This is a genomic window from Ruegeria sp. AL1 (assembly GCF_056540905.1).
Window position 1 is genome coordinate 173,015 of record NZ_JBQFXP010000006.1, and the last position, 102,443, is coordinate 275,457.

General features: G+C 57.8%; 89 protein-coding genes and 3 pseudogenes (1 of these 92 cut by a window edge). 41 read left to right on the forward strand and 51 right to left on the reverse strand.

From position 1 onward, the window contains the following. The 7 genes from ACRZ9X_RS11580 to ACRZ9X_RS11610 form a co-directional block, all read right to left on the reverse strand. Positions 1 to 86, reverse strand: partial view of an ABC transporter ATP-binding protein gene (locus ACRZ9X_RS11580; RefSeq protein ID WP_480518931.1) — the 5' portion only. The gene continues 1,624 nt to the left of window position 1, outside the view; the window shows 86 of its 1,710 coding nt (coding positions 1-86); it begins with the start codon at positions 84 to 86; its stop codon lies off the left edge, out of view. A gap of 4 nt (positions 87 to 90) precedes the next feature. After that, positions 91 to 1,041: an ABC transporter permease gene (locus ACRZ9X_RS11585; RefSeq protein WP_480518933.1), complete on the reverse strand. Its 951-nt coding sequence runs from the start codon at positions 1,039 to 1,041 to the stop codon at positions 91 to 93. Then, the gene (locus ACRZ9X_RS11590; RefSeq protein ID WP_480518935.1) at positions 1,038 to 2,015 is read right to left on the reverse strand and encodes an ABC transporter permease; all 978 of its coding nucleotides are present in this window, start codon (positions 2,013 to 2,015) and stop codon (positions 1,038 to 1,040) included. Before ACRZ9X_RS11590 ends, ACRZ9X_RS11585 begins: the two co-directional genes overlap by 4 nt. Before the next feature lie 25 nt (positions 2,016 to 2,040). Beyond that, positions 2,041 to 2,982 (reverse strand): glutathione S-transferase family protein, encoded by a 942-nt coding sequence (locus ACRZ9X_RS11595; RefSeq protein WP_480518936.1) that lies wholly within the window; start codon positions 2,980 to 2,982, stop codon positions 2,041 to 2,043. Between the two features lie 4 nt (positions 2,983 to 2,986). Next, positions 2,987 to 4,552 carry an ABC transporter substrate-binding protein gene (locus ACRZ9X_RS11600; protein WP_480518938.1) on the reverse strand — a complete coding sequence of 522 codons (1,566 nt, stop codon included), beginning with the start codon at positions 4,550 to 4,552 and terminating at the stop codon, positions 2,987 to 2,989. Positions 4,553 to 4,701: 149 nt separating this feature from the next. Further along, entirely contained in the window at positions 4,702 to 6,282 is a 1,581-nt protein-coding gene (locus ACRZ9X_RS11605; RefSeq protein WP_480518940.1) for an ABC transporter substrate-binding protein, read from the reverse strand. Between the two features lie 187 nt (positions 6,283 to 6,469). Next, positions 6,470 to 8,797 (reverse strand): alginate lyase family protein, encoded by a 2,328-nt coding sequence (locus ACRZ9X_RS11610; RefSeq protein WP_480518942.1) that lies wholly within the window; start codon positions 8,795 to 8,797, stop codon positions 6,470 to 6,472. Positions 8,798 to 9,178: 381 nt separating this feature from the next. Here ACRZ9X_RS11610 and ACRZ9X_RS11615 point away from each other — a divergent pair, with 381 nt between their 5' ends. The 5 genes from ACRZ9X_RS11615 to ACRZ9X_RS11635 all read left to right on the forward strand — a co-directional run bounded on the left by ACRZ9X_RS11615 (position 9,179) and on the right by ACRZ9X_RS11635 (position 13,636). Then, positions 9,179 to 10,489, forward strand: coding sequence for a UDP-glucose dehydrogenase family protein (locus tag ACRZ9X_RS11615; RefSeq protein WP_480518944.1), 1,311 nt, complete (start codon positions 9,179 to 9,181; stop codon positions 10,487 to 10,489). Between the two features lie 47 nt (positions 10,490 to 10,536). After that, positions 10,537 to 11,187 carry a glutathione S-transferase gene (locus ACRZ9X_RS11620; RefSeq protein ID WP_480518946.1) on the forward strand — a complete coding sequence of 217 codons (651 nt, stop codon included), beginning with the start codon at positions 10,537 to 10,539 and terminating at the stop codon, positions 11,185 to 11,187. A gap of 70 nt (positions 11,188 to 11,257) precedes the next feature. Further along, complete coding sequence (locus ACRZ9X_RS11625) at positions 11,258 to 12,070, forward strand: transporter substrate-binding domain-containing protein (RefSeq protein ID WP_480518948.1); 813 nt, start codon at positions 11,258 to 11,260, stop codon at positions 12,068 to 12,070. Position 12,071: 1 nt separating this feature from the next. Then, positions 12,072 to 12,905 (forward strand): amino acid ABC transporter permease, encoded by an 834-nt coding sequence (locus ACRZ9X_RS11630; protein ID WP_480518950.1) that lies wholly within the window; start codon positions 12,072 to 12,074, stop codon positions 12,903 to 12,905. Continuing rightward, a complete protein-coding gene (locus ACRZ9X_RS11635) occupies positions 12,905 to 13,636 on the forward strand; it encodes an amino acid ABC transporter ATP-binding protein (protein WP_480518952.1) in 732 nt (243 codons plus the stop codon). The genes ACRZ9X_RS11630 and ACRZ9X_RS11635 overlap by 1 nt, the downstream gene beginning before the upstream one ends. Before the next feature lie 21 nt (positions 13,637 to 13,657). Here ACRZ9X_RS11635 and ACRZ9X_RS11640 read toward each other — a convergent pair whose 3' ends face one another. The 3 genes from ACRZ9X_RS11640 to dctP all read right to left on the reverse strand — a co-directional run bounded on the left by ACRZ9X_RS11640 (position 13,658) and on the right by dctP (position 17,523). After that, a complete protein-coding gene (locus ACRZ9X_RS11640) occupies positions 13,658 to 15,001 on the reverse strand; it encodes a TRAP transporter large permease (protein WP_480518954.1) in 1,344 nt (447 codons plus the stop codon). 15 nt (positions 15,002 to 15,016) lie between these two features. Continuing rightward, on the reverse strand, positions 15,017 to 16,348 hold the full coding sequence (locus tag ACRZ9X_RS11645) for a TRAP transporter small permease subunit (RefSeq protein WP_480518956.1): 1,332 nt from the start codon (positions 16,346 to 16,348) through the stop codon (positions 15,017 to 15,019). A gap of 74 nt (positions 16,349 to 16,422) precedes the next feature. Then, positions 16,423 to 17,523, reverse strand: coding sequence for a TRAP transporter substrate-binding protein DctP (gene dctP / locus ACRZ9X_RS11650; protein ID WP_480518958.1), 1,101 nt, complete (start codon positions 17,521 to 17,523; stop codon positions 16,423 to 16,425). Positions 17,524 to 17,824: 301 nt separating this feature from the next. Between dctP and ACRZ9X_RS11655 the strand changes: the two genes are divergently transcribed. The 3 genes from ACRZ9X_RS11655 (at position 17,825) to ACRZ9X_RS11665 (ending at position 20,747) form a co-directional block, all read left to right on the forward strand. Beyond that, positions 17,825 to 18,697 carry a haloalkane dehalogenase gene (locus tag ACRZ9X_RS11655; protein ID WP_480519104.1) on the forward strand — a complete coding sequence of 291 codons (873 nt, stop codon included), beginning with the start codon at positions 17,825 to 17,827 and terminating at the stop codon, positions 18,695 to 18,697. A 280-nt stretch (positions 18,698 to 18,977) separates the two neighbouring features. Beyond that, positions 18,978 to 19,841, forward strand: a complete 864-nt coding sequence (locus ACRZ9X_RS11660) for an SGNH/GDSL hydrolase family protein (RefSeq protein WP_480518960.1) — start codon at positions 18,978 to 18,980, stop codon at positions 19,839 to 19,841. Between the two features lie 21 nt (positions 19,842 to 19,862). Then, positions 19,863 to 20,747, forward strand: a complete 885-nt coding sequence (locus tag ACRZ9X_RS11665; protein WP_480518961.1) for an SGNH/GDSL hydrolase family protein — start codon at positions 19,863 to 19,865, stop codon at positions 20,745 to 20,747. Positions 20,748 to 20,788: 41 nt separating this feature from the next. On the opposite strand, the gene ACRZ9X_RS11670 is transcribed toward ACRZ9X_RS11665, so the two are convergent. The 3 genes from ACRZ9X_RS11670 to ACRZ9X_RS11680 all read right to left on the reverse strand — a co-directional run bounded on the left by ACRZ9X_RS11670 (position 20,789) and on the right by ACRZ9X_RS11680 (position 22,856). Beyond that, on the reverse strand, positions 20,789 to 21,646 hold the full coding sequence (locus ACRZ9X_RS11670) for an MBL fold metallo-hydrolase (protein ID WP_480518963.1): 858 nt from the start codon (positions 21,644 to 21,646) through the stop codon (positions 20,789 to 20,791). Further along, positions 21,613 to 22,044, reverse strand: coding sequence for a pentapeptide repeat-containing protein (locus ACRZ9X_RS11675; RefSeq protein WP_480518965.1), 432 nt, complete (start codon positions 22,042 to 22,044; stop codon positions 21,613 to 21,615). The genes ACRZ9X_RS11670 and ACRZ9X_RS11675 overlap by 34 nt, the downstream gene beginning before the upstream one ends. A 107-nt stretch (positions 22,045 to 22,151) precedes the next feature. Further along, positions 22,152 to 22,856 (reverse strand): cytochrome P460 family protein, encoded by a 705-nt coding sequence (locus ACRZ9X_RS11680; RefSeq protein ID WP_480518967.1) that lies wholly within the window; start codon positions 22,854 to 22,856, stop codon positions 22,152 to 22,154. A 150-nt stretch (positions 22,857 to 23,006) separates the two neighbouring features. Between ACRZ9X_RS11680 and ACRZ9X_RS11685 the strand changes: the two genes are divergently transcribed. The 3 genes from ACRZ9X_RS11685 to arsJ are packed head-to-tail and all read left to right on the forward strand — an operon-like array spanning position 23,007 to position 26,097. After that, positions 23,007 to 23,840 (forward strand): arsenate reductase/protein-tyrosine-phosphatase family protein, encoded by an 834-nt coding sequence (locus tag ACRZ9X_RS11685; protein ID WP_480518969.1) that lies wholly within the window; start codon positions 23,007 to 23,009, stop codon positions 23,838 to 23,840. After that, on the forward strand, positions 23,837 to 24,835 hold the full coding sequence (locus ACRZ9X_RS11690; protein WP_480518971.1) for an ArsJ-associated glyceraldehyde-3-phosphate dehydrogenase: 999 nt from the start codon (positions 23,837 to 23,839) through the stop codon (positions 24,833 to 24,835). The genes ACRZ9X_RS11685 and ACRZ9X_RS11690 overlap by 4 nt, the downstream gene beginning before the upstream one ends. Next, positions 24,832 to 26,097: an organoarsenical effux MFS transporter ArsJ gene (gene arsJ, locus ACRZ9X_RS11695; protein ID WP_480518973.1), complete on the forward strand. Its 1,266-nt coding sequence runs from the start codon at positions 24,832 to 24,834 to the stop codon at positions 26,095 to 26,097. The genes ACRZ9X_RS11690 and arsJ overlap by 4 nt, the downstream gene beginning before the upstream one ends. Before the next feature lie 28 nt (positions 26,098 to 26,125). On the opposite strand, the gene ACRZ9X_RS11700 is transcribed toward arsJ, so the two are convergent. Next, positions 26,126 to 26,998, reverse strand: coding sequence for a glycosyltransferase family 2 protein (locus tag ACRZ9X_RS11700; protein WP_480518975.1), 873 nt, complete (start codon positions 26,996 to 26,998; stop codon positions 26,126 to 26,128). 35 nt (positions 26,999 to 27,033) lie between these two features. Further along, the gene (locus tag ACRZ9X_RS11705) at positions 27,034 to 28,818 is read right to left on the reverse strand and encodes an ABC transporter ATP-binding protein (RefSeq protein WP_480518977.1); all 1,785 of its coding nucleotides are present in this window, start codon (positions 28,816 to 28,818) and stop codon (positions 27,034 to 27,036) included. 314 nt (positions 28,819 to 29,132) lie between these two features. Between ACRZ9X_RS11705 and ACRZ9X_RS11710 the strand changes: the two genes are divergently transcribed. Next, complete coding sequence (locus ACRZ9X_RS11710) at positions 29,133 to 30,581, forward strand: mannose-1-phosphate guanylyltransferase/mannose-6-phosphate isomerase (RefSeq protein WP_480518979.1); 1,449 nt, start codon at positions 29,133 to 29,135, stop codon at positions 30,579 to 30,581. A gap of 51 nt (positions 30,582 to 30,632) precedes the next feature. On the opposite strand, the gene ACRZ9X_RS11715 is transcribed toward ACRZ9X_RS11710, so the two are convergent. From ACRZ9X_RS11715 to ACRZ9X_RS11725, 3 genes are read right to left on the reverse strand one after another with little or no spacing between them, the layout of a single operon-like run. Then, a complete protein-coding gene (locus ACRZ9X_RS11715) occupies positions 30,633 to 31,412 on the reverse strand; it encodes a carnitinyl-CoA dehydratase (protein WP_480518981.1) in 780 nt (259 codons plus the stop codon). Positions 31,413 to 31,415: 3 nt separating this feature from the next. Further along, on the reverse strand, positions 31,416 to 33,431 hold the full coding sequence (locus ACRZ9X_RS11720; protein ID WP_480518983.1) for an acetate--CoA ligase family protein: 2,016 nt from the start codon (positions 33,429 to 33,431) through the stop codon (positions 31,416 to 31,418). A 2-nt stretch (positions 33,432 to 33,433) separates the two neighbouring features. Continuing rightward, on the reverse strand, positions 33,434 to 34,594 hold the full coding sequence (locus tag ACRZ9X_RS11725; RefSeq protein WP_480518985.1) for an acyl-CoA dehydrogenase family protein: 1,161 nt from the start codon (positions 34,592 to 34,594) through the stop codon (positions 33,434 to 33,436). A 96-nt stretch (positions 34,595 to 34,690) separates the two neighbouring features. On the opposite strand from ACRZ9X_RS11725, the gene ACRZ9X_RS11730 reads away from it, so the two are divergent. Continuing rightward, on the forward strand, positions 34,691 to 35,608 hold the full coding sequence (locus ACRZ9X_RS11730) for a GlxA family transcriptional regulator (protein WP_480518987.1): 918 nt from the start codon (positions 34,691 to 34,693) through the stop codon (positions 35,606 to 35,608). A gap of 58 nt (positions 35,609 to 35,666) precedes the next feature. After that, a complete protein-coding gene (locus ACRZ9X_RS11735; RefSeq protein ID WP_480518989.1) occupies positions 35,667 to 36,974 on the forward strand; it encodes an aminotransferase class I/II-fold pyridoxal phosphate-dependent enzyme in 1,308 nt (435 codons plus the stop codon). Positions 36,975 to 36,997: 23 nt separating this feature from the next. Here ACRZ9X_RS11735 and ACRZ9X_RS11740 read toward each other — a convergent pair whose 3' ends face one another. Both ACRZ9X_RS11740 and ACRZ9X_RS11745 read right to left on the reverse strand, forming a co-directional pair. Next, positions 36,998 to 38,011 carry an NADP-dependent oxidoreductase gene (locus ACRZ9X_RS11740; protein WP_480518991.1) on the reverse strand — a complete coding sequence of 338 codons (1,014 nt, stop codon included), beginning with the start codon at positions 38,009 to 38,011 and terminating at the stop codon, positions 36,998 to 37,000. A gap of 37 nt (positions 38,012 to 38,048) precedes the next feature. Beyond that, entirely contained in the window at positions 38,049 to 40,397 is a 2,349-nt protein-coding gene (locus tag ACRZ9X_RS11745; protein ID WP_480518993.1) for a fatty acid cis/trans isomerase, read from the reverse strand. 321 nt (positions 40,398 to 40,718) lie between these two features. Between ACRZ9X_RS11745 and ACRZ9X_RS11750 the strand changes: the two genes are divergently transcribed. The 9 genes from ACRZ9X_RS11750 to ACRZ9X_RS11790 are packed head-to-tail and all read left to right on the forward strand — an operon-like array spanning position 40,719 to position 50,307. Beyond that, the gene (locus ACRZ9X_RS11750) at positions 40,719 to 41,744 is read left to right on the forward strand and encodes an ABC transporter ATP-binding protein (protein ID WP_480518995.1); all 1,026 of its coding nucleotides are present in this window, start codon (positions 40,719 to 40,721) and stop codon (positions 41,742 to 41,744) included. Next, on the forward strand, positions 41,732 to 42,829 hold the full coding sequence (locus ACRZ9X_RS11755) for an ABC transporter ATP-binding protein (RefSeq protein ID WP_480518996.1): 1,098 nt from the start codon (positions 41,732 to 41,734) through the stop codon (positions 42,827 to 42,829). Before ACRZ9X_RS11750 ends, ACRZ9X_RS11755 begins: the two co-directional genes overlap by 13 nt. Beyond that, entirely contained in the window at positions 42,826 to 44,337 is a 1,512-nt protein-coding gene (locus ACRZ9X_RS11760) for an ABC transporter substrate-binding protein (protein ID WP_480518998.1), read from the forward strand. Before ACRZ9X_RS11755 ends, ACRZ9X_RS11760 begins: the two co-directional genes overlap by 4 nt. 44 nt (positions 44,338 to 44,381) lie before the next feature. Beyond that, positions 44,382 to 45,347 (forward strand): ABC transporter permease, encoded by a 966-nt coding sequence (locus tag ACRZ9X_RS11765; RefSeq protein ID WP_480519000.1) that lies wholly within the window; start codon positions 44,382 to 44,384, stop codon positions 45,345 to 45,347. Between the two features lies 1 nt (position 45,348). Beyond that, positions 45,349 to 46,212 (forward strand): ABC transporter permease, encoded by an 864-nt coding sequence (locus tag ACRZ9X_RS11770; protein ID WP_480519002.1) that lies wholly within the window; start codon positions 45,349 to 45,351, stop codon positions 46,210 to 46,212. A 15-nt stretch (positions 46,213 to 46,227) separates the two neighbouring features. Then, positions 46,228 to 48,021, forward strand: a complete 1,794-nt coding sequence (locus ACRZ9X_RS11775; RefSeq protein WP_480519003.1) for a gamma-glutamyltransferase family protein — start codon at positions 46,228 to 46,230, stop codon at positions 48,019 to 48,021. Position 48,022: 1 nt separating this feature from the next. Next, positions 48,023 to 48,772, forward strand: a complete 750-nt coding sequence (locus tag ACRZ9X_RS11780; protein ID WP_480519004.1) for a DUF1028 domain-containing protein — start codon at positions 48,023 to 48,025, stop codon at positions 48,770 to 48,772. A 12-nt stretch (positions 48,773 to 48,784) separates the two neighbouring features. Next, on the forward strand, positions 48,785 to 49,609 hold the full coding sequence (locus tag ACRZ9X_RS11785) for a sulfite exporter TauE/SafE family protein (protein ID WP_480519106.1): 825 nt from the start codon (positions 48,785 to 48,787) through the stop codon (positions 49,607 to 49,609). 2 nt (positions 49,610 to 49,611) lie between these two features. Then, positions 49,612 to 50,307, forward strand: a complete 696-nt coding sequence (locus ACRZ9X_RS11790; protein WP_480519005.1) for a FadR/GntR family transcriptional regulator — start codon at positions 49,612 to 49,614, stop codon at positions 50,305 to 50,307. 16 nt (positions 50,308 to 50,323) lie between these two features. On the opposite strand, the pseudogene ACRZ9X_RS11795 reads toward ACRZ9X_RS11790, so the two are convergent. The 3 genes and pseudogenes from ACRZ9X_RS11795 to ACRZ9X_RS11805 all read right to left on the reverse strand — a co-directional run bounded on the left by ACRZ9X_RS11795 (position 50,324) and on the right by ACRZ9X_RS11805 (position 53,161). Beyond that, positions 50,324 to 51,233: pseudogene (locus ACRZ9X_RS11795) on the reverse strand (Ldh family oxidoreductase). Positions 51,234 to 51,236: 3 nt separating this feature from the next. Beyond that, positions 51,237 to 51,664 (reverse strand): annotated as a pseudogene (locus ACRZ9X_RS11800) (membrane dipeptidase); the annotation flags it as partial. Between the two features lie 390 nt (positions 51,665 to 52,054). Beyond that, positions 52,055 to 53,161: a zinc ABC transporter substrate-binding protein gene (locus ACRZ9X_RS11805; RefSeq protein ID WP_480519007.1), complete on the reverse strand. Its 1,107-nt coding sequence runs from the start codon at positions 53,159 to 53,161 to the stop codon at positions 52,055 to 52,057. A gap of 56 nt (positions 53,162 to 53,217) precedes the next feature. Between ACRZ9X_RS11805 and ACRZ9X_RS11810 the strand changes: the two genes are divergently transcribed. Genes ACRZ9X_RS11810 through ACRZ9X_RS11820 form a run of 3 tightly spaced genes read left to right on the forward strand, consistent with a single transcriptional unit; the run spans position 53,218 to position 55,270 of the window. Further along, entirely contained in the window at positions 53,218 to 53,736 is a 519-nt protein-coding gene (locus ACRZ9X_RS11810; protein ID WP_480519009.1) for a transcriptional repressor, read from the forward strand. Beyond that, positions 53,733 to 54,473, forward strand: coding sequence for an ATP-binding cassette domain-containing protein (locus ACRZ9X_RS11815; protein WP_480519011.1), 741 nt, complete (start codon positions 53,733 to 53,735; stop codon positions 54,471 to 54,473). The genes ACRZ9X_RS11810 and ACRZ9X_RS11815 overlap by 4 nt, the downstream gene beginning before the upstream one ends. After that, a complete protein-coding gene (locus ACRZ9X_RS11820) occupies positions 54,473 to 55,270 on the forward strand; it encodes an iron chelate uptake ABC transporter family permease subunit (protein ID WP_480519013.1) in 798 nt (265 codons plus the stop codon). The genes ACRZ9X_RS11815 and ACRZ9X_RS11820 overlap by 1 nt, the downstream gene beginning before the upstream one ends. 38 nt (positions 55,271 to 55,308) lie before the next feature. On the opposite strand, the gene ACRZ9X_RS11825 is transcribed toward ACRZ9X_RS11820, so the two are convergent. The 12 genes from ACRZ9X_RS11825 to ACRZ9X_RS11880 all read right to left on the reverse strand — a co-directional run bounded on the left by ACRZ9X_RS11825 (position 55,309) and on the right by ACRZ9X_RS11880 (position 70,340). Continuing rightward, positions 55,309 to 56,922: a GMC family oxidoreductase gene (locus ACRZ9X_RS11825; protein ID WP_480519014.1), complete on the reverse strand. Its 1,614-nt coding sequence runs from the start codon at positions 56,920 to 56,922 to the stop codon at positions 55,309 to 55,311. A 145-nt stretch (positions 56,923 to 57,067) separates the two neighbouring features. Continuing rightward, on the reverse strand, positions 57,068 to 58,126 hold the full coding sequence (locus ACRZ9X_RS11830) for an acyl-CoA dehydrogenase family protein (RefSeq protein WP_480519016.1): 1,059 nt from the start codon (positions 58,124 to 58,126) through the stop codon (positions 57,068 to 57,070). Positions 58,127 to 58,129: 3 nt separating this feature from the next. Beyond that, positions 58,130 to 59,317, reverse strand: a complete 1,188-nt coding sequence (locus ACRZ9X_RS11835) for an acyl-CoA dehydrogenase family protein (RefSeq protein ID WP_480519018.1) — start codon at positions 59,315 to 59,317, stop codon at positions 58,130 to 58,132. 2 nt (positions 59,318 to 59,319) lie between these two features. Next, positions 59,320 to 61,380 (reverse strand): 3-hydroxyacyl-CoA dehydrogenase NAD-binding domain-containing protein, encoded by a 2,061-nt coding sequence (locus ACRZ9X_RS11840; protein WP_480519020.1) that lies wholly within the window; start codon positions 61,378 to 61,380, stop codon positions 59,320 to 59,322. Positions 61,381 to 61,399: 19 nt separating this feature from the next. Next, a complete protein-coding gene (locus tag ACRZ9X_RS11845) occupies positions 61,400 to 62,125 on the reverse strand; it encodes an IclR family transcriptional regulator (RefSeq protein WP_480519022.1) in 726 nt (241 codons plus the stop codon). Between the two features lie 17 nt (positions 62,126 to 62,142). Next, positions 62,143 to 63,333, reverse strand: coding sequence for an acetyl-CoA C-acyltransferase (locus ACRZ9X_RS11850; protein ID WP_480519024.1), 1,191 nt, complete (start codon positions 63,331 to 63,333; stop codon positions 62,143 to 62,145). Then, a complete protein-coding gene (locus tag ACRZ9X_RS11855) occupies positions 63,326 to 64,831 on the reverse strand; it encodes a class I adenylate-forming enzyme family protein (RefSeq protein ID WP_480519026.1) in 1,506 nt (501 codons plus the stop codon). The genes ACRZ9X_RS11850 and ACRZ9X_RS11855 overlap by 8 nt, the downstream gene beginning before the upstream one ends. Positions 64,832 to 64,976: 145 nt before the next feature. Further along, entirely contained in the window at positions 64,977 to 65,939 is a 963-nt protein-coding gene (locus ACRZ9X_RS11860) for a sugar kinase (RefSeq protein WP_480519028.1), read from the reverse strand. Positions 65,940 to 66,120: 181 nt separating this feature from the next. After that, positions 66,121 to 67,236: an ABC transporter ATP-binding protein gene (locus ACRZ9X_RS11865; RefSeq protein WP_480519030.1), complete on the reverse strand. Its 1,116-nt coding sequence runs from the start codon at positions 67,234 to 67,236 to the stop codon at positions 66,121 to 66,123. A gap of 4 nt (positions 67,237 to 67,240) precedes the next feature. Further along, the gene (locus ACRZ9X_RS11870) at positions 67,241 to 68,122 is read right to left on the reverse strand and encodes a carbohydrate ABC transporter permease (protein WP_480519032.1); all 882 of its coding nucleotides are present in this window, start codon (positions 68,120 to 68,122) and stop codon (positions 67,241 to 67,243) included. After that, the gene (locus ACRZ9X_RS11875) at positions 68,122 to 69,015 is read right to left on the reverse strand and encodes a carbohydrate ABC transporter permease (protein WP_480519034.1); all 894 of its coding nucleotides are present in this window, start codon (positions 69,013 to 69,015) and stop codon (positions 68,122 to 68,124) included. The genes ACRZ9X_RS11870 and ACRZ9X_RS11875 overlap by 1 nt, the downstream gene beginning before the upstream one ends. Positions 69,016 to 69,092: 77 nt before the next feature. Continuing rightward, positions 69,093 to 70,340: an ABC transporter substrate-binding protein gene (locus ACRZ9X_RS11880; RefSeq protein WP_480519036.1), complete on the reverse strand. Its 1,248-nt coding sequence runs from the start codon at positions 70,338 to 70,340 to the stop codon at positions 69,093 to 69,095. Between the two features lie 242 nt (positions 70,341 to 70,582). Here ACRZ9X_RS11880 and ACRZ9X_RS11885 point away from each other — a divergent pair, with 242 nt between their 5' ends. From ACRZ9X_RS11885 to ACRZ9X_RS11910, 6 genes are all read left to right on the forward strand, one after another. Then, positions 70,583 to 71,611: a LacI family DNA-binding transcriptional regulator gene (locus tag ACRZ9X_RS11885; RefSeq protein WP_480519038.1), complete on the forward strand. Its 1,029-nt coding sequence runs from the start codon at positions 70,583 to 70,585 to the stop codon at positions 71,609 to 71,611. Between the two features lie 353 nt (positions 71,612 to 71,964). Then, positions 71,965 to 72,744, forward strand: coding sequence for a DeoR/GlpR family DNA-binding transcription regulator (locus tag ACRZ9X_RS11890; protein ID WP_480519040.1), 780 nt, complete (start codon positions 71,965 to 71,967; stop codon positions 72,742 to 72,744). Positions 72,745 to 72,826: 82 nt separating this feature from the next. Next, positions 72,827 to 74,515, forward strand: a complete 1,689-nt coding sequence (locus ACRZ9X_RS11895) for a Na/Pi cotransporter family protein (protein ID WP_480519042.1) — start codon at positions 72,827 to 72,829, stop codon at positions 74,513 to 74,515. A gap of 362 nt (positions 74,516 to 74,877) precedes the next feature. After that, positions 74,878 to 75,900: a putative 2-aminoethylphosphonate ABC transporter substrate-binding protein gene (locus ACRZ9X_RS11900; protein WP_480519044.1), complete on the forward strand. Its 1,023-nt coding sequence runs from the start codon at positions 74,878 to 74,880 to the stop codon at positions 75,898 to 75,900. A 135-nt stretch (positions 75,901 to 76,035) separates the two neighbouring features. Next, positions 76,036 to 77,166, forward strand: a complete 1,131-nt coding sequence (locus ACRZ9X_RS11905; protein ID WP_480519046.1) for a putative 2-aminoethylphosphonate ABC transporter ATP-binding protein — start codon at positions 76,036 to 76,038, stop codon at positions 77,164 to 77,166. Then, entirely contained in the window at positions 77,166 to 79,175 is a 2,010-nt protein-coding gene (locus ACRZ9X_RS11910) for a putative 2-aminoethylphosphonate ABC transporter permease subunit (protein WP_480519048.1), read from the forward strand. Before ACRZ9X_RS11905 ends, ACRZ9X_RS11910 begins: the two co-directional genes overlap by 1 nt. Positions 79,176 to 79,199: 24 nt before the next feature. Here ACRZ9X_RS11910 and ACRZ9X_RS11915 read toward each other — a convergent pair whose 3' ends face one another. Beyond that, positions 79,200 to 80,090: a LysR substrate-binding domain-containing protein gene (locus ACRZ9X_RS11915; protein ID WP_480519050.1), complete on the reverse strand. Its 891-nt coding sequence runs from the start codon at positions 80,088 to 80,090 to the stop codon at positions 79,200 to 79,202. A gap of 117 nt (positions 80,091 to 80,207) precedes the next feature. Between ACRZ9X_RS11915 and ACRZ9X_RS11920 the strand changes: the two genes are divergently transcribed. From ACRZ9X_RS11920 to pbfA, 4 genes are all read left to right on the forward strand, one after another. After that, a complete protein-coding gene (locus ACRZ9X_RS11920) occupies positions 80,208 to 81,395 on the forward strand; it encodes a 2-aminoethylphosphonate--pyruvate transaminase (RefSeq protein WP_480519052.1) in 1,188 nt (395 codons plus the stop codon). A gap of 20 nt (positions 81,396 to 81,415) precedes the next feature. Continuing rightward, a complete protein-coding gene (gene phnA / locus ACRZ9X_RS11925; RefSeq protein ID WP_480519054.1) occupies positions 81,416 to 82,663 on the forward strand; it encodes a phosphonoacetate hydrolase in 1,248 nt (415 codons plus the stop codon). 3 nt (positions 82,664 to 82,666) lie between these two features. After that, entirely contained in the window at positions 82,667 to 84,124 is a 1,458-nt protein-coding gene (gene phnY, locus ACRZ9X_RS11930) for a phosphonoacetaldehyde dehydrogenase (RefSeq protein ID WP_480519056.1), read from the forward strand. A gap of 100 nt (positions 84,125 to 84,224) precedes the next feature. Beyond that, positions 84,225 to 85,580 (forward strand): (R)-1-hydroxy-2-aminoethylphosphonate ammonia-lyase, encoded by a 1,356-nt coding sequence (pbfA, locus tag ACRZ9X_RS11935; RefSeq protein ID WP_480519058.1) that lies wholly within the window; start codon positions 84,225 to 84,227, stop codon positions 85,578 to 85,580. 478 nt (positions 85,581 to 86,058) lie between these two features. Here pbfA and ACRZ9X_RS11940 read toward each other — a convergent pair whose 3' ends face one another. The 13 genes from ACRZ9X_RS11940 to ACRZ9X_RS12000 all read right to left on the reverse strand — a co-directional run bounded on the left by ACRZ9X_RS11940 (position 86,059) and on the right by ACRZ9X_RS12000 (position 95,965). Beyond that, entirely contained in the window at positions 86,059 to 86,376 is a 318-nt protein-coding gene (locus tag ACRZ9X_RS11940; protein ID WP_480519060.1) for a hypothetical protein, read from the reverse strand. Between the two features lie 231 nt (positions 86,377 to 86,607). After that, positions 86,608 to 87,102 carry a hypothetical protein gene (locus tag ACRZ9X_RS11945; protein WP_480519062.1) on the reverse strand — a complete coding sequence of 165 codons (495 nt, stop codon included), beginning with the start codon at positions 87,100 to 87,102 and terminating at the stop codon, positions 86,608 to 86,610. A 52-nt stretch (positions 87,103 to 87,154) separates the two neighbouring features. Then, positions 87,155 to 87,379: a hypothetical protein gene (locus ACRZ9X_RS11950; protein ID WP_480519064.1), complete on the reverse strand. Its 225-nt coding sequence runs from the start codon at positions 87,377 to 87,379 to the stop codon at positions 87,155 to 87,157. Positions 87,380 to 87,678: 299 nt separating this feature from the next. Then, positions 87,679 to 88,761, reverse strand: coding sequence for an ABC transporter ATP-binding protein (locus ACRZ9X_RS11955; RefSeq protein ID WP_480519066.1), 1,083 nt, complete (start codon positions 88,759 to 88,761; stop codon positions 87,679 to 87,681). Positions 88,762 to 88,770: 9 nt separating this feature from the next. Next, positions 88,771 to 89,613, reverse strand: coding sequence for a carbohydrate ABC transporter permease (locus tag ACRZ9X_RS11960; protein ID WP_480519068.1), 843 nt, complete (start codon positions 89,611 to 89,613; stop codon positions 88,771 to 88,773). Continuing rightward, positions 89,613 to 90,548 (reverse strand): carbohydrate ABC transporter permease, encoded by a 936-nt coding sequence (locus ACRZ9X_RS11965; protein ID WP_480519070.1) that lies wholly within the window; start codon positions 90,546 to 90,548, stop codon positions 89,613 to 89,615. The genes ACRZ9X_RS11960 and ACRZ9X_RS11965 overlap by 1 nt, the downstream gene beginning before the upstream one ends. After that, the gene (locus ACRZ9X_RS11970; RefSeq protein WP_480519072.1) at positions 90,545 to 91,804 is read right to left on the reverse strand and encodes an ABC transporter substrate-binding protein; all 1,260 of its coding nucleotides are present in this window, start codon (positions 91,802 to 91,804) and stop codon (positions 90,545 to 90,547) included. The genes ACRZ9X_RS11965 and ACRZ9X_RS11970 overlap by 4 nt, the downstream gene beginning before the upstream one ends. A gap of 41 nt (positions 91,805 to 91,845) precedes the next feature. Beyond that, positions 91,846 to 92,997 (reverse strand): aminotransferase class I/II-fold pyridoxal phosphate-dependent enzyme, encoded by a 1,152-nt coding sequence (locus ACRZ9X_RS11975; RefSeq protein ID WP_480519074.1) that lies wholly within the window; start codon positions 92,995 to 92,997, stop codon positions 91,846 to 91,848. Further along, a complete protein-coding gene (locus ACRZ9X_RS11980) occupies positions 92,990 to 93,679 on the reverse strand; it encodes a FadR/GntR family transcriptional regulator (RefSeq protein WP_480519075.1) in 690 nt (229 codons plus the stop codon). The genes ACRZ9X_RS11975 and ACRZ9X_RS11980 overlap by 8 nt, the downstream gene beginning before the upstream one ends. A 651-nt stretch (positions 93,680 to 94,330) precedes the next feature. Beyond that, positions 94,331 to 94,468 (reverse strand): hypothetical protein, encoded by a 138-nt coding sequence (locus ACRZ9X_RS11985; protein ID WP_480519077.1) that lies wholly within the window; start codon positions 94,466 to 94,468, stop codon positions 94,331 to 94,333. 3 nt (positions 94,469 to 94,471) lie between these two features. Next, positions 94,472 to 94,936, reverse strand: coding sequence for a carbohydrate ABC transporter permease (locus tag ACRZ9X_RS11990; RefSeq protein WP_480519079.1), 465 nt, complete (start codon positions 94,934 to 94,936; stop codon positions 94,472 to 94,474). Positions 94,937 to 94,996: 60 nt separating this feature from the next. Continuing rightward, the gene (locus tag ACRZ9X_RS11995) at positions 94,997 to 95,545 is read right to left on the reverse strand and encodes an extracellular solute-binding protein (RefSeq protein ID WP_480519108.1); all 549 of its coding nucleotides are present in this window, start codon (positions 95,543 to 95,545) and stop codon (positions 94,997 to 94,999) included. A 9-nt stretch (positions 95,546 to 95,554) separates the two neighbouring features. After that, positions 95,555 to 95,965, reverse strand: coding sequence for a hypothetical protein (locus ACRZ9X_RS12000; protein ID WP_480519081.1), 411 nt, complete (start codon positions 95,963 to 95,965; stop codon positions 95,555 to 95,557). Positions 95,966 to 96,236: 271 nt separating this feature from the next. On the opposite strand from ACRZ9X_RS12000, the gene ACRZ9X_RS12005 reads away from it, so the two are divergent. The 5 genes and pseudogenes from ACRZ9X_RS12005 to ACRZ9X_RS12025 all read left to right on the forward strand — a co-directional run bounded on the left by ACRZ9X_RS12005 (position 96,237) and on the right by ACRZ9X_RS12025 (position 100,703). Beyond that, a complete protein-coding gene (locus ACRZ9X_RS12005) occupies positions 96,237 to 97,115 on the forward strand; it encodes a DeoR/GlpR family DNA-binding transcription regulator (protein ID WP_480519083.1) in 879 nt (292 codons plus the stop codon). 3 nt (positions 97,116 to 97,118) lie between these two features. Next, complete coding sequence (locus ACRZ9X_RS12010; RefSeq protein ID WP_480519085.1) at positions 97,119 to 98,117, forward strand: SIS domain-containing protein; 999 nt, start codon at positions 97,119 to 97,121, stop codon at positions 98,115 to 98,117. Beyond that, positions 98,110 to 99,033: pseudogene (locus tag ACRZ9X_RS12015) on the forward strand (ROK family protein). Before ACRZ9X_RS12010 ends, ACRZ9X_RS12015 begins: the two are co-directional and overlap by 8 nt. A 15-nt stretch (positions 99,034 to 99,048) precedes the next feature. Further along, positions 99,049 to 100,314: a class II D-tagatose-bisphosphate aldolase non-catalytic subunit gene (locus ACRZ9X_RS12020; protein ID WP_480519087.1), complete on the forward strand. Its 1,266-nt coding sequence runs from the start codon at positions 99,049 to 99,051 to the stop codon at positions 100,312 to 100,314. Between the two features lie 8 nt (positions 100,315 to 100,322). After that, positions 100,323 to 100,703: a hypothetical protein gene (locus ACRZ9X_RS12025; RefSeq protein ID WP_480519089.1), complete on the forward strand. Its 381-nt coding sequence runs from the start codon at positions 100,323 to 100,325 to the stop codon at positions 100,701 to 100,703. Between the two features lie 114 nt (positions 100,704 to 100,817). Here ACRZ9X_RS12025 and ACRZ9X_RS12030 read toward each other — a convergent pair whose 3' ends face one another. Together ACRZ9X_RS12030 and ACRZ9X_RS12035 are read right to left on the reverse strand one after the other, a co-directional pair. Further along, positions 100,818 to 101,096, reverse strand: a complete 279-nt coding sequence (locus ACRZ9X_RS12030) for a hypothetical protein (protein ID WP_480519091.1) — start codon at positions 101,094 to 101,096, stop codon at positions 100,818 to 100,820. A 111-nt stretch (positions 101,097 to 101,207) separates the two neighbouring features. Further along, positions 101,208 to 102,173: an aldo/keto reductase gene (locus ACRZ9X_RS12035; RefSeq protein ID WP_480519092.1), complete on the reverse strand. Its 966-nt coding sequence runs from the start codon at positions 102,171 to 102,173 to the stop codon at positions 101,208 to 101,210. Positions 102,174 to 102,443: the final 270 nt, after the last annotated feature.

Sequence of the window (102,443 nt, forward strand, 5' to 3'; positions counted from 1 at the left end):
GACAGGTCCACATGGTCCACAGCCGTGAACAATTGGCGACGGGTTGGAAACTCGACCGTCAGGTCGTTGATCGTCAGAAGGCTCATGAAATCACCGCAGCTTGGGGTTCAGCGCGTCGCGCAGCCAGTCGCCCAACAGGTTCACAGACAGGGCCAGCGCCAGCAAAGTGCAGGCCGGGAAGAACAGAATCCACCACTCGCCCGAGAACAGGAAGCCCTGCCCGATCCGGATCAGCGTCCCCAGCGAGGGCTGGGTCGGAGGTGCACCAACGCCCAGAAAACTCAACGTCGCCTCGGCGATGATGGCCAGAGCCAAAGAGATGGTGGCAATCACCAGAACCGGGCTGAGGACATTGGGCAGGATATGGCGGAACATGATCGGGAAGGATCCGCGTCCGATCAGGCGGGCGGCCTGGACATATTCCTTGTTCTTCTCAACCAGCGCCGCGCCGCGTACCACGCGCGCGAACTGAACCCAGTCGGACAAGGCAATTGCGATGATCAGGACATAAATGGCCATCTCATCGCGATATTCTGGCGGTGTCACGCCCTTGGCGATACCAAAGATAAGCATGGCCACCAGGATCGCCGGGAATGTCAGCTGAACGTCGGCGACGCGCATGATCAGTGTCTCGATCCAGCCGCCGAAATACGCCGCAACAAGGCCCAGAACAACGCCAATGATCATCGCGAGCAGCACCGCCGCTGCCCCAACAAACAGCGAAATCCGCATACCGTAAAGAATGGTCGAGAACACGTCCCGTCCCTGATCGTCCGTGCCCAGCAGAAAGGTTTCCTGCGTGAACGCATTCGGTGTACCCGGCGGCGTGAACCCGTTCATCAGGTTCAGTGTTGCCGGATCAAACGGATCATACGGCGCGATCAGTGGCGCGAAGATCGCAGCCAGCACCAGGATCGCCACGACCAGAGACGCGGTAATCGCCACTGGCGAGTGCCGGAACGACCATGCAAAATCACTGTCCCAGAACTTGGCAAACCGCGATTTTTCAGGGGTTTTCGGAGTATCGAGGATATCGGTCATGTGGCCCTCGCGTCGACACGCAGGCGCGGGTCAATGGCATAGTACAGAAGATCGACGATCAGGTTGATCGTCACGAACATGACCGAAATCAGCATCAGATACGCGGCCATGACGGGGATATCGACGAACTGGATGGCGTTGATGAACAGCAGTCCGACGCCCGGCCATTGAAACACCGTCTCGGTGATGATGGCAAAGGCGATGATCGAACCCAGTTGCAGGCCCGTGATCGTGATCACCGGCACCAGCGTGTTTTTCAGCGCGTGGCGGAAGTTGATCACCCGGTCGGACAATCCGCGGGCGCGGGCAAAACGGACATAATCGGCGCGCATGACTTCCAGCATCTCGGATCGCACAAGCCGCATGATCAGTGTCATCTGGTACAGACCCAGAGTAATAGCCGGCAATATCAGTGCCTTAAGACCGGATGCGGTCAGGAACCCGGTGGACCAGCCGCCAATCATAACGGTCTCGCCCCTCCCGAAGCTGGGAAGCAGGTCAAGCTCGACCGAGAAGATGTAGATCAGCAATATCCCTATGAGGAAGGTGGGCAGCGAAACCCCGATCAGGGACACGGTCATAATCACATTTGCCGCGATCCCTTGTCGTCGGATCGCGGTGAAAACGCCAAGGGCAATACCGATCGTGATCGCCAGAAAGCCCGAGACAAACGCCAGTTCCAGCGTCGCCGGGGCCCGTTCCACCAGAATTGTCGAAACCGGTCGGCCCTGCCGGTATGAGACGCCAAAATTGCCCTGAACCGCGCCCTGCAGGAACTTGGCGTATTGCACCACAAAGGGCTGATCCAGCCCCAGTTCGGTGCGCAGGCGGTCGATGTCAGCCTGCGTGCGTTCCTGCCCCAGCATGTTGTCGATCGGGTCGCCAACAAAGCGGAACATCGAAAACGCGACCAGACCCACGACCAACAGCACGATGACGGACTGGAACATCCGTCTGACGATATATGCGAACATTGATTTTCCCCATTGGTGCGTCTCTCTATGCTTTAACCGACCGGGTGGTCAAGATGTCGCGGTGGTGCGGCGCGCTCCAATCGATTTCAGGGCCCAGCGGCACGATCCCCAGCGGATTTCGCAGTTCGGACGGTGAGAAATAGCCCTGCTTGTAGATGTCGAATTTCACGGTCGCGGCCACGCCGGGCAACGCGTAAATTTCGCGCGCGTAACCCCAGAGGTTTGGATAGTCGATCAGCCGACGCAGGTTGCATTTGAAGGCATAGTGATAGGCCACATCGAACCGGGCCAGCGTGGGGAACAGGCGCAGATCGGCCTCGGTCAGCGTGTCGCCGCAGAGGTAGCGGTTGGTGGCCAGATGCGCCTCAATCTCGTCCAGCGTGGCGAACACATCGCGGAACCCGGCCTCATAGGCCTCTTGCGTGCGGGCGAACCCTGCGCGGTAGACGCCGTTGTTCAGCCGTGGGTAGATTTTTGCGTTCCAGTCGTTGATCTGGTCCAGCTTGTCTGATGGTACCAGATTGGGGCCATAGCCCGGCAACGAGCCCAACATCCGCACCAGATCAGCGGATTCGTTGGAGACCGCCCGATCCTCGGCCCGGTCCCATAGCAAGGGCACCGTGATCCGCCCGGTATAGGCCGGTGTGGCGCGGGCATAAGCGTGATGCAGCGCTGTTGCGCCATAGACCGCATCCGCGCCGTCGGCATAGACCCAGCCGTCGGCTGTACGGCGCGGCTCGGCATAGGCAACCGTGATCAGGTCATGCAGGCCCTTGAGCGCACGAACCAGCAGCACGCGATGCGCCCAGGGGCAGTTCCACGCCGCGTAAAGATGAAACCGACCCGGTTCCAGAGCATCCGGCAGCGCGTTCCTAATGGTTGAGGCCTGACGGCGGAATTCACCGTCAAGCCTTGTGTCGGGCGCGGGGTCCTCGGCGTGGTAGACCCCGGCGATCATCACGCCCATGGGCTCAGTTCACCGTCACCCAACGCAGGATGAAGAAGTTGTCCGGGCGCTGCGTCAGCTCAACATTGCTGCGTGTTCCCCAAACCAGAGGCTGCACATACATCGGCACATAGACATGTTCATCCTGATAGATTTGCGTGACCTCATCCAGCATGGCCTGCCGTTTGGCCTGATCCAGTTCCGACTGAATCTGCGGCAACAATTCATCCACCCGCGCGTTTGAGAAACCGCCGAAATTCCAGCTGCCCAGCTTCTTTTCCTCATTGGGTGTTGCCACAAGGAAGCGAACGGGGTGTTCTGCATCAAACGTGCCCGGGCTCCAGCCCAGCATATACATGTCGTAATTGTCTTCGCGCAGTTCTGGCCAGTAGTTCCGTACCGGCATCGCGTCCAATTCGGCTGTCACTCCGATCTGCGCCAGCATGCTGACGACCGCCTGACACACGGCCTCGTCATTCAGGTATCGGTCATTGGGGCATTTTAGACCGAACGAGAACCCGTCGCCATAGCCTGCCTCGGCAAGCAAGGCCTTGGCCCCTTCGACATCAAAGGACGGACGGTCGGCATTGGCTGCGGAATAGCCGCTCATCGCGGGGCTGACGAGTTGCGAGGCTGCCTCGGCATTGCCGCGCATGATCGTGGCCAGAATGGCATCGACGTTGATCGCCTGCGCCACGGCCTGACGCACACGCGCATCCTGGAACGGGTTTGGTTTGCCCGCGTCATCCGTGTATTTCAGGGTCTCCGCCTCATGATCGAAACCCAGCATGATCACACGCGCTTCGATGCCCTGAATGACATCTACATCCCCGTTTTCATTCAGGCGCGCGACGTCCTGGATAGGCACAGGGTTGATCATGTCGACATCACCCGACAGAAGTGCCGCAACGGCGGTAGCCGGATTCTGGATCGGGTTGAATTCGGCGCGTGTGATGTTGTGCTCGGCCTCGCCCCACCAGCCGTCATGTGGCTCAAGAACGGTTTTCAATCCGGGCTCGCGGGCAGTCACTTTGAAAGCGCCCGTGCCGTTTGCGTTTATTGTCGCGTAATTGCCGGATTCCTTGTCGGGCACCACTGCGTCATTTGCCTCGGTCCAGCCCTGATCCATGATCATCCAGTTGGCGATGGACGAAGGAAACAGCGGGTTCGGAGCAGACGTCATGATATCGACGGTGTAGTCATCAACCACGATCACATCACTGACCGGTGCAAACCAACTGCGGGTGTCCGATGCCTCACCCGAGGCGCGCTGGTAGCTGAACAGCACGTCCTGCGCGTCGAACGTACTGCCATCGTGGAAGGTTACACCCTCGCGCAGTTTGAAACGCCAGCCATCTCCGTCACCGATGGGTTCCCAGCTGACAGCCAGTGCCGGTTCAACGGTCATATCTTTGCCGCGCCGCACCAGTCCTTCGTAGACATTGTTCAGAAAGCCGAGCACCGGCGCAGAATTGACCGCGTGCGGGTCCATCGTCTGCGGGTCGGTGGTCGAGGCCCATTTGAACTCGGCGGCCTGTGCCGTGCTGGCAAGCAGCATGGTCAGGCCGATGGCGCTGTTCCTGAGGATCATGGCATTACTCCCTGTTTATTATCCAAACCTTCGTGGTTTTTTGCGGACAGGTAAAGGAATTCTCACATTGGGATCACAAGCCCGTGACCTACCCCGCAAAAAGGAACAGGGCGCGAAACCGCGCCCTGCCCCACCTTGATCAAGGTGTTTTAGTTCATTTCGAAGTATTTGATCTTTGGCGAGTCTTCCGGTTCCACAATGGTGCCGACACCTGATTTCATGCCCCAGTTCAGCACCTGATGGTGAATCGGGATATACAGCTGTTCGTCCTGAACAACCTGCCAAATCTCGCTAATCTGCTTGTCGCGCGCCGGAAGATCTGTTTCCGAGGCCAGCGCCACGATCTTGGCATCCAAGTCAGGGTTGGAATACCGCGTGCCATTCCACGAACCGTATTTCTCACCCTTCGAATGCACGAGGAAGTTGAAGATGTACTCGGAATCGTAGGTCGGAACGCCCCAGCCCAGCATGTAGAAGTCGGTCTCCAGGTTGTTGATCAGCGGGAAGTGCTGCGCCTTGGGTTTGGCATCCAGATTCACGGTGATCCCGATCTGGGCCAGCATGCCCACGGCGGCCTGACAGATCGCCTCATCATTGATGTAGCGGTCGTTCGGGCAGTTCAGGGTCAGCGAAAAGCCATCGGGATAGCCCGCCTCGGCCATCAGGGCCTTGGCCCCTTCGATATCGGTGGTCGAGGACGCATCCATGCCCTCATCCCAACCGTTCACGAAAGGCGGCGAGATCATGCCCGCAGGCGCCGACTGGCCGCGCATGACAACCTGTTTGATCGCATCACGGTTGATTGCCTTGGACATCGCCCGACGCACACGCACATCGGCAAGCGGATTTTTACCGTCAACACTGTCCGAAGTCAGATCGGCATCTCCCATGTTCATGCCAAAAAAGATCACCCGGTTCTGCGGCGCGGTGCGCACGTCCAGACCATCGGTTCCGGCCACCCGGGCCAGATCCTGCACGGGTACGTCCTGAATGAAATCGACCTCGCCCGACAACAGTGCCGCCACGCGGGTCGCGGCGTTCTGGATCGGGGTATAGATGATCTCGGTCACCTGCAGCGGGAACTCGTCCTTACCCCAGTAGTTCTCATTTGCGGTCAGTACGGTTTTCACATCCGGCTCGCGGCTGACCAGCTTGTAAGGGCCAGTGCCGTTGGCATTCTTTGCGGCAAACGTATCTTCACCGCCCTCATAGTCCTGCACCTTCACGGCGTTGTTCGCCTCAGCCCAGCCCTTGTCCATCATGAACATGTTGGTCAGGTTGTTGGGCATGATCGGGTTCGGGCCGTTAGTCTCGATCTCGACGGTGTATTTATCCGGCGCGCGTACCTCTTTCACCGAGGCCAGCAGTTCCTTGTAATCGGAATCCGGTGTCATCGCGCGGTTGAGCGAGAATACAACGTCTTCGCTGTCAAACTCAGCCCCATCATGGAAAGTCACACCTTCACGCAGCTTGAACACCCAAACGTTAGGGTTTTCCTCGGATGGTCCCCATTCGGTCGCCAGCGATGGAACGAGCGCGCCGGAATGGTCACGCATGACCAGCGTTTCCATGATCTGATGCGCCATGGCCGAAGTCGGGCCCTCATTCTGGGCGTGTGGATCAAGAGTCAGCGAGTCCCCCGCACGTGCCCAACGCAGCGTCTCGGCAGAGGCACCGGTTGTGACCAGAGCGATCGCGCTGGCGGCAAGCATCAAAGATTTCAATGACATGTAAGTCTCCCCATTATGTATTTGACTGCATTTGTGCAGTTGACCGGTTTGTCCCGGTCGTCATGCCCCTGATCATCCAGATGATCGCCGGACTTGCAACACCATATTGTGAACTTTAAGTGGTCTTCACCCCAAACCCGAAGGGTATCGGACCGAAATACGCCAAATCGAGCGTGGATTTGTGACCTCAGACGCTGCGTTCAGTCAGACGCCAAAACGGCGGGATGCCGTCATGCGGAAAGAAACACGAAGGTGCATCGTCCGTATCCAGAATACGCTCACCCGCGCGGATTTCCAACGCGTGGTCAATCGGGACAAGGCGCGCCATCTCAAACGGCTCGATCTGCGGCAGCGTCCAGCCTCTGGCTGACTCGGATAAGGTGTGGCGCATCGCAAGCAACAGCCTGTCGGCGGCAGCGCTGCTCCAGGGTTTCAGCCCCACAGCTTCCAGCAGATCAAACAGGTTGATCCAGCTTTGAAGATTGAACGCGCAATAGTGCTGGGTCAGCGTGCGTTTGACTTCATGTGGCTGCGTTCCCTCAGCTGTAATTGTCCCAAGCAAGCGGGCCTGAGCGCGCAAGTTGATCTCTTGCAAGGCGTCGATATCTTCGACAAAAGCGGCCAAAGCAGCCGATTGCAGGTCATAACATGTGCCGTGGTTGTTGGCAGCGTGTCGTTCCTCGATGCCCTGGTCACTTGTTTGCAGCCAGTCAAAGAAACTGCGGCACCACTCTTTCAGCCCCGAGGCAAGCGTTTCAATCTCAAGTAACCGGACGGCATCCAGAAAGTAATAGAAATCCTTGGTTTCAATCAAACCATGACACAGACCCCGATCCCCGGAATGGCCCCGCCGAACCTGTGCGTAAAAGAGATGGGGGTTCATACGTGTTTCCGGCTCAATGAACCAGGTCCGTACAAGTGCTTCTGCATGTGCTTTATAGGCTTGATTGCCGGTCAACCGTGCGGCCAGAGCGAGCGCGGTGGTGTCGTCGAACACCCGTTGCAGACGGCTACGGTCATATCGATCGCTCTCGGGTTCATACAATTGCGTTCCCGGAACGCGTTTGCCGTCCTGCCGCACATAGGGCAGCCCATCTTTCTTTTTCGGATTGGGCCACCAATAGGGCGCAGGGTGGAAATAGTCCTGCAAATCTCCGCTCGGGCCGGGCTCGGGTTTGTCCGTGACCGAGAACGGCCCGCGCCGAACCGCCTCGTCTGCGGCTGAGAGGATCGCAAGATGGTCCGCGTCAGCTGGGTGCTTGGCCAATGCCTCGATTTTCTCTTCTACATAAATGCCCAAGGCGTTTCGACTGAGACAGGCCTGCACGTCTTTGGCTTCAAGCATATTCAGAGTAGCCCGGATCGCATCATTTCGGGCCGACCCACGGACAACCACGCCCTCTTCACCTGTCACCTCCAGTTGCGATTTGCCGGAAAACAGGCGCGCGACCCAGCCCGCCGACCCAACACGGTGGCCCTCGGGGCTGACCCGACGCGGCGGGATGTCAAAGGGTAGAAGGGGCCATTTCTGCCATGGGCCGGGAATTCCCAGATGCAGGAACAATTCGACCTTGGGCCGGCGCCCATATGGGTGAGCCACATCAAACCTGAGCGGCGCATCACATCGGAAAGCAAGCTGGGGTTCTTCTTCCGCCTCCGGTCGGACGCTGTCGTTCAGAAGATCGGCATTGTCATGCATTCTCGCCATCGGGACGGTAAAGTACCGTTTATCGCGGTTCGCCAGAATATCCGAGGTCAAGGCGTCCCAGGCAGATTGCGTGAAGTAACAATTGCCATCAAACGGCAACGCCCATTTCGCGTGGCGCAAACAAAGCTCCAACGCTGCATTGCGTGCCCCATTGTTGTTCATGACATAGTTGTTTCGGGCGCGGTACGCCTGAGCGATCATACGCGCCTTCATCTCGGCATTTTCACCGTCCATTGAACCATCGACAAAAATCATTGGATCGTCGAAGGGTTCAAAATCGAAACCAGTGGCTTGCAGCTCGAGTGGATCGTAAGGAATTCGCTCGTAGGTTTGTCCGTGCTGTTCTAACAGTTCGATCAGATGCGCTTCGTTCTCAGGGTCGAATATACGGTTCAGAATCCAAAGTTTGGTGCAGTTTTCGAATTCGGGCTCGTGTTCCAGAATGAACGAGACATTGGCACGGGATTGCCCTGCCGTGTGACGTGGCACCAGATCGTTGCCAATAACCCGACACAATGCGAATGTGTCCGGCATCGCGTTGATCCGCGTCTCGACTGCGGTGTCTGGCGGCAGAGGTTTGACTGAGCGGAGCGAACCAACAACCGAATCCATGCGCCGCGTCGGCTTTTCCTGTCGCGCCTTCTTGCGCTTGCGATACAAAAAATATCCGGGAATCAGAACCGGCGACAACAAAAGGATCAAAGGGGAAAACAGAACCAGAAGACGATTGCGCCGCCGCTTACGACGAACGCGTTGTTCTAGGCTCAGCACCTGCTTGTCCTGATCGTTTTTCTTGAAGATCGCCAAAATTTCATCCTGTTTTCAGCCGGATATCCGGCCTTCATGACTGGAACGTCTTTCTGACACTTTCCTTATCCCTTTATCACGCCTCAAGGCAACCTGTCCCACCCCGTCCGTTCTTGGCATGGCCATACACGCCGCCCGCTTGTGCAGCAATTTTGACGCGGGCCTGTGCGAGATACGTCCATTATGGAATTTATCCGCTTGAATAACGTTCTGCGAAACGCATATTCGGGCGCCAAGGAGCTGGAGTTGGACAACGCAAGCGGCGAAGGGGAACAAACGACCTTTCTGCAGTTTTGTCGCTATTGTTTCGGTTGGAACACCGTCTCTCTGGCTGAGATACAATTTGGCACCGCAAGGTGCTGATAGGAAGGAATTTGAACCATGCGCATTGCAATGATAGGCACCGGATATGTGGGCCTGGTTTCCGGAGTGTGTTTTTCCGACTTCGGCCATGATGTGGTCTGTGTCGACAAATCCGAAAGCAAAATCGACATGCTGCAAGCAGGCGAGGTTCCGATTTATGAACCGGGGCTGGATGTTCTGATGGCCAAGAATGTTGCAGCCGGCCGGTTGAGCTTTACCACCGATCTTTCGTCAGCCGTGGATGGTGCTGATGCTGTTTTCATCGCTGTTGGCACCCCGACACGCCGTGGTGATGGGCATGCTGATCTGACATATGTCATGGCTGCCGCCGAAGAGATTGCGCATGCCATAACCGGCTACACTGTTGTTGTGACCAAATCGACAGTGCCCGTCGGTACAAATCGTCAGGTTCAGGCTGTCGTGGCAAAGGCCAACCCGGACGCAGATTTCGATGTTGCGTCCAACCCGGAATTCTTGCGGGAAGGGGCAGCGATCGACGATTTCATGCGCCCTGATCGCGTTGTTGTCGGTGTCGAAAATGACCGCGCCGCCGAAGTCATGGCCGAGATCTACCGCCCCCTTTATCTGCGCGATTTCCCGATCCTGACGACGGATGTGGAAAGCGCCGAGATGATCAAATACGCCGCCAATGCATTTCTGGCCACCAAGATCACCTTCATCAACGAAATCGCAGGTCTGTGCGAAAGGGTCGGCGGAGATGTGAAAGAGGTGTCGCGCGGGATTGGTCTGGATGGGCGGATTGGCAACAAGTTCCTGCACGCTGGTCCCGGCTATGGCGGGTCGTGTTTCCCTAAAGACACCGCGGCTTTGGCCCGGATAGGGCAGGACTATGCGTATCCGATGCAGATCACGGAAACCGTCATGCGCGTCAATGACAGCGTCAAAGCCCGTATGGTCGAGAAAATCCGCGACGTCTGCGACGACAAGTTCAACGGCAAAACAATTGCCGTCCTGGGCGTCACGTTCAAACCCAACACGGATGATATGCGAGATGCACCTTCGCTTACCATTGTGCCAGCGTTGATCGGCGGTGGCGCGACGGTCCGCGTGGTCGACCCTCAGGGCCGCGCCGAAGGTGAAGCGCTTTTGCCCGGCGTGACCTGGATGGACGATCCCTACGAGGCCACAAAAGGTGCCGATGCAGTGGTTCTTCTGACCGAATGGAACGAGTTCCGCGCGCTGAACCTGTCTGAGATGGCCGAGATGATGAACTCGGCTCGTATGGTCGATTTGCGCAATATTTATTCGCCCAAGATGGTTCTGGGATCGGGTTTTGAAACCTATGTCGGCGTAGGTGTCACAGCCTGAGGCGCCCCGGGTTTGACCAGCGACAGGGTGGCCCGTTAGAAAACGCTATGACAGATTACCCTGTTCTTTGGTCGTTTCGCCGCTGCCCCTACGCCATTCGTAGCCGCTTGGCGCTGGCCAGCGCTGCCATAACGGTCGAATTACGCGAAGTGGTATTGCGGGAAAAACCGCAGGCTTTTCTTGCAACATCGCCCAGTACCACCGTACCCGCCCTGCGTCTGACCGATCGCGTTCTGGATGAAAGCCTGGACATCATGGTCTGGGCGCTTGAACAAAGTGATCCACAGCGCCTGCTGGATATGCCGCGCCTGGGATGGGACCTGATCGCCGCAAATGACGGGCCGTTTAAACGGGCGCTTGATCATACCAAATATGCGACGCGCTATCCGGACATTGATCATCAAGCAGAGCGGGCCAAAGCCGCGCTGCACCTCAAGGAACTCAATCTGGTTTTGGGAGGCCAGCCCTGGCTGTTCGGGCATCGTCCTACCTTGGCTGATCTGGCCCTTTTGCCCTTTGTCCGGCAATTTGCCTATATCGACAGAGCATGGTTTGACGCGCAGGACTGGCCCGATCTTGTTCTCTGGCTCGACAACTTCCTGAACAGCACGCCATTTCAAAGTGTAATGGCCAAGTATGCGCAGTGGCAGGAAGGCGATACGCCGACCCTGTTTGGTGGTTCCGAAACCGGCGGATGACAGGCGCTGGACAGGTTGTCCGGGCGGGACTACCGTAGCGACTGAATAACCCATTACGAGGGATGATCTCATGTTCAGGACGCTTACCTTTGCGGCACTATCGCTTGGCTTTGCCACTGCGGTTTTTGCGGACGGGCAGTGCGCCGCAGGCAAAACGCTGACCGAGGGCAAGTTCACCATCGCCACCGGAAACCCTGCCTATTACCCATGGGTTCTGGACGATACGCCCGAAAGCGGCGAGGGCTTCGAAGCCGCTGTAGCCTATGCCGTGGCAGAAGAAATGGGCTTTTCAGCGGAAGATGTGATCTGGATCCGGTCCTCGTTCGATGAAGCGATCCAGCCCGGTGTGAAAGAGTTTGATGTGAATATGCAGCAATACTCGATCACGCCAGAACGGGATCAGGTGGTGGATTTCTCGGCCCCTTACTACACCGCGCCGATGGCCGTTCTTGTCAGCGCCAATGCTGTCGGCACGGCGCCGTCTCTCGAGTCGTTGAAAGCTTTGAAGTGGGGCGCAGTGGGGTCGACCACGGCAGTTCCGAAACTGGCGAGTATCATCCAGCCCGACAGCGATCCATTGCTATACGGGGACAACGCAGACGTGAATGCGGCTATGACAGCCAATCAGATCGATGCGGCCCTGTTCGATTTGCCGACAGCATTGTTTCTGAGCGCCGTTATGATCGAAGGGTCAAAGGTGATCGGACAGTTTCCGCCGGATCAAAGTGACAACCCTGACCAGTTTGGAATGTTGATGGAGGAAGGAAATCCGCTCAAACCCTGCATAGATGCGGCCATTGTGACCTTGGCCGAAACCGGCAAACTGGCCGAGATCGAGGCCAAATGGCTGCAGGACACGACTGGTGTCCCATTGATCAAATAAGATGACCGGACCAGAGGCGACGGGAGCAACCCGCCGCGAACGATATGAGGCGCAGCAGCGGCGGCGCTCGGTGGTGATTGCGGCGACAAGCACGGTGATCGTGGTTGCGGCGATCTACTTTCTTGTGCCGCTGGCCCCGGGATGGGCCAAGGTTCAGCAGAGCTTTTTCGACGGCGAAACGTTGATCAAGACATTCCCGAAATTGCTTGAGGCATTTCGCATCAACGTCATGATCTTTGCATGGTCCGCCCCTGCTATCGCGGTTCTGGGCCTGCTGATTGCGCTTGCGCGTGATGCCAAGTCACCCGCGCTTTTTCCGTTGCGGATATTTGGGGCTGCCTTCACGGACGTCTTTCGTGGCGTACCGGTTATTCTGACGGTCTATCTGATCGGCTTTGGAATCCCGGGCCTTGGCCTGCCACGCCCTTGGAATTCGCCGTATATCTGGGGGTCTCTGGCTTTGATCCTGACTTATTCCGCCTATGTGGCTGAAATCTTCCGCTCGGGGATAGACAGCGTACATCACAGTCAAAGGGCGGCCGCGCTTTCGCTGGGTTTGTCCGAGCGGCAGGTGATGCGGGATGTGGTTTTGCCGCAGGCCGTCCGCAATGTGGTTCCATCGCAGATGAACATGTTAATTGCGTTGCAAAAGGATGTCTCGTTGCTGAGTTTCATCGGCCCGGTCGAAATCTTCCGTCAGGCCGGCGTTTTCAAATCACTGCTGGCGAATTTTACCCCCTATGTTGGTGCAGCGATCATTTTTCTGATCGTGACCGTTCCGGCCACCCGCTATGCTGATCACCTGATGGCCCGTCAAATGCGAGCGAGGCGTTGATGCCGAAACTCGACTTGCAAGGCGTCATCAAACGGTTCGGCGAACGCACCGTGTGCAACGGCATCGATCTGGCGGTTGAAGAAGGCCAAATGGTCTGTCTGATCGGCGCCTCTGGTGCGGGCAAGTCAACGGTTTTGCGATGCATCAACCTGTTGGAGCCAATCGAAGACGGAGCGATATTTCTGGACGGAGAGGATATCTCGATCCCCGGTCTCAACCCGCAATCGGTGCGCGCACGCATTGGGATAGTGTTCCAGAGCTTCAACCTGTTTCCGCATATGACGGCGCTGGAGAACGTGATGTTGGCCCCGCGCCGGGTGCACGGTTTGACCCGTGCAGACCTCCAACCCGAGGTCGAAGCCCTGTTTGCCCGGTTCGGATTGGCGGACCGTCTGGACAATTATCCCGATCAGTTGTCCGGTGGTCAGCAACAGCGCGTCGCCATTGTGCGTGCCTTGGCCATGAAACCCGAGGTCATGTTGTTTGACGAGATTACCTCGGCCCTTGATCCGCAACTTGTGGGTGAGGTTCTGGACGTGCTGCTGATGCTGAAAAAACAGGGTATGACCATGGTGATGGCGACCCATGAAATGGGGTTCGCACGCGAGGCGGCAGACAAAGTCTGCTTTCTTCAGGACGGGCGCATTGTCGAAGAAGGCCCCCCCGCGCAGCTGTTTGGCGCGCCCCGACACGAAGCGACGCGGGCCTTTCTGACCCGCGCGCTAAAATGAGCTCTCCGAATATGTGAACGTCTAGCCGTAGACGAGGTTTGGGAGCCACGTCACGACCCATGGGAACAGCATACAGATGACAAGCCCTACGATCTGCAAGAACAGAAATGGAAGGGCCGCTTTGAAGATGTCCGTCATCGGGATCGAGGGCGGGGCAACCCCCCGCAGGTAGAACAGCGCATAACCGAAGGGCGGTGACAGAAAGCTCATCTGCATGTTCACCAGGTAGAGAACCCCGAACCACAGCACCAAATCGTTCGGATCGTCAAAGCCGAACGCGGCCGCCCCCAACGCCTTGATGATCGGAACAAAGATCGGCACGCACAGCAGCAGAATACCGACCCAGTCGAGGAACATGCCCAGCACCACCAGCAGGATCTGCATGACGATCAGGATGCCCCACGGCCCAAGACCCGCACCCTGCATCGTTTCCTGCACGAATTGCTGACCGCCTTCCAGCACGTAAAGCCCCACAAAGATCGTCGCACCGAACATGATCCAGATCACCATGGCCGAAGCTTTGAGCGTGGTCAGACACGCCTCGCGAACCGTGGGCCAGTCCAGCTTGTTGTGGATGGCGGCGACGATGAAGGCCCCGAAAGTGCCGATGCCCGCAGCCTCAACCGGGGTCGCGACGCCGGAAAAGATCACGCCCAGCACGATGACAATCAACGCGATCGGGGCCGACATCTTGCCCATTAGGCGCATTTTCTCGCGATTCGAGATACGTTCATCGACGGGGATTGGGGGGCCGAGAACCGGATTGATATAGGACCGGACCACCACATAGATGATGTACATCCCCGACAACATCAGACCGGGAATGACGGCGCCGATGAACAGTTCTCCCACCGATTGCTCGGCCACAACGGCGTAGATGATGGCCAGAATAGACGGCGGGATCAGAATGCCCAGCGTCCCCCCTGCCATGATCGAACCCATGGCGATCTTGGTATCATAGCCGCGTTTCAGCATCGCAGGCAGCGCGATGATCCCCATTGTCACCACAGCGGCCCCGATGACACCAACCATCGCCGCCAGAACGGTCGAGGCGATGATTGTCGCCGCAGCCAGCCCACCTTTCAAACCTCCAAGTACCTTGTAGATCACATCGAACATGTCGTTGATGATCCCGGCCCGTTCCAGCATCGAAGCCATGAAGATGAAAAGTGGGATCGCGGATAGCTGATAGTTCGTCATCAGCGGGAAAATCCGGCTGGGCACGATATTCAGCGCCCGTGCATCGCCGAGAACGAACAGGAAGACACAGGCCAACCCCCCGGTGACAAAAGCAAGCGGCAAACCCGCCATCAGCAGGACCAGCAGTGATCCGAACATAACGAGCGTCAGCAGCTCGATGGACATATCAAGACCCATCGGTCAGTACCCCCGTGCAATCGTTCGGATGTCTTTGGACAGTTTCGACACCCCTTGCAAAATCAACAGTATCGCGCCCACGACCATCATCCATTTCATCGGCCAAAGCGGGATTTCCCATTCGTTAAAGCTGATCTCACCCCAGCGAATGTTTGGATCGGTCCAGTCGCCGAAGGTCAGCGATCCGAACATCTGGAAGAATCCGATCTCACCACGCGCCCAATCCGATACGACCGAGTTGCCAGTGGGCACCGCAACCGCATCCATTGCGAAAATGTACGACGTCACCAGCAGAGTACCTGCGAAGATGAAGAAGAAGATCGATGTGAAAAGGTCCGCCCATGCCCGTTTTGCTTTGGTCAGCGGCGCATAGAAGATATCCACCCGCACATGGCTTTCGGTCAGCATCGCATAGGATCCGGCGATCAGGTATTGCATCCCAAACATCAGATACATGGATTCATGTGCCCAATTGGTCGGCGCGTTGAACACATATCTGACGATCACCTCGTAATAGTAGACAAAGACAGCGATCACCGCCCAGTACGAGACGAACTCACCAGCATAAAGCGACAGCCTGTCTATCCAGTTCTGCGCATAGTCCTGATCTGACTTGCGGGCATTCGGGTCCAGTTCGGCGGCCCGGGCGGCAGTTTCTTCGTCGATCTCCATTTCAGGTTCATGTGGTTCGGCCTCGGCCTTGGCGCGGGCGCTTGCAACCAGCTTGGGCATCAACAGCGCATCGATTGCCATAAGCGCCAGAATTGTGAAGAACGCATAGCGCGCAACTGATCCCCAAAAGGCGCGATCTTTGCCGGCAGCGTCGGCCAAAGGCTGGGCTTCAACCCGCGCGGCCTCGGATTCGGCCAGTCGCTCGCGACCCGTTGCAATGGCTTTTTCGGCCCGGTCCAGAGACCTTTCTGCGCGTCGCTTCTGCAGCGCGGTGCCATCCTGTGCCGCCTCGGCGGCCGCGCGCAGGTCCGCGAGCCCCTCCTCGGCAGCCTCAACCCGACCGGATTCCCTTTCGATGGTACGCTCGGCCTGTCGCACGATGTTGATGGCGTTGGAGAATTCGTTCCGCGCCGTGCGCTCTTCTCCATTCGCAAAAAGGATCATCAGGAAGATCGGCAGATAAATCAGCCCCAGAAGACTGCGCAAATAAAACCGGTGCAGGCCAAGCATCCCGCCCGTGACAAGGATCAGGTAGCCCAGTGGCATTCCATAGGTGCGTTTTTCAGGCTGGGCTTTACGCGCCAACACCATGGCCAGAGCAGGAAAGGCGATCAGCCCGACCCAATACAGCCAGTGCGGCAGCGTGAAATCGACGCTCGGCATGGTACGTTCCGAATTCCAAAGAAAAGTCATGTCCGCGCGGCGACCGCGCGGACTGTTAGCAAAGGATCAGCGGATCACAGATCCAGCGTCTGACCTTCGATCATTTCAGGCGTCACATAGCCCAATGAGCCAGACATCATGTAATCAAGCTGGATTTTGAAAACCCGCGCAGCGTTCTTGTCGCGGTTTGCGTATTTGAACCAGATCGGCACGGCGATTTCGGTCATCAGCTCCACGTCGTCCTGCGACAGACGGGTGATCTCGGTACCTTCGGCTTCGAACTTTTTCCAGGCTTCCTGATCGGCGGCCTGAATGGCTGCATGGTGCAGGTCGGAATAGACGTGGGTTTCCATTTCCACGAATTCCTGCATCTGCGGGCTCAGCTTGTCCCAGGCGGTTTTTCCGACCGTGATATCCATAATGTCGACCGGTTGATAGACGGACATAAAGCCCGCAGGACCCATCACGATGTAATCTGTCACCTGGCTGAAGCCCAGGGCGTGGTTCACGGCTGGCCCCACAAAGTCGGCCACGTCGATTGTGCCCTTTTCCAGTGCCGGGAAAATCTCGGACCCCGGCAGAACGGTCGTTTCCGCACCCAGTTCCGAGAACACCTCGGCCACCATTCCGCCTGGCAGGCGCATCTTGCGGCCCTCAAAATCGTCAATCGACCGGATCGGCACTTTCGAGTGGATGATGTTCGGCCCGTGATGCACCGGTCCGACAAAATGCAGACCTTGCGCGCCCAGCAATTCGCGGGCGATTTCCAGACCACCCAGACCGTAATAGAACGTGTCATATTCATGCGGCTGACGCAGGCCCAGCGGATAAGAGCTGAGGAAAACCGCCGCAGGGATGATACCCTGATAATAGATGGTGAACGGGTTGATTGCGTCCAGAACGCCGTTCTTTACAGCATCTGCCAGCTGGAAATCACCCACGACGTCGTTGGCGCCAAAGGCCTGAAAGGCCAGTTCTCCGCCGGTCTTTTCCTCAATCGTCGCGCACCAGTCCTTGAAGACCTGCAGACCGATGCCGCCAGGCCAGGATGTCTGTATCTTCCAGGTGGTCCCTTCACCAGCGGCGGTTGCGATATGCGGTGCGGCCAGTGTCGCGGCACCGGCACCGGCAATGCTTCTGAACGCGCTGCGGCGCGTGATAAGCTTTTTGGTCATCTGTTCCTCCCATAGATGATCGCCTTGCCTGTGACAGGCCAAACGATACCCGCGTAACATAACGCGGGGCGCAAAAATTGGTAATATTTTTTTTCCAATGTTGAAATTGCTCACCGCGTCGTGATGGGGGTTGAAGCGAACGCGTAGCGTGAAACCTTTAGACCGGGCTAATGTAAACGACCTATAAAATAGCGAACATGACGTCTGGGGCGACCATGCTATCTAAGATCCAGACATGCGCACCACCCCCGAAATTCAATCCAATGGGAAGACTGAGATGCCGACCAAACAGACCTCACAAATGCCCTACAGCAAAAAATCAAAAACAATTCTCGGAAGGAAAATGGCTTATGTAGAGCATGGCGAGGGGGACCCGATTGTATTTTTGCATGGCAACCCGACCTCCTCGTATCTGTGGCGCAATATCATGCCTCATCTTGAAGGTCGTGGCCGTCTGATAGCACCGGACCTTATCGGGATGGGCGATTCCGAAAAGCTCGATAACTCGGGACCGGACCGCTACACCTTCGCGGAACACCGAAGCTATCTGTTTGCTCTTCTGGAAGAACTGGACGTCACGCACAACGTCACGCTGGTGATCCATGATTGGGGGTCCGGCCTTGGTTTTCACTGGGCGCATACCCATCCGGACGCTGTCAGGGGAATCGCCTTCATGGAGGCCATTGTCGCACCGGTCCCAAGCTGGTCCGCGTTTCCCGAAGCCGCGCGTGAGATCTTTCAGGCCTTCCGTTCACCAGCGGGTGAAGAGATGATCCTGCAGGGGAATATCTTCATTGAAAACGTTCTGCCCGGCAGCATACTGCGCGCACTCGATCCTGAAGAAATGGATGAATACCGGCGTCCGTTTCTAAGCGCTGGTGAAGACCGCAGGCCGACCTTGACCTGGCCAAGGCAAATCCCGATCGAGGGTGACCCCACAGACGTGGCCGAGCTTGTCGCAGCTTACGGCGCGTGGCTGGCGACGTCCCAGTTTCCCAAGTTGTTCGTAAACGCCGAACCGGGCGCGCTGATTACAGAGGGGCCGGTTCAGGATCTGGTGCGAAGCTGGCCCAATCTGACCGAAGTCACGGTTCCGGGCATTCACTATATTCAGGAAGACTCGCCAGATGAGATTGGACAGGCAATCGCAAACTGGCTTCCGATCTCAAGCTGAAGTCAGTTTGACAAGGTCCGGGACGTTCACGGCGTCAGCACCTGTCGGGTTAAATCCGGCTGACGTTGCCGTGAACCCCCGCGACCTTTGAAAACCTGTGACATTCAGGAAGCTGCCCCAAACGCGGTTAGTATGCTGAGTTTAGGGCGAAATACCGTCGGAAGCCCTGACACCATGGCATTAACAAGGTGTTGTATCGTATTTCACTGCCGAAAGCGGCATCATAATCTGGACAAACGCTTTACAGCGATCTTAATCTGGCCGCGACCATGGTGACGACGTGAAGAACAAAACTGCAAATGCCCTGCGGACCTGTTTAGCAGTCTTCTTGACTCTGGCCTCGGTTCCGGCGTTGGCACAACCTGATGTTCTGGTTTTGGGCGACAGCCAGATATCGTTTGGGGCCGGAAAGGAATATACCCGGTTCTTCGAACAGCTTGGCGACCGATGCGAAATGACGCCCAAACGCCAAAAATCCCTGCAAAAACTAGGGGAACGCGAGATCGCAGCCATCGGTGTTCGATCGACATCGTTGCAATCCTGGACCACCACCAAGGGCGCGCCGCGCGGGGCAATCTGTGACGTAGACAAGAAATTTGGTGTGAACGCAGGCGCTTATGGCATAGATGGAAACCCAAAACGGGTCTTCATCCAGATCGGCAAGGGCAAGTCCTATCAGTTTTGCAAACCACAAAAGACCGCGTTCGAGGCCGCATTTGCCGAAGGCTACTACAAACCAGGTCTTCTTGTTCTGACTTTCCTGGGCAATTCGGCCGACCGGTGGGCAAATTCATCCGAGGCTGCTGATCAGGATGCGCAACGTACGCTGGCACAGATTCCGCAGGACATTCCATGCGTGTTTGTCTCAAGCGTGCCCGTCTATTTGAAAAAGACCAATGACAAACGGATGAAGGCGCAAACCCAGATCGCCCGCGCTTTTGAAAGGGCCGGCGGGCATTGCGAAGTTGTTGAGGGGTTCAACAAGAAAACCAGAGCGGCAATTGAAGGGAAACCACAGTATTTCCGGCGCAATGATGCCGGCAAGGTAAAAGACCCGCACCATCCGAGCCCGGCGGCCATCCGCCAGTTTCTGGATATTAACGCGGATGCGTTATGTGATGCGGTATTTTCCGCTTTGGACTAGGGGAACGGCATAGGGGGGAACATGCAGTTTCGAAATAAGATAATAATGGCGCTGAGTGCGCTGCTGATACCTGTCGGGCAGAGCCACGCCGAGGCGTTTGACTCGCCCGAGATCCTGATCATTGGGGACAGTCAGATATCATTTGGCTCTGGCCCCGCGTTTCTGGAGTTCTTCAGCGATATCAAGCAGCATTGCAGCCCCAATGCCGAACAGAAACAAAACCTTGCGAAACTGGGTGACATGCGGGTCGGCGTTATCGGGGTACGTTCCAGCTCGATCGACTCGTGGACCGCGCGGTCAGGCCGCAAGAAAGATACGATCTGCAAGGTCGACCCGAAATGGAGAGTTAATGCAGGCACATACGGGTTCGTCAACAAAACCAAGAACAAATATGTGCAGATCGGCCAAGGCAAGGAATATCAATTCTGCTCGCCGAACAAATCACCTCTCGAGGCGATGCTGCGAGAAGACTATTACGAACCCAAGCTGCTGCTCATGTCTTTTCTTGGAAATTCCGCCAAACACTGGGCCAACAATCCCGAGTCGGCCGTCAGGGATGTGGAACGGCTGAAAGCGCAATTGCCGCCGGATTTGCCCTGCATCTTCATGACAACGGCCCCGGCCTATAAGAAAAAAATCGTGGACCTGCGTCTGCGGGCACAGGCCAACCTGATGAATGCGTTCAAAACAACAGGACTGCGGTGCACATTTGTACCTGGTGCCACTCCGGCAACCGTCGCGGCAAATCAGGGCAATAAAGATTATTTTCGGCTGAATAAGAAAGGTCTGGTCAAGGACCCATTCCACCCCAATGAGGCTGCTGCGAAGAATTTCTTCGCGCTGGAGATGGGCCAGATTTGCAACGCCATATTCGACCAGATCGAGCCTACGAAGGAACAGAGCTAACCAGTTGGCGGCCGAACTGCGTTGGACCCAAGCGAAGAAAATCAGAGCAGCGCGCGAAGACTGTCATCGAGAGCCTCGACAAAGACATGTTCAGGGTAACGGCGCAGCATCTCGGCGCGCAGATGTTCCGTTGGAGTATTTCGCTCCGTGAGCTCCAGTATATCGCGCAAATAAGCCTGCGTCGCGCCGATTAACTCAGCGCTGCCGATGGCCCCGTGTCCGGGCAACACCGTCTTCGGGGCTAAGGCAGCCAAGTGATCAAGATTGCGTAACCAGGCCTCGGGGCGCCCCTCGACCAACCACAAATGCTGTCGGTTCAGAACATGATCGCCGGTGATCAGCGTGCGGGTTTCCGTTTCAAAAAGCACCAAGGGTGCCATACTTTCCGCATCCGGCATCAGCGAACACTGAAATCGACGTCCGGCGAGTGTCAACTCGCCTTGCCCCACAGCAATCAGAGGAGCTTTGAACTCAGGCCAGTCTGCTGCGGCTGTTCGAATGAAACGCAGGGTCACGTCTGAACTGAGGACACGAGTGTGGGGGAACAAGCTGCCCAGATGTTCCAAACCGAGATAGTGGTCCGGGTGTGGGTGGGTGATGACAACTGCCTCAAGCGGTTTTTGTGCCGCTAGAATCAGCGCCGAAAGCTCTTGGGCTTCGTCCGGATGCAAATGTGCGTCTATCAGAGCAAAGCTCTGCGGACCTTCGATCAGATATGTGTTGGCATAGAATCCCCGCCTGGATGCGCGGTTCTGTCGGATATTTCGGGTGCTGGCTTCTGTTGGACCTGCAAGCGCCAAGACGCCCGCCATACCGATCAGTGCCATCCACTGACGGCGTGACATCAGACCGGACCATTCGGACGTCACTTGCAGATGCCCACCGAACCCTGCGCGCATTTATGCGCGTTATTGTAATAAGCCCCGCTCAGCAATGTGCCATCAAACCGGTTTTTCCCAAGCTGTGCCTTGGTCATGAAAGCGCCCTGCAAATCTGCGCCGGAAAAATCAACCTCCTGCAGATCAGCGCCAATCAGGATCGCACCACTCAGGTCCGCGTTGGACAGGTTTGCGCCGCGCAGATTGGCCGCCGTGAACTTGGCCCCGTTCAGGTTGGCCCCATTTAGATCCACACCTGCCAGGTCTTCGTGGGAAAAGTCGCACTCATGCCAGTCAACGCCTGGTTCCGCTTGCGCCGTGCAATGATCAACCGGTGCGCCCATCTGCGCAAAGGCCGGGGACACAAGCATGAAAAAACCAAGTATCAATATGCAAATCGCGGATTCATGAGGTTTCATGTATTCGTTCCGGTGTCTGAAGACAGGTCATCACGTGCCCGTGTCGCCGCGCCAGACACGGACCGCAACGCAATTGGAGATCAGCGGCCCGTGTCTTCGGCGGAGGTTCAGTCAGCGCTCAGGATTGTGTAGAACCGGGTAAAGACCATGTCTTCGTCAGCATTATCAATGTGACAGGATGCACAGGCCTCAATCGGGGCCGCGGCGGCGGTTTCTGCATATGGTGGTGCATGGTGGCCAAAGTTGAAATATCCCCAGTTGTTGCTGTCTGCAAAGCGCGAGGAATCCTTGACCGCGATGTCGATGCCATTGAAGCCGGCAGGAAAGAAACCACGCCCGGATACTTCAAAGCGCGAGCCGTCTTCTTCCTCGCCCGGTTGGGTCAATTGCAGCTCCTTCAACAAAATTGTGCCTTCAGGAAATTCGCCGGTTTCTTTGTAAATCGCATAAGCCGCCGGGTGCATGTAGACGTTGTGATATTCGGGAAACCCTGCCTGCCCGCCATTCAACGCGTTAGGAGTCAGGGGAGAGCCGAGGAAGACCCATTCCCGATAGCCTGTGGGCAAAACCAGCTCGCCGTCAGCTGTCCAGTTTGGTTGCCAGTCATCCGATACCTGTGCCTGCACTGAGGGTGCAAAATGGCCAAACGCCAGCGCTGAGGCGCCAAGGACAAGTCCAAACGCAAGAGTTTTCATGGTTTTCATGACAAGCTTCCTTTTCTGATTCTGCGGCAGCCGCCGGCTGATCCAGCGGTTTTCTAAAAGGAAATTTATCTGCTCTTTATGATAGGGGTATGCTCTAAAACCCAACAATTATTGCAGATCGTCCGGAAATAGTGCTCTTTCGTGCTCACTAATTTGTGTTTTTATGTCAGATAGTCCAGCTTCCGTCTTTTGCTTCAATTTGAGCCTAAAGGCTATTCGATGTTGACGCTGATTACCTAATTCCGTATTTCATGAAATATGGAATTAGAGATAACAAGCCAACTGGCCACGCTGGGCCACCCGCAACGGATTCTTGTGTTTCGCATGTTGATGCGACGCTTTCCTGACGCTGTGCCGGCGGGGGAACTGGCCTCTGGGCTCGACATAAAACCCAGCACCTTGTCGAATTATCTGAATGCGCTTCAGCAAGCGGGTTTGGTGCGTCAGGCGCGGTCGGGAACCTCACTTCTTTATTCGATCGAAATGGGCAACGTGCAAAAGATGCTGGAATTTCTGCTGAACGATTGCTGTCGCGGCAGACCTGATGTCTGCCTGCCTTTCACCCAAGGAAATGAAACCATGGCGGACCGAAAATTTAATGTCCTTTTTTTATGCGTTGGCAACTCAGCCCGGTCGATCTTTGCCGAGTCCATTCTGCGCTCTTTGGGTGCAGACCGGTTCAACGTCTACTCTGCCGGAACGCAGCCAACGTCCGAATTAAACCCGTTTGCCTTGCAGGTGCTAACCGACAAAGGGCACGACACTTCGGTACTGCGATCAAAACATATGTCAGAATTTGCGACAGGCGACGCGCCTCGGATGGATTTCGTGTTTACAGTCTGCAATCAGGCCGCGAACGAGGATTGCCCCGCTTGGGAAGGCCAACCGATCAGCGGCCATTGGGGCATGGTGGATCCAGTCAAGGCGACCGGCACGGATGCCGAGAAAAGCCTGGCCTTTCAGAACGCCTACGGCGCGCTCAAACGGCGGATCGAGGCGTTTACATCATTGCCTGTCGAAAGTCTCGACCGGATCGCATTACAATCCGCAGTCGATGATATCGGGCGCACGCCGGTCGAGGGCCTGAAATGACCACATATGCCATAAACGGCCTTGGCCGAATGGGAAAGCTGGCCCTGAAACCTTTGCTTGAAAAGGGCGCAAAGATCGCCTGGATCAACGATGGCGTCGGCGACCCCGAGATGCACGCTCATCTGCTTGAGTTCGACACGGTTCACGGGCGCTGGGACGCGACGTTCCAGCATGATGCCGAGAGTGTAACGATCGACGGCACCCGCCTGCCCTTTATCGGAACCACGGACCTGTCGGACCTGCCGCTGGATGGGGTCGATGTGGTGATTGACTGCACTGGTGTTTTCAAAAGCGAAAAGAAACTGGCCCCCTATTTCAAGGCCGGAGTGAAAAAGGTTGTTGTTTCTGCCCCCGTCAAGGACGGCCCGACGGCGAATATCGTCATGGGTGTGAACGAGGGCACTTATGACGCTGACAAGCACCACATTGTAACGGCAGCGTCCTGCACGACCAACTGTCTGGCACCGGTCGTGAAAGTGATCCACGAGAACCTGGGCATCCGGCACGGGTCCATGACCACGATCCATGATGTGACCAACACGCAGACCATTGTCGATCGCCCCGCCAAGGACCTGCGCCGCGCACGGTCGGCGCTGAATTCGCTGATCCCGACCACCACAGGCTCGGCCACCGCAATCACCTTGATCTACCCTGAACTCAAAGGACGGCTGAACGGGCATGCCGTGCGTGTCCCATTGCTGAACGCCTCGCTGACCGACTGTGTGTTCGAAGTCGAACGCGCCACGACGCCGGAAGAGGTTAACAGCTATTTCAAAGCCGCCGCCGATGGTCCGCTGAAGGGCATTCTGGGCTATGAAACCCGCCCTCTGGTCTCGACGGATTATACCAATGACCCCCGATCCTCGATTATCGATGCGCCATCGACCATGGTCGTGAACGGGACGCAGGTTAAGATTTATGCCTGGTACGACAACGAGATGGGCTATGCCCACCGTCTGGTTGATGTTGCCTTGATGGTCGGAGCCGCGCTGTGACGCAGCGGCCCGAGGGGTTTTCGGCTTATGTGGCGGTCACGGCAGCCTATTGGGCGTTCATGCTGACGGACGGCGCCCTGCGGATGCTGGTCCTTTTGCATTTTCACATTATGGGATTCTCACCTGTTCAGCTGGCCTATTTGTTCGTTCTGTACGAAATCGCGGGGATAGTCACCAATCTGGCCGCAGGTTGGATCGCAGCACGGTTCGGTCTGACATCGACATTATACGCGGGCCTTGCGCTGCAAGTCGGGGCTTTGCTGGTTCTGACACAACTGGACCCGAACTGGGCAATACCGGCCAAGGTCGTTTTTGTGATGATCGTGCAGGGAGCCAGCGGGGTCGCAAAGGATCTGGCCAAAATGTCCTCGAAGTCAGCAGTGAAACTTTTGGCCCCAACAGAAGGCGGGGGCCTGTTTCGCTGGGTCGCGCTTCTGACAGGCTCGAAAAACGCGGTCAAAGGTCTTGGATTTTTGTTGGGGGCGGCGCTGCTGGCAACGCTAGGTTTCACATGGGCCGTACTGGTGATGGCAATCGTACTGGGCGTAATCCTTGCGGCTGTCATTCTGTTCATGCCACAGGGTCTGCCCAAGGGGTGCAAAGGCGCGAAGTTCTCGGAAGTTTTTTCCAAATCTCCCAACGTGAACTGGCTGTCAGCGGCACGGGTATTCCTGTTCGGTGCGCGGGATGTGTGGTTCGTGGTTGGCATCCCGATATACTTCTATGCGGTACTTTCAGACGGCTCTGCGGATGGCAATCGCACTGCGTTTTTCATGATCGGTACGTTCATGGCCATTTGGGTTATCTTGTATGGCGTCGTGCAGGCCAACGCACCCAAAATCCTGCGTGCTTCGGAGCGTAGCGAAGGAGATCTGATCCTGGCTGCCCGCAACTGGGCCGCCGCATTGTTTTGTGTGCCCATGGTGTTGACGGTGGCCGTCCTTATGTCGCAAGCGCCGCAACCCTGGTTAACCGTCACGCTGGTTGTTGGCCTGCTGGCGTTTGGTGCGGTTTTTGCCGTAAATTCTTCGCTGCATTCATATCTGATCCTAACTTTCACCAAGTCGGAACGTGTCACGATGGATGTCGGATTTTATTATATGGCCAACGCGACCGGACGCCTGCTCGGCACGGTCCTGTCAGGTTTGACCTATCAGCTGGGCGGGTTGGCAGCGGTGCTGGGAACCGCTGCGCTGATGGTCGCCTTGGCTGCGTTGACGTCAGGCAAACTCAACGCACAACCGCATGAGGCGTATTCCTGAACGTTTCCCGGATAGCTCAGAAGATGTGTCAGGTGCGCTGGTCAGGTCTCTTGAACCAGAGAAGCCGTACCGTTTCGGTAATTTTCACGACCCGGATCGCATAGTGAACGCCCCAGACCGAAAAGGCCTGCCCCGTGCTCAGTTCAGGGTTTTTCAGAAGGTTTCTCAGCGTTTTGAAAGAGGGAATGAGCTTCTGGATGGGCGGAATGTAGTTCACCAACCCTCGGCTCGCATTTCGACGTAGCCGCGCGCCCTCGATCCTGCGCGCCTTGGTCAAATGTTCGCTCAGACTACCACGGGCCGGGTGACGGACGATGGCGTCAGCCGCAAAAAGGATTGGTTCATCAGCCGCCGACGCACGCGCATTCCATTCCATATCACCACCGGACAGGACGGTGTCATTGAACCAGCCGACACGGTCCATTGTTTCGCGACGTACAATCAGGTTTGCGGTAACAGCCCGTCCCCGCTCGACCCACTTTTGCTGTTCAAGCCCCAAGTGCAAGTCATAAAGCTCGGTCGTGGTCCAATGATCCCCGTTTGGAATGAGGACAACATTTCCACCGAAACGCCCGATTTCCGGGTGTGCGGCGGCGATGTCCAAACCAGCGGCGATGTACTCCGGATCGGGCAAACAATCTGAATCAGTGAAAAACAGAAGGTTGGCTGTGGCTTGTTCGATGCCCCGGTTCCGTGCGGCGTAAGATCCCGGTTTTGTCTGCTCAAGAACAGATGCGTTTTCCGGCAGATTGAACGTGGCCGGAAGCGGATCGGCCGGGTCGTTGTTGACCACGAGTATCTCAAACCGCGCGGGGTCCACGCTCTGTTTCGTCAGGCAATTCAAGCAAGCCTGCAGCTTGTCCCAGCTGTGATAGGTCGGAATAATGACGGACGCATCCATGTCGTTTCGCTTTTGTTGAGGCGTCCGGCGGACGGCTATTCTTCGGTTTTGACCGCGTTCGAAAACTGGTGATCATAAAGCGTGCGGAATGGCCCCGGTTCCTTGAGCAGGTCCTCGGCACGGCCTTGCTCCAGCACCTGACCGTTCTCGATAACCACTATCTTGTCCGCATGCAGGATCGTCGACAAACGGTGGGCAACAATAAGCGTCGTCCGGTTCTCAGTCAGGCGATGCAAGGCCTCTTGCACCACATGTTCAGATTTCGAATCCAGCGCACTTGTCGGTTCGTCCAGCAACAAAATGGGGCTGTCGCGCAGCAGAGCACGGGCAATCGCAAGGCGTTGTTTTTGCCCGCCAGACAAAAACGCCCCGTTTTCGCCCGTTAGGGTATCAAACCCATCCTCGAGCTTCATGATGAAATCATAGGCATTTGCGGCCTTGGCCGCTTCGATGACATCTTCCAACGATGCGTCTTGCCGTCCCAGGCGGATATTGTCCGCAATCGAAGCTGAGAACAAAAACACCTCTTGGCCAACATAAGACATCTTCTTGCGCAGGGTCTCGAACGAGGCCAGTTTTACATCATTGCCATCGATGCTGACCGTCCCTTCAAGCGGATCGTAAAGACGCAGCGCAAGGTTCAGGATCGTCGATTTGCCGCCTCCGGACAGGCCAACAAGCGCCGTGGTTTTCCCCGCCTCGAAAGTCAAGGACAGGTTCCTCAGGATTGGGTCGTCTTGCCGATACCCAAAAGTCACATCGTCAAAGATAACTTCCCCCGGACCCTCTGGCAGACTCAGAGGATCAGCCTCCTCCTTCAACGTTTCCGGCTGGTCAAGAAGTGCGAACATCATCTGCACCCGCCGCAAAAACAGCTCCATCTTGACACGGACTCGGGACAGGCGCTTGGCGGGTTCATATGCCATCATCAACGCCGTCACAAAGGACATCAACTCGCCCGGTGTGGTGCTCGAGGACCCAAAGAGATTGGCTGCGCTCAGCCCGATGACTGAAGCAATCGCGAAACCCGCAAGAATATCCATCAACGGGCTGGTCGCAGCTTGAAGACGGGCGAGTTTGTTGCGCCGTTTTTCGACGCTTTTGACAGCAGTGTACATTTGGCCCGCCATCCGCTCTTCAAGACTGAAAGACTTGACCACACGAATACCGGCCGAGGTTTCCTGGATAACCTGCATAATCGCGCCAAGCGATTGCATCTCCATATCCGCGATTTCGCGAACTTTGCGCAGCAGAGTCCGAACACCCCAAATCGCCAGCGGACCAATAATCAGCGTGAAAAGGGACAGGAACGGCTGCTGATAGAACATAACGGCCAAAAGTCCGATGAGAGACAGCGTATCCCGCACCGCCGTTGTGATGACGATTTCAATCGCCGAACGCGCCGCTTGGGCCGATTGTGTCACTCGCAGCAACAAATCGGAACTTTCAGTAAGATTGAAGAAGGAAACGCCTTGCCGCAGCAGCTTGTCATACAACTTGATCTGTTGCTGCGCGACAATACGATTTCCGGCGCGCGTCATGGCAACGACCTGCACATATGTCGCAAGTCCCTTCACCATGAAAATGATAAACACGGCCATCGAAACGCTGAAGATTTTGGCCGAGTTTGCACTGTCGAAAAGGGAATCGACCACGTCGCGCATGATGAATGCGACGGCAGCTGTCGTGCCCGCCACGAGAACCATGGCGATCATCGAAATAATGTACGGAACGGCCTGAGCGCGCAGATTTTCAGTCAAAAGGCGCCAAAGGATGGAGTCGCTCAGGATTTCGTCTAACTTTTGTTTGGCTTTCGGCAAAACGGTTTTCCGCAATCATTGAGGGTGACACAGGGAAAATGCACTCTGACAAACCTGTGAACGTTCTACGCTAGATAGTCGCCACGGCATTTTTCGGCAAGTGGGCTTTCTTCGCCACATCAGGGCATATTGACCCCGGCACCACGCAGGTTGATCGCGACCAAAACGTTTTCGGATTTGGTGTAAATCGAGATGCATGCCGGTGCAGGAAAATCTCGCTGTTTCACAGAATTACGGTGGGTTCCTTGAGAATCATCGTGCGTTTTCCCGATAGTGGTTGCAAAAGTGATATCTGTTGCAAGGAATTCGAACGTATGACGCAAACCATTTATCCATTGCTTTTGTGTGGCGGCTCGGGCACGCGTCTGTGGCCTTTGTCCCGCAAGAGCTATCCAAAACAATTTTCCAAACTGACCGGCGAAGAAAGCCTGTTTCAGGCATCCGCGCGCAGATTGTCCGGCGAGGGGTTTGCAGCCCCGATGTTGGTCACCGGGTCCGATTTTCGCTTTATCGTTCTTGAACAACTGGCCGAGGTTGAAATCGCGGCAAAAACGGTCCTGATCGAACCGGAAGGGCGCAACACGGCCCCGGCTATTCTGGCAGCCGCGCTGGCGCTTGAGGCACAGACACCCGGCGCATTGATGCTGGTGGCGCCGTCCGATCATGTAATTTCGGACGAAGCGCGGTTTCGCGAGACCGTTCAGGCCGCGACATCGGCTGCGGGTGGCGGGCAGATTGTTACCTTTGGCATTCGCCCCGATCGGGCCGAAACCGGGTATGGCTGGCTTGAGCTGAGTGAAACCCCGGACGCCAGTTTCTCTGCGACCCCGCAGGCGTTGAAACAGTTCGTCGAAAAACCCGACCTCGCGACTGCCGAGGCGATGCTGAAGGACGGGAAATACCTTTGGAACGCAGGCTTGTTCCTGTTCTCGACCACAGTCCTGATCGACGCTTTTGAGACGTTCATGCCCGACATGCTGGCCGCAGTACGATCCGCTGTCGATCTCGCAGAATGCGATCTGGGTTTTACGAGACTGGCACCTGAACCATGGAGCACTGTCGAAGACATTTCGGTCGACTATGCGGTGATGGAGAAGGCTCAAAACCTGTCTGTCGTCCCTTATAGTGGCGCGTGGTCTGACCTTGGTGGATGGGATGCGGTCTGGCGCGAGAGCGGACCGGACGACAACGGCGTGGTCACTGCAGGAGCTGCCACAGCTCTGGAATGCGAAAACACACTGCTTCGGGCAGAATCCGATGCTCAGGAACTGGTGGGGATCGGGTTGGAGAATATTGTAGCAATCGCCATGCCCGACGCGGTGCTGGTTGCGCATAAAGACAAGGCGCAAGACGTCAAATCCGCAGTAGCGGCGCTGAAAGCCAAAGACGCCCCTCAGGCCGAGACCCTGCCACGGGATTACCGACCCTGGGGCTGGTTCGAAAGCCTTGTCATTGCACCCCGCTTTCAGGTCAAGCGTATTCACGTGCATCCCGGTGCCGCGCTCAGCCTGCAAAGCCACCATCACCGGGCCGAACATTGGATCGTGGTTGAAGGCACCGCGAAGGTCACGATTGACGACGAGGTCAAACTGGTGAGCGAAAACCAGTCGGTCTACATTCCGTTGGGTGCGGTACATCGCATGGAAAACCCCGGCAAAGTGAACATGGTCCTGATCGAGGTCCAGACCGGCTCATATCTGGGGGAAGACGATATCATCCGGTACGAAGATGTTTATTCAAGGGGTCAAGGGGCCAAAGGCTAGGGACCGAGGGACTGTCTTACAGGGCGGCGCAACGGGGACCAACGCGCGGCCCTATCTGCCTTTCCAGACAGGGTCGCGCTTTTCCGCAAAGGCCCGCGCGCCCTCCAACTGGTCCTCGCTGGAATATAGTGTATCCACGGTGCGGAACTGGCGTTTGGTTATGCGGTTCATGGCATCCTGAAACTTGGCGTCTTCCGCCTCGCGCACGATCTCTTTGATCGCCGCATAGACCAGAGGCGGCCCCGAGGCCAACAGGCGAGCCAGTTCCCATGCGCGATCCATCAGCTGATCGGCGGCGACAATCTCGTTCACCAAACCCCAGTGTTTGGCTTCCTCGACCTCGAACCAGCGCCCGGTCAACAGAAGCTCCATTGCGATGTGATAGGGTATGCGCTTGGGCAGTTTGACACTCGCCGCATCTGCGACAGTGCCGGACCGGATTTCCGGCAAGGCAAAACTGGCATGATCCGCCGCGACGATCATATCAGCGGACAAGGCCAGCTCAAGACCTCCGCCGCAGGCAATCCCATTGACCGCGGCAATGACGGGCTTGTTGAGATCGCGCAGCTCTTGCAGGCCGCCAAAACCGCCGACACCATAGTCTCCGTCCACGGCGTCCCCATCGGCTGCGGCTTTAAGGTCCCATCCGGGGCAAAAGAACTTCTCACCTGCTCCGGTCAGGATCGCGACACGCAAGGCGGGGTCGTCGCGAAAATCCGCAAAGACCTGCCCCATGACACGGCTGGTGGCCAGATCAATGGCATTCGCCTTGGGCCGGTCCAGGGTCACCTCAAGAATTGCTCCGTCCCGGCGGGTTTTGATCGGGTCCATATCTCAGGCCTTTCTGATAAGGGCGTCCACTGCAACAACCTTGTCCGGTGTACAAAGGAGCGGGTTAATCTCAACTTCGCCGAGCGTGTCGGCATTGTGCATCACATAGGCCTGAACGGCCTGAACCGCGCGGACAATTGCGCCCCTGTCAGCCGCGGGCTGGCCACGGTAGCCCGCCAGCAGTGGCGCTATTTTGAGTGTGTCCAGTGCTGAGACGATATCGTCAACCGAGGCGGGTATCAGCAACGACACCGTGTCACGCAACACTTCGGTCAGAGTGCCGCCTGCACCCAGTGTCAGAACAAACCCATGGGCTTGATCACGGACAACGCCAATCAGTAATTCAGCCACGCCGCCCGTGATCATCTCTTCGATCAAAACCTCCTCGGTTCCGATGCTCTTCGCGACATCCGCAACGTCCTCGACCCGCACCCCCAATCGAACCGCCCCGTGTTCGGATTTATGCGAAAACCCGACACCTTTGATCACATATGGGCCGTCCAGCGCATACGCCATGTAAGCCGCCTCGTCCGGGTTGCTCGCGATCCGGCTGCGCGGGATTGGCAAACCAAACTCGGATAGCGCTTGTTTGGCAGCGCTCTCGGTCAAGGTACGGCGCGGCGCAGCATGTCCGGCCTGGCAAATGGGGTCGCTGGATGGCGCGCCGATCATCCCTGCCGCCTGCGTGGCCGACAGCGCTTCGCGCAGACCCATCAGGGGGACGACGCCGCCAGCCATAAGGTCCTCTGCAACATCTTCAGGCAGAAGTTCGGGCAGGGTCGAGGCAACCGCAAACCGCGCGCCGGTATTGGCTCGAACGGCCAAAGCCGCCCGCGTGGCATGAACCCAATCGCCGGCGTCGGTGGTGGGGTAATCAACGATGGACATGGTCAGATCTATCCCCTCCCCCGTCATCGCAGTCCAGGCTTGCGCCATCGCCGCCTCATCGCGCCAGATATACGTGTGATAATCCAGCGGATTGCCTAGCGCGACCATTGGGCCAAGCGCCGCGCGCAGCCGGGTCTTCTGCCGGTCGCTGAGGCGAGGGAAGCTCAGGTTTGTTTTCGTCGCCATATCGGCAATCAGGCTCGCCTCGCCTCCTGAGCAGCTGATCGTACTGATGTTGGCTCCGGGCAAGGGGCCATAGCAATGCAGTATCTTCAGTGTTTCCAGAAAGTCCGGTAAAGCCGACAGGCGGGGAATGCCCAATCGGTTCAGCAAGGCCTGCGCGCCTGCGTCGCTACCCGCAATCGACGCTGTATGAGACACCGTCGCCGCCTGTGCCTGTTCAGAAACACCAACCTTGAGCGCCACCAGCGGGACCTTTTTTGCATGGGCCTTGGCGGCAAGAGCTTCCCATTCCCGAATGTCGCCGAACCCCTCGACATGCAGTCCCACAGCTGTCACGCGCGGGTCATCGATCAAAGCTGAAGCAATCGCTGCCTGGCTTGTCTGGGCCATGTTACCACAGGCGACCATATAGGCGATTGGCAGCGCCCGTTTCTGCATCGTCAGGTTGATGGAGATGTTCGAACTTTGGGTCAGAATCGCAACACCCGTTTCGACGGGTCTTGCCCCATGCTGATCCGGCCACAGCAGTGCCCCATCCAAAGCGTTGATGAACCCGTAGCAGTTCGGCCCCAAAATAGGCATGTCACTTGCTGAGGCGATCAGATGCGCTTGCAGATCCGCGCCTGAGTTGTCTTCTGCCACCGACTCGGAAAACCCGGACGCAAAACAAACCGCGCCCCCGGCACCCATCTGCGACAGGACACGGACCGCCTCGATGGTTGCATGGCGGTTGATCCCGACAAAGGTGGCATCCGGTGCCGATGGCAAGTCTTCTAGGCGGGAGTAGACTGGATGTCCCGCAACCTCGGACTTGTCGGGGTGAACCGGCCATAGGTGTCCCGCATATCCCATGCGCTCTGATTGCAGGATCACTTGCTGACACCACGCACCGCCGCCAATCACAGCGATGGAGCCGGGGCACAGCAGACGGTTTAGGTCCCGGGCCATTGTCACGCCCCCAATGGGCGCAGCAAATCGCGGCTGATGATATGGCGTTGAATTTCGCTGGTGCCGTCCCAAATCCGCTCGACCCGTGCATCACGCCAAAAACGTTCGATTGGAAAATCATCCATCAGGCCCATACCGCCGAAAATCTGCAAGGTCGTGTCCGTGACCCGCGCCAGCATTTCCGACGCGTATAGCTTGGCCGAGGCGATCTCGCGGTAAGATGGCAGGCTCTGGTCCAGTCGCCAAGCGGCGGAAAGGGTCAGCCAATCGGCGGCATCAATCTCGGTGATCATGTCGGCGATCTGAAAGCTGACACCCTGAAATTTACCTATGGGTTGCCCGAATTGCTTGCGCTCGGCCGCGTAACTCAGGGCATAGTCGAAACACCGCCGAGCCCGGCCAACCGAAAAGGCGGCCACCGTCAGACGCGTGGCATAGAGCCATTCGTTCATAACCGCAAAACCGCCATCGACCTCGCCCAAAACCTGCGCGTCAGGCAGCCTGCAATTGTCGAAATAGAGGATATAGTTCTTGTAGCCCTTGTGACTGACCGAATTATAACCTTCGCGCACCTCAAATCCCGGCATTCCCCGATCGACAAGAAAGGTCGTGATCCGCTTTTTTGGACCTTTGGGTGTTTCGTCAACGCCGGTGGCGATAAACACGATGAAAAAATCCGCGTGCTCCGCGCCCGAGATAAAGTGCTTTGATCCGTTGACAAGCCAGTCACCGCCGTCTCGCACGGCCTGGCACTTCATACCCCGCACGTCCGACCCCGCATCCGGTTCGGTCATCGCCAGCGCATCCATCTTTTCCCCACGCACCGCGGGCAGCAAATAGCGATCTCGTTGTTCGGCGTTGCAAGCCATCAGGATGTTCTGCGGCCGCCCGAAGAAATGAGTCAGCGCCATCGACCCCCGCCCCAGTTCCCGCTCAACCAATGTAAAATCGAGATGTGAAAGCCCCGCCCCGCCCACCTCTTCCGGGAAGTTGCAGGCATAAAAGCCCAGTTCGATGCACTTGCGTTTGATTTCCTGGCCCAATTCGACCGGCACCGACCCGCTGCGCTCGACCGCTTGTTCATGCGGGTAGATCTCGTTCTCCACAAAGCTGCGAACGGTCGAAACGATCATGTCCTGTTCTTCTGACAGACCAAACTGCATGGCAAATTCCCTGACTGCGTGATTGACCAATCAGACCGCACTGTTCATTGTCGTGACATGCAATGTTGACCCAGATTCGTGCAGAGTTAGAACAATTTGACCCGGCACTATACAATTCTTCTGTTCGACGGCTTTTCGAACCATTGCCTTGCCAACATGGTCGAACCATTGCGGGCGGCAAACACGCTGGCGCGGCAGGACCTTTATCGCTGGCGGTTCTGCAGCCTTGGCGGCGATATCGTGCAAAGCTCTAGCGGGTTGGCAATCACGCCCCATGGCGCATTGAAGGATCAGTCCGGCGACGTTCTGGTTGTCATGCCCTCTTACGGATACCTGATGCTGGACACCCGTGACACAAGACGCGCATTGCGGACCGCAGCGGGCTGCCACACACAACTGGCGGGATTGGACACCGGCAGCTGGCTTTTGGCCCGGGCCGGGTTGCTGGACAATTACAAGGCGACAATTCACTGGGATGAGCTGTCGCGCTTTGAGGAAACCTTTTCCGACGTGCACGTGGTGCAGGAACGATACGTCATCTCGGACGACAGAATGACCTGTTCAGGGGCCATGGCCGCCTTCGATCTGGCGGCTGAGATCATCCGCAGGGATCACGGCCCGCTGTTATCAATGGAAGTCGCGCACCTGCTGATGCGCCGGGGATCGGCGGAACACTATGCCCTGCCCATGAAATCCGAGGATACCGTGGTCAACCGCGCCTTGTCGGTGATGCAGGCAAATCTGGAAACCCCGATCCCTATCCGCGAAGTTGCGCGAAACTCCGGCTGCTCGCAAAAACGACTGGAGATGCGGGTGCAGACCGAGCTGAAAACTACACCACAAGCGCTGTACCGGCGTCTGCGCCTCAATCTGGCGCGGCGCCTGTCGGAAGAAACGGAACAGTCGGTGGCCGAGATTGCCAGCAGATGCGGGTATGAAAACGCAAGTGCGATGACCCGGGCGTTCAAGGCGGAATTCGGACGAACGCCTACTGCACTGCGAAATGAGCTTTGACAGATGCAGCGACTGCCGGAAACTTTATCAAAATGAGCTTCAAGGGGAGGACAACCAAATGAAAATTGCACACAGAGACTGGGTCCCTGCCATCTGCGAAGACTTAGTTCAGGATATTGCAACGCAAGCATCCAAAGCCACGTCACAGGACCTCGCTGCCCGGATCGCGCATTTGGCCGACAAGAACCGCCACATTCACGAAACAGAGTGTTTTAACCTAAACCCCGCGACCAACGTGATGAACCCCCGCGCCGAGGCGCTTTTATCCTCGGGCATCGGCTCTCGCCCCTCGCTTGGGTATCCGGGCGACAAATATGAGATGGGTCTTGAGGCAATAGAAGAGATCGAAGTCATCGCCGCGCAGCTATGTGCCGAGGTTTTTCAGGCAAAATACGCCGAGATACGGGTGCCGTCCGGCGCGATTGCCAACCTGTACGGATTCATGGCAACCTGTCGGCCCGGAGATGCCATTGTCGTGCCGCCTGCGTCCATCGGCGGTCATGTCACCCACCATAGAAGCGGATGCGCCGGGTTGTATGGTCTCAGGATCATCGAGGCCCCGGTCAATGCAGATGGCTACACGATCGACCTTGATGGGCTGAGGGGCCTTTTCCGTAGAGAAAACCCGAAATTGATCACGGTTGGTGGCAGTCTGAACCTGTTTGAACACCCGGTTGCGGAGATTCGCGCCATTGCCGACGAGGTGGGCGCGAAGGTGATGTTTGATGCGGCTCATCAATGTGGGATCATAGCTGGCAAAGCCTGGCGCAATCCGTTGCATGAGGGCGCGCATCTCATGACGATGAGCACATACAAAAGCCTAGGCGGACCTGCCGGAGGGTTGATCGTCACCAATGACAGCGGCCTTGCGCAGTCTCTGGACTCGATCGCGTTTCCCGGCATGACAGCCAATTTTGACGCGGCAAAATCTGCAGCGCTGGCGTTGACATTATTGGATTGGCGCGATTTTGGGGAAAGCTATGCCGCCGAAATGATCTTGATGGCGCGCGCGCTGGCAAAGGCGCTGGCCGCCCGGGATGTCCCGGTTTTCTCCGGAACCTCCGGCTTTACGCGGTCACATCAATTCGCAATCGACGCCCAAGGGTACGGCGGCGGACAAACGGCGTCAAAAACACTGCGGAAAAGCGGCTTTTTGGCCTGCGGGATAGGGCTGCCAATTCCTCAGGTAAAGGGTGACCTGAACGGTTTGCGCATCGGCACGCCCGAGTCGGTCAGGTGGGGCATGACTGCACAGGACGCAGATCGCCTTGCCTCATTGATTGTTCAAGGATTGCAGGGCGACGAGATCGCAGCCGAGGTTTCAGAGTGGCGGCGCAGCTTTACCAAGTTGCATTTCGTCCACTGACACACCGCCGGCTCTATGGCTGTTCAGTCCACGCGAATAAGCAGCTTGCCGGTGTTTTCTCCACGATAGAGCATGGCAATCGCGTCGCGCGCCGCTTCGGCCCTGTCCAGAACATGTTCGTTGACGCTCAATTCCTCCGTACGCACCCAATTCGCCAGTTGCGAAATGGCTTCGGGAAACCGCGCTTTGTAGTCGAAGATAATGAACCCCTGCATCCGTGCCCGCGCCACCAAAAGCTGCCGGTTGACGCGCGGACCAAGAGGGATCGGATCCCAATCTGCCAGCGCGGCGGTTCCGCAGATGGCAATGCGTGCGCCTTGAGCCAGATGTGTCATAACCCCGTCAGATATCGCACCACATGTATTGTCAAAGTAACAGTCTACACCGTTTGGGCATGCCGCGCCGATGGCCTCGGCAACGTTCTGTTCCCGGTAGTTGATCACCGCATCATAGCCGAACTTGGTCGCGCAAAGGTGCATTTTCTCGGCGCTGGACGTTATCCCGACCGTTCTACATCCTTTGAGTTTAGCGATCTGGCCAACCGCCGATCCAACCGCACCGGCAGCGGTTGAGACCACAACCGTGTCGCCTTCCTTGGCCTCGCAAACATCCAATAGGCCAAAATACGCCGTCACGCCATTCAGCCCAAGAATGCCAAGCGCCAATGAGGGAGACAGGTCAGGCTCAGCCAGTTTCCGGTCGACATTTGATCCGTCCGAGATCACGTACCGGCTCCAACCGAACATGCCGGTCACCTGATCGCCCTCCGCGTAGTCCGGAGACCGCGAGGCGACCACCTCACCCACAGCAAAGCCGCGCATTACGGCGCCGATTTCGACCGGCGGCAGGTAATTTGGCGTGTCATTTGCCCAGCCGCGCTGAGCCGGATCGGCAGACCAAAAACTGGTGCGGATCAGAAAACACCCCTCTGGCACGTCGGGCACCGGGCTCTCCTGCACGGTGAAGTGGTCCGCCTGAGGAATACCCTTGGGCCTGCTCGACAATATGACGCTGCGGTTGATCGGGTTTGTTGTCATGAAACACCTATTGTTCGGTTACCCGGGAATACGCCAGTCAGGATGGGCTATCGCCCGACTTGGGATCCCTGTAGCGGTTGAGATCCAAAATCCCTGCCTGAACCGGGTTTTGTTGTAGAAAAGCCTGGTGAATTGCATCGCTGGTTGCCCAGAACTCGGGGCTCGTTCTGCGAACGCCATGAGAGTCCACCACCCGCATCCAATCCGCCTGATTTGTGATCGACTTGATATCGCGAGCGAGGGCCTGCAACTGGCTCTGCGGAACCCTTAGAAAGAAATTCGGATAGCTGCCCACAACGCCGGGCAGGATTGTCAGAACGTCGGATTGCGGGTCCCGGCGGGCGGTCTCATCAAACAAAAACGCCACATTATCATGCGCTTTATCATGCAGCAGTGAAAAAAGCTGCGGTTCGCCGTCCAGCCCTTCGACCATCAATATCGTATAATCCGGCAGGAATTTGACCCAGGGACCCGGCTGATCTGCCAGAGTTTGCAGAATTGGCAGGATCGGTCCGGACGCAGGTATTTGGCAGGTGTTCCCCGGGCACCGGTTGATCTGATCCATTTCTGGCCACAGCCCATCACCAAGCTCCAGCAGACTTAACAAAAACTCCCGCTTTGGCTCAGAGGTTTCAAAGGCGATGCGATCAGGAAAGCTGTCATCCACACGACGCTGATGCCAATAGGTGTGAAGCTGCGCCAATGTGCCCTTATACCAATCATCATGCATCGCTTTGCGGCTTTCCTTCGGCATGAAGAACAGGAAAGTGTCCTCACTCTCCATCCGCAGTTCGTCCATATAAATGCGCGTTGACAGCTGATGCTCGACCCGACCGAACACATCAAACCCTGCGACAAGATTGTAATAGATGCGTTCAAAAATCGGATAATCGATCACCCAGGCCGTTTCGGGAATTCCGCCGTGAAACCCCGTCATCGCCGAGGCATTGTCAAAGTGGCGGAACACGGTGATCCGTGCGTTGGGATTCGTTCCGTCCCCGTCCCATATCGCATCATAGCCAAAGCCTGATGTGTGGGCGGAGCTATTGGCATATCGCGCGTCCCGAAATTCAAGATATTGCGCCTGGTTTTTGTGGGAGAAACCATGGAGATCGCCTAATGCTCCGGCTTCGCTTTGTGAAACAGGCAATTCCAGAAATGTCGCGCCATCCTGCAGGAAATCCGGGTTCGTGATGGATAAATCCCAGCTCGGGTCCAAGAAGCTAACCCAGAACCGGTCTTCGATGACATCAACGGCAGTCTGGCCATGGCATACTGGACCGCGAATGAAACTGCGCACAAAGAACAATGCGTCGTCTAGCAGAAACTGATACCGGCTGCGCGGCGGTATGTCGGCAAATGTCGTGAACGGGTTGCCCCCCTCGGATTCGCCGTAACCTGGCAATGCAGCCACCGACCAGTCAGGCTTCAGAAAGAGCGCCCGGTATCGGGCCATGCGAGCCGGTCCAAGACTGTAAACGAGATGCTCCTTATGGACGATCGTTTCCTCAACCGGTTTCAGCCGGTAATAAAACGCGTCCCCACCCGGATCATCGAAGGGTCGCCGCGTGGCGATCGTTTCGATCTTTTCCCCCGGTGGCGTAGACGAGCGCACCAGTTGAAAGAACCGTCTCGGATCATCACCGGTAAAATGTAGCCGTGCCAGAAACAGATGTTCATAGACATACCGGCTCATCAGTTGGGTACGCAGATCGGGGGCGTTCAGAAATGCCTCCCATTCGGCAATCTGTGCTTGCAGATCGTCGGGAAGGTCGGCGCGCGTCTCGGACAACACCGCCCCGTTCCGCGCCCATGAGGCAAGCGTTTGATATTCCTGCTCGTTCAACGGTGCCATGGCATAAGGCATTCCGGCAAGGGGATGGTTCTCTCGGAAGGCCTCAAACTCCTTCGGTGCTGGGCAGACAAGCGGACGGTCGAGTGCAAGGTCCAGCTCGTCAGGCAACGGCGCATCGGGCGTGAATTCGGCGGAACGGCCGAGCTCCAGATAACGCTCCATGAGGTTCAGATCAGCAGGTGCGGTAACGGAATGGAACCCAAGTGCGCGCCAGCCCGGAACGGTGGTGGCATCGACACCCAATCGGGTTGGCACTGCATCCCTCAGCCGGTCAGAGTGGTATACGGCCTCTTTGCTTGCCCCTCGCAAAAGACCTTCGGGGGATGTCAGTTTCAATTGGCACGGTGCATCGTAGCAGCTGTGACAAACGACACAGCGGTGGTCGAGAATCGTGGTCACCTCGTCTGGCAGCGGCCTGGTTTCAATCGTGGCATCTGCAGTTTGCGCAAAGGCTGACGGATAGCCAGAGAGGACCACAAGAGCGACAAGGCTTAACTGGCCCATCAAAGCTGTCACGCGTCCTGACGCCATATATCTACCTTCCCACTGCAAAGACCTGAGCTTGTCGACTGTTCGAGCTTGGCACGGTTGTGCCTGATTTTACTAGACGAGTTTGATGGAAATTCTCTGATCACAAGATGATAGCAGTGGGTCGAGCGGGATGCTGCAAACAGTCCTGAGTTTCTGATGGAGGCCGTCGCCTTGACGACATGTCGTAAAGCAGTTGCCCGGAAGACGGGCGCGCACCCGTAAATATCCACGCCCCCAATGATTATCTCAGGCGAATTTGTTGACAATTACGACGGCAAAATGCAACCAATGCAATATTGGTTGCTATAAAGGTTGAAACCCGTGCCAACTGGCGAACACCGCCCCAATTCTGAAAATGAGCCTCCGGTTTTGCGACTGAGCTCGTTCAGCCTGTCGTTTCGTGGCCATGGATCACCTGCTGTCGATGACCTGAGTCTGTCTGTCTCGGCGGGTGAAACCCTGTGTATCGTGGGCGAATCCGGATGTGGAAAATCGGTGACCGCAATGGCATTGATGGGCCTGTTGCCGCAGGACGTGATCAACATTCCCAATGGTCTGCTCGAGTTTGAAGGCCGGTCATATGATCTGACCCGTCAACAGCTTGACGCCGAGACCCGAGGGGATCGGATGGCGATGATCTTTCAGGAGCCGATGACCTCACTCAATCCGGCTTTCCGCATCGGTGATCAGATTGCCGAAGCAGTCCTGCATCACCGCAATTGCAGCCGGGCCGAGGCCACTGAAAGCGCTCTTACCATGTTACGGCGCGTTGGTATTCCGGCACCGGAACAACGCCTGCGCGAATATCCCCATCAGCTGTCAGGCGGCATGCGACAGCGGGTCATGATTGCAATGGCCCTGATCAACAACCCCTCACTTCTGATCGCGGATGAGCCGACAACGGCACTGGATGTAACCATTCAGGCGCAAATTCTCGATCTGATCCGCGAGCTTCAGGCCGAGACGGGAATGGGGGCTCTGTTCATTACCCATGATTTGGGCGTGGTTGCGGAAATCGCGACGAATGTTGCGGTCATGTATGGTGGTCAGATTGTTGAAAGCGGCCCTGTAAATGCCGTGTTTGACGATCCGCAACACCCCTACACTATTGGCCTTATGAGCTCGGTCCCACGAATGAGCGGGTCGCGAGACCGGCTGATCACTGTGCCGGGTACGGTGCCCTCATTGGCCGATATGCCACAGGGGTGCCGGTTTCGCACCCGCTGTCCATTTGCCACGGACGACTGTGCAGAGCGCCCGGTTCTGTCCGAGATCGGGCAAGGCCACGCCGTAGCCTGCCATTATGCCCCGCTGGAACAGCTAAAGGGGGTCCGATGCGCGATATAATTCTTGAGGCGCGGGATTTGACCCGCCATTTCACCCTTGGCACCGGATTATTTGAGCGTAAGAGCACTGTGCGCGCCGTGGATGGCGTTTCCCTGTCTATCCGCACAGGGGAAACCTTTGCCATAGTCGGAGAATCCGGTTGTGGGAAATCAACCCTTGCACGCCTCTTGATGCGGCTGGATCGTCCGACATCCGGTCAGGTCCTTTTCGACGGGCAAGAGGTGCAGGACCTGCCCCGCCGGGATATGGCTCCTCTGCGTCAACAGATGCAGTTTGTGTTTCAGGATCCGTTCTCGTCGCTGAATCCGCGTATGACCGTGGGCAAACTGGTGGGCGAACCGCTTGAGGTGCACGCTCCGGAGCTGGATGAAGCTGCGCGCCGTCAGAAGGTTGCGGATCTGCTGGCCCAGGTCGGGTTGCTGCCAGACCATGCCAACCGCTACCCGCACGAGTTCTCGGGCGGTCAACGGCAGCGCATCGGCATCGCCCGCGCGCTGGCCTCGGGTCCGCGGTTGCTGATCGGGGATGAGCCCGTCTCGGCACTGGATGTGTCGGTGCAGGCGCAAGTTGTCAATCTGCTGAACGACCTAAAGCAGGACCTTGACCTGACACTGGTCATCATTGCCCATGATCTGGCCGTCATTCGTCATATGAGCGACCGGATCGCCGTTATGTATCTGGGTCAGGTGGTCGAAACCGGCCCGGCCGATCAGGTGTTCGAACAGCCACGCCACCCGTATACACATGCATTGTTGTCGGCGATCCCTGAGCCCGAGCCCGACCGTGAAAGAGATCACATGGCGCTGTTGGGTGAGACGCCCAGCCCGTCGGCCCCGCCTGCAGGATGCCGGTTCCATACCCGCTGCCCGTTCGCACAGGACAATTGCCGGACAACTGCGCCGGTTCTTGATGCGGCAGATGCCGACCATCACGTCGCCTGCCACCATTGGAAAACCATACCAGAGGCCGGAAAACCGGCCCCGCCCCGACGCCGCAGCGCCGGAGCAGAAGAGCGGTTCGCGCTCTACCGCGCTGCCGTCCAAACTCCCCCGGCTTCTGCCGACAACAGAGAGGATATATCATGAATGTCTTGAAAACCGGCCTACTGGCCGGACTACTGGGTGCCACGGCCCTTTCGGCGCAGGCCGCCGACCTGCGTATCGCCCTGCAGTCGGATGCAGACGTGCTGGACCCTGATCAATCACGTACCTTTGTGGGGCGGATTGTCTATGCCTCCATGTGTGACAAGCTGGTCGATATCACCCCCGATCTGGAACTGATCCCGCAACTGGCCACCGGCTGGGAGTGGAGCGAGGACGGCAAGTCCCTGACCATGACCCTGCGCGAAGGCGTGGTGTTCCATGACGGCACGCCGTTCAACGCGCAGGCGGTGGCGGACAATATCGACCGCTCGCAGAACCTTGAGGAATCGCGCCGCAAGTCCGAGCTGAAATCGGTCGTGGGCGTCGATGTGGTGGATGACTACACCGTCCGCTTCAACATGGCGGCCCCCGATGCGACGCTGTTGGCACAGTTTGCCGACCGCTCGGGCATGATGGTGTCGCCAACCGCAGCCAAGGCGGCAGGTGCGGATTTCGGCCTCAACCCGGTCTGCTCTGGCCCGTTCAAGTTCAAGGAACGTGTGGCCCAGGACCGGATCGCGCTTGAGCGGTTCCCGGACTACTGGAATGCGGGCGAAATTCATTTCGACAGCGTCACCTTCCTGCCGATCCCCGATACCACCGTGCGTCTTGCGAACCTGCAATCGGGCGATATCGACATGCTGGAACGTCTGGCCGCGACCGATCTGAGCCAAGCAAACGACGACAGCGGCATCAAGGTCGAAAGCGCTGTTTCGCTGGGATATCAAGGCATTACCATCAACGTGAACAATGGCGAAAAGGGCGACAACCCCTGGGGCAACGACAAACGCCTGCGTCAGGCGCTGAGCTATGCGCTGGACCGTGATGCGATCAATCAGGTCGTCTTTGAGGGCGCGTTTGCGCCGGGTAACCAGCCCTTCCCGCCGACCTCTCCGTGGTATGATACCGATCACCCGGTGCCTGCGCGCGATGTGGAAAAGGCCAAAGCTCTGCTGGCCGAGGCAGGTTTCCCGGACGGGATCGATTTGGAGGTTCAGGTGCCAAACACCACCGTTCCGCTGCAGCTGATGCAAGTGGTTCAGGCCATGGCAGCCGAGGCCGGGATCAATATTGAGATCACGTCCAAGGAATTCGCCACCCTGCTGGCCGATCAAAGCGCCGGTGACTATCAGGCTAGCCAGATCGGATGGTCGGGCCGCGTGGACCCCGATGGCAACATCCACCAGTTCATGACCACGGGCGGCGGCATCAACGACAGCCATTATTCCGACCCGAAGGTGGATGAGATGCTGAACAACGCCCGCGCCTCGACCGATTTCGATGCACGCAAGGTGGAATACGACAAAGCTCGCGATATCCTCGCGCAAGATATGCCCATCGTGTACCTCTATCACCAGACATGGATCTGGGCGCTTGATGATGGCCTCAAAGGCTTCACCCCTTACCCGGACGGTATGATCCGTCTGGAAGGTGTGACGCTGGAGAAATAAGCCACTCACCCCCCCCGCCCGGTCCTCCAGCCGGGCGGGTATCCTTGACCGAAAGCCCTGATCCCATGCTGTCATTCATCCTGCGCCGCATTCTGATCGCGATCCCGACGATCCTGCTGATCTCGATCTTCGTGTTCAGCCTGCAAAAGCTGCTGCCCGGTGACCCGGTCCTTGCCATGGCAGGTGAGGAGCGTGACCCCGAAGTGCTGGAATTCCTGCGCGAGAAATATCGCCTGAACGATCCTATCCCGGTGCAATACCTCACATGGGTTGGCAACGCGCTGCAGGGCGATCTGGGGATTTCACTGCGAACCAATCAGCCGGTGACGGAACTGATCGCGGAAAAGCTGCCAGTGACAATCCAGCTTGCGATTATGGCGATCCTGTTTGCGCTGGTGATCGGGATACCGGCTGGCATTTTGTCGGCGGTCAAGAAAGGGACTGTCACGGACTATGTGGCCAACATCGTGGCCCTGTCCGGACTGTCGATTCCGAATTTCTGGCTGGGGATCATGCTGATCCTGCTGGTCTCGGTAAAACTCGACCTGTTGCCCGCCTCAGGCTATGTGCCCCTGTCCGAGGACCCGGTAAAATCCATTACCACCATGCTGATGCCCGCCTTTGTACTGGGCACCGCGCTGGCCGCGACACTGATGCGACATACGCGGTCGGCCATGCTGGGCGTGCTCAAGTCCGACTATGTGCGCACGGCGCGTGCCAAGGGACTACATGAACGCCGCGTGGTTCTGAAACACGCCTTCCGCAACGCGCTGACGCCGATTGTAACCCTGACCGCGTTGCTATTCGGTGAACTGATCGCCGGGGCGGTCCTGACAGAGCAAATCTTTACCATCCCCGGCTTCGGCAAGATGGTCGTCGACGCCGTGTTCAACCGCGATTACGCCGTGGTGCAGGGCATCGTGCTGGTCACTGCCGTGGGTTTCATATTCATGAACCTGCTGGCTGACGTGGCCTATGTGCTGCTGAACCCCCGTCTGAGGACCGCCTGACATGGCCCTAGCTGATCCCATCCTCGCGCGCCGTCCCGAAAACCGGGTCTGGAAGAAATTCCGCACGCATAAAAGCGCCATGCTGGGTGGCGTGCTGGTCACGTTCTTCGTGCTGATCGCGCTTCTGGCCCCGATCCTGCCCGTGCCCGATCCGGCGGCCACCGACTGGGGCGCAGTGCGCAAAGCGCCCACTGCTGCGCATCCGTTTGGCACGGATGAGATCGGACGGGATGTGCTGTCACGGATGATCTGGGGCGCGCAGGCATCGTTGCTGGCGGGCGTGGTCTCGGTCGGGATCGCTGTCTTGCTGGGTGTGCCGCTGGGCATCATCGCAGGCTATTTCGGCGGCTGGATCGACGCCATCATCTCGCGCTGTACCGAGGCGCTGCTGGCCGCGCCGTTCCTGATCCTCGCCATCGCGCTGGCCGCGTTTCTTGGCCCGTCGCTGACCAATGCCATGATCGCCATCGGCCTGTCGGCGACACCAATCTTCATCCGCCTGACACGCGGTCAGGTCCTGTCAGTCAAGGCCGAAGACTACGTGACCTCGGCCCGCGCCATTGGCCTGCCGACCCCCAAAATCCTGACGCGGTACGTGTTCCCAAACGTGCTGCCGCCGGTGCTCGTGCAGGCGACGCTGACCATCGCGACCGCCATCATAGCCGAGGCGTCGCTGTCCTTCCTCGGCCTTGGCCAGCAACCGCCCGCGCCAAGCTGGGGATCGATGCTGAACACCGCCAAAAACTTCCTCAACCAAGCCCCGTGGATGGCCATGTGGCCTGGCATCGCGATCTTCCTCGTGGTGCTGGGGTTCAACCTATTGGGCGACGGGCTGCGCGATGCGCTGGACCCGCGCGAACATTGATTTCGGAGACCAGAAATGACTGAATTCACCACCCGCCCCGAGATCCGAGGCACTTTCGGCGTCGTTACCTCGACGCACTGGATCGCCTCGGCCGTGGGGTTCGGTATTCTGGAAAAGGGCGGCAACGCCTTTGACGCCGCCGTCGCGACAGCGATGACCCTGCAAGTGGTTGAGCCGCATCTGAACGGCCCAGCAGGCGACATGCCCGCCATTTTCCATTCGGCCAAGACTGGCAAAACACAGGTGTTGTGCGCGCAGGGTCCCGCCCCCGCCGCCGCCACCATTGAGCATTACACCGGGCTGGGTCTGAACCTGATCCCCGGCTCAGGCCTGCTGGCCACGGTGGTGCCCGGCGCGTTTGACGGCTGGATGCTGATGCTGCGCGATCATGGGCATCTGCCGCTGCGCGATGTCATGCAGCCCGCCATCGACTATGCCCGCGACGGCCATCCCGTGTTGCCACGCGTCGCCAATACCATCGGCGGCCTGTCCGACTTCTTCGAAGATGAGTGGCCCAGCTCGGCGGAAACATGGATGCCCGACGGTCAGGCCCCCGAACCCCACAGCAATTTCGCCAACCCCGCTCTGGCCGCGACCTATGAACGTCTGGTTGCGGATGCCGAGGCCGCGCATGACGACCGCACCGACCAGATTGATGCCGCCCGCCGCGCGTGGCGGCAAGGCTTTGTGGCGGATCGCATCTTTGACTATCTGGCCGACGCCAAGGTCATGGACGTCTCGGGACAGCGTAATGCAGGCGTCATGGCGCGCGCGGATATGGAGAACTGGCAGGCCACGTATGAAGACACACTGACCTATGACTATCACGGCTGGACCGTCCACAAGACGCAGGCCTGGAGCCAGGGTCCGGTGCTGCTGCAGACGCTGGCCATTCTCAAAGGGATCGACCTTGGGTCAATGGACCCGAACGGGGCCGAATTCGTGCATACGGTCATCGAGGCGATGAAGCTCGCCTATGCCGACCGCGAGGCCTATTACGGCGATCCCGACCACAGTGAGATCCCCATGGACCACCTGCTCAGCGACGCTTACTCCGCCGAGCGCCGCGCCATGATCAGCCCGGATGCCTCGCACGAGCAACGCCCGGGCCGGGTGCCGGGGTTTGAACATCTGGCGGATGCCTATATCGCCCGCGCCGCGCGGGATTTCTCGGCCAATTCTGGGGCCAGCGCCGGTGAGCCAACCATGTCTCACCTGACCGAGAAACGCGGTGATACCGTGCATTTGGACGTGATTGACCGCTGGGGCAATATGGTCGCGGCGACGCCCTCGGGCGGGTGGCTGCAAAGCTCTCCGGTTGTTCCCGGGCTGGGATTTCCGCTCAACAGCCGGGCGCAGATGTTCTGGCTGGAACCGGGCCTGCCGAGCTCACTTGAACCCGGGCGCAGACCGCGGACTACGCTGACGCCCAGCCTTGCGGAAAAGGACGGGGTCCAAATGGTCTTTGGCACGCCCGGAGGCGACCAGCAGGATCAGTGGCAATTGATCTGGTTCCTGCGCTTTGTGCATTTCGGACTGGAACTGCAGCAATGCATGGACGCGCCGCTGTTTCATTCGATGCATTTTCAGGGCTCGTTCTATCCCCGCGCCGCTGCTCCGGGAGAGATGATGATCGAGGCCACCTTTGGCGAAACGGTGATCGAAGACCTGCGCGCGCACGGCCACAAAGTCACGGTGGCCGATGGCTGGACTGTGGGTCGTCTGACAGCGGCCCTCCGCGAACAGGACGGAACCCTGCGCGCAGCAGCTACGCCGCGCTTGATGCAGGCTTACGCAGTGGGACGATAGGATGACGTATTCTCTGATTGCAAAAGATACGGAAACCGGGGCCATCGGTCTGATCGTGGCCAGCCGCTTTTTTGCCTGTGGCGCGCGGGTGCCCAAAGTCGGATCCCGCAGTGCAATTGCCTCGCAGGCGTTTTCGAACCCGGTTTGGGGAACTGAGGGTTTGCGGCGCCTTGAGGCTGGCGAAGCCGCGCAGGCCGTACTGGATGATCTTGTGCAGCGCGACGATGGGCGCGCGGCGCGACAGGCGCATCTGATGGACGCGTCTGGCGGCTTCGCCGCATATACCGGAGAGGATTGCGTGGATTGGGCCGGTCATCGCAGTGGCGACACCCATTCGGTCGCTGGGAACATGCTGGCCGGTCCGGACGTGATCAACGCCACGTTTGAAGCCTTTGCATCCGCCAGCAACCTGTCTTTTCCCGAACGCCTGATCGCAGCGATGGAGGCAGGTGAGCGCAATGGCGGCGACAAGCGCGGCAAACAGGCGGCGGGGATGGTGATCCACCGGGGTGAGGCGCATTCCTGGCTCGACATTCGAACCGACGATCATCACGATCCGTTGGCAGAACTGCGTCGCTTGTATGATGTGGCCGGTGAGCGTTACCTGCATTTCGCCGAAGCCATGCCAAGCACGCAGAACTTTTCAGGCAACCCGGACCGCGCCGCTTTGGAAAAAGCCATCGCCGCTGCGGAAGCCAAGCGTAAGGCCGATGGGCGAACCAGCGTGTCGCTGGCGACAGGAGCACCCTGAGCCTTGGGCGCGATGGCTCTGTCCTCGGTGGCGCCTCTGTTGGCCATCGCTGGGGCCGCCGGTGTCTTCGGCGGCATTCTGGCCGGGTTATTGGGGGTCGGCGGCGGGATTGTCATCGTTCCCGCGTTGTATTTTGCCCTGTCGCTGAACGGCAATGATCCCGCGTTGACGATGCAGGTGGCCGTCGGAACCTCATTGGCGACCATTGTGTTCACGGCGTTGTCCTCAAGCTGGGGGCATTACAAACGCGGCGCGCTGGATATGGCGCTGTTGAAACGCTGGGCCCCCGCGATCCTTGTGGGTGTGATCATCGGCGGGCTGCTGGGTGGTCTGGTCAGCGGCTATATTCTGGTTGCGGTCTTTGCGAGTGTCGCCGGGCTGGTGGCACTGGACATGATCCTGCGTAAACCCACGGAAGACGAAACACCCCGCAGTTTCTCGCCGCGCGTCTGGACCGGAACAGGTATCTTCGCCGGAGCAGTGTCGGCCATGATGGGCATCGGCGGCGGCACGGTCTGCGTACCAGTGCTGAATTTTCTGGGTTATGACATCCGGCGCGCCGTGGGCACCGCTGCGGCGATCGGATTTGTCATCGGGTTGCCCGGTGCGTTGATCTATGCCGCGACCGGGTTTGGACAAGAGGGCCTGCCGCCGTTTTCAATCGGCTACGTCAACCTTGTGGCCGCGGCATTGATCATTCCACTAACCACCAGCTTTGCACATGTAGGTGTGCGCATCGCACACTCGATCTCGCCGCGCGCATTGCGTCTTGCTTTCGGCGCGTTCCTGATGCTTACGTCCCTGCGCATGTTTTACGACCTGATCGGAGCCTTCTGACTTTGGGGAACTGTCCAACTGATACGGAACTCACCGCGGCGTTGCGTGCGGGCATCGAAACCGGAGATTTCCTAAAAAACGGAAAACTGCTGCCCGAGCGCGCGCTGGCTGATGCACTGACCGTCACCCGAACCCGGATGCGCCGCATTCTGGATCAACTCGAAGAAGACGGCACCGTTTTTCGCAGGCACGGTCAGGGAACTTTCGTCTCACCGCCTCCGGCTGTCGGCACCAGCCCGTTTCGCGCCGTCGCCGCCAAGGTCATGCCTCGCGACGTGATGGAAGTTCGACTGGAGATCGAACCCGCCCTGGCCGCACTGGCCGCGCAAAGGGCTTCGATCAAAGAATTGAAAACGCTGGAACAACTGACGCAGGCAACGCTTGAGGCCGCCGATACGCAGGCCTATGGCGTGGCCGACGATATTTTCCACTACAAAATCGCGGAACTGGCCCATAATCCTCTGTTTCTGACAGTTTACGATTCCATTCGTGCAGTCCGGCGACAGGCCGAGTGGACCCGCAGGCGTGAAACGCGGTATTCTCCGTCAACTCTCATGCGATTGGGCGAACAGCACCAGCAATTGTTCAGCAATATCGCGGATCGCAACAGTCAGGCGGCCGCCGAGGTGATGGAAACACACTTGCTTGCGGTGTCAAATGCTATGCTGCGGGACAGAACCTATGGTCCGGACACATGATCTCTGGCCGGTACGACTAGCTCAGGATTTCTTCGATCTTAGCCAGAGTTGCCGTATTGACCGCCACACCGTCTGAACGCGCAACCATGCCCGGGCAAATGCGCCCCTTCCTGCGCGCGGATCGCCTCGACCAGCACCGACATCCCTGCCGTAAACCATCCATTCGCCGTCGCTCCGGGATCAATCGCTGTGAAAAACTGCCCCGTTTTCGGTCCGCCCAATGTTCCGGAAAACGGGGACGCGTTGATTCCCAGCGTGGCTCCGGTCGGCGCTGCCGCTATGAGTTGCACCCTGACAGCGACGCCGACACCCGTGTTACCGCCCGACGGAGCCATTGAAACTTTCGCGTCGACCTCAGGGTCCGTCGTTCGGTTGCCGTCGGCAATCAGCGCCCACCCGATCAGGATCGGTTTGCCCTCGAGGGCGTGTTTCATAACTTCGCTTTGGTCGATCAGAATTGCAGGCTGCCCATCACTTCCCGGTGCGGCAATCGAGAATGGGTTCGTTCGAACAATTGGTTTGAACCTACCCGACGACGCGATTGAAGCAGGCGCATTGAGAAAGCCGAGGCCCGCAAGCCCGGCCTGAGCCAATCGATGCATATGATAACCCAGAACACCACAGTTATAACTGTTGCGGGCCGCCAGCGCAGCCACACCCTGTGTACGGGCGGCGGGGGTCAGTGCTTCGAACCGGGCCGCGATTGGGGAATGGGCAAATCCAGTCACAGCGTCAACCGTCACAACGCCAGGGCATGGTTGTTCCAGAACAGGCGCAGCCTGCCCGCCGACCTTACCGTACTGCACATGCTGGCAATAGGTCGGGACATAGGCCAGCCCGTGTCTCGCCACGCCGTCGGCCCCGGTCGGGACCGTCGCGACAGCCAATGGGCGCGCGTAGGCCTCACAGGTGTCCGCCGCGGCCAGCCCTCAAAAGGACAGGTCTTCGATTTCAGCTAGGGTGGCGCGCAGACCAGCCTCGATATTGCCTAAATCACGGTTATCCTGAAGCCAGCTTGGCATGTGTGGGAAACCGGGCGCCGAGGCCGAGCCTTCGCCACAGTCGATCTGCTTGGTCCAGCGGCCCACGCGCATCCATTCGACAATGCTGTCGGGCTGGTCCTGACACAGGCCGGTGCCGATCCCAAGGTGGCTTGCGCCGTACTTGTCTGCGGAACGGGCTATCATTTCACAAAAATTGTCCAACGTGCCGTCGGATTTATCCTTCAGATGGTGCGGGTAAACCGAGAAACCAAGCATCCCATCCTTTTCCGTCACCGCACGGACCCCACATCGCGCTTGTTGCGCGGGGCGTGCGACCATGCGCGCGGGTTCGCGTGGGTGATGGCGATGGGGATCGCATCCACGCTGTTCGCGCGCAACTGGCGGAAGACCTACTCCGACCAGTTCACATATTGCAGGCAATCAATACGCATCAGCCTGGGCTCAAGTCGCGGTTACAGCGTACGGCAAAAAATGCGCAACTGGTCCAAGGTGTTTCGGTTTTCGCGCCCGCGTATGCCTGCCAGTCTCACGCCAACATTCGGATTTTGAGGGGTTACAGCGGCTCCAAAGTGACAAAGGTTCACCGTAGGGTGGCCCCTGCCAATCCGATCCCTCGACCGCGAATCCGCTTGCCACAGGTCAACTGCCGCGAAATCATGACCAACCGTCACTGAAGCGTGGATTGCCCGACGCGCCGCTAAAGCACGCCGGGTTCCATACAACCGCTGCTCAATCTCTTTGGATCACAAACATTCGGCCAGCGTTTTTGCCAGGTTGCGAATGACTTGCGGATAAAGCGTCAGACCCGACTCCAGATCAGACCCAAGCGGGTCCATCACACCAGTTTTGGCCTCGGTTCCCTCTAGCACGGTTGCCACGATTCCGGGATTGAATTGCGGCTCAGTTAGCACGCAATCAATGCCTTCTTCGCGGATACGTGCCTGAATTTCGGTGATACGCGCCGGGCTTGGGTCGGAGGCATCGCTCAAAGAAATCGCCCCCGACGCCGGAAGATCGAACGCGTCTTCGAAATACTGATAGGCGTCGTGGAACACGACAAAACTGCCGCCACGAACTGGTTCAAGCGTTTTGGACACCTCTGCTGACAACGCCGTCATTTCTTCCCGCGCAGCTGCGGCATTTGCAAAATATGTTCCCGCATTGTCGGGGTCAGCAGCTGAAAGTTGTGCCGCGATCAGGTTCAGCCAGATTTCAGCATTTGCCGGGGACAGCCAGGCGTGAGGGTCATGTTCCCCATGCGCATGCCCATCATGATCTGCATGATCTTCGTGGTCGTCATGATCGGCATGGTCGTCATGATCGGCGTGGTCGTTGTGATCGTGTTTGTCATCGTGATCGTGCGCGTCATGTTCTTCAACTTCGGCATGATCGTGGTCATCGCCTTTCGCATGGTCATCCTGATCTTCGTCATGCGCGTGTTCACCGTCATGATCATCATGATCGTCTTCATCACCGTAATCATACTCTTCAAACAACGCGCCTTCCCGAAAATCGAGCAAAACGGTTTCGTCAGTCTCCAACAGGGTCGTGATGGTCGCACCATCGCTCAGCGTTTCAATTGCCCCTTCCATCCAGGGCGTCAGATCTTCTCCGATCCAAAAGACCAGATCAGCATTCTGCAGTGCCGCAGCCTCTGACGGGCGCAGATTGTATTCATGCGGCGAGGCGCCAGCCTGAACAATCAGGTCGGGGGATCCAACCCCATCCATGACCCGCGCCACCAGCGAGTGCACCGGCGCGATGTCTACCGCAACATTCGGGACATCAGCGATGGCTGTTCCACCTAATAGTGTTGCCGTAAAAGACAATGAAAGAAGCTTTCTGGACATCGAACCCTCTGTGTGATTTTATAACATTGCCGACTGATTATATGATATGGAATAACATGACAAGTGAGACGCGCCCGAACCCGGTTGGCGAAACCACACCGGTCGGCTTTCAGAAGCACGACCATGCCTCGTGCGTCGCGATGGCATTGGCTACGGCCGAGGCCCGGTGCAAAGAGCAAAGCCTGCGCCTGACACCTGTTCGGCGAAAAGTTCTGGAGATCCTGCTGCAGGAACATCGCGCGCTGGGTGCATATGCACTTCTCGACCGGTTGCGCGAGGATGGGTTCGGCTCGCAACCTCCGGTGGCATACCGGGCGCTGGATTTCTTGGTTCAGAACGGGTTTGTCCATAAGATCGAACGTCTGAATGCGTTCGTTGCCTGTTCGCACCCCGGCGCGGCACATTCCCCGGCGTTTATGATTTGCAGAAAATGCGATGGCGTCGCCGAAGCGCAGGCAGGCCCTTCCAAAGGCATGCTGGGCGCTGCTGCACGCGCAGCAGGTTTCGAGATCGAACGGACCGTTGTCGAAGCCGAAGGGCTTTGCCCCGATTGCTCAGAGAAAGCCGGAAAATGAGTGCCATTACCGTCAAAAACCTAAGCGTGCGTTATGGGGCCAATACTGTGCTGCGCCATGTCGACATGGTGATCGATCCCGGAGAGATCGTGACGATTGTTGGCCCCAACGGGTCCGGCAAGACAAGCCTTTTACGCGCCATTATCGGAGCTGCCAAACCATCCGCCGGGAAAGTGCATCGGAAACCGGGATTGAAAATCGGATATGTGCCGCAAAAGCTGCATATTGATCCGACACTGCCAATTTCGGTCGAGCGGTTCATGCGTCTGACCGATCCAGTGTCGCGTGCGACCTGCGCTAAGGCGCTTGAAGCCGCTGGCGTGCCGGACCTGCTAAACCGGCAGATGTCGCAGCTGTCCGGCGGTCAGTTTCAGCGCGTTCTGCTGGCTCGGGCCCTGATCAACCAACCGGACGTCCTGCTGCTGGACGAGGCGACCCAAGGGCTTGACCAGCCGGGATCGGCGGCGTTTTACCGCCAGATTGAGGACGTGCGCCGTGACACCGGCTGCGCAATTCTGATGATCAGTCACGAATTGCATGTGGTCATGAGCGCATCTGACCGGGTGATCTGCCTGAATGGCCATGTGTGTTGCGAAGGCTCTCCGGCCGTGGTGGCCTCGGCACCGGAGTATCGCGCCATGTTCGGGACCGGAACAGGCGGGGCTCTGGCCTTGTACCGCCATGATCATGACCATAATCACGACCAATGTGAGCACTCTCAGGAAGCGGCAGAGTAATGCTTGATGATTTTATGACGCGCGCCGCGCTGGCGGGCATTGGCGTCGCCTGCGCTGCTGCACCGTTGGGCTGTTTCGTGGTCTGGCGGCGCATGGCGTATTTCGGAGACGCCACCGCCCATGCCGCGATCCTTGGCGTCGCGCTATCGCTGACCTTTCAGATGTCGATCTTTGCCGGAGCGCTGGCTGTCGCGCTGGCCATGGCACTGACTGTTACGCTGCTGTCCGGGCGCGGCTATGCGATGGACACGCTGCTGGGTGTTCTGGCGCATTCGGCGCTTGCTTTCGGGCTTGTCGCTGTCTCGTTCCTGTCCGGGGTGCGCATCGATCTGATGGCATATCTGTTTGGTGACATTCTTGCCGTATCCCGCACCGATCTGTTGGTGATATGGGGCGGCGCGGCGCTTGTCATTGCGCTGATTGCATGGCGATGGTCACGCCTGTTGACGGCAACCCTGAACGAGGAACTGGCCTATGCGAGCGGCTTTGATCCCAAACGCGAGCAATTGATACTGACCGTGTGCCTCGCGGTCACGGTCGCTGTGGCCATCAAGGTGGTGGGGGTTCTGCTGATTGCGGCGATGCTGATCATCCCTGCCGCCGCCGCGCGCAGTCTGGCGCGCTCACCCGAAGCCATGGCCGTGGTCGCTGCGGCCATTGGTGCCTTTTCCGCCGTGGCGGGTTTGCGGGCCGCATATATCTTCGACACCCCGGCAGGCCCGTCTATCGTCTGTGTTGCGGCACTGTTGTTTGCCTGCCTGAGCCTGATCGGCTGGCATTCTCATCGCAGGACCTAGTTTAGCAGATCGATTGGCGGGATGCCTGGTTCCGGATATCAGGCAGTTTTGCGGATCAGATCGGCTGCTTTTTCTGCGATGGCAATGGTCGGCGCGTTGGTATTGCCCGAAATCAGGTTTGGCATGATCGACGCATCGACAACCCGCAACCCATCAACTCCACGCACCCGCAACGAAGGGTCAACCACGGCCATTTCGTCTACACCCATCTTGCACGTCCCGACCGGGTGATAGATCGTATCTGCGCGGGCGCGAATATGACGTTCCCAATCAGCGCCCGTGCTGGCTGTGTCTGTTCCGTGCATCTCGGAAAGCTCGTATTCGGCCAGTGGGGGCGATTTCATGATTTCACGGGCGATCCGTACTCCTTTGATCATGGTTTCAAGGTCACGCGGGTCGCTCAGGAATGCCGGATCAATCCCGGGCATCGCGAAAGGATCAGTGCTTTGCAAAAACACGCGGCCACGGCTTTCAGGGCGCAGCTTGCACATATGGCAACTGTAACCATGCCCCCAATACAGTTTGCGCAGGTGATCATCCACGATGGTCATCATGAAATGCAGCTGAATATCCGGGCGATCCAGATCGGGTGAGGTTTTCAGGAAGGCACCGCCTTCGGCCACCGGTGACGCAGCCATGGACTTGCCGTCCTTTTTCCATTGCAGGACATGGCGCAGAAGGTTCAGCCCGCCTTTTGGACTGATGCCCAGATTGTCCTTATACGTACTTCGGAAGGATAAAGAAAAATCAAGATGATCCTGAAGGTTCTGACCCACGCCCGGTAAATCATTCGCAACATTGATGCCAAGACCTGCCAGGTCATCCCCATTTCCGATGCCGGAAAGTTGTAGAATCTGAGGTGATTTCAGGGCTCCGGCGCAGACCAGAACCTCGCGGCGGGACGTGACCTCAACATCCTTTCCTTTGTGGCGGTACAAGACTCCGGTTGCACGTTTGCCATCCAGTATCACTCGCTGGACCGAGGCTTGAGTAACGACCGTCAGGTTCGGACGATTCATGATCGGAAACAGATAACCCGCAGCTGCCGAGCAACGTTCGCCATTCTTGTCCGCGTTGTGGAATTGAGTCACCTGATAGAGGCCGACCCCTTCCTGATCTCCCCGATTGAAGTCGTCCACCCGACGATGCTGCAGCCGAGCGGCGGACTCGACAAAGGCATAAGAGATGTCGCGCGGAGCCTGCTGGTTCGACACCTGCAAGGGACCATCCGCACCGTGTTCAGCGTCGGCGCCCCGTTGATTGTTTTCTGCTCTCTTAAAGTAGGGAAGCATACTGTCCCAATCCCAGCCGTCATTGCCAAGATTGGCCCAGTCGTCATAATCCTGCCTCTGCCCGCGCACATACAGCGCCGCATTGATTGCGCTCGAGCCGCCAAGCGCTTTGCCGCGTGGTTGGTAAGTTGTTCGCCCGTTCAGACCGGGCTGCGGAACCGACTCCATGCACCAGTTGTTGATCTGAACAGGCTTGTTTTGGATCATAATGGCACCGCCCAGCATCATGCGGACCAGCAGGCTGTTTCCAGCCCCGCCCGCCTCAAGCAGGCAGACAGTAACTTCAGGATCTTCGGTCAACCGGCTCGCCAGCACGCAGCCCGCCGACCCGCCCCCGACAATTACATAATCAAAGACCAAGCGACTTTCCCCTTCCTGGCACCATGAACCGGCGGTGTGCAGTGATGGCCATAAAATGAGGGTTCAATAGGTTGGCGCAACCATGCCGTCGCGGCAACAGGGGCGTTGACTTATTGGCAATCCGCCTGTCTTTGATCTCGGGGTCTCAACCCGCCATTACGCGGTTCAACTGCGCGTAGCGGTCGCCAAGTTGATGATCAATCATCGCGAGCCGCTTGGCATAGTGCGATCCGGGATATTCCCATGTCATGCCAATCCCACCATGCAACTGAATGCATTCTTCCGAGATCATCGCCCCAGCGCGCCCGATCAGTTGTTTGGCCATTGCGATGAATTTTCCGGCCTCGGCACTGTCCAGCTTGCTCGCCGCCAGAATGGTGATCGACCGGCATTGCTCGATTTCAATCGCCATATCGACGGCGCGATGTTGCAAAGCCTGGAAACGTGCAATCGGGCGTCCAAACTGATTGCGCTGTTTGAGATAGTCCACCGTCATGTCGAACAGTACCCCCATGACTCCGACCGCCTCGGCGCACAGGGCCAGACGCCCGGCATCCAACGTGGCCTCGATCATGTCACCGGCCGTTTCGTGCAGGCAGATGGCTGGGGTCGTATCGAGGATCAGTTCTCCTGCGCCGCCGCCATCGATCATCGCATAGTCGATTGTCTCAGACGCTTCGACCAGAAACAGGCCAACACTTGCCCCCATACGCGCGGCAACCAGAGCGCCATCAGCACCCGGCAGACCATACACCACTGTTTTGCGCCCATTAAGGACCCAGCCATCGCCCGAACGGTCCGCGCTGGCGCGTATCAAGGGCAGTGAATCCGCGTCCGGTTCGAACACCGCCAGACACAGGCGCTTTTCGCCGGCAATCATCTGCTGAACGAGATCGAGGGACCCGCAGTTGGCACAGGCGCGAACACTCATCAAAGCGGCCAACATGGGCTCAGGGCAAAGCCCGCGCCCCAATTCTTCGAACACAGTGGTGATGTCAAACCCCTCACCGCCAAAGCCGCCACACTCTTCAGAAACAAATGCCCCAACCACACCTAACGCGGACAGTTCCGCCCATTTGGCAGGTGAATGATACGGAGCTGTTTCGACGACAGTTGCGCGCGTATCGAAATCATATTGCTGTGTCAGATATCGCCGCAGGCTGTCCGACAACATCTGGCGGTCTTCGGTCAGGGTAAAATCCATCGGTCAGCCTCCAAACAGGTCTTTGGCAATGATGTTGCGCTGAATTTCGTTCGATCCCCCGAAGATCGAGAGCTTTCTGTTGTTGAAATAGGTGGCGGCGGCCCCTGCGGCTTCTTCCGGCACCGACATCGCGTTTTCGGGTAGCGCGCTGGCTGGAAACGGACAGGCGGCCGACCCAAGTGCGATACGGGTCAGCGCCAGGATTCTCTGTCGGATCACCGTTCCCTTGATCTTGAGCATCGAGCTTTGAGGGCCCGACGCAGCACCTTCTTTCGCGGCTGACAACATGCGCAGGTTCATGACCCGCAGCGCCTCTAGATCAATTTCGACCTCGGCCATCTCGGCTGCAAAAAGTGGGTCTTGTGCCAGTGGCTTTCCCGCTCTGACGATCCGGTTGGACAAATTCTTGAGCTTTTCCAGATCGCGAGTCGAAAACCCGACCCCGGCAATGTTCGTCCGCTCGTGGGTCAGCAGATATTTGGCGATGGTCCAGCCTTTGTTTTCCACACCCACCAGATTGGAAATGGGCACGCGCACGTCTGTAAAGAACACTTCGTTCACTTCGTGCCCGCCATCCAGCAGTTTGATCGGGCGCGTTTCGATCCCCGGGGTGCTGATATCCACAAGCACAAAACTTATGCCTTCCTGCGGCTTGCCCTCGGTCGAGGTGCGCACAAGGCAGAAAATCCTGTTTGCGTATTGTCCGAGCGTGGTCCAGGTTTTCTGGCCGTTGATCACATATGCGTCCCCGTCGCGAATGGCCCGGGTTTTCAGACTGGCCAGATCAGACCCCGCGCCCGGTTCGGAATAGCCCTGACACCACCAGTCCGAACCATCCAATATGCGCGGCAAAATCTCGGCCTTCTGCTGTTCGGTGCCAAATTTGATCAGCACCGGACCCAGCATATTCAATCCAAACGGAACCGTTCGGGGCGCGTTGGCAAGAGCGCACTCTTCTTCGAAGATATGCCGCTCAACCGCGGTCCAACCCGTCCCGCCGTATTCAACGGGCCAGGTCGCGGCTAGCCACCCGCGCGCGTTCAATTTCGCATGCCAGCCCTCCATATCCTCTTTGGTCAGCGGCTCGGCGTTCCGGCCTTTGCGGATCAGATCTTCGGACAGGTTCTGGTCAAGAAACGCTTGGACCTCGGTGCGAAACGCGTCTTCCTTTGGGGTGAAACGCATATCCATGTTCAGGACGCCTTGTTCAGATCATCAAAGCTCCGCCCGGAACCCGCCAGGTCGCGCAGAAGCGCGGGCACCTGCCAGTAATGGGAGTCTTCACGAGCATATTGCTCGATGCGCGAGACCAAAACGTCCAAGCCGGTGATATCGGCATATTGCAACGGACCACCCCAATGGCGCGGAAAACCATAGCCAAACAGAAAAACCGCATCCACGTCGATGGGACGCAAAGCGATCTTGTCTTCGACCACCCGCGCGGCCTCGGACACCATTGCAGTCATGTAGCGATCCACAATTTCTTGATCCGTAAACGTTCTGGCCGTGATGCCCTTGGCGGCCCGCTCTGCCTCGGCAAATTCACCCACGGCGGGGTTCACGCTGCGGGTCTGGCCGTCATAGATATAAAATCCTTTGCCGGTCTTGCGCCCGAACCAACCCTGCTCACAGATACGATCCGCGATCTCGACATACCGCTCTTCGGTCGGGCGGAACTCGGCTTGCCGTTTGCGCGTGGCCCAACCGATATCCTGCCCTGCCAGATCTGAGACCGCGAAGGGCCCCATGGCAAACCCGAAATCTTCCAAAGCCCTGTCGATCTGGTCAAATGGCGCGCCATCAAGCTGCATATAGGCTGTGGATTTGCGGTAATGCGCCAGAACGCGGTTGCCGATAAACCCGTCGCACACTTCGGACCGCACGGCGATCTTGCGCAGCGCCTTTGCCAGTTTGAAACTGGTCGCAACAATTTCGGGCGCGGTTTCGCGGCCCACCACCACTTCAAGCAGACGCATCACATGCGCCGGTGAAAAGAAATGTAGCCCGATCACATTCTGAGGCCGCCCGGTCGTGGCTGCGATTTCGTTCACATCCAGATATGAGGTGTTGGTTGCCAGGATAGCGTCCGACTTGCAAATCCTGTCCAGCTTGCCGAACACCTCTCGCTTGACGTCCATGGATTCGAATACGGCCTCGATCACCACATCCGCGTCCGCCAACGCATTCATATCTGTGGTACAAGTCAGAGCGGAAAGCGCCGCATCGCGTTGGGCCTCGGTCAACTTCCCGCGTTTGACTGCCCCCTCAAGATTCTTACCGATGGTTGTACGCGCGAAAGCGACACGATCTTCTTCCATTTCGATCAGGCACACGGGAAGCCCCGCCAACAGCATCGCTGTCGCGATACCGGAACCCATCGTACCGCCGCCGACGACGCCGCCGGATTTGACATCGCGTGCTTCGGCGTCGGCTTCAGGGATATGCGCCACGGCGCGTTCGGCAAAGAAGGCGTGTTTCAGACCTTTATGCGCGTCGCTTCCCAAAGCTTCGACAAACAGCGCGCGTTCAGCCTGTAGCCCATCCTTGAGGGGCAAACTGCTGGCTTCCGCCGCTTTCAAGGCGCGCAAGGTGACTTCACCCCTGGCTTGCGCACGGAACGTATCCAGTTGTTCAACTGTAATGCGGTTGACCTGTTCCGCTGTCACACGGGTTTGCAGCGTGCCGTCCAGCACCTGACGCGCGCTGTTCGTTGCGACGCTTTCGGGGTCACCTTCTTGCAGATTATCCAGCAACCCGGCCTTTAGGGCGGCTTCCGCCGAGATCGGCTTGCCGGACGTGATCATTGTCAGCGCGGTTTGCCCATCAACCAGACGCGGCAGACGCTGGGTACCCCCCGCCCCGGGTAACAGACCAAGATTGACCTCTGGCAAGCCGAGTTTGAGACCCTTGATCCCTACACGTGCCTGACAACTTAGCGCAATCTCCAGACCGCCCCCCAGCGTGGTGCCGTGAAGAACACAGACAATCGGCTTGGCGCTTGCTTCGAGTATTTCACAGACTTCGGGCAGAAGTGGTGGTTTTGGCGGCTGGCCGAACTCTCGGATATCAGCCCCTGCAACAAAGGTCCGGCCTGCGGCATAGAGTGCGATGACCTTTATAGCATCATCCGTAGCCAGTTGTTGCACAGCTTGCACCAGCCCGGCACGTACGTCGTAACCGGCCGCGTTCACCGGCGGGTTGTCGATCTTGACGAGGGCAATTTCACCGTCCTTGCGAATGTCGACTGCAGCCATGGTTATCTCCTGTTTTCTGTCATGCGAGCCCGAGGCTCAGCCTGAGTGTTTGTACCGTGTCGCGCAGTTTGGGGGCTACGCTCTGCTCCAGCCGGTCAGCGTCCAGATCTGTCGCATTGGCCCCGCATAAAAACGCCAGAGGTTGCGCGCCCGGGGTGCTGCAAAACGGCACTGCGCAGGCATTGACGCCGCTATTCCAGCCCCCGAATGAGGTTACATAACCCCGGCTTTCCAACTGAGCCCGGTCCGCGCAAAGCTGGTCGGTCATGCCCTTGTGTGTTGCATCTGCCGCCAGCATGACCCGGCCGGCCGCGCTTTGTTCCATCGGTATACGGTGCCCTTCACTAAGCCAAAGCGAAGATGCATCGCGCGGTCGCCAACAGCGCGTCAGCATCGCCGCATCACCATGACGCATCGTCAGAGCGACCAAAACACCAGTGTCGTCGGCCAGTTGTTGCATCACATTCTCGGCCATCGGCAGGAACGACAAACCGGCGCGCGCAGTATACCCCAAGGCCATAACCGACGGGCCAAGCCGATAGGTTTCCGAAGGGTGAAGCTGTTCCAGAAATCCCATCGCAGCCAGCGTGAACGTCATTCGCGTCACCGTTGAGGGCGGCATACCCGTCCGCCGGGCCAGTTCCCGGTTGCCCAGCGACGCGTCATCCGGCTTGAAGGCCTGCATTATGCGCAACCCCTTGGCGAGTGTAGTGGCGAACCGGCGGTCTCTGTCAGCGTCGGACATGCGGGACCCCGGACGCCCTATTCGACACGCTCAAGGACCAGAGCAATCCCCTGCCCTACTCCGATACACATGGACAGGCACGCATACCGCCCGCCGGTCTCTTCAAGATGCCGCATCGCGGACAGGATGATCCGTGCGCCGGACGCTCCCAGTGGATGTCCGACCGCAATCGCACCGCCATTGGGGTTCAGGCGACTGTCGGCAGGGTCCAGATCAAGATGTTTGCAACAAGCCAAAACTTGCGCCGCAAAGGCTTCATTGACCTCAATCAGGTCCATATCGTCCAGTGTCAGTCCCGCGCGTTCCAACGCCTTGGGCACTGCAAAAGCTGGGCCGATACCCATAATCCGGGGCGGCACACCAGCAATGGCACCCGCCACGATACGGGCGCGCGGGGCCGCACGGTCGCTTCTGGCGCCGATCATCAACATCGCCGCGCCATCATTCACGCCCGACGCATTCGCCGCCGTCGTCACGCCACCCCGGAAAATCGTCCGCAGCGCTGCCATTTTCTCCAACTGCACATCCGGGCGGGGATGTTCGTCTTGTACCACCTCGTGCGTTGCCCCCTTACGGCCCGTCACGGTGACCGGGGTGATTTCGGCTTCAAAGAAACCGCGTGCCCGGGCCGCTTCGAACCGCACCTGCGAGGCATGGGCGAACTGATCCGACGCCTCGCGGGTAATCTGGTAGTCTTCGGCCAGATTGTCAGCGGTTTTTGGCATCGGAAATTCGCCGTGGCTTTCGGTCATTTTGGGGTTCGAGAACCGCGCCCCAATGGCGCTGTCAAAAATCTGCGACTGGCGGGCAAAGGCCGTTTCCGACTTGGCGATGACAAAAGGCGCTCGGGTCATGCTTTCGACACCGCCTGCAACATACAGGTCCGCCTCGCCCACAGTGACCGAGCGCGCGGCGTCCAGCGCCGCCGACATGCCGGATCCACAGAGGCGGTTGACGGTGAGACCGCCAACCTCGATCGGCAACCCGGCCAACAGCGTGCAATAGCGGGCGACGTTGCGGCTGTCCTCGCCGGACTGACACACATTCCCCAAAATCACGTCTTCAATTTCGGCAGCATCGAACGCACTTCGCTTTACCAGCGCCTCAAGGACCTGCGCCGCCAGATCATCGGGCCGGACCGAGGCGAGCGCGCCACCGTGGCGACCAAATGGGCTGCGCAGCCCGTCGTAGATATAAGCGTCAAGCATGTTGGGCCTCTTCATCCAGTTGTGCCAGTTCGGACGCAAAGGTCTCGACCAGCTTGTGTTTCAGTATCTTCCCCGTCGCCGCCTCGGGCAACGTGTCTGCGATTACGATGTGATGCGGGATTTTGTATCGAACCAAATCTTCCCGGAGATATGCCTTTAACTCGGACGCGGTGACCGCTGCGCGCAAGGTTACAAAAGCCAGGACATCCTCGTTCCCGTCCCGCGAACGACCTGCCACTGCGGCTTGTATAACCGATGGATGCGCGTTCAGCGCCGCTTCGATCTCGGGCGGGTAAACGTTGAAGCCCGAATGAATGATGACCTCTTTGCAACGACCAACGATGTATATACGTCCGTCCGGTTCGATCCGCGCCAGATCGCCGGTACGCAAGAACCCATCAGCGGTGAAAGCTTTGGCCGTTTCCTCAGGATTGCGGTAATAACCCAACATGATGTTGCGCCCGCGCGCCAGCAACTCGCCGACTCCGTCAGCACCGGGATTGTCCAGCCGAACCTCAACCCCCGGCAATGCTGGACCAACGCAATCGTCCTGCGGCGGAGTCTCGATCTGCGTGGTGGCAATACCCGGTGATCCTTCGGTCAGGCCATAGCCGTTGTGGATGGGCTGGCCGAAAATCCGCTCGACCCGGCGTTTCCAACTGGGATCAAGCGGCGAGCCCCCGGATGACAAATAACGCAACCCGGTTTCGACCCTATCGATACCGTTATCCTTGCAGTGCCTGAGTAGCAACGCGAACATCTGCGGCACGCCCGACAGCATCGTGGCACCGCTTTGCAATCCCTCGATCACGAGCGCCGGGTCGAACCGGGGTTGGAACCGTAGACTGCCTCCCGCCAGGAACATGGTCAGGATAATCGATGTAAATCCAAATATATGAGTGCCGGGCAAGACAGCCAGAGATTGATCCGCAGCAGTTGCCTGCCGACGGCGCATCGAGGACCGCGACGCAAACAGCAGATTGTCATGGGTCAGCATCACACCTTTAGGCGCGCCGCTTGTTCCCGACGTATAAAGGATCGTGGCAACTTGTCCGGCTCCGTTCTCAATCGGTTCCACCTGCGTTTCCCTCGGCGCGGAAATAGCCAGTGGTCCACGCAATATCTGGCCTCTGGTCCCAGCCCCAAGCCGTTCCGCATGCGCCCTTGCTGCCTCTGAAACGCCCACTGTGCAGACCACGCATCGCGCGCCGGAATGAGCAAGAACAGTATCAACCTCACGTTCAGTCGCGCGCGCATTGAGGGGAACGATCCAGGCACTGAGCTTGCTTAGCGCCAATATGACGGCCGCATAAGTCCCGCAATTCTCTGCCAGTACAACAACTCGATCCCCCGGCCGCACGCCGCAGGATTGAAGCATAGTTGCCGCAACCTCCACCGCTTCCCTGAGATCTCCATAAGAAAAAATCGCGCCATCATGATCGATAATGGCCAGCCCCGCCGGGTCCTTGTCTTCGATCAGCTGGTGGATTCGATGCAATGCACTCTCCTTGCAGGCTGCATCGTCGGTTTATCGTCTATGGGGAAAGATGTAAATATGCGGTATAGTGTACCGCAATGCGGCACAATTCCAGTTATCACTCACGTCGTTTCAGCGAGAGAGGTTTTCGGCCAGATCTGAGTCACTAACCCAGTTGGGGCATGTGATCTTTAGGGATCCGTGCGCCAAAATGTCGGATCACTTCGCCCGAGACGGTTTGACCCCACTGTACGGCCGTGCCCTGCCCATGGCCCTGCAAACGGGCTGACAGATAGCCTGCGTTAAAGGCGTCTCCGGCACCGGAAGTATCGCGAATGCCCTCGACCGATGGGGTTTCGACCCGGGTTACATTTCCATCAGTCCAGGCCGCGACCGCATCTTTTCCGTTCTTGACGACGATTTCGGCAACCCCTGCCTGCCGCAGGCGGTCCAGCGTATCGACAGGCGTCGCATCCCCCCAAAGCGCGTTTTCATCGTCAAAACTGGGTAGCGCTATGTCGGTAATTGTATTGAACATCGCCAAAACCTCGCGAGTCTCATCACTGGACGACCAGAGGCGAGGCCGGACGTTCGGGTCAAAGGACACCACAACCCCCTGGGAGCGCGCTGCGGCCAGGACCGTCAACAAGGTGTGCCGCGCGGCGGGCGAAAGTATAGCCAAAGTAATGCCGGACAGATGCACAAGCCCAGCTCCATTGATCACGCGGGTCAGCCAGTCCGGGTCATCCGCCACATGACGCGCTGCCGATGAGTCGCGCCAATACTGAAAGCTGCGCTCCACCCCGTTCAGCTCGATCATGTAAAGCCCCATGGTGCGCGCAGTCTCGTGTCCGATGCACCCGGCGTCCAGCCCATCCTCGCGCACCTGTGCCACGAACGCATTCGATACAGTGTCCGTTCCAACCTTGGTCACAAAGCCAACCTGACCCGCATGCTCGGGTATCTGCGCCATGTGCCAGACCGTATTGAACGTGTCACCGGCAAACCCTCGGCGATAGGTCCCATCACCGATATCAGCCAATTCAATCATCGCTTCGCCAATCGCGATGACCCTCTGTGACCGGAAACTCAGCATGCGCACACAGCTTGTTCGGAAGTGGACCGGCATCGATCCCCAGACGTCAACCAGAGCGGAACATGGTGGGAGGCATCCGAAATTTCAAAGATCTGTAAGGGCATGAATTGCATCATGCCGATCCAACCCGATCTGTCCAGAACGATGAGCGGACCCCGAAACACAAATTGCTACAAGGCCCCGAGATTAATCTCGAAACACCACTCCACGCCGATCAAGCGATCCTGTTTTCGGTTTTCTTGTCGAACAGGACAACTTTCTCCATGTTGACAGCAAATGTCGTGCTCTGTCCGACCGAGACGCTTGTGTCGGCGCGCATGCGGGCGACGCATTCAGCACCCCCGATCGTGGTCGCGACAAAAGTGTCAGACCCGGCGGGTTCGATCACATCAACATTGGACTGAACCTGTTCAACATGGCGCGACGTCTGATCAGCGCCTTCGATATCGGTCAACGCCTCAGGGCGCACGCCCAGCAGAACAGACTGGCCCGCATATCCCATCTGGTTTGGCGTTGGGTCAGAAATGGCCAGGCTGATCTTGTCACCGTCCGAATTTACCGTATCCGCATAAAGCGCGTTGCTTTCAGACCGCAAGGCAACCTCGATAAGGTTCATCGACGGCGAACCCATAAAGGTCGCCACGAACAGGTTGGCCGGTGTGTCATAGATTTCCTTGGGCGTGCCCAACTGCTGAACATAGCCTCCATTCATCACCGCGATGCGGGTCGACAGGGTCAAAGCCTCGATCTGGTCATGGGTCACGTAGACGATGGTGGTGCCCAGCTTCTGGTGCAGCTTCTTGATCTCGGTCCGCATATCGACGCGCAACTTGGCATCAAGGTTCGACAGCGGCTCGTCAAACAGGAACACGTCCGGGTCGCGCACCAGCGCCCGGCCCATGGCCACCCGCTGACGCTGCCCGCCGGACAGCTGGCCCGGCTTGCGATCCAGCAACTGTTCGATCTGCAGCAATTTGGCAACGTCCGCCATGGCCTTTTCACGATCCTCCTTGGGCACACCGTGCATCTCAAGGCCAAAGGTGATGTTCTGCCCCACGGTCATGTTTGGATAGAGAGCGTAGGACTGGAACACCATCGCGATATTGCGGTTCGACGGGTGCACCCCGTTCATCACCTGATCCTTGATCCGGATCTCGCCGCTGGTGATCTCTTCCAGCCCCGCGATCATGTTAAGCAAGGTGGATTTGCCACAGCCGGACGGACCAACAAGGACAAGAAACTCGCCCTCTTCCACGGCGATGTCCACTTTGTGCAGGACCTCGACCGAGCCGTAGGATTTGGTTGCGTTGTCGATATCAAGAAAACCCATTGGATCAGCCTTTGACAGAGCCTGCCATCAGACCGCGCACAAAATAGCGACCGGCGACGACATAGACGAGAAGAGTGGGAAGGGCAGCAAGGATGGCACCTGCAAAGTGCACATTGTACTCCTTAACACCCGTTGAAGATTGCACGAGGTTGTTCAGCGCGACAGTCATCGGCTGGCTGTCGAAATCTGCAAAGGACGCCCCGAACAGGAAGTCGTTCCAGATATTGGTGAACTGCCATATGACGCTGACCACGATGATCGGACCCGACGACGGCAGAAGGATGCGCCAGAAAATCTGAAAGAACCCGGCGCCGTCGATCTGCGCTGCCCGCACCAGCTCGGTCGGGAATGCGGCATAGTAATTGCGGAAATACAGCGTGGTAAAGCCGACACCGTAAACCAGATGCACCAGCACCAGACCCCAGGTTGACCCGGCCAGACCCAACAGGCCCAGCACGCGGGCCATCGGGATCAGAACGATTTGAAAGGGGATGAAGCAGGCAAACAGCATCAGGCCAAACAGGATCGTATCGCCCCGGAACCGCCATTTGGTCAACACATATCCATTGAGCGCGCCAAGCATGGTCGAGACGATCACCGCCGGCACCACCATCTTGATCGAGTTCCAGAAATACGGCTTCAACCCGGTCTGGTTCACGCCCACCTGCGCCTCGGACCACGCCTTTTTCCAGGCATCGAGCGTCCAGACCTCGGGCAAGGCAATGATGTTGCCTCCGGTGATTTCCTCAAGCGGCTTGAGCGAGTTGATCACCATAACAAAGAGCGGCAGAAGGTAGAACAGCGCAAAGACCAGCAAGGTGACGTAAATCAGGGTTCGCGTGACGCGACCGGTGCGGATTGCGGTATCTTGTGTTGCGACAGACATTATTTCTTCTCCCGCAATTCGGCGTAAAGATATGGGATCATGATCGCAGCAATGGTCATCAGCATGATCACCGCCGAGGCCGCACCAATCCCCATCTGATTCCGCGTAAATGTGTAGGAATACATGAATGTTGCAGGCAGTTCAGTCGCCCGACCCGGACCACCGCCGGTCAGCGCGATAACAAGGTCATAGCTTTTGATTGCAAGGTGGCTGAGGATCACGAAGGCCGACAAAAAAGCGGGTCGCAACTGCGGGATGATGATACGGCGGTACAGATTCCAATTCGACGCGCCATCCATTTGGGCAGCTTTCAGAATTTCGTTATCAATGCCGCGCAACCCGGCCAGAAACATTGCCATGACAAAGCCGCTGGTCTGCCAGACGGCGGCCAGGACCACGGTGTAGATGGCGAAATCCCGGTCTTTGATCCAGTCAAACTCAAAGTTCTCAAAACCCCACAAATGCATGGTGTTCTCGATGCCGATACCAGGGTCCAGCATCCATTTCCAAGCAGTCCCTGTCACGATGAAGCTAAGCGCCATCGGGTACAGGTAAATTGTGCGCAAACCGCCTTCGACACGAATTTTCTGGTCCAGAAAAATCGCGAGACCCAGGCCGATGGCACAGCAGATCACGATATAGAGCGATGCAAAGATGCCCAGATTGGTGATCGCGATGTTCCAATGGCTCAGGCGGAACAGTTTGTCATAGTTCTCGAACCCAACCATACCGTAACTGGGCAAAATCCGGCTGTCGGTAAAGGAAAGATAGACGGTGAACAGGATGAACCCATAGACAAACAGCAGCACCATCGCCAGCGACGGAGACAGGACCAGTTTGGGTATCCAGTTTTGCAGACGGGTTTTGAAATCCGCCTCGGCCATGTTCGACATGGGCTGCCTCTTGGATGTGAGTTGGGGGAACGTATGGACAGGGCCACCGGCGAACCGGCCGCCCCGTCCGGGAGGCGTTACTTGGCGATCGACACAGCGTCGACCAGTTCGCCGACAGCGGTTTCGCTGTCATACTCGCCGTTGAAATGAGCGGTCACAACGTCATAGATCGCATTCTTGACCGAGGCCGGAGCCGAGTGGCCATGCGCCATCGAACCGTAAAGGTTACCCGAAGAAGCTGCCGCTGCCAGATCCTTCATGCCCTGCTTGCCGCAGGCGTCAAAATCCGCATCGGACACATCTGTCCGCGCCGGCACCGAGCCTTTGACCACGTTGAAGGCTGACTGGAAGTTTGGCGACAGAATCGCGCTGGCCAGAGCGGCCTGCTCGGACGACACCGTGCCGCCCTGATCGAACATCGCAAACTGGTCGGCGTTGAATGTCACCTGATCGGCGGTGCCGGGGAAGCGGAAACACAGGAAATCCTCGCCCGGGACTTTGCCCGCATTCAGGAATTCGCCTTTGGCCCAGTCGCCCATCATCTGGAAACCGGCCTCGCCGTTGATGACCATGGCTGTTGCCAGGTTCCAGTCACGTCCCGAGAAGTTCTCGTCCACGTTGTCGCGGATGAAAGCCATACGTTCGAACGACTCTTTCATCCCATCGGAACCCAGTGCTTCCTCATCCAGATCGATGAATGCAGCCTTGTAGCCATCCGGGCCCATGGTCGACATAACAACCGCATCAAAGACGGTGGCGTCCTGCCATGCCTGACCCCCATGCGCGATCGGGGTGATGCCAGCCTCTTTCAGAGTGTTTACAGCGGCAACGAACTCGTCCCAGTTGGTCGGAGGCGCAATACCGTTGGCATCCAAAACGGCCTTGTTCGCCCACACCCAGTTGGTCGAGTGCACGTTCACTGGTGCCGAAATCCACTTGCCGTCATGCTTGGCAAACGCCTTCAGCGCATCGGGCACAACCTCGTCCCAGCCTTCCTGAGCGGCAACGTCGTTCAGATTTGCCAGCGCGCCCTCGGCGGCCCAGTCCTGAATGTCAAAACCCAGCATCTGCACGGCGGTCGGCGCATTGCCTGCCGTGACCCGGGCCCGCAGCACGGTCATGGCGCTTTCACCGCCGCCGCCTGCAACCGGCATGTCTTGCCAACCGATGCCCTGCCCTTCGAGATCGCCTTTCAGAACGTTCAGAGCTGCCGCTTCGCCGCCCGACGTCCACCAATGCAGGACCTCAACCTCGCCAGCTGATGCCACGCCCGCTGTCAATGCCAGCGCGGCGGCGCTCAACTTGAGTTTCTTGGTGATGTTCATCCGATAACCTCCCTGTGGATGAAGACCGGGTTTTCCCGAGTCGAATATACTCGCTAATGTAACGTTGCAAATACGGTATCTGTCAATAGTTTGTTTTCATTGAACGCAAATCATTTAGTATATTGTTTTCATTTATATTTTAAGGACATTCCTCGGAATGTACGATTTTAAATTTCGGTGTTGCAACGTTTTAAATGTTGTTGTTACAGTGTCAAAACACGACTCAACCGTTCGCAGGCCCCATGCAGGAACACACCGCAGATCAACCGGAAGAAGCCGCGCGCCCGACCCTGCGCACGGTCGCTGATCTGGCAGGCTTTGCGATAACGACGGTCTCGCGGGCCTTGGCGGATGACCCGCGTATCGCCAAGGCAACGCGGGAAAAAGTGCATCGGATTGCAGATCAGGTTGGCTATGTTCCCAATCGCGCAGCGCAGCGTCTGCGTACGGGGCGCACCAAGGTCATCAGCCTACTGCTGAACCCTGATCACGAGTTTCTGGGCTTCACATCCGAGTTCATTCGCGGCTTTACCCAGGGACTGACCGGCACCGGATACGCGATCAACATTATGCCCGATCATATCGCGGCGGACCGACTTGAAGTTGTGCGCAACATCCGGCGGAATGCACTGGCCGATGCGGTGGTCTTCACCCGCACGGAGTCCTTTGATGTACGTGCCAGGTATCTTCTGGAACACGATTTTCCGTTTGTCAGCCATGGGCGCACCGACTTCACGCGGCAGCACCCTTATGTGGATTTCGATAACGCCATGTTCGCGCGACTGGGGGTCGAACGGCTGGTGGCAAAAGGACGTCAGCACATCTGCATGGTAATGCCGGAAGAGCGCTTCACTTTCCGCCAACATCTACAATACGGCGCGATGCAGGCCATTCGCTCGCTGGGTGTGCGATTCACCATTCCCGAAAATGTGAGCCTCGACAGCCCTCCGGATCAAATATCAGACACACTGCTGAAACTGACCCGCAGCGACGATCCGCCGGACGGACATATTTGCGTTGGAGAAGCGATGGCGCTGATGACGCTTGCAGCGTTGACAGATGCAGGGTGGACACCGGGCGTCGAGGCGGATGTGGTGGCCAAACGCGCCTCGCCCATCGCCAATTACCTGAGACCCAGAATCGAAACGGTGACCGAAGATCTTTCGGAGACCGGTCGCGCCATGGCGCGGGTGCTGCTTGGTCGAATCGAGGGTAAACAGGTCAGCGACTTGCAGGTCTTGTTGCAGCCTGACGGACAATTCAGACTTTAGGTCACGTCTCGTACGTGACGGACAACGGTTTAAACAAGCCGACGCACGCCCCAAGGGGGTGCGATTGCCTGCGACCTCTTCAAGCAGCACCTCCGCAAGGCTTCGGAAAACATAAGATTTCGCACCGCCCAAGCGCCGGAACCAGGTCGCGACAACAAAGGTACCGCTATGCGCACAAATCTGCATAACTCCGCGCCCTTGCGCAGAATCTGGACTGGATGAGCAAAGCAACTCGCGCCCACAAGTCACCCAAGCAACCCCATTTTTGTGGTTTTTATAGCCAAAAACAACAATACTGTGGACTATCTTGTTGAGCGGTGCAAGAATTGTACAACTTAAAAAGGTAGACCCTCATGAAGGGCAAGAATTCGCTTTCGCCGCGAGAGATGCAGTTCCTTGAAGGTTTGCGTCAATTCGGCGGTCACGCCCGTAACGCAGATATGGCCGAGTTGTTGAGCGTATCTGACGAGACAATAAGGCGTACGATAAAGTCGCTGTCCAAGCTGGGCATCGTCGAACGTGCGCATGGCGGCGTACGATCGCTGGAAGCCCAGCACGAATTCAGTTTCTTCCAACGGCTGGGCGAACATACGGACGAAAAAAGACAAATCGCAAAGTTAACAGCCGAAATCGTTCCGGACGGCGCGACGCTGTTTCTGGATGTGGGAAGCACAACCGCTTTCGTGGCTGAGGCACTGCGGGCCAGAAATTCTCTGACAGTTGTCACCAATTCGACGAATGTGGCGCATAAGTTACTGGAGCATAACGAAAACCGCGTATTCTTGCTGGGCGGCGAACTGCGCAAAGAGGAATTGGGCGCTTTTGGCCTGATGGCCGAGACCCAGGCCCGGCGTTACACATATGACATGGCCATCCTGAGCCCCGACGCGCTGGATGTGAAATTCGGCTTCCTGTTCCAAAGCCCGAACGAGGCCGATCTTGCATCCGTCGTTGTCGAGCGGACCAGCCAGGTTACCGTCGCAATGGTCCACCAAAAATTCGACTTGACCGGGCCACATCAAGGCTTTGAGCCACATGTGGTGGATCACCTGATTACGGACACATCCCCTGGCAAGAAAACGACTGCAAAGCTGGCGCGATGGCAGATCAAAACTTGGACGCCCGAAGAATGAAAGAACATTCCTTGATCCAAACGCACCTTTCCCGCATCCCCAGGCAGGCAGAAGACCGGCCGGAATCTGAAGGCAACGGATAATGGCAATATTGGTTTTTTTAACGCAACTGGCAGGTGCGACAATGCTGTTGCTGTTTGCGGTCCGCATGGTGCGCACCGGGATCGAACGCAGCTATGGTTCTTCTTTCCAGCGACTGCTCACACGCAACAGCGGCGTGGTTCGCTCCAGCGTGACGGGGCTGTTGATGGCTGTCGTCCTGCAAAGTTCGGCCGCAGTTGCCTTGCTGGCTTCGGGCTTTGCCGCTGGCGGCTATCTTGCCTTTCCCGCGGGGCTTGCGATTGTTTTGGGCGGCGACCTTGGATCGGCCCTGGTGATTCAGATTCTGTCGTTCGAGCTGGACTGGCTGGTTCCCTTGCTTCTGGCGATCGGAGGCTGGCTGTTCGTCAAGTCTGATCGAAAGAAACCACGCCAGATCGGGCGCATTTTGATGGGTGTGGCGTTCATCCTGATTTCTTTGCGCTTTTTGCGCGAAGCCATGGACCCGATCCGCGACAGTGCTTTTCTGCCGGCAATTGCAGATTATCTGGTCCGCGATTATGTGACCGCCTTTCTGGTTGGTGCTGCTCTGGCCTTTGTCATGCACAGCTCCGTGGCCGCGATCCTGATGTGTGTCACGCTGGTTCAGATCGGTGCGCTGCCGTTCTCGGCCGGGCTGTCACTGGTTTTGGGCGCCAATCTGGGCAGCGCCCTGATACCGGTCTGGCTGACGCGCGGAATGGAAATCCGGGCACGACATATTCCGTTTGCCAATCTGGCGCTGCGTGGCGCATGGGCAGTGTTTTGCCTGTTTGCTGCCAATCTGACCCTGCGTGCGGGCGTCATCAGCGGAGACTACAACGGTCAGATGCTGGTCAACGTCCATCTCGCCTTCAACGCCTCTTTGTTGCTGTTATCACTGCCATTTTGCGGCAAGCTTGGGTCGGGGATCGAACGTATGTTCCCGATAGGCAAACCTATGGCCGAGGCCGACCCGTTGGCCCGTCCGGTCAGTGCTTTGGACCCAGAATCCGCGGCAACACCCGCGCTTGCCGTCTCGGCCCTTAAACGCGAGCTATTGCGCATGGCGGAGCTGGTACAGACAATGTTCAGCCCTTTGCTTGAACTGTACCAGACCGCAGACGCCAAACAGATCGAAGCAGTTCAGACCATGGATTTGGATGTGAACCAGTGCCTGACCGATATTCGCGCTTTTGTTGCGTCCCTGCCCGACGATACGATGGATACCAGACACGCCGAGATTGCCCGGGATGTTCTGGAATACGCCGTACGCCTCGAAACAGCAGGCGACGTTGTCGCCAAACGACTGACGGTACTGGCCTCTGAGCTCGGTAAAAGCGGAAAACAATTCTCTCGGGAGGGCTGGTCCGAGGTTCAGGAAATGCACGAGAAGATCCTCGCCAACCTGAAGCTGGCAACAAATGTCATCATCTCGGAAGATCTCGAAAGTGCGCGACTTTTGAACCTTGAAAAGACGGAAATCAAACGCGCCGAGCGCGACAGTCGCAAACGTCACTTTCGCCGGCTGCAGAAGGGCAGGATCGACAGCTTTGAAACAAGCGATGTGCATTTGGAAACCTTACGCGCGCTGCGTGAATTCAACAGCCATATCGCAGCCATTTCGACACCGATCCTATATTCCAATGGTCAACTTCTGGAAACGCGCCTAATCGAAGACATGCCCCATCGTGAACACGCGAACGAGACCTGAACACAGGTCGATTCGTTCCGTTTGTTGCATTCAGACCCTGCGGGAATCGACGCGGTTCCCGTAAAATCAGTGTTGCCTGGCACCCGACAAGCCCTACCGTTCGCCCGAAAATTCAATAGCACAACCGAGGGTGCGTCCAGGCCGCAGAGGCCATGACCCGGGAACCGCACGAAAATTCGGCGTATCACCTGCTGGATGCAACATTTTTTGTCAGTCTGAAATATATAAAAAAAACTTATCATATAGTAGGTATTATCGATTTTAGTTTTCAGTTTTTGTCAAATTACTGTCATGGAAGCAAATTAATCGAAGTGCCGCACAAGAATGGCGCATCTGTCATAATCAACACAACAGAGGAACACATGAAAAAAACAACATCCAAGTTCGCCGCGATCGTAGCCGGTGCCATCATGGCCACGGCCGCCGCCGCGGAAACCGAGCTGACCGTTTACACGGCTGTCGAAGCAGAAGATCTGGCGCGTTACGCTGAACAGTTCAACGCGGTGCATCCAGATATCAAGATCAACTGGGTTCGTGATTCCACCGGCATCATCACCGCCAAACTGCTAGCCGAGCGCGACAACCCGCAGGCCGATGTGATCTGGGGTCTGGCGGCAACCTCGCTGCTGCTGCTGAAGTCCGAAGATATGCTTGAGCCCTATGCGCCGGTTGGTGTCGAAAAGCTGGATGCGAAATTCGTCGACAGCGGCGATGTACCAAGCTGGGTCGGCATGGACGCTTGGGTTGCTTCGGTTTGCTACAACACCGTCGAAGCCGAAAAAGCCGGGCTGACGCCGCCAACCTCATGGAAGGACCTCACGGACGAACAGTATCAGGGTCACGTGATCATGCCGAACCCGAATTCGTCGGGCACCGGCTTCCTGGACGTGTCCAGCTGGCTGCAGATGTTCGGTGAAGAAGGCGGCTGGGAATACATGGACGCGCTGCATGAAAACATCGCACGCTATACCCACTCTGGTTCCAAGCCTTGTAAGCTGGCTGCCGCTGGTGAGATTCCGATCGGTATTTCATTTGCATTCCGCGGCGCAAAATCCAAGGCCGACGGTGCCCCGCTGGACATCATCGTTCCCAGCGAAGGTGTTGGCTGGGACATGGAAGCAACCGCGATTGTCGCGGGCACCGACAAGCTGGAAGCCGCTCAGAAACTGGTGGACTTCTCGGTGACGCCTGAGGCCAACGAGATGTATAACGTTGGCTACGCGGTTGTTGCTTACCCCGGTATCGCAAAGCCGGTTGAGCACTTCCCCGAAGGTCTGCTGGACGCGATGATCGACAATGATTTCGAATTCGCCGCCAACAACCGCGCCGCCATCCTGAAGGAATGGCAAGGGCGTTACGACGGCAAGTCCGAACCCAAAGAATAAACACTCACGTCGGAGGGGCTTAACGCCCCTCCGGCCTTTGGATAAACTCCCCCCTACAACTCAAATGAACGGCACAGCGAATTTCTGGCCACTCTCTCGTCATGGCCGCTGTGCAAAGCTCAAGGACCACTCCCCGTGCTTAAGAAAACCTCTCCCGGTGATCTCTATCTGAGTATCCAAGACCTCTGGAAGGCTTTTGGCGATTTTCTGGCTCTCCGGGATATTTCTCTGGACATTAACGAGGGCGAATTCATCTGTTTTCTGGGACCCTCGGGCTGCGGGAAGACCACCTTGCTGCGCGCCATTGCGGGGCTGGATTTGCAAACCAAAGGCACGGTTATGCAGGATGGCAAGGATGTGTCGAACTTGCCCCCCTCCGAACGTGATTTCGGAATCGTATTCCAATCTTATGCGCTGTTCCCGAATCTGACGATTGAAAAGAACATCGCCTTTGGCCTGGAAAACACGGGCCGGAGCAAATCCGAGATCGCTGTACGTGTGGCCGAGTTGTTAAAATTGGTGGGCCTGCCAGATCAGGGGCGCAAATACCCCGCCCAACTCTCTGGGGGGCAGCAACAGCGCATCGCGCTGGCGCGTGCCATCGCCACCAATCCAGGTCTCTTGCTGCTGGACGAACCGCTTTCAGCGCTGGACGCCAAGGTTCGTGTGCATTTGCGTCATGAAATCAAAGAGCTGCAGCGCAAGCTTGGCGTGACCACTGTCATGGTGACCCACGATCAGGAAGAAGCGCTGGCCATGGCTGACCGGATCGTGGTCATGAACCATGGCGTGATCGAACAGGTCGGCACCCCGACCCAAATCTATCGCCATCCGGCCAACCTGTTCGTGGCAGACTTCATCGGAGAAATGAACCAACTGCCCGCCGTAGCTGGCGATGCCGAGACATTGGAATTGGGCGGTTCGACCCTGAAATGCGAGCCGCATGACCTTCAGAAAGGCAACCGCATCGTCGCTGCCGTCCGCCCCGAGGATATCATCCCGCATGGTGAAGGCGCACGTTCACCGGGTGCGCCGGACATTATTACGACGCCGGAAAACGCCTTTGAAGTCACGATTGCTGAGATGGAGTTCCTCGGCTCATTCTGGCGGTGCCGCCTGTCTCATCAGATTTTTGGTGACGAAGAACTGATCGCGGATTTTTCGATCAACGCGGTCCGCCGCCTTCGCCTTGAAGACGGTGCCCGGATGACGATCGAATTGCCCCGAAACCGCCTGATGGCCTTCACCCCGGCGGAGGAAGGTTGATGACCGACACCACCTCTCTACCCGCCGGCCCGATCATCAAGGGCAAGCTGAGCCGCGACGATATCATTATGCGCGGCGGCATGATCATCATCGCCCTGTATCTGGTCGTGACACTGGCGTTTCCGCTTTGGGCGATGCTGTCCAAATCGTTTTCGACCTTTCGCATGGAATTGTCGCAATACGAGTTTCAGGTCAGCGACGACAATGGCGTATTCAGCGGCACCGTACTGAATGGAGCTCAGCTGAATGCCGAAACCGGAGCATATAGCGAACAAGACTTGTCGACCGGCTCGGACGGACGGCTGTCTGTCACTCCGTTTTTCCCGGATTTCAGTTTCCGCAGCCCGGTGATGTACCAGATCCGCAATACCGTACCAGATGGGCGGTTCCTGATCGGGTCCAATCTGCAAACTGGCACCGATTGGGTCGAACTGGATTCGAACACGTTCCGCAGGGTTCAGTTGCGGCCGGTCAAATCGACGGGCGTGGACAACTTCGTCAGCTACTTCTCGACCCCGGCACTGTTCAACTCGATCAAGAACTCACTTTGGATATCTGTCGTCGTTACGATCATAACCGTAACGCTGGCCTTCTGGTTTGCCTATGCGCTGAACCGCAGCTGTATGCGCTTCAAAGGTCTGTTCCGTCTGGTTGCGATGGCCCCAATTCTTGTGCCGTCCCTCTTGCCGGGGATCGCCTTGGTGTATCTCTTCGGCAATCAGGGTATGATCAAGGAACTGCTGTTTGGCGCCAGTATCTATGGGCCTATCGGGATCATCATAGGTTCGGTCTTTTTTACCTTTCCGCATGCGTTCATCATCATTTCGACAGCTTTGGCCATTTCCGACGCCCGGCTGTACGAGGCGGCCGCCAGTCTGCGCTCGACGCCATGGCGGACCTTCTGGACCGTGACCATCCCCGGCGTGCGCTATGGTTTGATCTCAGCTGCTTTTGTGGTGTTCAACCTGGTGATCACGGATTTTGGTCTTCCTAAGGTTATTGGTGGACAGTTCAACGTTCTGGCAGTCGATATCTTCAAGCAGGTGATCGGTCAGCAGAACTTTGAAATGGGCGCTGTTGTGTCCGTTGTTCTGGTGGTGCCGGCGATCCTGGCCTTTGCGATAGACCGGTTGGTGCAGTCGAAACAGGTGGCACTGCTGTCGGCGCGTTCCGTGCCGTATCAGCCGAACCCGAACCCAAAAACTGATCGTATCATGCTGGCCTATTGCAGCCTTGTCGCCCTGTTCATTGTGGGCATTCTGGCGGTCTGTCAGTTCGCTGCATTGATCAAATTCTGGCCTTACGATCTGAGCCTGAGCCTGCGCAACTATGACTTCAACCGCATGGATGGCGGTGGTTGGGCATCGTATTTCAACTCGATCAGGATGGCATTGCTGACTGCAGTGATCGGCACTTCGGTCGTGTTTTTCGGCGCCTATCTTGTTGAAAAATCAAACGGGTTCAAAACCGGACGCGCGTTGTTCCAGATGTTTGCCATGCTGCCCATGGCGATCCCGGGAATGGTTTTGGGCTTGGCCTATATCTTTTTTTTCAACAACCCGGCCAACCCGTTGAACGCGATCTATGGCACCATGGCCATTCTTGTGATCTGCTCGGTGACACATTTCTATACCGTGTCACACCTGACCGCAGTAACCGCGCTCAAGCAGATGGACCGAGAGTTTGAATCAGTCTCTGCTTCACTCAAACAGCCGACAATGAAGCTGTTCGCCCGGGTGACGGTGCCGGTCTGTTTGCCTGCGGTGCTTGATATCTCGATCTACCTGTTCGTCAACGCGATGACGACTGTCTCTGCGGTCGTATTCCTGTATTCACCCAAGACAACACTGGCCTCGATTGCGGTGCTGAACATGGATGATGCAGGTGATATCGCGCCAGCTGCCGCGATGGGTATGATGATCTTCTATACCAATGCCGGGGCCCGCATCCTGCACCTGATCGCGTCCAAGGGCATCCTGCGACGCACACAAGCCTGGCGCAGCCAGTAACGATTGCGATGGACGTCCCCGCAGCTATCCATCTGCGGGGGTGCCTTTCTTGGCTTGAATCTCATTTACAAAATCCATGAAAGCGCGGATCACTTTCACATCACGCCGTTGGGTCATGTAGATCATGCTTTCGCCCATGCGCAGGTCGGCATCCTTCAATTCGATCTCACGTAACCGATCATCGCGACCGAATTCTGCGCGCGATACAAATCCGATCCCTGCCCCTGACGCAACCAGCTCGCGGACGGCCTCGCGCCCCTCGGCAACGATCGCTGGCTTGAGAACGACCCCCCTGCGACTGGCCTCTTCTTCAAGTTTCTGCCGGGTTTTTGACCCGCGCTCGCGAAAAATCAAGGGCAGGTCTTTCAGATCATGAACCGTCAGCGAAGTCATCGTTTTGGGCAGCAATTCACGGCCAGCAAAGGCCACGATACTGGTTTCGCCCAAATTCAGCATGGTCATATCCTTGCCCGGGGACGGGCTGCCCACAATACCGATCTCGGCATTATAGGCCCGTAGCTCTTCAAGAATTTCGTTTGTATTTCCCGATCTGACAACCACGGTGATGCTGGGAAAAGCCGCCCGGAACGGGCCCAGGAAGTCGGTCAGATGATGCGCTGAGTCCGCGATGATGCGCAACTCGCCCTCAATCGCGGCTTTGGATTCGGACAGAAAGTCCTCGATCTGGCTTTCAAGCTCGAAATACTGTTTGGTAAAGCGGAACAATTGCTCGCCCTGAGGGGTCAGAAAGACACGCTTGCGTTCACGTTGAAATAGCAGAAGATCATGATCTTGCTCAAGTTTTCGCACCTGTTCAGAAACCGCAGGCTGGGTCAGAAACAGCGCTTCGGCCGCACGGGAAAACCCGCCATGCAGCGCAACGTGGTGGAAGGCCTTCAACTGGCTGTGGCGCATTTCTCATCCTGTTTATGAATCATAGGGTGATCTTATAATAAGATTGATTTTTGCAATTTTACATATGGTTTTGGGTAATGCACATCTGTTTTCGAAATGCGTAATCGGAGCCTCGAGATGACACAACCTGATCCCGCAATCGATGCCCCTCGCCTGGGTGAACCTTACCTTCTGACGCCTGGACCTTTAACGACGTCTTATGCGGTGAAGCAGGCGATGTTGCGGGACTGGGGCAGCTGGGATGATGATTTCCGGGCGATGACGCGGGATATGCGGTCGCGGCTGCTGGCGCTGCTGGGTGAAGGTGCCGAAGCGTTTGACTGTGTTCCGATGCAGGGTTCGGGCAGTTTTGCGGTTGAGGCGATGCTGGCCTCGTTCATCCCGAAGGACGGCAAGGCGCTGGTGCTGGCGAACGGGGCCTATGGGCAACGCTCGGCGCAGACGTTGCAGTATCTGGGGCGCGATCATCTGGTGCTGGACAAGGGCGATTACCTGCCGCCACGCGGGTCGGAAGTGGCGGAGATTTTGGCCAAGGATCCTGCGATCTCCCATGTGGTTGCGATCCATTGCGAGACCTCCTCGGGCATTCTGAACCCGGTCGAGGAGATTTCTGAAGCCGTCTACGCGGCCGGGCGCAAGCTGCTGATCGATTCGATGTCGGCCTTTGGCGCGATCGAGCTGAAGCCGTCCGAAATCCGGTATGAGGCGATGGTATCCTCGGCCAATAAATGCATCGAGGGCGTGCCGGGCTTTGGCTTCATCATTGCCCGCAAGGATGAGCTGGAAGCGGCGAAGGGCAACAGCCACTCGCTGAGCCTCGATGTGCATGCGCAATGGGCGCATATGGAAAAGACCGGCCAGTGGCGGTTCACGCCGCCGACCCATGTGGTTGCGGCCTTCCTCGAAGCGCTGAAGGCGCATGAGGTTGAAGGCGGCGTTGCAGGACGCGGCGCGCGTTACACCCGCAACCGCGACGTGATGGTCGCGGGCATGCGCGAGCTGGGGTTCGAGACGCTGCTGCAGAACCGCTGGCTGAGCCCGATCATCGTGACGTTTTTCTGCCCTGCGGACGAGAAGTTCGTGTTCTCGCGCTTTTACGACCTGATGAAGGACAAGGGCTTTATCATCTATCCGGGCAAGCTGACGGTTGTGGACAGTTTCCGTGTCGGCTGCATCGGGCAAATGGATGAGCATGTGATGCGGCAGGTTGTATCTGCCGCCAAGGAAACCCTGGCCGAGATGGGGGTCGCCAGCGCGGCGCCTCCGGCTCTTGCGCTGGAAGAACGCGCCAAACTGGCCGCATAAGAAACGAAGGACACCCCCAAATGACCATCCAAACCCCCGTGACCGCGAATGAACGCGTCTACCCGGCCCCCAAGGTACCGGCCATCGCCATCTGCCTGGACGGCTGCGAGCCGGAATACCTTGAGGTCGCCATCGCCAAGGGCCTGATGCCGACGCTCAAGCGCATCCGCGAGACCGGCACCGACCGTCTGGCGCATTCGGTGATCCCCAGCTTTACCAACCCCAACAACCTGTCCATCGCGACCGGTCGCCCGCCGATCGTGCATGGGATCTGCGGCAACTACCTGATCGACCCCGAAAGCGGCGAAGAGGTGATGATGAACGATGTGCGCTTCCTGCGCGCGCCGACCATCTTCTCGCAATTCTACGAGGCCGGCTATCGCGTCGCGATGGTCACGGCCAAAGACAAGCTGCGCGCGCTGCTGGGCGCGGGCCTGAAGTTTGACGAAGACCGCGCGGTGGCCTTTTCCTCGGAACGCTCGGGTGAGACCACCAAGGCCGAGCATGGGATCGACAATGCAAGTGAATGGCTGGGAATGCCGGTGCCCGAGGTTTACTCGGCAGACCTGTCCGAGTTCGTCTTTGCCGCTGGCGTCAAGCTGCTGAAAGAGTTCAAGCCCGACATCATGTACCTGTCGACCACCGACTACATCCAGCACAAGTTCGCCCCGGAACAGCAGGGCGCGTTGGATTTCTACGCCATGTTCGACAAATACCTCGCACAACTGGATGAGATGGGCGCGGCCATTGTTGTCACCGCTGACCACGGCATGAAGCCGAAACACAACGCGGCGGGCGAACCCAATGTGATCTATGCGCAGGACCTGATGGATGAATGGCTGGGCGAAGGTCAGGCCCGCGTCATCCTGCCGATCACTGACCCCTATGTGGTCCACCACGGCGCGCTTGGCGCGTTTGCCACCGCTTATCTGCCCGAGGGCGCGGACAAGGCCGACATCATGGCCAAACTGGACGCACGGGACGAGCTGATCTTGGTGGTGGACAAGGAAGAAGCAATCAAACGCTTTGAGCTGCCCGCCGACCGGATTGGTGACATCGTGATGATCTCGGGCGAGAACATGACCATCGGCACCTCGGCAGACCGTCACGATCTGGCCGCCCTGAAAGAGCCGCTGCGCAGCCACGGTGGCTTGACCGAGCAAGAAGTGCCCTTCATCGTCAACCGCGTGATCGACCTGCCGGACCGGCCCGAAGAGCTACGCAACTTCGATGCGTTCTTCTTTGCCACTTTGGCAGCGGCGCAGTAAGCCATGAAAGATCAACCGATGACCGAGATCAGAAACGAAGGGATGCGCATCGGCGGCGAGATCGTCTTTACCGACGAGACGGTGCCGGTTCTTTACCCTTACACCAACGAAGTGATCGGCCATGTCCCTGCGGGCAAGGCCGAGCACGCCCGCAAGGCGTTCGAGATTGCAGCAGCCTATAAGCCCAAGCTGACCCGCTATGAACGCAGCCAGATCCTGCAACGCGCCGGTGAACTGATCGGCGAGCGCCGCGAGTATCTGGCCAAATGGCTGGTGCTCGAGCTGGGCATCTGCCACCAGCACGCGATCTACGAGACCAAGCGCGCGCAGGATGTCTATCAGTTCGCTGCCGCCGAGGCGCTGAAGGATGATGGCGAGATCTTTTCCTGCGACCTGACCCATAATGGCAAGGACCGCAAGATCTTCACCACCCGCGAACCGGTGGGCGCGATCAGTGCGATCACGCCGTTCAACCACCCGCTGAACATGGTCAGCCACAAGATCGCGCCGTCGATTGCGTCGAACAACTGCATGGTCTGCAAACCGACCGAGCTGACGCCTCTGACGGCGCTGACATTAGCGGATATTCTCTATGAGGCTGGCCTACCGCCCGAGATGTTCCAGGTGGTCACGGGCTGGCCGCAGGACATTGGCGATGAGATGATTACCAATGACAAGATCGACATCATCACCTTCACCGGCGGTGTGCCTGTCGGCAAGATGATCGCGGCAAAGGCGGTCTATAAACGTCAGGCGCTGGAGCTGGGGGGCAATGACCCGCTGATCGTTCTGAATGACCTCTCAGAGGCTGATCTGGACAAGGCGGCGACGATTGCCGTGGCCGGTGCCACCGGAAACTCGGGCCAGCGCTGCACCGCGATCAAACGCATTCTGGTGCAGGAGAGCGTGGCGGACAAATTCGTCCCGCTGGTGCTGGAGAAGGCTAGGAAGATCAAATTCGGCGACCCGCAGGACCCCGAGACCGAACTGGGCTGCGTGATCCACGACAAGGCGGCGGAAGTGTTCGAGAACCGCGTCTATCAGGCCGAGAAGGAAGGCGCAGAAATCCTCTACCACCCCGGCCGTCAGGGCGCGCTGCTGCCGCCCATCGTGGTGGATAAAGTGCCCCATGACAGCGAGTTGGTGATGGAAGAAACCTTCGGCCCCATCATACCCATCGTCCGCGTGCCGGATAATGATGAGCAGGTGATGGCGATCTCGAACTCGACCGAGTTCGGCCTGTCCTCGGGCGTTTGCACCAACGATCTGAACCGCGCGATTGCCTATATAAACGGCCTGAATGTGGGCACCTGCAACATCTGGGAACAGCCCGGCTACCGGATCGAGATGTCGCCTTTCGGGGGCATCAAGGATTCCGGCAACGGCGTTAAGGAAGGTGTCATCGAGGCGATGAAGTTCTTCACCAATGTAAAAACCTATTCGCTTCCCTGGCCAAAGTGAGGATGTAGGCGAAACCTGAATGTCTCTCCGACACGCGGGGTCCCAACAAGGGGCCTCGCGCTTTTGATTTCAGCGGATGCAAGCCAGAATCGAGGATCATATGTCAGTCAGTATCACCCACACCGAAGGCGAGTCCAACACCTCGGACGCGCGCAAATCGTGGTTGAAATCGTCGATTGGCCCACGCTCCGCGCCGCTGCTGAAACGGGATTCAGACGCGTTTTTGCATCAAAGCCTGTCCAGCCCCTGCGTCAGCACCATCGCCAAGGCGGAAGGCATCTGGATCGAGGATATGGATGGCCGACGTTACATGGACTTCCATGGCAACTCGGTCCATCACATCGGTTATGGCCACCCGCGTCTGGTCGAGGCGATCAAGGCACAGCTGGATGATCTGCCCTTTGCGCCGCGCCGGTTCACCAATGACCCGGCGGTGGAGCTGGCCGAGAAGCTGGCCGAGATTGCGCCCGGTGATCTGGGCAAGACGCTGTTCACCACCGGCGGGTCAGACGCCAATGAGGTAGCGCTAAAAATCGCGCGCGCCGCGACGGGCCGGTTCAAGACCGTCAGTTTCTGGGACGCGTTCCACGGGGCAGGCTTCGGAGCGGCCTCGGTCGGTGGCGAGGCGACGTTCCGCAGCCATATCGCAGGCCCTCTGATGCCAGGGGCCGAACATGTCGCGCCCTTCGCCTGCTATCGCTGCCCCTACAACCACGCCGGGCCTGAAACCTGTGGTCTGGCCTGCGCCAAGATGGTTGAATTCGCTTTGGAGCGCGAGGGGGATGTGGCCGCCGTGATCGCGGAACCCATGCGAGCCGTGCCTTATGTGCCGCCGGCTGGGTTCTGGAAATCGGTGCGTGAGGCCTGTAACCGCCATGGCGCGCTGCTGATCATGGATGAGATTCCCACCGGTCTGGGCAAGACCGGCAAGATGTTCGCTTTTGAGCATGATGAGATCGTGCCCGACATCGTGACATTGGGCAAAGCCTTGGGCGGGGGCATCTTGCCCATCGCGGCTTGCGTCGCCCGTCGCGATCTGGACGTCTGCGGAGATTTTGCAATCGGGCACTATACGCACGAAAAGAACCCAGTGACCGCGCGCGCAGCGCTGACCACGATCCAGATCATCGAAGATGAAGGTCTGGTCTACCGATCCGCCGAATTGGGGGCGCACGCGATAGCGCGCCTGCAAACGGAACTGGCTCATGTCGATATCGCGGGAGATATCCGCGGGCGCGGCCTGATGTTCGGCGTTGAAATCGTCAAAAGCCGCAGCACACGCGAGGCCGACAATGCCTGTGCCGAGCGTATCTACTATGACTGCCTGAATGGCGGGCTGAGCTTCAAGATCAGCCAGGGTTGCGTGCTGACGCTGTCTCCTCCGCTGACCATCAGCCGGGACGATCTGGATCGCGCGCTTGATATGGTCATCGCGGCGATCCGGGATCAGAGTTGACGCGAACGCTCTCGGTCAAACTTTCGTTTCACGGTCATCTGTTCCGCGAGCCGAGGCTAATCTTGAAACATACCAAGAAGCGCCCCACCATCGATGCGTCGTCAGGTTGGCGCCAGTGGTCAATGTCGGGTGACAGAAGGTGGTTGCGGTCTTCGCATGCGTGTGGTGGCGTTTTTGTAGTGAACGCGGTTCTCCATCAGATCCCTCAACCCGCCTGCACCGAACTGACCGAATGGCCGCAGAGCCAAATCCGCAGGCAGATGGCCCACGATAATCTAAAGACCTAAGCGCAGTTATTCCTGTGCTTGCGCCGCCAGCGGTATGGTGCACAACGCCGTCAACATGAGTCATCCAATAGCCAAATATACTGGTCACATTTCTTAGTCTTTTACGCGTGTCAAAGGTTCAGACCCGGAATGCACAAGACCACCGAACCTGCCTCCTTTCTGTTCATTGTGCCGCAACCGACGTCCACAATTCATTCAAGGCAGGGCTGCCGGGCAGGCGCTGCAATGCCTCGTCCAGTACCCTCAGGGTGGCTGTCGCGCCCGTCCCTTGCTGCCGTTATGCGGATCAGGATAACCCATGCTTCTTCGCGCTGCGGGTCCATTGTTGCCACTTGGCGGAACGCGCTTTTGGCGGCTAGAAAATTGCGCAAAGTCAACGCCATTCCACCCAGAACCATATGCGTTTCCGGAAATTCTATCCGCGCTTGCAGGGACTGTTGCCACTCGGACATCGCCGCGCGCATCTGCATCCCGGGTTGGGCCGGGAGATGGGCGATCGGAGTGCCCAAAAGGGCTTTTGCCGTCTCGATCTAAACCATTTTGCTGGGAACCGTGAGAACCCGATAAGCCGTTCAACCTGAGTCTGCGCCGGCGCCGCACGATGAACCGTGATTGCGGCAGCTCGCAGCACCGGGCTGGCATCCTCAAGCAGAGGGGCCACCTGATCGGCGACATGCTCGTCAGCGCCCAGCGATAGCAACCACAAAGCGGTTGCGCGAATGAAATCAGGTTGGTCCGGGTCAAGGGCAAGTTCTGTCAGGTCGGGCGTCGTGGCAGTTCAGACAGCCGACGCCTTTGTCATACATCTTCGACTGCAGAAACGAACCGTACACATAGACTTCGTCCGGAATTTCGCCGTCAGCGTGATACAGACCGGGACGGAGAAGAGACAGTGTGTAAGCGTCATGAAAATCGGTGCCCGGGACAGGGTTTCCATCGCCCAATGGTTCCCGGCGGGCATGACAAATTGCGCATTGCTGAATCGTGGCCTCGGTTCCGGCGCGCGACAGATCAAAAGAAAACCCATAAACTTTGGGCGCGTTCTGGGGCGATGCACCAGATGTCTCGGCCCATTGCACGTGGCGCAAACCGGGGCCGTGACGCGCCTCGCATCCGACGCCGATTCCGCCTGCGTGGATGAATACGCCTGGCGGGTGGCATAAATTCGCTTTTCGTACCCCGTTGCATGGCGTTCGGCGCAGCGTCCGTTCCAGTTCTTGTATGGACCGGTCCAATGCAGCCCGTCCTCTGGCGGAACGTTTGATCTGGATACAGGTTGCACCATCGTTACTCGGCGGCATCCCAGACAACGTCAAAGCTCTGCAGCCGACCCGGTTCGGTTTCGATCAGATATTGCTGAAGCGGCGCGACCCCTGCCGCTGAATGCACCGTGTAATCATTAATAGATTCATCCGCTTCGTGTAGGCGCACGTGATATCGGCCTTCATCTGTCGAGAACTCATACCGCACGCCATCATGTTCGAAAGTCGTGCCATCAAGATCAGGTGGCATTCTGATCCATCGTTCGGACTGCATGACTATATCGCGCACACCCCACCCCGACCAGCGCTGTTGTGACGCCAAGACCGTGTCGAGGATCATCCACAAAAAGACCCAAGGCGATCCACCCAGCAGGGTCAGACAGACCGACAGCTGCCAGGTTCTTATTGCCTTACGCTATTCATCACAGGTGTAGCGCGCTCGTGGCCAAGCGCTCAAACCGTTCATTGATATCTTAACACTAACACCACCCGGCAGGTCGGAACACTGCTCTCCAGATAATGCATTCTGCACGGCGCGACTGATCCGCCTCATACAGAACGTGTCCCACCCCTGAATTCTAGCGACATCCCGCCGGCGTCAAACACGTGAATATTCTCTCGCATAAGACGTAACCCCAGCGCATCGCCTGATTTCGCCGGAATATTCCCATGTTTTCGCACCATCAACGGGCCAAGCGCCTCCGTTTTTACGTAGATGTTCGTGTCAGAACCCAAGTGCTCGACCACGTCAGCCACCGCATCCACATCGCCAGCGCCCGGTGCCACCACATCCAGATGTTCTGGGCGAATACCGAGCTCTGCCACATCTGGCACATCAGCCCGAAAGACGATGTCCAGCTCGGTACCGTCGGCCATGACAACACCTGCCTCTGATCCGGAAATCGGGATCACATTCATCGTCGGCGAGCCGATGAATTGCGCGACGAATTTGTTTGCGGGGCGTTCATACAGCTCCAGCGGACTGCCGACCTGTTGGACCAGACCGGCGTTCAACACGACAATCCGATCCGCCAGTGTCAGTGCCTCGACCTGATCATGGGTGACATAGATCATCGTCGCCCCAAGGCGTTGATGCAGACGGGCGATTTCCAGCCGCATCTCAACCCTGAGCGCCGCGTCAAGATTTGAAAGCGGTTCGTCGAACAGGAACGCACGCGGCTGGCGCACGATGGCCCGGCCCATGGCGACGCGCTGCCGCTGTCCGCCGGACAAGGCTTTGGGCAAACGATCGGTCAGATGTTTCAAACCGAGGGTCTCGGCAGCCTGCGCCACTTTGGACCTTCGTTCCTCTTTCGGATCTCGGCGGATTTCCATCGAAAACCCCATGTTCCGTTCCACATCCATATGCGGGTAAAGCGCATAGGACTGGAACACCATCGCGATATCCCGCTCGCGTGGGCGCCGGTCGTTCATGCGTTCCCCGTCGATCAGGAAATCGCCACGTGTGATCGGCTCCAGCCCCGCAATCATTCGCAACAGTGTGGACTTGCCGCAGCCCGATGGGCCAACCAGTACCACGAACTCTCCATCTTGAATGTCGAGATTGACGTCGCGCAGAACCTGGACCGAGCCGTAACTCTTGCTGACGTCGCGCAGTTCGATCCGTGCCATTGCGGCCTCCTATCCTTTTACCGCGCCAGAGGTGAGCCCCTGCACGAGATAGCGTTGAATGAAGATGAAGAACAAACAGCTAGGGATCAGCGCGAGAACGCCCGCCGCCATCATCTGCCCCCAATCGACCGAGAACTTGGACACGAAGGTCAGCAGCCCCACTGGGAAGGTCATTGCGTCGTTCTTCGAGATCAGCATGAGCGCGAACAGCAGTTCTGACCATGCCGCGGTGAAGACAAAGCCCAATGTCGCGCCCAGCCCGGGGAGGGTCAGGGGAAACACTACCAGCCGCAGTGCCTGAAACCGCGAACAACCGTCCATCATCGCGGCATCCTCAAGATCGGTCGGGATGCCGTCAAAAAAGGATTGCATCAGGAAGGTTGCGAAGGGGATGTTGAAGGCGGTGTAGACGATGATCAGGCTGGTCAGCGAATTGAGCAGGCCCAGATCAGCGACGATCTTGTAGATCGGTGCGATGATCATCAGCAGCGGGAACATCTGGGTGATCAGCATCACCGCGATGATGATCCGTTTGCCCGCAAACACAAAGCGCGAGAACGCGTAGCCTGCGCCTGCGGCGATCAGTGTAGTGACAAAGGCCGTACCCAGTGACACGATCAGAGAATTGCGGAAGTAAGCCAGAAAATCGGTCTGGAACAGAACGGTCGAAAAGTTCTCGAAGGTGGCGGCACTTGGGAACATGCGCGTGCCTTCGGAAAAGATCAGCGCATCCGGAGTGATGGCGATCTTGACCAGCCAGTAGAGTGGAAACAGCGCGAAGAGCAGGTAAAAAGCAAGGGCAGCGTATTTACCTGCGGCCAATGCCGGGTTGCGAGACGCGACAGATGACATCAGATTTTCACCAGCTTTTTGCGCAGCCACAGTAGGATCACGGCGTAAATCAGCAGGATGACCAACAGCGCCACTGCGATGGTGGAGGCATAGCCGAAGTCCAGCTTTCGGAAGGCGGTGGTGAAGATGTAGGTCGACAGGATTTGCGTCGAATTGGCGGGGCCGCCGCCGGTCATGACAAAGATGAGATCGGCAAAGTTGGCGATCCAGATCGTGCGCAGCATCACAGTGATGGCGATCATCGGGGCCAGAAACGGCAGGGTGATCTTGGTGAAAATCTGCCAGGGCGAGGCGCCGTCGATCTCGGCCGCTTCGTACAGCTCGGAAGGGATGGATTGCAGCGCGGCCAGCAGGGTGATGGCGAAAAAGGGCACTCCGAACCAGATATTCGCCGTGATCGGCCCCCACATGGCGAGGTTCGGATCGCCGAGGATGTTAAAGGGTTCTGACAACACGCCCAAAGCGGCCAGCCAATGCGGCAATGGGCCGATCACCGGGTTGAACAGCCAGGCCCAAGTCAGCGCCGACAGGAAAGTGGGCACGGCCCATGGTAGAAACACCAGCGCCTGAAAAAGGCGTTTGCCGAAGAAGTCCGTGTTCAGCAGCATCGCCAGACCAAGGCCCAGCAGGAACTGAAAGGTGATGGACCAGAACGTCCAGAAAAATGTGTTCTCAAGGGCAATCCAAAACTTACGATCCCCCCAAAGGTCCAAATAGTTCTCGAACCCGACCCAGCCGGTTTTGAACGGGTTCAGCAACTCGATGGATTGGAAGGAATAGGAAATGCCGATGATCAGCGGCACCATCATAACAGCTCCGATCAGGATCAGCGCCGGGGACAGGTAGAAAAACGGCTCGACCAGATATTGCAGGTAGAGCGAGCGTCGTGCCCGGGTTTTCCCGGGCACAACAGTTTTTTGCAGTCGCGCGGTCATTGACCGGCTTTCCACTTCGCATATTCGTCGGTCAGCATCTCGGCCCACTCATCCGCAACCTCCTGAGCGGTGCGTTGACCCAGCAAGGCTTCCTGACTGGATTCCAGCAGAACGGTGCTGGCGAAGTAACCCCATTGCTCAAGATAGGTGGGCATTGTTGTGGGCTCGTACTGCGCGCCGTTCAATTCCTCGAACCAGCCTTTGAATTGTTCGGTTTTGAAGTGGGGGTCCTGATCCGCGCCTTTGTGGATCGGGATCACACCGACGCGCTTGGCCCAGGTTGCGTTGGCTTCGGGCGCGGACAGGGCAGCGACCAGATCAAACGCTTCTTTCTCATGCTCGGTGGCCTTGAACACCGACCAGCCTGCGAACCCGATGGTTGGGAAAGCCTTACCGGAGGGGCCGACGGGCATCGGGATCACCGCAAAATCCTCGGCTGGCATCCGTTCGGCGATAGCGATCAACGCGTCCGGGTCCTGATCGAGGAAGGCACAGGTGCCGGAATAGAACCCAGCGACGATCTCGTTAAAGCCCCAGCTGACGCTGTCCTTGGGGGCATAGCCCTTTTGGTACAGGTCGATCATGAACTGCAGCCCCTCGACCGAGCCCGGCTCATTAATGCGGCTTTTGCCATCTTCGGTGAAGAACTCGTTGGTGCCGTTCATCACCGCGCTGAACATGATCCAGCCATTGGTGCCGCCCGGCCCGCCACGCAGGCAGTAGCCGTATTTGCCGTCAAGCTCGGACACTGCGGCCGAGGCGGCCATGAACTCTTCCATCGTGCCCGGGGGGCTGTCGACACCAGCCTCGGCCAGCAGTTTCTTGTTGTAGAACATGGCGCGCAGGTAGAAGCCGTAGGGGATCATATAGAGATCGCCAGCCTGCGACCCCATCGCCACGGTCTTGTCGGTCAGCGTGCCGCCATGCTCCCAATCGGCCACATAATCCTTGAGGCTGACCAACTGGTCCGATCCGGCGTAAAGCGCCTGCCAAGTGTCGGGCATTTCCACCACATCGGGGATGTCGCCACCGGCAACCATTGTCGCCAGCTTCTCAAACGCGCTGCCCCATGGCAATGACACGATCTCAACCGTGACGCCTTCATTTGCGGCTTCGAAATTGTCAACGAGGCCTTGCAGAACTTCGGTCCGTTCCGGGCTGGTAATCACCTCGACCAGCTTCAGCTTGGTCTCGGCATAGGCCGCCGATCCCATCAGCGTCGCCGCCAGAGTTAGCCCTGTCAGTATGCGTTTCATTCTCTGTTTCCCTCCGTGAAAGATCTGTTGTGTTTGCCCGTTCAGACGGTGCTTTTTGAAAGTGCTCGCTCGAAATCTGCCCAAAGATCGTCAGCGTCCTCCAGCCCGAGGCTGAGGCGTACAAGGTTCGGTGAAACCCCGAATTTCTGCATTGAGTTTTGTTCCCCCGCCTGCGCCAGCCCAACGCGCGCAGGCAGGATCAGGCTTTCATAGCCGCCCCAACTAACGCCCAGACGAAAGATCGACAGGGCGTCGGCAAAGGCGGGAATATCGACACTGTCGTCAAACTCCAGCGACATCAGGCCGGACCGCCCTTTGAGGCCCGGAACGGTGTTGGCCCCGGGTGAGTGGATGGCGGTGACCTGTGGCAAGGCGGATAACCGGTCGACAAAGGTGTTCGCGGTCGCCTCATGCTGGCGCATCCGCGCGGTCAGGGTTCGCAAGCCCCGGGTCAGCAGAAACGCCTCGAACGGGGCCAGTTTGGCCCCGAGCAGCGGCAGGGTCAGATCACGGATGCGGGCGATATTGTCCAGGGAGGAAACAACAATGCCCGCAACCGTGTCCGAGTGCCCCGAGATATATTTCGAGGCTGAGTGGATGACGATATCGATCCCCAAAGAGATCGGGTTTTGAAACACAGGACTGGCCCAGGAGTTATCGATCATGGTCAGCACTCCATGCCGCGCGGCATGCGCGGCAACGCGGCGTAGATCCATCGGGGTAAAGATGACCGAGCTGGGGCTTTCCAGATAGGCGAGCGTGATATCCTTCAGCAGATCGGGATCATCCTCGAACCGATCCACGGGGTAGTAGTCGATCTGAACCCCTATCGGCCGTAGCATGCGTTCCATGAACCGATAGGTGTCCGGGTAGACATGCTCGACACAGGCGATCCGGTCGCCGGGTTTGACAAAGGCCAGCAGGGACGAGGAAATCGCGGCCATGCCCGAAGCAAAGCCAACGGCGGCTTCGCCGCCCTCGGCCTGTGCCATCAGTTGCTCAAAGGCGGCAACCGTCGGGTTCTGAACGCGTGTATAAAGCGCCGTGTCCGATAGCCCGGCCATCCTGTCCTCGAAGGCTTTGTAGTTGTCAAAGGTGAACAGCGATGTCTGAACGATGGGTGGGGTCACGGCCCCTTGTCCGTCATCCGATACTGCGGCCAAAAGCGTGGCGAGATCTCGGGCGTCAGACATCGTTATGCTCCATCACCTGGCGTATTTCCGCTTCGACCAGCGAAAGGATCTCGTCCATCAACTGCCCCGCGCCTTCAGCGTCGCCTGCGATGACGGCTTCGGCCAGCGGCAGGTGCAGCGGAATGCTGGCCTGACCAAGATGAGGCTGCCCGAAGGGTGCCTCATAAACCTCGTTAAACCCCTGCTGAATCTGGTGGATCAACTGGCCGAACAAAGGATTGCCGGATGCTTCGTGCAGCGTGTCATGAAACCTGCGATCCGCGCCGCGCCAGTCTTCTTCAGCCTCGTATGAGGCCATCAGTTCCATCGCCCGTGCCATGATGATGCGCTTTTGCTGTTCGTTCGCGTGACGCGCGGCCAACCGGACGGTTTCGATCTCAAGCGGACGGCGCACGGCGTGGGTCCGCAGCAGGCTCTCGGCTTCAAGTTTGACCGAAACGGGCAGATGGATCGAGTTCGACGCAACCTCAGCCGCCAGTCGGGTGCCAGCTTTCTTGTTGCGCACCACGATCCCCATGTTCTGCCACGAAGTCAGCGCCTCACGCACCTTGGCGCGGCTGATGCCAAGTTGTTGTGCAATCTCAACCTCGGTCGGCAGTTTGTCTCCTACGGTCAGCCCGTTGGCCTCGATCATGCGCGAGAGCGCGTCAATCACATCCTTACTGGTGCTTTTTGGGGGCAATTTCTGCAACCCCGCACCAAGCGGTTTCGATGTTCGAGATTGATAGAGACCGGGGGCCTGAGACACTGATCGTTCGCTCCGATTCCGAGGGTATGTTCAGCGTTGCATATAATGTCCGACAAAAACAAGTATTTTGTCCGACATTATTTTCCTTTTAAAATAGTATTTTTTTCAACGCATTACCAGACCTCCATGCGTCGTATCATGCGTAGAGAGTCAGGCCATCCTCATCGAAGACCAGCGCAGTTCCGCAGGGGTTTGAGGCCGGATCGCGGCACCTCAGGCTTGGATTGGAATGCTCTCATCACCACCCAAAGGACGGCGGCGACGGTGAAGGCGAGCCAAGCCAGATGGCGGTGTAAGCAGGCAGGCGGCGCAGGACGGTCATGGCTCAGATCTCCAGGTGGTCGCGGCACACAAGAAGGATCAGCGAAAACGCCAGCACCAACACTACAACGCAGATCGCTGTGGCATAACCCAGCTGATAGATCGGGTCGCGCTAGCCGAAGCCCATGATGTAAAGGTAGATCCCCAGAGTATAAAGCTGCTGAGGCACTTGCAGAAAGCCGAAGGCGAAGGTCAAGAGAAACTTGAACATCTTTACCCCATTGATGATCCAGATGACAAAGGAAATGGTCATCACGCCCCAAATCATCGGCACGGGGATGTACCAGAACTTGCGTCTTCCAAATCGGCGGCCTCGTAAATATCGGGCGGGATTTTATCGACGCCCGCCAGCAGCAGGATCAGGAAGAACCCGGTGAACACCCAGACCAGCGCGGCCAGCATCGCTCAGAAGATATTGTCGGGCGACGTCCAGAGCGTGCGGCCCATCTCATCCAGACCAACGGCCTTGAGCGATGAATTCAGCAGCCCATAGCGCGGGTTGTCGATATGGGCCCGCATGGCCGACAGAGCGACAACCGAGACGACGTTGGGCAGGAAGAGCTCCAGTCGGAACAGCTTTTTGCCCCAGATGCCCGAACTGATCAGGATGGTGTAGAGGAACGCAAGAAAGAAGACGAAGAACCCGCCGACAAACAGCAAGGCCAGCGAGTTGCGGAAACTCAGCCAGAATGTCGGATCGTTCCAGAGGCGGCGATAGTTGCCAAGGCCGATGAACTTGGCCTCGGTCCCGAAACCCGACCATTCGAACAAGCTGAAATAGAAAGTAAAGCCGGTAGGGATCAGGAAAAAGCAAAGATAAACGATCAGAGCGGGCGCTACGAAGAACCCGATAAGTCTCTTGCCGATCATGTGCTCCACCCTGTCCTTTGATCGACCGGCCCCGGTGTCAGGGCCGGTCAGATGCTGAAATCAGCGGTTTTCCCAATAGCCTTTGGTCTGCTCGACCATGCCGTCAATGAACTCATCAACGGTGATCTGACCCAGGAACACCTTGTTGTGCATCGCCTCATAGATGTTGCTGGAATAATCCGCATAGGCAACCTTGAGACCCAGATTCTCGGACAGCAGGCTGGTCGCCTTGGCCACCGCCTCGCGGCTGTCCGCGATCACGTCAGCCCATTCGACCGAGGCATTGGCCACACCGATCAGCGCGTCATCCGCCATCTTCTGCTGCGCCGATTTGCTGAGTGCGAATTTGATGAAGTCCTGCGCAGCCTCGGCATCTTCGGCGCCTTCGGGGATGGCAAAGCTGACCGCATAGATGATGGTGTCGTTCACGTCACCCTTGCCGCCTTCGACCATGGGGAAGTTCATCGCACCCCATTCAAAGCCCTCTTCCACCTGATCGGCCAGTTCGATGGGCAGCCACGAGCCGACCAGTTCGGTCGCGGTGTCGCCGAACGCCAGAGTCTGCTGACCGGCAGGCCACTGATAACACTCGCTTTCCTCGGGAATCAGGCCATCGCCTCACAAGGCGGCCTCAAGCTCCAGCGCCTGACGCACGGCGGGGTCGCGCCATGTCTCGCCGGTCTTGTCTTCGTCCGCTTTCAGCACGAAATCGGGGCCTTCGATACGCGCCAGCAGGTAGTTGAACCAGTTGATGTTGTAGAATGCGATATCGCTTTCCACCGCGATCGCGTTCACACCGTTGGCCTGAACCGCCTTCATCGCGACCACATATTGCGCCCAGGTGGAGGGGGTCCCGACCGCACCAGCATCACGCAGTTGGGCTGCGGTGTAGAATATCTGGTACGTATAGAAGGCATAAGACATCTGCCCGACCGAGCCGTTCAGCTCGGTATTGGCCAGCAGCGCTGGGTAGATCGCGGCACCCACGGTGCCGCCATCGGGGGATTCAGCCGCAACCAGACCGACCAATAGGTGATGTCGGTTTTGGCAAAAGCCACGCTGGCAGTCAGACTGGCGAGCAGGCACAAACCAGAAAGTTTCATGTGAGACACAAGAATTCGCCCCTCAATGCTTCATCACAGAGGGCGTTATCGAATCGGACTTTAGGATCTCTAATGTAGTTTTGAATCATTTCTAGAGTTTTGCGCATCCATATTTTAGCTAATAAGGAAGATGTTTTCCTTGTAACTTCCATTACTGTAGTTTTACCTATATAGCAACGTAAGGGACGGGTTTCCATTTGACTGAGAATGCAGACATCCTGAAGCAGATCGAAAGTGACCTGCCGGAACTGTCGCGAGCCTTGCGAAACGTCGCCGAGTTTCTTCTGGCCAACCCGACCCAGTTCATCCGCCGACCCCTGCGTGAATTGTCCACGACCATTGGCGTCAGTGAGCCCAGCCTGATCCGATTCGGCCGCCGCTACGGCTTCAAGGGTCTGCCCGACCTGCGCATTGCAGTTGCGATGGCTCTGGCCACTCAGGAACGAAGCAACGGCGCTGAACTTGAACCGACCATTCAGGACAAGGAAGTTGTCAACAAACGAGCCAAACGCGCCGTTGCCGCGCTTGCCGCCGATTTGATCTCCAAAGATCACTCGATATTGCTTGATTCCGGGTCGACAGTGCAATTTATCGGCGAACATCTGCGGCACGCGTCGCCAAAGGTGTTGATGACAACGGGCGTAAATCTGATGCTGGCGCTGCACGATTGCCCCCAACATCAGTTGATGCTGACCGGCGGCATGTTGCGCCAGAACGCCATGTCGCTAAGCGGCCGTCTGGTCGAAACCACTCTAGAAGCCATGTCGTTTGACACCGTTCTTTTGGGCGCGGACCGGGTGGATCCGGCCCTTGGCCTGTCCACCTTCAGCGAGGAAGAAGCGCACCTGAACCGCGCCATGATCCGTGCCAGCCGCCGGGCTATCGTGTTGGCCGACGCCAGCAAGTTCGGCACAACCCAACTCCATCGCATTTGCGACCTGTCCAAGGTGGATGTCATCGTCTCAGACGCGACGATGCCCGTTCAGATGCAACAGAAACTGCGAAGCATGAATGTCGAACTCCATCTTGCCGAATTGCCTGAAACCACCTGGCCACCCCTGATCGAACGGACCTAATTTATGACCATCACGACCTGGGCGACGGAAACGGAAATCGCCGCACAACCGAGTATCTGGGAGAACTGGGCCGACGTTTTGCCCGAAATTGCTGTGGAGATCTCGGACTGGATCGCGACGCGCAGACCGGATGTGATATGGCTGACCGGAGCCGGGACCTCGGCCTTTATTGCTGATGCGCTGGCCGTTCAACTTGATGGGTTGTTGCACAATATATCAGTGCGCAATGTCCCGTCGACTGATCTTGTCGCGCGCCCGGCGGATTATCTGAAACCCGGGCTGCGTCCGCTGGTGGTGTCATTTGGCCGATCCGGCAACAGTTCCGAGACGCTGGGTACGCTGGACTTGCTCGATCGGATTTGCCCGGCGGCGGACCGGCTGAACATCACCTGCAACGCCACCAGCGCGCTGGCCACGCGCACCCATCCCAGATCTGGACAGCAAAAGGCAATCGTACTGCCCGATGACTGCCACGATCAGGGTTTCGCGATGACCTCCAGCTATACCACCATGCTGCTGACAGCGCTGGCCTGCCTGTCCGGGACCTCGGGGGCGGACATTTCCGACAATATTGGCAAACTGTCTTGCGCAGCCCGCGACCTGTTGCAGAACGCCCCCGACTTGCCGCGCCCGAAGCGTGCGGTTTTTCTCGGCTCGGGGCCGTATCTGGGCACGGCCCGTGAATCTGCCCTGAAAGTGTTGGAGCTTGCCGCCGGTCAAGTGGTGACCACGTGGGACAGCACGCTTGGGTTTCGCCATGGCCCCAAGGCCATCACCGATGACGCCACCACCACCATCAGCATTGGCGATCCCACTCACGGCGAAACGCCCGATCTAAGCCTATCGACGGGCCTGCCCGATGTCTGGAACACCGCGCTCTATGTGATGGTCGCGCAGATGTTGGCCGTCGCATGGTCGAAGTCGCTCGGTCTAAACGTGGATAACCCATTCGAAGGCGGCAATCTCAGCCGCGTGGTCAGCCATGTCCGCCTCTATGTCTGATGCTGCTGCCTGCGGTGGCATTGATCTGGGCGGCACCAAGATCGAAGCGACCCTGTTCGACGGCAACCTTGTGCCCCTCGCCTCGCGCCGCATATCCACGCCGCAGCAACGCTATGTCGATCTGCTGGAGGCGCTGACCAACGAAATCACGTGGCTGAGGGCTGAATCCGGGTAACCTGCCCTGCCCGTTGGCATCGGGATTCCGCGCCTGATCGATCCGATGACGGGGCATTCGATCACCGCCAACCTGCCAGCTAACGGAAAACCGTTAGGGACAGATTTGCAGACGCGGAGCCGTGGGATCATCCGTCTGGCCAATGATTGCAAGTGCTTCGCCTTGTCCGAGGCGGTTGGTGGCGCGGGGGAAGGGCAGCACACGGTATTCGACCTGATCATCTGCACCGGTCTTGGCGGCGGTGTTGTTGTCGACGGCGCATTGCTGCCGGGGCCGAATGTGCTGGCGGGTGAAGTCGGTCACATCGCCCTTCCCGACCCACTTGTGGCGCAGTATAACCTGCCGATTTTGCCCTTTGGGTGCGGCCGCCAAGGCTGCTATGAGACCTACTTGTCGGGCACCGGGATGGCGCGACTGGCCGCTGAACTCACCGGCATAAGCCTGACCGCGCCCGAAATTCTGGCGGCCACGGCGCAAGGCGATACGGGCGCCAGCCATGTATTCGAAGTTTGGCTCCGCTTCGCCGGAGAGCTTCTGCACAGTCTGCAACTGCATATCGACCCGGATTGCATCGTGCTGGGTGGCGGCCTCAGCAAGGTTGAGGGGCTGGAGCTTGACCTGGCCAACGCATTGTCCAGCGCTGCCCTGCCGGGCCTGCGCGCACCCAATATACTCAAACCGAAATTCGGCGACAGCAGCGGAACGCGCGGCGCAGCGCTGCTTGTGCGCCCCGAAGCCTGACACAGGACTGAAATCATGAGTTTCCTTGCCAAATTGAACGCGCGCAACCGGGCGGGTGAGCCTATCGCAATCCCATCGGTCTGCTCGGCCCAACCGGACGTTCTGCGCGCGTCATTGATGATGGCACAAGAGATGCAACGCCCGGTTCTGATCGAGGCAACCAGCAATCAGGTCAATCAGTTCGGTGGCTATACCGGAATGAAACCCGCCGATTTCATCTTCTTTGTGACCGGGCTCGCCGACAAGCTCGGCACAGATCTTGGCCTGATCCATTTCGGCGGCGACCATCTCGGTCCGCAAGCCTGGCGCGATGAGCCCGCGGATAGTGCCATGGCCAAAGCCAAAGACCTGATGCGCGCTTACGTGCAAGCCGGGTTTACCAAAATCCACCTCGATTGTTCCGAAGGTTGCGCAGGCGAACCCGCGCAGGTTGATGATCAGACTTCGGCACAACGTGCCGCCCATTTGGCCGCGATTTGTGAGACCGCAGCGCCCGACCCTGACCGTCTCAGTTATGTGATCGGCACCGAAGGGCCGCCGCCCGGCGGGGCCCGGGCGGATGAAGAAGGCCAAAGCATCACCCCCACCGATCCGGCGCACGCCCGTAAAACGCTGCAAATCCATCAGACAGCATTTGATGCCGTGGGCGTGGCGCAGGCATGGCCACGCGTCATCGGGCTGGTGGTGCAGCCGGGTCTGGAATTCGCCCCGACCCATATCGACCATTTTGACCGCAACGCGCCGGATCACTTGTCACAGGCGCTCTCGGATACACCGCATATCTGTTTCGAAGCTCATTCAACGGATTATCAGCATCCCGAGGTCTATCCGGACCTCGCCAACCGGAATTTCAGCGTTCTGAAAGTTGGGCCCGCCCTGACTTTTGCTTATCGTCAGGCCCTCTATGCACTGGATCATCTGCGCGGGTTGCTGGGACAGGACGTCTCGGACTTGATGACCCAGATGGAGCAGATCATGCTGGACCAGCCCGGGCATTGGCAGAAGCACTATGTCGGGACCGCATCCGATCTGCGCCTGCAGCGGCATTTTGGTTATGCTGACCGCATCCGATATTACTGGCCCGATCCAAAAGCGCAGAAGGCCGTGTCCGCTTTGTTCTTGGCGCTCGGCCCGGACTGCCCCCCTGATCCGGCGCTGAAACAATGTTTTTCGCCTCAGGTCATTGCCACGGCACGCTCGCTGCAAAACGAGGAAGAGGGCTGGGTCGACGCGCTGGTCCTTGCGCAAATTCAGCAGGCCCTGCGCCCCTATTTCTTCTGAGACTTCGAATGCGCGACGTCCTTCCAAAAGCTCTGTTCGACGGACAAAACCTGCTGAGCAATACCGCATTGGCCTGCGAGGGCGATGTTGTGGTGGACATCTTGGCGCTTGGTGCGATCCCTTCGGATGTGCCGGTCGCACAGATAGATGCGGTGGTCACGCCGGGCCTGTTCGACGTGCAGGGATCTCCGGCCGGAGCGCATATCACCCTGTCAGACCCGGTTGCTCGGAGGATCAATCACGTCGGAACAGACATCGCAGAAGCCGCGCGCATGGCCACGGCAAACGCATTAGACATGATGCGCCTGACCTGTCCTGGCATCGTGGGCCACCGTTTGAACAGCTTGGGATACATTCCCATGCATGTTGTCTGCGCCCGTTCCAGATAAAGCATCGGGATCAAATGGCTTTAATTGACTTTCTTTAGAATGGGGAAGCGCGGGCACAGCTTCGTTCCCGTGCAGCACAAACTTCTTCAATGCAAAAGAGCCCGCTTCGATCAGCTACTCGGATGCCAGCGCAATAGTCTCGCAGGGGCTGCCACATGCCCGGATCACACGAAAAAGGTCGTCGATCTCGGGTTCGATCGTGGTTCGGGTTGACCCGTCCTTTAGCCTGAGGGTCACCAGACGGCTATGTGCCTGCAAGGCCGCAGTCACCTCACCGCTATCGATCAGATCGACAGCTTCGGGCCACGGCAGAGTCTCCGTGGCCTGATCGGGATTGTCCGCACAAGCGGCAGCCCCGCTCAAAGCAGAGAATAACAGGGCATATTTCAGCATGTGTCTACAATAATTAAATTCCAGAGTTTTGTGCCAGCGTTTGCCATTCGAAGACCGGCGCATCCTGTGTGCTAGCCTGTACCCAACAGAGGCTGCAAGGCCCGTCTGCCGTTATCCGAACGAGCCATGGAAGGCGTCGGGAACCGGTTCGGCCATCGCTTGAAGATTCCGCCTCAGGCTGGATGGTTTTGCCGTTCCGATCAAAACCGACGATGCAAGTGGGTGGGATTTCGCGAACATTAACGCTGCGGTTGCAAGGGACAAACCCATGCCGTTCGCTTTGTCTTGCAACACTCTGACACGGTCCAATATCTCGGGCGACGCGGGCAGATAGTCATAGGTCGCCCCATCGACCGGACCAGTGGCAAGAATGCCGGAATTCAAGACTCCGCCCAGCACGAGGCTTGTGCCCTGCGCGCGGCATTGTGCCGTCAGCTCTGCTTCAGCCGAGCGGTCCAGAAGAGTCAGACGACCGGCAAGCAGAATGACATCAATCGGGCCGTGACGCATAATATCGAGACAGATTTCATTCTCGTTCACACCCAGACCAAAGGCCCTGATGCGCCCTTGTTCTTTCAGCTTCACCAACCGCTCATACCCACTGCCCAGAAAAGCTTCCATCTGGGCTGCGTTGTTTTCATTGTGGGTATAGGCGCCGATGTCGTGGACAAAAACAATGTCGGAAAACGTTGTTTGCAACCGTTCCAGACTGCCTTCCAGCGACGCTTCGATCCCATCCCCGGAATAGTCATAGCGTACAGCGTTCGGTAGCGGATTGATGAACCCATCCGTCTCGGTCATGGGCTGACCCGGCGACAGCACCCGCCCCACTTTGGTCGAGATCACATAGTTCGACCGGGGCTTGGAGGACAAAAACTGACCCAGCCGCTGCTCGGACAGGCCCCGGCCATAGTGAGGGGCGGTGTCAAAGTAGCGAATGCCGGCATCCCATGCGGCGGCCAGAACATCCTGCGCCTCGGCGTCGGCAACCTCGCGGTACAGATTGCCGATGCTCGCGCAGCCAAATGACAACTCGGTGACATGCAGGTCAGTTTGTCCGACTGGGTTGGTTTTCATCATGAACTCCACAAAGTTGGTGGGTTGTCAAAACCGGTAAGGAAGGTTGGGCGAACGCAGGATAAGTGACCTCAGCAGCCAGGATTTCGATGAGGGGCGCGAGGCCATCTGCTGGAACGACATACGCCAGGTCAACTCCCGCGCCGACCAGATAGTGATTTGACCACCCAACTGTTTTTTGCTCAGGCGGCTGGGTTTATTCCGCTGCCAGTTTCGACAGGAAACGGAAATCTCTGATACTTTCGGGTTTCATCTCGATTGAGAATCCGG

What these genes read in the sequence shown, in the direction of transcription:
- ACRZ9X_RS11585 (WP_480518933.1), bottom strand. Translation starts at nt 1,041, where the DNA reads ATGACCGATATCCTCGATACTCCGAAAACCCCTGAAAAATCGCGGTTT.
- ACRZ9X_RS11590 (WP_480518935.1), bottom strand. Translation starts at nt 2,015, where the DNA reads ATGTTCGCATATATCGTCAGACGGATGTTCCAGTCCGTCATCGTGCTG.
- ACRZ9X_RS11595 (WP_480518936.1), bottom strand. Translation starts at nt 2,982, where the DNA reads ATGGGCGTGATGATCGCCGGGGTCTACCACGCCGAGGACCCCGCGCCC.
- ACRZ9X_RS11600 (WP_480518938.1), bottom strand. Translation starts at nt 4,552, where the DNA reads ATGATCCTCAGGAACAGCGCCATCGGCCTGACCATGCTGCTTGCCAGC.
- ACRZ9X_RS11605 (WP_480518940.1), bottom strand. Translation starts at nt 6,282, where the DNA reads ATGTCATTGAAATCTTTGATGCTTGCCGCCAGCGCGATCGCTCTGGTC.
- ACRZ9X_RS11615 (WP_480518944.1), top strand. Translation starts at nt 9,179, where the DNA reads ATGCGCATTGCAATGATAGGCACCGGATATGTGGGCCTGGTTTCCGGA.
- ACRZ9X_RS11620 (WP_480518946.1), top strand. Translation starts at nt 10,537, where the DNA reads ATGACAGATTACCCTGTTCTTTGGTCGTTTCGCCGCTGCCCCTACGCC.
- ACRZ9X_RS11625 (WP_480518948.1), top strand. Translation starts at nt 11,258, where the DNA reads ATGTTCAGGACGCTTACCTTTGCGGCACTATCGCTTGGCTTTGCCACT.
- ACRZ9X_RS11630 (WP_480518950.1), top strand. Translation starts at nt 12,072, where the DNA reads ATGACCGGACCAGAGGCGACGGGAGCAACCCGCCGCGAACGATATGAG.
- ACRZ9X_RS11635 (WP_480518952.1), top strand. Translation starts at nt 12,905, where the DNA reads ATGCCGAAACTCGACTTGCAAGGCGTCATCAAACGGTTCGGCGAACGC.
- ACRZ9X_RS11640 (WP_480518954.1), bottom strand. Translation starts at nt 15,001, where the DNA reads ATGTCCATCGAGCTGCTGACGCTCGTTATGTTCGGATCACTGCTGGTC.
- ACRZ9X_RS11645 (WP_480518956.1), bottom strand. Translation starts at nt 16,348, where the DNA reads ATGCCGAGCGTCGATTTCACGCTGCCGCACTGGCTGTATTGGGTCGGG.
- dctP (WP_480518958.1), bottom strand. Translation starts at nt 17,523, where the DNA reads ATGACCAAAAAGCTTATCACGCGCCGCAGCGCGTTCAGAAGCATTGCC.
- ACRZ9X_RS11655 (WP_480519104.1), top strand. Translation starts at nt 17,825, where the DNA reads ATGCCCTACAGCAAAAAATCAAAAACAATTCTCGGAAGGAAAATGGCT.
- ACRZ9X_RS11665 (WP_480518961.1), top strand. Translation starts at nt 19,863, where the DNA reads ATGCAGTTTCGAAATAAGATAATAATGGCGCTGAGTGCGCTGCTGATA.
- ACRZ9X_RS11670 (WP_480518963.1), bottom strand. Translation starts at nt 21,646, where the DNA reads ATGCGCGCAGGGTTCGGTGGGCATCTGCAAGTGACGTCCGAATGGTCC.
- ACRZ9X_RS11675 (WP_480518965.1), bottom strand. Translation starts at nt 22,044, where the DNA reads ATGAAACCTCATGAATCCGCGATTTGCATATTGATACTTGGTTTTTTC.
- ACRZ9X_RS11685 (WP_480518969.1), top strand. Translation starts at nt 23,007, where the DNA reads ATGGAATTAGAGATAACAAGCCAACTGGCCACGCTGGGCCACCCGCAA.
- ACRZ9X_RS11690 (WP_480518971.1), top strand. Translation starts at nt 23,837, where the DNA reads ATGACCACATATGCCATAAACGGCCTTGGCCGAATGGGAAAGCTGGCC.
- ACRZ9X_RS11700 (WP_480518975.1), bottom strand. Translation starts at nt 26,998, where the DNA reads ATGGATGCGTCCGTCATTATTCCGACCTATCACAGCTGGGACAAGCTG.
- ACRZ9X_RS11710 (WP_480518979.1), top strand. Translation starts at nt 29,133, where the DNA reads ATGACGCAAACCATTTATCCATTGCTTTTGTGTGGCGGCTCGGGCACG.
- ACRZ9X_RS11715 (WP_480518981.1), bottom strand. Translation starts at nt 31,412, where the DNA reads ATGGACCCGATCAAAACCCGCCGGGACGGAGCAATTCTTGAGGTGACC.
- ACRZ9X_RS11720 (WP_480518983.1), bottom strand. Translation starts at nt 33,431, where the DNA reads ATGGCCCGGGACCTAAACCGTCTGCTGTGCCCCGGCTCCATCGCTGTG.
- ACRZ9X_RS11725 (WP_480518985.1), bottom strand. Translation starts at nt 34,594, where the DNA reads ATGCAGTTTGGTCTGTCAGAAGAACAGGACATGATCGTTTCGACCGTT.
- ACRZ9X_RS11735 (WP_480518989.1), top strand. Translation starts at nt 35,667, where the DNA reads ATGAAAATTGCACACAGAGACTGGGTCCCTGCCATCTGCGAAGACTTA.
- ACRZ9X_RS11740 (WP_480518991.1), bottom strand. Translation starts at nt 38,011, where the DNA reads ATGACAACAAACCCGATCAACCGCAGCGTCATATTGTCGAGCAGGCCC.
- ACRZ9X_RS11745 (WP_480518993.1), bottom strand. Translation starts at nt 40,397, where the DNA reads ATGGCGTCAGGACGCGTGACAGCTTTGATGGGCCAGTTAAGCCTTGTC.
- ACRZ9X_RS11755 (WP_480518996.1), top strand. Translation starts at nt 41,732, where the DNA reads ATGCGCGATATAATTCTTGAGGCGCGGGATTTGACCCGCCATTTCACC.
- ACRZ9X_RS11760 (WP_480518998.1), top strand. Translation starts at nt 42,826, where the DNA reads ATGAATGTCTTGAAAACCGGCCTACTGGCCGGACTACTGGGTGCCACG.
- ACRZ9X_RS11770 (WP_480519002.1), top strand. Translation starts at nt 45,349, where the DNA reads ATGGCCCTAGCTGATCCCATCCTCGCGCGCCGTCCCGAAAACCGGGTC.
- ACRZ9X_RS11775 (WP_480519003.1), top strand. Translation starts at nt 46,228, where the DNA reads ATGACTGAATTCACCACCCGCCCCGAGATCCGAGGCACTTTCGGCGTC.
- ACRZ9X_RS11780 (WP_480519004.1), top strand. Translation starts at nt 48,023, where the DNA reads ATGACGTATTCTCTGATTGCAAAAGATACGGAAACCGGGGCCATCGGT.
- ACRZ9X_RS11785 (WP_480519106.1), top strand. Translation starts at nt 48,785, where the DNA reads ATGGCTCTGTCCTCGGTGGCGCCTCTGTTGGCCATCGCTGGGGCCGCC.
- ACRZ9X_RS11805 (WP_480519007.1), bottom strand. Translation starts at nt 53,161, where the DNA reads ATGTCCAGAAAGCTTCTTTCATTGTCTTTTACGGCAACACTATTAGGT.
- ACRZ9X_RS11810 (WP_480519009.1), top strand. Translation starts at nt 53,218, where the DNA reads ATGACAAGTGAGACGCGCCCGAACCCGGTTGGCGAAACCACACCGGTC.
- ACRZ9X_RS11815 (WP_480519011.1), top strand. Translation starts at nt 53,733, where the DNA reads ATGAGTGCCATTACCGTCAAAAACCTAAGCGTGCGTTATGGGGCCAAT.
- ACRZ9X_RS11820 (WP_480519013.1), top strand. Translation starts at nt 54,473, where the DNA reads ATGCTTGATGATTTTATGACGCGCGCCGCGCTGGCGGGCATTGGCGTC.
- ACRZ9X_RS11830 (WP_480519016.1), bottom strand. Translation starts at nt 58,126, where the DNA reads ATGGATTTTACCCTGACCGAAGACCGCCAGATGTTGTCGGACAGCCTG.
- ACRZ9X_RS11835 (WP_480519018.1), bottom strand. Translation starts at nt 59,317, where the DNA reads ATGGATATGCGTTTCACCCCAAAGGAAGACGCGTTTCGCACCGAGGTC.
- ACRZ9X_RS11840 (WP_480519020.1), bottom strand. Translation starts at nt 61,380, where the DNA reads ATGGCTGCAGTCGACATTCGCAAGGACGGTGAAATTGCCCTCGTCAAG.
- ACRZ9X_RS11845 (WP_480519022.1), bottom strand. Translation starts at nt 62,125, where the DNA reads ATGTCCGACGCTGACAGAGACCGCCGGTTCGCCACTACACTCGCCAAG.
- ACRZ9X_RS11850 (WP_480519024.1), bottom strand. Translation starts at nt 63,333, where the DNA reads ATGCTTGACGCTTATATCTACGACGGGCTGCGCAGCCCATTTGGTCGC.
- ACRZ9X_RS11860 (WP_480519028.1), bottom strand. Translation starts at nt 65,939, where the DNA reads ATGCCGGTCCACTTCCGAACAAGCTGTGTGCGCATGCTGAGTTTCCGG.
- ACRZ9X_RS11865 (WP_480519030.1), bottom strand. Translation starts at nt 67,236, where the DNA reads ATGGGTTTTCTTGATATCGACAACGCAACCAAATCCTACGGCTCGGTC.
- ACRZ9X_RS11870 (WP_480519032.1), bottom strand. Translation starts at nt 68,122, where the DNA reads ATGTCTGTCGCAACACAAGATACCGCAATCCGCACCGGTCGCGTCACG.
- ACRZ9X_RS11875 (WP_480519034.1), bottom strand. Translation starts at nt 69,015, where the DNA reads ATGTCGAACATGGCCGAGGCGGATTTCAAAACCCGTCTGCAAAACTGG.
- ACRZ9X_RS11880 (WP_480519036.1), bottom strand. Translation starts at nt 70,340, where the DNA reads ATGAACATCACCAAGAAACTCAAGTTGAGCGCCGCCGCGCTGGCATTG.
- ACRZ9X_RS11885 (WP_480519038.1), top strand. Translation starts at nt 70,583, where the DNA reads ATGCAGGAACACACCGCAGATCAACCGGAAGAAGCCGCGCGCCCGACC.
- ACRZ9X_RS11890 (WP_480519040.1), top strand. Translation starts at nt 71,965, where the DNA reads ATGAAGGGCAAGAATTCGCTTTCGCCGCGAGAGATGCAGTTCCTTGAA.
- ACRZ9X_RS11895 (WP_480519042.1), top strand. Translation starts at nt 72,827, where the DNA reads ATGGCAATATTGGTTTTTTTAACGCAACTGGCAGGTGCGACAATGCTG.
- ACRZ9X_RS11900 (WP_480519044.1), top strand. Translation starts at nt 74,878, where the DNA reads ATGAAAAAAACAACATCCAAGTTCGCCGCGATCGTAGCCGGTGCCATC.
- ACRZ9X_RS11910 (WP_480519048.1), top strand. Translation starts at nt 77,166, where the DNA reads ATGACCGACACCACCTCTCTACCCGCCGGCCCGATCATCAAGGGCAAG.
- ACRZ9X_RS11915 (WP_480519050.1), bottom strand. Translation starts at nt 80,090, where the DNA reads ATGCGCCACAGCCAGTTGAAGGCCTTCCACCACGTTGCGCTGCATGGC.
- ACRZ9X_RS11920 (WP_480519052.1), top strand. Translation starts at nt 80,208, where the DNA reads ATGACACAACCTGATCCCGCAATCGATGCCCCTCGCCTGGGTGAACCT.
- phnA (WP_480519054.1), top strand. Translation starts at nt 81,416, where the DNA reads ATGACCATCCAAACCCCCGTGACCGCGAATGAACGCGTCTACCCGGCC.
- phnY (WP_480519056.1), top strand. Translation starts at nt 82,667, where the DNA reads ATGAAAGATCAACCGATGACCGAGATCAGAAACGAAGGGATGCGCATC.
- pbfA (WP_480519058.1), top strand. Translation starts at nt 84,225, where the DNA reads ATGTCAGTCAGTATCACCCACACCGAAGGCGAGTCCAACACCTCGGAC.
- ACRZ9X_RS11950 (WP_480519064.1), bottom strand. Translation starts at nt 87,379, where the DNA reads ATGCCACCTGATCTTGATGGCACGACTTTCGAACATGATGGCGTGCGG.
- ACRZ9X_RS11955 (WP_480519066.1), bottom strand. Translation starts at nt 88,761, where the DNA reads ATGGCACGGATCGAACTGCGCGACGTCAGCAAGAGTTACGGCTCGGTC.
- ACRZ9X_RS11960 (WP_480519068.1), bottom strand. Translation starts at nt 89,613, where the DNA reads ATGTCATCTGTCGCGTCTCGCAACCCGGCATTGGCCGCAGGTAAATAC.
- ACRZ9X_RS11965 (WP_480519070.1), bottom strand. Translation starts at nt 90,548, where the DNA reads ATGACCGCGCGACTGCAAAAAACTGTTGTGCCCGGGAAAACCCGGGCA.
- ACRZ9X_RS11970 (WP_480519072.1), bottom strand. Translation starts at nt 91,804, where the DNA reads ATGAAACGCATACTGACAGGGCTAACTCTGGCGGCGACGCTGATGGGA.
- ACRZ9X_RS11975 (WP_480519074.1), bottom strand. Translation starts at nt 92,997, where the DNA reads ATGTCTGACGCCCGAGATCTCGCCACGCTTTTGGCCGCAGTATCGGAT.
- ACRZ9X_RS11985 (WP_480519077.1), bottom strand. Translation starts at nt 94,468, where the DNA reads ATGCTGGCCGCGCTGGTCTGGGTGTTCACCGGGTTCTTCCTGATCCTG.
- ACRZ9X_RS11990 (WP_480519079.1), bottom strand. Translation starts at nt 94,936, where the DNA reads ATGATCGGCAAGAGACTTATCGGGTTCTTCGTAGCGCCCGCTCTGATC.
- ACRZ9X_RS12010 (WP_480519085.1), top strand. Translation starts at nt 97,119, where the DNA reads ATGACCATCACGACCTGGGCGACGGAAACGGAAATCGCCGCACAACCG.
- ACRZ9X_RS12020 (WP_480519087.1), top strand. Translation starts at nt 99,049, where the DNA reads ATGAGTTTCCTTGCCAAATTGAACGCGCGCAACCGGGCGGGTGAGCCT.
- ACRZ9X_RS12025 (WP_480519089.1), top strand. Translation starts at nt 100,323, where the DNA reads ATGCGCGACGTCCTTCCAAAAGCTCTGTTCGACGGACAAAACCTGCTG.
- ACRZ9X_RS12030 (WP_480519091.1), bottom strand. Translation starts at nt 101,096, where the DNA reads ATGCTGAAATATGCCCTGTTATTCTCTGCTTTGAGCGGGGCTGCCGCT.
- ACRZ9X_RS12035 (WP_480519092.1), bottom strand. Translation starts at nt 102,173, where the DNA reads ATGAAAACCAACCCAGTCGGACAAACTGACCTGCATGTCACCGAGTTG.